The organism is Streptomyces sp. NPDC020845, assembly GCF_044334165.1.
In the GTDB taxonomy this organism is placed as follows: domain Bacteria; phylum Actinomycetota; class Actinomycetes; order Streptomycetales; family Streptomycetaceae; genus Streptomyces.
The window spans coordinates 285,285-400,627 of sequence record NZ_JBIRSJ010000012.1; the positions used below are offsets into that span (position 1 = coordinate 285,285).

Annotated in this window: 98 protein-coding genes and 2 pseudogenes (1 of these 100 only partly in view); 53 read left to right on the forward strand and 47 right to left on the reverse strand. The window is 70.6% G+C overall.

Annotated elements, in window-relative coordinates; all coding sequences use genetic code 11:
• Positions 1-275 precede the first annotated feature (275 nt).
• From ACH4U7_RS31835 to ACH4U7_RS31885, 11 genes and pseudogenes are all read left to right on the forward strand, one after another.
• Positions 276-441, forward strand: a pseudogene (locus ACH4U7_RS31835) (cellulose-binding protein); the annotation flags it as partial.
• A 274-nt stretch (positions 442-715) separates the two neighbouring features.
• The gene (locus ACH4U7_RS31840) at positions 716-2,359 is read left to right on the forward strand and encodes a sensor histidine kinase (RefSeq protein WP_398531231.1); all 1,644 of its coding nucleotides are present in this window, start codon (positions 716-718) and stop codon (positions 2,357-2,359) included.
• A 189-nt stretch (positions 2,360-2,548) separates the two neighbouring features.
• Complete coding sequence (locus ACH4U7_RS31845) at positions 2,549-4,456, forward strand: rhamnogalacturonan lyase (RefSeq protein ID WP_398531232.1); 1,908 nt, start codon at positions 2,549-2,551, stop codon at positions 4,454-4,456.
• A 163-nt stretch (positions 4,457-4,619) separates the two neighbouring features.
• The gene (locus tag ACH4U7_RS31850) at positions 4,620-5,432 is read left to right on the forward strand and encodes a pectate lyase (RefSeq protein ID WP_398531233.1); all 813 of its coding nucleotides are present in this window, start codon (positions 4,620-4,622) and stop codon (positions 5,430-5,432) included.
• 101 nt (positions 5,433-5,533) lie between these two features.
• Positions 5,534-6,454, forward strand: a complete 921-nt coding sequence (locus ACH4U7_RS31855; protein WP_398531234.1) for a helix-turn-helix domain-containing protein — start codon at positions 5,534-5,536, stop codon at positions 6,452-6,454.
• Between the two features lie 104 nt (positions 6,455-6,558).
• Positions 6,559-7,779, forward strand: coding sequence for a S8 family peptidase (locus ACH4U7_RS31860; RefSeq protein WP_398531235.1), 1,221 nt, complete (start codon positions 6,559-6,561; stop codon positions 7,777-7,779).
• A gap of 286 nt (positions 7,780-8,065) precedes the next feature.
• Positions 8,066-10,060 (forward strand): alpha-1,4-glucan--maltose-1-phosphate maltosyltransferase, encoded by a 1,995-nt coding sequence (locus ACH4U7_RS31865; protein WP_398531236.1) that lies wholly within the window; start codon positions 8,066-8,068, stop codon positions 10,058-10,060.
• Positions 10,057-11,793: a maltose alpha-D-glucosyltransferase gene (treS, locus tag ACH4U7_RS31870; RefSeq protein ID WP_398531237.1), complete on the forward strand. Its 1,737-nt coding sequence runs from the start codon at positions 10,057-10,059 to the stop codon at positions 11,791-11,793. The genes ACH4U7_RS31865 and treS overlap by 4 nt, the downstream gene beginning before the upstream one ends.
• A gap of 303 nt (positions 11,794-12,096) precedes the next feature.
• Positions 12,097-13,635, forward strand: a complete 1,539-nt coding sequence (locus ACH4U7_RS31875) for a phosphotransferase (protein ID WP_398531238.1) — start codon at positions 12,097-12,099, stop codon at positions 13,633-13,635.
• 34 nt (positions 13,636-13,669) lie between these two features.
• Complete coding sequence (gene glgB, locus ACH4U7_RS31880) at positions 13,670-16,306, forward strand: 1,4-alpha-glucan branching enzyme (RefSeq protein ID WP_398531239.1); 2,637 nt, start codon at positions 13,670-13,672, stop codon at positions 16,304-16,306.
• 130 nt (positions 16,307-16,436) lie between these two features.
• Positions 16,437-17,912 (forward strand): glycoside hydrolase family 16 protein, encoded by a 1,476-nt coding sequence (locus tag ACH4U7_RS31885; RefSeq protein ID WP_398531240.1) that lies wholly within the window; start codon positions 16,437-16,439, stop codon positions 17,910-17,912.
• Between the two features lie 576 nt (positions 17,913-18,488).
• Here ACH4U7_RS31885 and ACH4U7_RS31890 read toward each other — a convergent pair.
• Positions 18,489-21,521 (reverse strand): AfsR/SARP family transcriptional regulator, encoded by a 3,033-nt coding sequence (locus tag ACH4U7_RS31890; protein WP_398531241.1) that lies wholly within the window; start codon positions 21,519-21,521, stop codon positions 18,489-18,491.
• A 400-nt stretch (positions 21,522-21,921) separates the two neighbouring features.
• Here ACH4U7_RS31890 and ACH4U7_RS31895 point away from each other — a divergent pair, with 400 nt between their 5' ends.
• Positions 21,922-22,116, forward strand: a complete 195-nt coding sequence (locus ACH4U7_RS31895; RefSeq protein ID WP_385615864.1) for a hypothetical protein — start codon at positions 21,922-21,924, stop codon at positions 22,114-22,116.
• Between the two features lie 179 nt (positions 22,117-22,295).
• Here ACH4U7_RS31895 and ACH4U7_RS31900 read toward each other — a convergent pair whose 3' ends face one another.
• Both ACH4U7_RS31900 and ACH4U7_RS31905 read right to left on the reverse strand, forming a co-directional pair.
• Positions 22,296-26,141 carry a DNA-binding protein gene (locus ACH4U7_RS31900; protein ID WP_398531242.1) on the reverse strand — a complete coding sequence of 1,282 codons (3,846 nt, stop codon included), beginning with the start codon at positions 26,139-26,141 and terminating at the stop codon, positions 22,296-22,298.
• 391 nt (positions 26,142-26,532) lie between these two features.
• Positions 26,533-27,966, reverse strand: coding sequence for a cation:dicarboxylate symporter family transporter (locus tag ACH4U7_RS31905; RefSeq protein WP_398531243.1), 1,434 nt, complete (start codon positions 27,964-27,966; stop codon positions 26,533-26,535).
• 162 nt (positions 27,967-28,128) lie between these two features.
• Between ACH4U7_RS31905 and ACH4U7_RS31910 the strand changes: the two genes are divergently transcribed.
• The 5 genes from ACH4U7_RS31910 (at position 28,129) to ACH4U7_RS31930 (ending at position 34,137) form a co-directional block, all read left to right on the forward strand.
• On the forward strand, positions 28,129-29,865 hold the full coding sequence (locus tag ACH4U7_RS31910) for an ATP-binding protein (RefSeq protein WP_398531244.1): 1,737 nt from the start codon (positions 28,129-28,131) through the stop codon (positions 29,863-29,865).
• Positions 29,862-30,569, forward strand: a complete 708-nt coding sequence (locus ACH4U7_RS31915) for a response regulator (RefSeq protein ID WP_398531245.1) — start codon at positions 29,862-29,864, stop codon at positions 30,567-30,569. The genes ACH4U7_RS31910 and ACH4U7_RS31915 overlap by 4 nt, the downstream gene beginning before the upstream one ends.
• Positions 30,570-30,711: 142 nt before the next feature.
• Positions 30,712-31,737 carry a chitinase gene (locus ACH4U7_RS31920; protein WP_398531246.1) on the forward strand — a complete coding sequence of 342 codons (1,026 nt, stop codon included), beginning with the start codon at positions 30,712-30,714 and terminating at the stop codon, positions 31,735-31,737.
• Between the two features lie 130 nt (positions 31,738-31,867).
• Positions 31,868-33,229: an extracellular solute-binding protein gene (locus tag ACH4U7_RS31925; protein ID WP_398531339.1), complete on the forward strand. Its 1,362-nt coding sequence runs from the start codon at positions 31,868-31,870 to the stop codon at positions 33,227-33,229.
• Entirely contained in the window at positions 33,229-34,137 is a 909-nt protein-coding gene (locus tag ACH4U7_RS31930) for a carbohydrate ABC transporter permease (protein WP_398531247.1), read from the forward strand. The genes ACH4U7_RS31925 and ACH4U7_RS31930 overlap by 1 nt, the downstream gene beginning before the upstream one ends.
• Here the strand turns inward: ACH4U7_RS31930 and ACH4U7_RS31935 are convergent.
• A complete protein-coding gene (locus tag ACH4U7_RS31935) occupies positions 34,107-34,307 on the reverse strand; it encodes a DUF397 domain-containing protein (RefSeq protein ID WP_398531248.1) in 201 nt (66 codons plus the stop codon). The genes ACH4U7_RS31930 and ACH4U7_RS31935 overlap by 31 nt on opposite strands.
• A gap of 3 nt (positions 34,308-34,310) precedes the next feature.
• Positions 34,311-35,186, reverse strand: a complete 876-nt coding sequence (locus ACH4U7_RS31940) for a helix-turn-helix domain-containing protein (protein WP_398531249.1) — start codon at positions 35,184-35,186, stop codon at positions 34,311-34,313.
• 209 nt (positions 35,187-35,395) lie between these two features.
• Here ACH4U7_RS31940 and ACH4U7_RS31945 point away from each other — a divergent pair, with 209 nt between their 5' ends.
• The gene (locus ACH4U7_RS31945; protein ID WP_398531250.1) at positions 35,396-35,848 is read left to right on the forward strand and encodes an ATP-binding protein; all 453 of its coding nucleotides are present in this window, start codon (positions 35,396-35,398) and stop codon (positions 35,846-35,848) included.
• 27 nt (positions 35,849-35,875) lie between these two features.
• Complete coding sequence (locus ACH4U7_RS31950; RefSeq protein ID WP_398531251.1) at positions 35,876-36,400, forward strand: HIT family protein; 525 nt, start codon at positions 35,876-35,878, stop codon at positions 36,398-36,400.
• Here ACH4U7_RS31950 and ACH4U7_RS31955 read toward each other — a convergent pair.
• Entirely contained in the window at positions 36,378-37,058 is a 681-nt protein-coding gene (locus ACH4U7_RS31955) for a hypothetical protein (protein ID WP_398531252.1), read from the reverse strand. The genes ACH4U7_RS31950 and ACH4U7_RS31955 overlap by 23 nt on opposite strands.
• A 167-nt stretch (positions 37,059-37,225) precedes the next feature.
• Here ACH4U7_RS31955 and ACH4U7_RS31960 point away from each other — a divergent pair, with 167 nt between their 5' ends.
• Complete coding sequence (locus ACH4U7_RS31960) at positions 37,226-37,780, forward strand: GNAT family N-acetyltransferase (RefSeq protein ID WP_398531340.1); 555 nt, start codon at positions 37,226-37,228, stop codon at positions 37,778-37,780.
• Between the two features lie 95 nt (positions 37,781-37,875).
• Here ACH4U7_RS31960 and ACH4U7_RS31965 read toward each other — a convergent pair whose 3' ends face one another.
• Positions 37,876-38,841, reverse strand: coding sequence for a helix-turn-helix transcriptional regulator (locus ACH4U7_RS31965; RefSeq protein WP_398531253.1), 966 nt, complete (start codon positions 38,839-38,841; stop codon positions 37,876-37,878).
• A gap of 64 nt (positions 38,842-38,905) precedes the next feature.
• Here ACH4U7_RS31965 and ACH4U7_RS31970 point away from each other — a divergent pair, with 64 nt between their 5' ends.
• On the forward strand, positions 38,906-39,391 hold the full coding sequence (locus ACH4U7_RS31970) for a hypothetical protein (RefSeq protein ID WP_398531254.1): 486 nt from the start codon (positions 38,906-38,908) through the stop codon (positions 39,389-39,391).
• A 629-nt stretch (positions 39,392-40,020) separates the two neighbouring features.
• On the opposite strand, the pseudogene speB reads toward ACH4U7_RS31970, so the two are convergent.
• Positions 40,021-41,091 (reverse strand): annotated as a pseudogene (gene speB, locus ACH4U7_RS31975) (agmatinase).
• A 57-nt stretch (positions 41,092-41,148) separates the two neighbouring features.
• Here speB and ACH4U7_RS31980 point away from each other — a divergent pair.
• Together ACH4U7_RS31980 and ACH4U7_RS31985 are read left to right on the forward strand one after the other, a co-directional pair.
• Positions 41,149-42,096: a helix-turn-helix domain-containing protein gene (locus tag ACH4U7_RS31980; protein ID WP_398531255.1), complete on the forward strand. Its 948-nt coding sequence runs from the start codon at positions 41,149-41,151 to the stop codon at positions 42,094-42,096.
• Between the two features lie 32 nt (positions 42,097-42,128).
• Complete coding sequence (locus ACH4U7_RS31985; RefSeq protein ID WP_398531256.1) at positions 42,129-42,596, forward strand: PaaI family thioesterase; 468 nt, start codon at positions 42,129-42,131, stop codon at positions 42,594-42,596.
• 48 nt (positions 42,597-42,644) lie between these two features.
• Here ACH4U7_RS31985 and ACH4U7_RS31990 read toward each other — a convergent pair whose 3' ends face one another.
• From ACH4U7_RS31990 to ACH4U7_RS32000, 3 genes are all read right to left on the reverse strand, one after another.
• On the reverse strand, positions 42,645-43,232 hold the full coding sequence (locus tag ACH4U7_RS31990) for a TetR family transcriptional regulator (RefSeq protein ID WP_398531257.1): 588 nt from the start codon (positions 43,230-43,232) through the stop codon (positions 42,645-42,647).
• 20 nt (positions 43,233-43,252) lie between these two features.
• Complete coding sequence (locus ACH4U7_RS31995; RefSeq protein WP_398531258.1) at positions 43,253-44,269, reverse strand: aldo/keto reductase; 1,017 nt, start codon at positions 44,267-44,269, stop codon at positions 43,253-43,255.
• Positions 44,270-44,404: 135 nt separating this feature from the next.
• Positions 44,405-45,220 carry a LysR family transcriptional regulator gene (locus ACH4U7_RS32000; RefSeq protein ID WP_398531259.1) on the reverse strand — a complete coding sequence of 272 codons (816 nt, stop codon included), beginning with the start codon at positions 45,218-45,220 and terminating at the stop codon, positions 44,405-44,407.
• A 121-nt stretch (positions 45,221-45,341) separates the two neighbouring features.
• Here ACH4U7_RS32000 and ACH4U7_RS32005 point away from each other — a divergent pair, with 121 nt between their 5' ends.
• Together ACH4U7_RS32005 and ACH4U7_RS32010 are read left to right on the forward strand one after the other, a co-directional pair.
• Positions 45,342-46,223 carry an NAD(P)H-binding protein gene (locus tag ACH4U7_RS32005; RefSeq protein WP_398531260.1) on the forward strand — a complete coding sequence of 294 codons (882 nt, stop codon included), beginning with the start codon at positions 45,342-45,344 and terminating at the stop codon, positions 46,221-46,223.
• A gap of 193 nt (positions 46,224-46,416) precedes the next feature.
• On the forward strand, positions 46,417-46,899 hold the full coding sequence (locus ACH4U7_RS32010) for a cupin domain-containing protein (RefSeq protein ID WP_398531261.1): 483 nt from the start codon (positions 46,417-46,419) through the stop codon (positions 46,897-46,899).
• Positions 46,900-46,901: 2 nt separating this feature from the next.
• On the opposite strand, the gene ACH4U7_RS32015 is transcribed toward ACH4U7_RS32010, so the two are convergent.
• Positions 46,902-47,417 carry a MarR family winged helix-turn-helix transcriptional regulator gene (locus tag ACH4U7_RS32015; protein WP_398531262.1) on the reverse strand — a complete coding sequence of 172 codons (516 nt, stop codon included), beginning with the start codon at positions 47,415-47,417 and terminating at the stop codon, positions 46,902-46,904.
• Positions 47,418-47,539: 122 nt separating this feature from the next.
• Between ACH4U7_RS32015 and ACH4U7_RS32020 the strand changes: the two genes are divergently transcribed.
• The 4 genes from ACH4U7_RS32020 to ACH4U7_RS32035 all read left to right on the forward strand — a co-directional run bounded on the left by ACH4U7_RS32020 (position 47,540) and on the right by ACH4U7_RS32035 (position 54,873).
• The gene (locus ACH4U7_RS32020) at positions 47,540-49,075 is read left to right on the forward strand and encodes an FAD-dependent monooxygenase (protein ID WP_398531263.1); all 1,536 of its coding nucleotides are present in this window, start codon (positions 47,540-47,542) and stop codon (positions 49,073-49,075) included.
• Between the two features lie 96 nt (positions 49,076-49,171).
• Positions 49,172-50,110: a carbohydrate ABC transporter permease gene (locus tag ACH4U7_RS32025; protein WP_398531264.1), complete on the forward strand. Its 939-nt coding sequence runs from the start codon at positions 49,172-49,174 to the stop codon at positions 50,108-50,110.
• A gap of 43 nt (positions 50,111-50,153) precedes the next feature.
• Positions 50,154-50,573 (forward strand): hypothetical protein, encoded by a 420-nt coding sequence (locus ACH4U7_RS32030; protein ID WP_398531265.1) that lies wholly within the window; start codon positions 50,154-50,156, stop codon positions 50,571-50,573.
• Positions 50,574-50,610: 37 nt separating this feature from the next.
• Entirely contained in the window at positions 50,611-54,873 is a 4,263-nt protein-coding gene (locus tag ACH4U7_RS32035) for a caspase family protein (protein WP_398531341.1), read from the forward strand.
• Between the two features lie 166 nt (positions 54,874-55,039).
• On the opposite strand, the gene ACH4U7_RS32040 is transcribed toward ACH4U7_RS32035, so the two are convergent.
• Entirely contained in the window at positions 55,040-55,279 is a 240-nt protein-coding gene (locus ACH4U7_RS32040; RefSeq protein WP_398531266.1) for a type II toxin-antitoxin system VapB family antitoxin, read from the reverse strand.
• Between the two features lie 160 nt (positions 55,280-55,439).
• Here ACH4U7_RS32040 and ACH4U7_RS32045 point away from each other — a divergent pair, with 160 nt between their 5' ends.
• Positions 55,440-55,823, forward strand: coding sequence for a 4-oxalocrotonate tautomerase family protein (locus tag ACH4U7_RS32045; RefSeq protein ID WP_398531267.1), 384 nt, complete (start codon positions 55,440-55,442; stop codon positions 55,821-55,823).
• Between the two features lie 33 nt (positions 55,824-55,856).
• Here the strand turns inward: ACH4U7_RS32045 and ACH4U7_RS32050 are convergent, their stop codons facing one another.
• The 3 genes from ACH4U7_RS32050 to ACH4U7_RS32060 form a co-directional block, all read right to left on the reverse strand.
• On the reverse strand, positions 55,857-57,089 hold the full coding sequence (locus ACH4U7_RS32050; RefSeq protein WP_398531268.1) for a hypothetical protein: 1,233 nt from the start codon (positions 57,087-57,089) through the stop codon (positions 55,857-55,859).
• The gene (locus ACH4U7_RS32055; protein ID WP_398531269.1) at positions 57,080-58,438 is read right to left on the reverse strand and encodes a hypothetical protein; all 1,359 of its coding nucleotides are present in this window, start codon (positions 58,436-58,438) and stop codon (positions 57,080-57,082) included. Before ACH4U7_RS32055 ends, ACH4U7_RS32050 begins: the two co-directional genes overlap by 10 nt.
• Positions 58,439-58,591: 153 nt before the next feature.
• A complete protein-coding gene (locus tag ACH4U7_RS32060) occupies positions 58,592-59,617 on the reverse strand; it encodes a 6-phosphofructokinase (protein WP_398531270.1) in 1,026 nt (341 codons plus the stop codon).
• 231 nt (positions 59,618-59,848) lie between these two features.
• On the opposite strand from ACH4U7_RS32060, the gene pta reads away from it, so the two are divergent.
• The 3 genes from pta (at position 59,849) to pyk (ending at position 64,685) form a co-directional block, all read left to right on the forward strand.
• Entirely contained in the window at positions 59,849-61,957 is a 2,109-nt protein-coding gene (gene pta, locus ACH4U7_RS32065) for a phosphate acetyltransferase (RefSeq protein ID WP_398531271.1), read from the forward strand.
• Positions 61,954-63,099, forward strand: a complete 1,146-nt coding sequence (locus ACH4U7_RS32070) for an acetate kinase (protein WP_398531272.1) — start codon at positions 61,954-61,956, stop codon at positions 63,097-63,099. The genes pta and ACH4U7_RS32070 overlap by 4 nt, the downstream gene beginning before the upstream one ends.
• A gap of 158 nt (positions 63,100-63,257) precedes the next feature.
• The gene (gene pyk, locus ACH4U7_RS32075; RefSeq protein WP_398531273.1) at positions 63,258-64,685 is read left to right on the forward strand and encodes a pyruvate kinase; all 1,428 of its coding nucleotides are present in this window, start codon (positions 63,258-63,260) and stop codon (positions 64,683-64,685) included.
• Between the two features lie 144 nt (positions 64,686-64,829).
• Here pyk and ACH4U7_RS32080 read toward each other — a convergent pair whose 3' ends face one another.
• The 4 genes from ACH4U7_RS32080 to ACH4U7_RS32095 all read right to left on the reverse strand — a co-directional run bounded on the left by ACH4U7_RS32080 (position 64,830) and on the right by ACH4U7_RS32095 (position 69,058).
• The gene (locus tag ACH4U7_RS32080) at positions 64,830-66,131 is read right to left on the reverse strand and encodes a hydrogenase expression protein HypF (RefSeq protein ID WP_398531274.1); all 1,302 of its coding nucleotides are present in this window, start codon (positions 66,129-66,131) and stop codon (positions 64,830-64,832) included.
• 82 nt (positions 66,132-66,213) lie between these two features.
• Positions 66,214-66,777: a DUF6114 domain-containing protein gene (locus tag ACH4U7_RS32085; RefSeq protein ID WP_398531275.1), complete on the reverse strand. Its 564-nt coding sequence runs from the start codon at positions 66,775-66,777 to the stop codon at positions 66,214-66,216.
• Positions 66,778-66,920: 143 nt separating this feature from the next.
• Positions 66,921-67,535: a DUF6230 family protein gene (locus ACH4U7_RS32090; protein WP_398531276.1), complete on the reverse strand. Its 615-nt coding sequence runs from the start codon at positions 67,533-67,535 to the stop codon at positions 66,921-66,923.
• Positions 67,536-68,095: 560 nt separating this feature from the next.
• Positions 68,096-69,058, reverse strand: a complete 963-nt coding sequence (locus ACH4U7_RS32095; protein WP_398531277.1) for a tetratricopeptide repeat protein — start codon at positions 69,056-69,058, stop codon at positions 68,096-68,098.
• A gap of 127 nt (positions 69,059-69,185) precedes the next feature.
• On the opposite strand from ACH4U7_RS32095, the gene ACH4U7_RS32100 reads away from it, so the two are divergent.
• The gene (locus ACH4U7_RS32100) at positions 69,186-69,830 is read left to right on the forward strand and encodes a TetR/AcrR family transcriptional regulator (protein WP_398531278.1); all 645 of its coding nucleotides are present in this window, start codon (positions 69,186-69,188) and stop codon (positions 69,828-69,830) included.
• Between the two features lie 77 nt (positions 69,831-69,907).
• Here ACH4U7_RS32100 and ACH4U7_RS32105 read toward each other — a convergent pair whose 3' ends face one another.
• The 4 genes from ACH4U7_RS32105 to ACH4U7_RS32120 form a co-directional block, all read right to left on the reverse strand.
• Positions 69,908-71,644, reverse strand: coding sequence for a methylmalonyl-CoA mutase (locus ACH4U7_RS32105; RefSeq protein WP_398531279.1), 1,737 nt, complete (start codon positions 71,642-71,644; stop codon positions 69,908-69,910).
• Between the two features lie 98 nt (positions 71,645-71,742).
• Entirely contained in the window at positions 71,743-72,081 is a 339-nt protein-coding gene (locus ACH4U7_RS32110; protein ID WP_043490159.1) for a DUF3817 domain-containing protein, read from the reverse strand.
• Between the two features lie 72 nt (positions 72,082-72,153).
• A complete protein-coding gene (locus tag ACH4U7_RS32115) occupies positions 72,154-72,663 on the reverse strand; it encodes a MarR family winged helix-turn-helix transcriptional regulator (protein WP_398531280.1) in 510 nt (169 codons plus the stop codon).
• A gap of 76 nt (positions 72,664-72,739) precedes the next feature.
• Positions 72,740-74,080: an MFS transporter gene (locus ACH4U7_RS32120; RefSeq protein ID WP_398531281.1), complete on the reverse strand. Its 1,341-nt coding sequence runs from the start codon at positions 74,078-74,080 to the stop codon at positions 72,740-72,742.
• Positions 74,081-74,175: 95 nt separating this feature from the next.
• Between ACH4U7_RS32120 and ACH4U7_RS32125 the strand changes: the two genes are divergently transcribed.
• Positions 74,176-75,168, forward strand: a complete 993-nt coding sequence (locus ACH4U7_RS32125) for a DUF5937 family protein (RefSeq protein ID WP_398531282.1) — start codon at positions 74,176-74,178, stop codon at positions 75,166-75,168.
• A gap of 15 nt (positions 75,169-75,183) precedes the next feature.
• On the opposite strand, the gene ACH4U7_RS32130 is transcribed toward ACH4U7_RS32125, so the two are convergent.
• Positions 75,184-75,477 carry an MTH1187 family thiamine-binding protein gene (locus tag ACH4U7_RS32130; protein WP_014176340.1) on the reverse strand — a complete coding sequence of 98 codons (294 nt, stop codon included), beginning with the start codon at positions 75,475-75,477 and terminating at the stop codon, positions 75,184-75,186.
• Positions 75,474-75,818 carry a DUF3817 domain-containing protein gene (locus ACH4U7_RS32135; protein ID WP_014176341.1) on the reverse strand — a complete coding sequence of 115 codons (345 nt, stop codon included), beginning with the start codon at positions 75,816-75,818 and terminating at the stop codon, positions 75,474-75,476. Before ACH4U7_RS32135 ends, ACH4U7_RS32130 begins: the two co-directional genes overlap by 4 nt.
• A gap of 162 nt (positions 75,819-75,980) precedes the next feature.
• On the opposite strand from ACH4U7_RS32135, the gene ACH4U7_RS32140 reads away from it, so the two are divergent.
• From ACH4U7_RS32140 to ACH4U7_RS32160, 5 genes are all read left to right on the forward strand, one after another.
• Positions 75,981-76,619 carry an AIM24 family protein gene (locus ACH4U7_RS32140; RefSeq protein WP_398531283.1) on the forward strand — a complete coding sequence of 213 codons (639 nt, stop codon included), beginning with the start codon at positions 75,981-75,983 and terminating at the stop codon, positions 76,617-76,619.
• Positions 76,619-77,269 carry an AIM24 family protein gene (locus ACH4U7_RS32145; RefSeq protein WP_014176343.1) on the forward strand — a complete coding sequence of 217 codons (651 nt, stop codon included), beginning with the start codon at positions 76,619-76,621 and terminating at the stop codon, positions 77,267-77,269. The genes ACH4U7_RS32140 and ACH4U7_RS32145 overlap by 1 nt, the downstream gene beginning before the upstream one ends.
• Complete coding sequence (locus ACH4U7_RS32150; protein ID WP_398531284.1) at positions 77,266-77,946, forward strand: AIM24 family protein; 681 nt, start codon at positions 77,266-77,268, stop codon at positions 77,944-77,946. Before ACH4U7_RS32145 ends, ACH4U7_RS32150 begins: the two co-directional genes overlap by 4 nt.
• 85 nt (positions 77,947-78,031) lie before the next feature.
• A complete protein-coding gene (locus tag ACH4U7_RS32155; protein WP_398531285.1) occupies positions 78,032-78,508 on the forward strand; it encodes a MarR family winged helix-turn-helix transcriptional regulator in 477 nt (158 codons plus the stop codon).
• A gap of 52 nt (positions 78,509-78,560) precedes the next feature.
• Entirely contained in the window at positions 78,561-79,217 is a 657-nt protein-coding gene (locus tag ACH4U7_RS32160; RefSeq protein WP_398531286.1) for a PhzF family phenazine biosynthesis protein, read from the forward strand.
• 275 nt (positions 79,218-79,492) lie between these two features.
• Here ACH4U7_RS32160 and meaB read toward each other — a convergent pair whose 3' ends face one another.
• Positions 79,493-80,449, reverse strand: coding sequence for a methylmalonyl Co-A mutase-associated GTPase MeaB (gene meaB, locus ACH4U7_RS32165; RefSeq protein ID WP_398531287.1), 957 nt, complete (start codon positions 80,447-80,449; stop codon positions 79,493-79,495).
• 211 nt (positions 80,450-80,660) lie between these two features.
• Entirely contained in the window at positions 80,661-81,851 is a 1,191-nt protein-coding gene (locus ACH4U7_RS32170; protein WP_398531288.1) for an acetyl-CoA C-acetyltransferase, read from the reverse strand.
• 136 nt (positions 81,852-81,987) lie between these two features.
• Between ACH4U7_RS32170 and mce the strand changes: the two genes are divergently transcribed.
• The 6 genes from mce to ACH4U7_RS32200 all read left to right on the forward strand — a co-directional run bounded on the left by mce (position 81,988) and on the right by ACH4U7_RS32200 (position 91,329).
• A complete protein-coding gene (mce, locus tag ACH4U7_RS32175; protein ID WP_398531289.1) occupies positions 81,988-82,452 on the forward strand; it encodes a methylmalonyl-CoA epimerase in 465 nt (154 codons plus the stop codon).
• A 265-nt stretch (positions 82,453-82,717) separates the two neighbouring features.
• Positions 82,718-86,728 carry a polarized growth protein Scy gene (scy, locus tag ACH4U7_RS32180; RefSeq protein WP_398531290.1) on the forward strand — a complete coding sequence of 1,337 codons (4,011 nt, stop codon included), beginning with the start codon at positions 82,718-82,720 and terminating at the stop codon, positions 86,726-86,728.
• A gap of 227 nt (positions 86,729-86,955) precedes the next feature.
• Positions 86,956-87,894: a cellulose-binding protein gene (locus tag ACH4U7_RS32185; protein WP_385615996.1), complete on the forward strand. Its 939-nt coding sequence runs from the start codon at positions 86,956-86,958 to the stop codon at positions 87,892-87,894.
• A 189-nt stretch (positions 87,895-88,083) separates the two neighbouring features.
• Entirely contained in the window at positions 88,084-88,929 is an 846-nt protein-coding gene (locus ACH4U7_RS32190; RefSeq protein WP_398531291.1) for a hypothetical protein, read from the forward strand.
• A 79-nt stretch (positions 88,930-89,008) separates the two neighbouring features.
• Positions 89,009-90,292, forward strand: coding sequence for an ATP-binding cassette domain-containing protein (locus ACH4U7_RS32195; protein ID WP_398531292.1), 1,284 nt, complete (start codon positions 89,009-89,011; stop codon positions 90,290-90,292).
• Positions 90,289-91,329: an ABC transporter permease gene (locus tag ACH4U7_RS32200; protein ID WP_398531293.1), complete on the forward strand. Its 1,041-nt coding sequence runs from the start codon at positions 90,289-90,291 to the stop codon at positions 91,327-91,329. The genes ACH4U7_RS32195 and ACH4U7_RS32200 overlap by 4 nt, the downstream gene beginning before the upstream one ends.
• A 53-nt stretch (positions 91,330-91,382) precedes the next feature.
• Here ACH4U7_RS32200 and ACH4U7_RS32205 read toward each other — a convergent pair whose 3' ends face one another.
• Entirely contained in the window at positions 91,383-91,709 is a 327-nt protein-coding gene (locus ACH4U7_RS32205) for an ATP/GTP-binding protein (RefSeq protein ID WP_398531294.1), read from the reverse strand.
• Between the two features lie 209 nt (positions 91,710-91,918).
• On the opposite strand from ACH4U7_RS32205, the gene ACH4U7_RS32210 reads away from it, so the two are divergent.
• Positions 91,919-93,022, forward strand: a complete 1,104-nt coding sequence (locus tag ACH4U7_RS32210; protein WP_398531342.1) for an LLM class flavin-dependent oxidoreductase — start codon at positions 91,919-91,921, stop codon at positions 93,020-93,022.
• Positions 93,023-93,307: 285 nt separating this feature from the next.
• Here the strand turns inward: ACH4U7_RS32210 and ACH4U7_RS32215 are convergent, their stop codons facing one another.
• Positions 93,308-93,700, reverse strand: coding sequence for an SCO5389 family protein (locus ACH4U7_RS32215; protein WP_014176357.1), 393 nt, complete (start codon positions 93,698-93,700; stop codon positions 93,308-93,310).
• Positions 93,701-93,910: 210 nt separating this feature from the next.
• Here ACH4U7_RS32215 and nucS point away from each other — a divergent pair, with 210 nt between their 5' ends.
• On the forward strand, positions 93,911-94,573 hold the full coding sequence (gene nucS, locus ACH4U7_RS32220; RefSeq protein ID WP_014176358.1) for an endonuclease NucS: 663 nt from the start codon (positions 93,911-93,913) through the stop codon (positions 94,571-94,573).
• Between the two features lie 66 nt (positions 94,574-94,639).
• Here the strand turns inward: nucS and ACH4U7_RS32225 are convergent, their stop codons facing one another.
• The 4 genes from ACH4U7_RS32225 to ACH4U7_RS32240 form a co-directional block, all read right to left on the reverse strand.
• Entirely contained in the window at positions 94,640-97,282 is a 2,643-nt protein-coding gene (locus ACH4U7_RS32225) for an ATP-binding protein (protein WP_398531295.1), read from the reverse strand.
• A gap of 151 nt (positions 97,283-97,433) precedes the next feature.
• A complete protein-coding gene (locus ACH4U7_RS32230) occupies positions 97,434-97,757 on the reverse strand; it encodes an STAS domain-containing protein (protein ID WP_398531296.1) in 324 nt (107 codons plus the stop codon).
• A gap of 255 nt (positions 97,758-98,012) precedes the next feature.
• On the reverse strand, positions 98,013-98,861 hold the full coding sequence (locus tag ACH4U7_RS32235; protein WP_398531297.1) for a 3-hydroxyacyl-CoA dehydrogenase family protein: 849 nt from the start codon (positions 98,859-98,861) through the stop codon (positions 98,013-98,015).
• 90 nt (positions 98,862-98,951) lie between these two features.
• Positions 98,952-99,593, reverse strand: coding sequence for a TetR/AcrR family transcriptional regulator (locus ACH4U7_RS32240; RefSeq protein WP_398531298.1), 642 nt, complete (start codon positions 99,591-99,593; stop codon positions 98,952-98,954).
• A 79-nt stretch (positions 99,594-99,672) separates the two neighbouring features.
• Here ACH4U7_RS32240 and ACH4U7_RS32245 point away from each other — a divergent pair, with 79 nt between their 5' ends.
• Genes ACH4U7_RS32245 through ACH4U7_RS32255 form a run of 3 tightly spaced genes read left to right on the forward strand, consistent with a single transcriptional unit; the run spans position 99,673 to position 101,961 of the window.
• Positions 99,673-100,575 carry an ABC transporter ATP-binding protein gene (locus ACH4U7_RS32245; RefSeq protein WP_398531299.1) on the forward strand — a complete coding sequence of 301 codons (903 nt, stop codon included), beginning with the start codon at positions 99,673-99,675 and terminating at the stop codon, positions 100,573-100,575.
• A gap of 20 nt (positions 100,576-100,595) precedes the next feature.
• On the forward strand, positions 100,596-101,351 hold the full coding sequence (locus tag ACH4U7_RS32250; RefSeq protein ID WP_358628230.1) for an ABC transporter permease: 756 nt from the start codon (positions 100,596-100,598) through the stop codon (positions 101,349-101,351).
• Positions 101,352-101,388: 37 nt separating this feature from the next.
• Positions 101,389-101,961, forward strand: coding sequence for a cob(I)yrinic acid a,c-diamide adenosyltransferase (locus ACH4U7_RS32255; RefSeq protein ID WP_398531300.1), 573 nt, complete (start codon positions 101,389-101,391; stop codon positions 101,959-101,961).
• Here the strand turns inward: ACH4U7_RS32255 and ACH4U7_RS32260 are convergent, their stop codons facing one another.
• Complete coding sequence (locus ACH4U7_RS32260; RefSeq protein ID WP_398531301.1) at positions 101,962-102,546, reverse strand: hypothetical protein; 585 nt, start codon at positions 102,544-102,546, stop codon at positions 101,962-101,964. It lies immediately after the preceding gene.
• Between the two features lie 167 nt (positions 102,547-102,713).
• Here ACH4U7_RS32260 and ACH4U7_RS32265 point away from each other — a divergent pair, with 167 nt between their 5' ends.
• Together ACH4U7_RS32265 and ACH4U7_RS32270 are read left to right on the forward strand one after the other, a co-directional pair.
• Positions 102,714-103,967 carry a sensor histidine kinase gene (locus ACH4U7_RS32265; protein ID WP_398531302.1) on the forward strand — a complete coding sequence of 418 codons (1,254 nt, stop codon included), beginning with the start codon at positions 102,714-102,716 and terminating at the stop codon, positions 103,965-103,967.
• On the forward strand, positions 103,964-104,656 hold the full coding sequence (locus tag ACH4U7_RS32270) for a response regulator (RefSeq protein ID WP_398531303.1): 693 nt from the start codon (positions 103,964-103,966) through the stop codon (positions 104,654-104,656). Before ACH4U7_RS32265 ends, ACH4U7_RS32270 begins: the two co-directional genes overlap by 4 nt.
• Positions 104,657-104,718: 62 nt before the next feature.
• On the opposite strand, the gene ACH4U7_RS32275 is transcribed toward ACH4U7_RS32270, so the two are convergent.
• The 12 genes from ACH4U7_RS32275 to glyA form a co-directional block, all read right to left on the reverse strand.
• Positions 104,719-105,174 carry a DUF2550 domain-containing protein gene (locus tag ACH4U7_RS32275; protein WP_089513080.1) on the reverse strand — a complete coding sequence of 152 codons (456 nt, stop codon included), beginning with the start codon at positions 105,172-105,174 and terminating at the stop codon, positions 104,719-104,721.
• Positions 105,175-105,294: 120 nt separating this feature from the next.
• Complete coding sequence (locus tag ACH4U7_RS32280) at positions 105,295-105,672, reverse strand: F0F1 ATP synthase subunit epsilon (protein WP_398531304.1); 378 nt, start codon at positions 105,670-105,672, stop codon at positions 105,295-105,297.
• A 170-nt stretch (positions 105,673-105,842) separates the two neighbouring features.
• The gene (gene atpD, locus ACH4U7_RS32285; RefSeq protein ID WP_398531305.1) at positions 105,843-107,297 is read right to left on the reverse strand and encodes a F0F1 ATP synthase subunit beta; all 1,455 of its coding nucleotides are present in this window, start codon (positions 107,295-107,297) and stop codon (positions 105,843-105,845) included.
• A 5-nt stretch (positions 107,298-107,302) separates the two neighbouring features.
• A complete protein-coding gene (locus ACH4U7_RS32290; RefSeq protein ID WP_398531306.1) occupies positions 107,303-108,217 on the reverse strand; it encodes a F0F1 ATP synthase subunit gamma in 915 nt (304 codons plus the stop codon).
• 2 nt (positions 108,218-108,219) lie between these two features.
• Complete coding sequence (gene atpA / locus ACH4U7_RS32295) at positions 108,220-109,791, reverse strand: F0F1 ATP synthase subunit alpha (protein ID WP_398531307.1); 1,572 nt, start codon at positions 109,789-109,791, stop codon at positions 108,220-108,222.
• Positions 109,792-109,895: 104 nt separating this feature from the next.
• Positions 109,896-110,711 carry a F0F1 ATP synthase subunit delta gene (locus tag ACH4U7_RS32300; RefSeq protein ID WP_398531308.1) on the reverse strand — a complete coding sequence of 272 codons (816 nt, stop codon included), beginning with the start codon at positions 110,709-110,711 and terminating at the stop codon, positions 109,896-109,898.
• Positions 110,708-111,277, reverse strand: coding sequence for a F0F1 ATP synthase subunit B (locus ACH4U7_RS32305; protein ID WP_398531309.1), 570 nt, complete (start codon positions 111,275-111,277; stop codon positions 110,708-110,710). The genes ACH4U7_RS32300 and ACH4U7_RS32305 overlap by 4 nt, the downstream gene beginning before the upstream one ends.
• A 40-nt stretch (positions 111,278-111,317) precedes the next feature.
• Entirely contained in the window at positions 111,318-111,569 is a 252-nt protein-coding gene (locus tag ACH4U7_RS32310; protein WP_351509907.1) for a F0F1 ATP synthase subunit C, read from the reverse strand.
• Positions 111,570-111,647: 78 nt separating this feature from the next.
• The gene (atpB, locus tag ACH4U7_RS32315) at positions 111,648-112,517 is read right to left on the reverse strand and encodes a F0F1 ATP synthase subunit A (RefSeq protein ID WP_398531343.1); all 870 of its coding nucleotides are present in this window, start codon (positions 112,515-112,517) and stop codon (positions 111,648-111,650) included.
• Between the two features lie 204 nt (positions 112,518-112,721).
• Positions 112,722-113,177: a hypothetical protein gene (locus tag ACH4U7_RS32320; protein ID WP_398531310.1), complete on the reverse strand. Its 456-nt coding sequence runs from the start codon at positions 113,175-113,177 to the stop codon at positions 112,722-112,724.
• Positions 113,178-113,420: 243 nt separating this feature from the next.
• Positions 113,421-114,791 (reverse strand): MraY family glycosyltransferase, encoded by a 1,371-nt coding sequence (locus ACH4U7_RS32325; RefSeq protein ID WP_398531311.1) that lies wholly within the window; start codon positions 114,789-114,791, stop codon positions 113,421-113,423.
• Positions 114,792-114,932: 141 nt separating this feature from the next.
• On the reverse strand, positions 114,933-115,343 hold the 3' end of the coding sequence (glyA, locus tag ACH4U7_RS32330; protein WP_398531312.1) for a serine hydroxymethyltransferase. The gene runs 921 nt beyond the window's last position; the window shows 411 of its 1,332 coding nt (coding positions 922-1,332); its start codon lies off the right edge, out of view — the gene reads right to left on this strand; the stop codon is at positions 114,933-114,935.

Below are 115,343 nucleotides of genomic sequence, written 5' to 3' on the forward strand. Positions count from 1 at the left end.
GCTCGAACGGCTGTTCTCCGGCCATACCATGACGTTCCTCGCGGGCGGCGATGTCCGGGCGGAAGATGCTGATCATCGGGCGCAAGGGCAGTGGCAAGAGCGCCATCTGCACGCATCTGATGGTGGACGGGGTGCACGACGGCGGAAAGGTTCTGATCACGCCGGACGACGCGGCCGGGGACGAGATCCTGCGGTTCGAGCTGCAGGGGCTGCCCGCGGATTCGGCGAAGGCGCTGATCTGGCGGTACGTGTTCGCCGTCCATGCCGCGCGGCCCGCGATGCGGCAGGCCGAGGGCATCCTGGCCGACGTGAACACCAAGGCCGACCGCATCCGCAGCGACTCCGAGCGCGAGCTGGCGGCGCTCACCAGCCGCCGCGACAGCATCAGCGCCCAGCCGACCAACGTCCGCCAGCTGCTCGCCCAGCTCACGGGCCCCGCGGAAGTCCTGGAGAGCACGCTGCCGCAGCCGCAGTTCGAATTGGTGCGGAGAGGGTACGACCGTGAGCAGGTCGACGCGTACGTGCACAACCTGCGGCACGGACACGATGAGCCACAGCCCGATTTCATGCTCGTGCGCCGGGGCTACGACCGTCAGCAGGTCGATACGTACATCACCGCCCTCAAGCAGCTCACCGGCCACGCAGGCAGCACGCCCGCGTAGCTCATACTTTCGTCAGGGGCGCGGTAGCCCCGCCGCGGGGGATGCTGGGGCGCATGATCCGGTGGATACGGCATGGTGGCGCCGCGCGGACGGCCCTGCTCCTGTGGCTGACGGCCTGCGCGCCCGTGCTGCTGAAGGCCACGTCGGCGAGCGGGCGCGAGTTGTGGGTGCTGCTGGCCGGGTTTCCGCTGCTGGCGGGTGCGGCCGCGGTGGGGCGTACGCGACCGCTGGTGGGGCTGGCGGTCGCGGTGGGGCTGAGCCTGGCCCTCAACCTGGAGCTGTACACCTCCTCGTACTGGGCGGCGCTGGCGCTGTGGGGCTATCTGGCCGGGCGGTGGACGGCGGGCGCGCGGCCCGCGCTGTGGTTCTTCGCGGCCTTCGCAGTGGCGGGCGCGCTGCTCACCTGGGTGACGGACGCCGGGGTCTGGACCTGGTTCACCGCGCTGACCACGCTGCTGCTCAACGTCGTGGTGCCGTGGCTGCTCGGCCGCTACCGCCGCCAGTACGACCATCTGGTCCACGCCGGCTGGGAGCTGGCCGACCGGATGGAGCGGGAGCAGCGGGCCGTCGCCGATCAGGCGCGGCTGCGCGAGCGGTCCCGGATCGCCGGGGACATGCATGACTCGCTCGGCCACGACCTGGCCCTGATCGCGCTGCGCGCCGCCGCCCTCCAGGTCGATCCGGAGCTGAGCGACCGCCACCGGGCGGCGGCCGCCGAGCTGCGCGAAGCGGCCTCGACGGCCACCAGCCAGCTACGGGACATCATCGGTGTGCTGCGGACCGCCGACGACCCCGCCCCGACGGCCCCCGCCGACGAGGGCGTCGGTGCGCTGGTGGAGCGCGCGCGGTCCTCCGGGCTGGCCGTCGAGCTGGCGTACGGGGCGGAAGGCGGGCCACAGGACGGACGGCACAGCGACGGCGCAGACGGCGCGGCCGGCGCAGACGGCGCGGCCGGCGCAGACGGCGCGAAGGGGCCTGGCCTGCCGCCGATGGCCGACCGGGCCGTCTACCGCGTCGTCCAGGAGGCGCTGACCAACGCCGCCAAGCACGCCCCGGGCGCGGCGGTCCGCGTCCAGCTGGTCCGGGACCCGGCGGCGGGCGAGATCGCGGTGTCCGTCGTGAACGGGCCGCGCCCGGCGGACGGTTCCCCGCCGGATCTGGCCTCGGGCGGCAACGGTCTGGTGGGCCTGGACGAGCGCGTACGGCTGGCCGGCGGGGTGCTGACCCATGGGCCGTCGCCCGACGGCGGCTTCGCGGTGTCGGCGCGGCTGCCGCTCACGGCCGGGGTCGCGCTCGTCGCCGAGCGAGCGGCGGCCCCGGCGTCCACGTCGGCGCGGGAGCTGGCCCGCGCCCGGGAGCGGGTGCGGCGCAGGCTGGTGCAGTCGATCACGGTGCCGCTGGCCGTGACCGCCGGACTGGCGGTCCTGTGGGGCGGGTTCACCTTCTATACGCAGTACCACTCGGTGCTGGACCGGCGCACCTACGACCGGCTGGAGATCGGCGAGCCGCGTGCCGACGTCGAGTCGCGGATGCCGCCGTACACGATGGACGGGCCTCCGGACGGCATCGCCGCGCCGCCCCACGGCTGGGACTGCGCTTACTACGGGGTGCGCCGGTACGACGGGCGGTCCGCGTACCGGCTGTGCTTCTCGGACGGGCGGCTGGTCGCCAAAGACGTGGTCACCAGTCGGCAGTAGGGGCGGAGAGGGCAGCGGCCGGCAGAAGAGGGCGGCAGTGAGAGCGCTTGCTCCCGCCGCGCCCTCCGTCCGGGAATCCGGCGCGGGAATTCCACGGAAAGAGGCGGCAACCTTTCCGGCCAGAGCGGCGACCACACCCCGACACCCCCCACGCCCACCCCCCGCACTCCCCCACCCCCAGGAGGTCCCGTGGCACCCCCGCACGGTTCGCCCGCCCCCTCCGCCCGCCGCCGGGCCAGACGCGTCGCGCTCTCCCTGGCCGCCGTCGGGGCGCTGCTGACCACCGGACCGGCCGCCCTGTCGCACGCCGCCCCCGCCGACAGCACGCGGACCGGCGCCGGCACCCCCAAGGCGGCCATCCAGGCAACCCAGTTGGAGAAGCTGGACCGCGGGCTGGTCAGCGTGCACACCGGCAACGACAACCTGGTCAGCTGGCGCTGGCTGGCCACCGACCCGGACGATGTCACGTTCAACCTCTACCGGGGCAGCGTCAAGGTCAACTCCTCCCCCATCACCACCACCAACTACCTCCACAAGGACGCCCCCAACAGCGCCGACTACACCGTCCGCGCGATCGTGGGCGGTACGGAGCAGCCCGCCTCGCCGAGCGCCGTGCAGTTCCGCTCCGGCTACTACGACGTGCCGATCTCGCCCCCGTCCGGCGGCTCGGACTACACCTACGAGGCCAATGACGCCTCGGTGGGCGACCTGGACGGCGACGGCGACCTCGACATCGTCCTCAAGTGGCAGCCGACGAACGCCAAGGACAACTCGCAGTCCGGCGTCACCGGCAACACCATCGTCGACGGCTACACCCTGCAAGGGCAGCGGCTGTGGCGGATCGACCTGGGCCGCAACATCCGCTCCGGCGCCCACTACACCCAGTTCCAGGTGTACGACTACGACGGCGACGGCAAGGCCGAGGTCGCGATGAAGACCGCGGACGGCACGGTCGACGGCACCGGCAAGACCATCGGCAGCGCCTCCGCCGACCACCGCAACTCCAGCGGCTATGTGCTGGACGGCCCCGAGTTCCTGACGATGTTCAACGGGCAGACGGGCGCGGCGGTCTCCACCGTCGACTACGTCCCGCCGCGCGGCACGGTGTCCTCGTGGGGCGACTCGTACGGCAACCGTGTGGACCGCTTCCTGGCCGGCACCGCCTATCTGGACGGTTCGAAGCCCTCGCTGATCGAGGCGCGCGGCTACTACACCCGTACGGTCATCAGCGCCTGGAACTACAGCGGCGGGCAGCTCACCCGCAAGTGGACGTTCGACACCAACAGCTCCACCAACAGCGGCAAGGGCTACGACGGGCAGGGCAACCACGCCCTGGCGATCGGCGATGTGGACTCCGACGGCAGGGACGAGATCGTCTACGGCTCGATGACCGTGGACGACAACGGCTCCGGCCTGTGGACCACGAAGAACGGCCACGGCGACGCGGCCCACCTCGGCGACCTCGACCCGTCCCGGCCGGGCCTGGAGTACTTCAAGGTCGACGAGGACTCCTCCAAGCCGTCGTCGTACTTCGCGGACGCCAGGACCGGCCAGGTGCTGTGGTCCACCGCGGCCAGCGGCGACAACGGGCGCGGCGTGGCCGGCGACATCTGGGCGGGCAACGACGGCGCCGAGATGTGGTCGGCGAAGGACGACCAGATCCGCGACGAGGGCGGCGGCGCCAAGGGCCGCAAGCCGTCGTCGATCAACTTCCTGTCGTGGTGGGACGGCGACCCGGTGCGCGAGCTGCTGGACGGCACGCATATCGACAAGTACGGCACCTCCGCCGACACCCGGCTGCTGACCGGCTCCGGGGTGCACTCCAACAACGGCACCAAGGCCACCCCGTCGCTGTCCGGCGACATCCTCGGCGACTGGCGCGAGGAGGTGATCTGGCCGACGTCGGACAACAAGGCGCTGCGGATCTATTCCACGCCGTACGAGACCGACCGGAAGATCACCACGCTGCTGCACGACCGCCAGTACCGGGAGGCCCTGGCCTGGCAGAACACCGCGTACAACCAGCCGCCGCACCCCAGCTTCTTCATCGGCGACAAGATGGCGACCCCGCCGCGGCCGAAGATCGCCACCCCCTGAACGACCGTCCCCCGCACAGCTCCACCGCACGGTTCCACCGCACCACCGGCACCACCGGCACCACCGGCACCACCGGCACCACCAGTACCAGTACCAGTACCAGTACCAGTACCAGTCAGCTCCATCCGCACCCCCACGCATCATCGGAAACAAGGAGAGTGACATGGCAGTACCGGCACCGCGCACCAAGCATCTGAACAGGAAGCGGGCGATGGCCGGCCTCCTGGGCGCCGTCGCCCTCACCACGGGCGCAGTCACCACCGGTCTGACCCTCCCCGCCGCCTCCGCCGCCAGCTGGCCCACGCCCAGCGGCACCCCCCAGGCGGTGACCAAGACCATCCCGGTCAGCGGGTCCATGGACGGCGGGATGAAGCGCTACTACGGCTCCGGCGACCTGGGCTCCGGCGGCCAGAACGAGGACCAGGACCCGCTCTTCAAGCTCTCCGACGGGGCCACCCTCAAGAACGTCATCCTCGGCGCCCCGGCCGCCGACGGCGTCCACTGTGAGGGCAGCTGCACCCTGCAGAACGTCTGGTGGGAGGACGTCGGCGAGGACGCCGCCACCTTCCGGGGCAGCGGCAAGACGTTCAACGTCATCGGCGGCGGCGCCCGCAAGGCCGCGGACAAGATTTTCCAGTTCAACGGCGGCGGCACGCTGAACATCTCCAACTTCGCCGGCCAGGACTTCTCAACCTTCGTCCGGTCCTGCGGCAACTGCTCGACGCAGTACAAGCGCACCATCAACGTGAGCAACACGGAGCTCACCGCGCCCGGCAAGGTCGGCGGCGGGATCAACACCAACTACGGTGACTCCCTCACGCTGCGCTCGATCACCATCGTCGGCGACAGCAGCAAGAAGATCGTCCCGTGCCAGAAGTACATCGGGAACAACACGGGCGCCGAGCCGTCGAAGAACGGCAGCGGCCCCGACGGCACGTACTGCAAGTACTCCACCTCGGACATCACCTACAAGTGATCGACGGGGCGGGCTGACCGGCAGCTGACCGGGCCGGACCCGGCGTGCCTGACCCCGACAGGGGCAGGCACGCCGGGTCCGGTTGCCGGACACTGAGACCCGTGAACACAGACACACCACCTGCCGAGCTGGGGGACTTTCTGCGCACCCGCCGCGCCCGTCTGCGGCCCGAGGACGTCGGGCTGGTCTCGTACGGGACCCGCCGCCGGGTGCCCGGGCTGCGCCGCGAGGAGCTGGCGCAGCTGGCCGGGGTGAGCGTCGCGTACTACACGCGGCTGGAGCAGGGCCAGTCGTCGGGCGCGTCGGACGGCGTGCTCGACGCGATCGCCCGGGCGCTGCGGCTGAGCCCCGACGAACACGCGCATCTGCGCAATCTGGCCCGCCCGGCGCGGGCCGGGCGCCGTCCGGCGCCGCGCACCGAGACCGCCCGGCCGAGCACCCGGCTGCTGGTCGAGGCCATGGCCGGGGTGCCCGCGCTCGTGCTGACGGCCCGGTTCGACGTACTGGCCTGGAACCCGCTGGGGCACGCGCTGCTCGCCGGACATCTGGCCGCCGACAGCCCGCAGCGCCCCGCGGACCGCCCCAACACCCAGCGGCTGCTCTTCCTGGATCCGCACACCCGCGAGCTCTACCCCGACTGGGAGGGCGAGGCGCCGCGCGCGGTCTCCGCGCTGCGGGTGGCGGCGGGCGAGTACCCCGACGACCGGCGGCTCGCGGAGCTGATCGGCGAGCTGTCCATGAAGAGCGCCGAGTTCGCGGCACTGTGGTCGCGCCACCCGGTGCGCAAATGCGCCTTCGGCATCAAGTCCTTCCACCACCCGCTGGTCGGGCCGATGGAGCTGACCTTCGAGATGACGCGGTTGCCGGACTCCTCGGGCCAGTGCCTGATGATGTACGGCGCGGAGCCGGGCTCCTCGTCGGAGGCGGCCCTGCGCCTGCTGGCGGCGGGCGTGGCGTCGGCGACGGCCGGGGCGTCGTCGACGGCAGCAGCGGCTGGGGCGCCGCCGACCCCCACCCCGTGACCGATCTGGCCGATTTAACCACCCAAAGCGGTCTTGTCCCGATACTCCTCCCCACGAGAGGCTGACGCCGTCGCATTGGGGAGGGACGGGGAGGGGATCGATCCATGCCGCATACGAGCGCCGGCCGCCGGCGCCGGGCCTGGACCGTCGTCGCGGGAATCGCCGCGGCGGTCCTGACGGCCGCGATGCCGTCGGCCGCAGCCGACAGGGCGGACGCGGCGGCCAAGACCGCCACGGCCGACGGCAGCTACATCGTCACGCTGAAGGAGGGGGCGCAGGGCCTCCGCGCGGACTCCGAGGGGGGCCAAGAGCTCGCCGCGCGCTACGGGGCGAGAATCAGCCGTACGTACAGCACGGCGCTGAACGGCTACGCGGTGCGCGCGAACGAGACACAGGCCGAGCGGCTGGCGGCCGACCCGCATATCGCCTCGGTCGCACCGGACACCCGGGTCTCACTGCGCACCCGGCAACAGAACAGCCAGCAACACCCCCAGTCATGGGGCCTGGACCGGATCGATCAGCCGGACCGCACGCTCGACGCGTCGTACACCTCGCCGCGCAGCGCCGGCCGGGGCACGACGATCTACGTCCTGGACACCGGTGTGCGCACCACGCACCGGGACTTCGGCGGCCGGGCCCGCTCGGGCTGGGACTTCGTGAACAACGACGCGGTGGCCGAGGACGGCAACGGCCATGGCACGCATATCGCGGCCACCGCCGCCGGATCGGCGTACGGAGTGGCGAAGCGGGCGGACATCGTCGCGGTCAAGGTGCTGGACGATACGGGCCAGGGCACCAGCGCCCAGGTGCTGGCCGGGCTCGACTGGGTGATGAAACACGCCCACAGGCCCGCCGTGGTCAATCTGAGCCTGGGCGCCACACAGGACGCCCCCATCCCCGAGTGGGACGAGGCGGTGCGGTCCGGGATCGCGTCCGGCCTCACCTTCACGGTGGCGGCGGGCAATCAGAACCGCTCGGCGGGCTCGTACTCCCCCGGCCGGGTGGCGGGCGCCATCACGGTCGGTTCGACGGGCCAGGACGACCGCCGCTCCGCCTTCTCCAACTGGGGCCCGGCGGTTGACCTGTTCGCGCCCGGGGAGCGGATCGTCTCGGCGTCGAACACGAGCGACACGGGGTCGAAGGTCATGTCGGGCACCTCGATGGCCGCCCCGCACGCGGCCGGTGCCGCCGCGCTGTATCTCGCGGACCATCCACGGGCGACCCCGGCTCAGGTGAGTGCGGCGCTCACGGCCCACGCGGCCAAGGGCAAGGTGCGGAACGCGGGGACCGGTTCGCCGAACCGCCTCCTACAGGTAGGCAACTGACAGACGGGCAACTCACGGCAAAATATTGGCCCCGTACGGTTCGTGTTTCACGGACCGTACGGGGCCGGGCGCGTTACGCACGGGAAGTTAACGGGAACCCGGATTGTCCCCCCGCGCCGCAGGGGAAGGCTTTCCGAACACGCCCCCCATGGCCGACCCCATCCGCCCACCAGAGTGAACGCGGACAGGAGCTGTCATGCCCGCAACCCGCCGCAAGGCGGCACAACCGATACAAAGGACAAAAGCCGCCAAAGAATATACGCCCGCAACGCCGTCAGGTGATCCTATGATCGGTCGCATCCCCGTCCTGGACATCCGCCCGCTCATCGACTGCGGCCGTCGCCCCGCGAAGGCGGTGGTGGGCGAGAGTTTCGAAGTGAGCGCCACCGTGTTCCGGGAGGGCCACGACGCGGTCAGGGCCAATGTGGTCCTGCGCGACCCGGCAGGCCGCTCGGGACCTTGGACACCGATGCACGAACTCGCCCCCGGCACCGACCGCTGGGGCGCCGAGGTCACCCCGAGCGCGCAGGGCCGCTGGTCGTACACGGTCGAGGCGTGGAGCGACCCGATCACCACCTGGCGGCACCACGCCACCATCAAGATCCCCGCGGGGATCGACACCGATCTGGTCCTGGAGGAGGGCGCGCGGCTGCATGAGAGAGCGGCGGCGGGTGTGCCCAAGAACGACGGCCGGGAGGCGGTGTTGCGGGCCGTCGACGGGCTGCGCGACGAGCGGCGCCCGGTCGCCGACCGGCTCGCCGCCGCCCTCGCCCCCGATGTCACCGATGTCCTCGGCCGCCACCCGCTGCGTGAACTGGTCACCGCCTCCCGCCCGATGCCCCTGCTGGTCGAGCGGGAGCGCGCGCTGTTCGGGTCCTGGTACGAGCTGTTCCCGCGCTCGGAAGGAGCCAGGGTCGCCGAGGACCGGCGGCCGCTGAGCGGTACGCTGCGCACCGCCGCCGAGCGGCTGCCCGCCATCGCCGCCGCGGGTTTCGACGTGGTCTACCTCCCGCCGATCCACCCCATCGGCACCTCGTACCGCAAGGGCCCCAACAACGCGCTCTCGGCGGGCCCGTACGACGTCGGCTCCCCCTGGGCGATCGGCTCCGCCGCCGGCGGCCACGACGCGATCCACCCCGACCTCGGCACCCTCGACGACTTCGGCCACTTCGTGGAGCGCGCCCGCGAGCTGCGTATGGAGGTCGCGCTCGACTTCGCCCTGCAGTGCTCGCCCGACCACCCCTGGGTGGACAAGCACCCGGAGTGGTTCCACCGGCGCGCCGACGGCACCATCGCGTACGCCGAGAACCCGCCCAAGAAGTACCAGGACATCTACCCGATCGCGTTCGACACCGACTTCACGGGGCTGGTCCGCGAGACCGAGCGGGTGCTGCGCTTCTGGATGTCCCACGGGGTGCGGATCTTCCGGGTGGACAACCCGCACACCAAGCCGGTGGTCTTCTGGGAGAAGGTGATCGGCGACATCAACCGGACCGACCCCGATGTCATCTTCCTCGCCGAGGCCTTCACCCGGCCGGCCATGATGCACACCCTCGGCGCCATCGGCTTCCAGCAGTCGTACACGTACTTCACCTGGCGGAACACCAAACAGGAGCTCACCGACTACCTCACCGAGCTCTCCGGGGACGCGGCCGGATACATGCGGCCCAACCTGTTTGTGAACACCCCGGACATCCTGCACGCCTACCTCCAGGAAGGCGGTCGCCCCGCCTTCGAGGTGCGGGCCGTGCTGGCCGCCACGCTGGCGCCCACCTGGGGCGTCTACGCGGGCTACGAGCTGTGCGAGAACGCCCCGCTGCGGCCGGGCAGCGAGGAGTACCTGGACTCCGAGAAGTACCAGCTGCGGCCGCGCGACTGGGAGGCCGCCGAGCGCGCGGGACGTACCATCACACCCTTGCTCAGCTGCCTGAACCGGCTGCGCCGCCGCCACCCCGCGCTGCGGCAACTGCGCAATCTGCGATTCCACCACGCCGACAACGACTCTGTCATCGCCTACTCGAAGCGAACGGGCGATTCGTGCGTGCTCACGGTCGTCAACCTGGACCCCCACCACACCCAGGAGGCGACGGTCTCGTTGAACATGCCGGAACTCGGCCTCGACTGGCATGAGTCCGCCCCGGTGCGCGACGAGCTCACCGGCGAGACCTATCACTGGGGCAGGGACAACTATGTGCGCCTGGAGCCGGGCCGCCCGATGGCTCCCGCGCATGTGCTGTCCCTGCGACCGTCCTCACCGATCGGAGGGTCACCCACATCATGATCGTCAATGAGCCCGTCCCGGACAAGTTCGAGGACACTCCGGCCAAGGACCGCGATCCCGACTGGTTCAAGCGCGCCGTCTTCTACGAGGTGCTGGTGCGCTCCTTCCAGGACAGCAACGGCGACGGCGTCGGCGACCTCAAGGGACTCACCGCCAAACTCGACTATCTGCAGTGGCTGGGCGTGGACTGCCTCTGGCTGCCGCCCTTCTTCGCCTCCCCGCTGCGCGACGGCGGCTACGACGTGTCCGACTACACCGCCGTACTGCCGGAGTTCGGGGACCTCGCCGACTTCGTCGAGTTCGTGGACGCCGCCCATCAGCGCGGTATGCGGGTGATCATCGACTTCGTCATGAACCACACCAGCGATCAGCACCCGTGGTTCCAGGAGTCCCGCACCGACCCGGAGGGTCCGTACGGCGACTACTACATGTGGGCCGACGACGATAAGCAATTCCAGGACGCCCGGATCATCTTCATCGACACCGAGACGTCCAACTGGACCTTTGACCCGGTACGCAAGCAGTACTACTGGCACCGCTTCTTCTCGCACCAGCCGGACCTCAACTTCGAGAACCCCGCCGTCCAGGAGGAGGTACTGGCCGCCCTGCGCTTCTGGCTGGACCTGGGCATCGACGGTTTCCGGCTGGACGCCGTACCGTATCTGTACGCGGAGGAGGGCACGGACTGCGAGAACCTGCCCCGCACCCACGACATGCTCAAGCGGGTCCGCGCCGAGATCGATGCCCACTACCCGGACACCGTGCTGCTCGCCGAGGCCAACCAGTGGCCGGAGGACGTCGTCGACTACTTCGGCGACTTCACCAAGGGCGGCGACGAATGCCACATGGCCTTCCACTTCCCGGTCATGCCGCGCATCTTCATGGCCGTACGGCGCGAATCCCGCTACCCGGTCTCGGAAATCCTCGCCAAGACCCCTGCCATCCCGTCCGGCTGCCAGTGGGGCATCTTCCTGCGCAATCACGACGAGCTGACGCTGGAGATGGTCACCGACGAAGAGCGCGACTACATGTACGCGGAGTACGCCAAGGATCCCAGAATGCGCGCCAACATCGGCATCCGCAGACGACTGGCGCCCCTGCTGGACAACGACCGCAACCAGATCGAGCTGTTCACCGCGCTGCTGCTGTCCCTGCCCGGCTCGCCGATCCTCTACTACGGCGACGAGATCGGCATGGGCGACAACATCTGGCTCGGCGACCGCGATGCCGTACGCACCCCCATGCAGTGGACCCCCGACCGCAACGCGGGCTTCTCCTCCTGCGACCCCGGGCGGCTGTTCCTGCCCACGATCATGGACCCGGTCTACGGCTACCAGGTCACCAACGTCGAAGCGGCCATGAGCAGCCCGTCCTCACTGCTCCACTGGACCCGGCGGATGATCGAGATCCGTAAGCAGAACCCGGCCTTCGGGCTTGGTTCCTTCACCGAGCTGCCCTCCTCCAACCCGGCCGTCCTCGCCTTTCTGCGCGAGGCCCCGCCGACGGAGGACGGCGGGGACGACCTCGTGCTGTGCGTGCACAACTTCTCGCGCTTCGCCCAGCCCACCGAGCTCGATCTACAAGCCTTCAGCGGCCGCCACCCGGTCGAGCTGATCGGCGGCGTCCGGTTCCCCGCCATCGGCGAACTCCCGTATCTGCTGACGCTCGCGGGCCACGGCTTCTACTGGTTCCGGCTGCGGGCGGGCGACGCGGCGGGCCACTGGACGGGGTGACGGGCCGACCGGCGTTCTGGCTCTGTTCTCACCGCTCTCGCCGTTCTCGTCCGTACGCGTCCGCCTCGGGGGCGTACGGGCGTTTTCGGCCCCACATCATGGGCAGCCTCCCTACTACCGCACGGGCGGAGCAGATCGCGCACTCCGTACTGCGCCGTACCGCGTCGTACCGCTCTGTACCGCTCTGTACTCGCCGTACGGACGATCCTCGCCCGACACGTCCCGCACCGTCGCACAGTCAATGCCGCAATCCGGGACACTATGCCCTGATCTGTCGTGTGCCCGGGGAAAGGACGCGACGCCATGCCGGAAGCTTCATTCTCCCGGGGGGCCTCCCCGGGGGCACAGCAGCCGCCGACCGCCGTACCGCGGGCCGACCCCCCGCCGTCCGCCATCCGCCCCGCCGCGGCCGCGGGCCCCGCCGGGCTGCTCGCCTCCCTCGCCCCGCTGCTCTCGGAATGGCTGCCCCGGCAGCGCTGGTTCGCGGGCAAGGGCCGCCCGGTCACCGGCTTCGCCCTGGTCTGCGCGACCGAGCTGCTGCCGTGCGCGACCAGCGGCAGCACGCCGGGCCTGCTCCATCTGCTCGTCCGCGCCCAGCAGCCCGAGCCGCCCGGCCACCGGCACGGCTCCGGCTGCGGACACCGGCGCGGCGCGGCGGCCAGCGACTGCTACCAGATCCTCCTCGGCGTGCGCGCCACCCTCCCGCCCCATCTCGCCCCCGCCCTCATCGGCCACCCCAGCGGCGGGCCGCTGCACGGCCGGACCGTCTACGAGGCGCTGCTCGACCCCCGCCTCGCCACGCTCCTCCTCGAACGGCTGCGGATGCCCGGCACCCTCGGCCCGCTGCGCTTCCTGCGCGAACCGTCCGCGGACATCCCCCTGGGGCTCGTTCCCCGGCTGGTGAACGTCGAGCAGTCCAACTCCTCGCTGATCTATGGAGATACGTTTATCCTCAAGCTCTTCCGCCGAGTGAGCCCCGGCACCAACCCCGACCTCGAACTGCCCCTGGCCCTCGCCCGCACGGGCTGCACCCGGGTGCCCGCCCCGGCCGCCTGGTTCGAGGCCGCCCCGCTCGGCGAGGGGACGGGCCCGCGCGCCGACCCCTTCACCCTCGGAGTACTCCAGCCCTACCTCGCCGGCTCCACCGACGGCTGGCAGCTCGCGCTCGACGCGGTCGCCGCCCGGGGCGACTTCACCGCCGCCGCCCACGCCCTCGGCCAGGCCACCGCCGAGGTCCATCTGGCGATGGCCCGCGCGCTGCCCACCTCCCATCTGCGCCGCCCGCAGATCGAACACCTCGCCGCCACGATGTCCGAGCGCCTGGACTCGGCCGCCGCGGCCGTACCCGCCCTCCACCCGTACCGCGCCGCGCTGCACTCCGCATACGAGGACCTGGCCGCGCTCGGCCGCGCCGGACGCACCTGGACGGCCCAGCGCATCCACGGCGATCTGCACCTGGGCCAAGTGCTGCGGCGGACGGTCGAGGGCGAGGCGCACTGGTCCCTCATCGACTTCGAGGGCGAGCCCTCGCGCCCGCTCGACGAGCGCCGCCGCCCACAGCCGGCGGTGCGCGATATCGCGGGCATGCTCCGCTCGTTCGACTACGCGGCGGCCGTGGGCGGCCACGACAGCCCACAGGACTGGGCCGGCCGCTCCCGGTCCGCGTACTGCGCGGGCTACGCGGAGGCGTCCGGGAGCGACCCGCGCGACGATCCGGAGCTGCTGCGGGCCCACGAGACCGACAAGGCGGTGTACGAGGTGGTCTACGAGGCCCGCCACCGCCCCGAGTGGCTGCCCGTCCCGATGTCCGCCATCCGCCGCCTGGCCGTGACCCGCACCTGATACGACGCACCCAGCCCCCTGGGAGGACACCCCCGTGACCGCACGTTCGCCGTCCGACCGGCCCCCACACGACCCGCCACCGTCCGATCCGCCGCCGCATGATCCGCCTTCGTCCGGCCCACCCCCGCACGACCTGCCGCCGCATGACCCGCCGCTGTCCGGCCCGCCTCCGTCCGGCCCGCCCTCGTCCGACGCGCCTTCGTATGAGCCGCCCTCGCCCGTGCCGGCCACCTTCCGCCCGGACCCCGACCGGCCCGCCGCCCACCGGGCCGCCGCGCACGGCCCCGGAGACGGCCCCATGTCCCGCTCCTCGTACACCGCGCCGCCCACCCCGCGGGCCCCCAGGCCAGGCCACAGCCCGAGCGCCGGCCCGAGCCCCGCCCCCACCGACCCACCGCGCGCCGAGACCGCACCACGCCCCGAGGCCGCGCCTCCCGGCGGCGGGGGGGTGCTCGCCGCGGCGCCGCTCGGGGACACCGACCGGGAGCGGCTGCTCTCCGGCTCCCACCACGATCCGCACGCCCTCCTCGGCGCCCACCCCGTGCGCGGCGGAATCCTCTTCCGCGCGCTGCGCCCGTACGCCCGGTCCGTGGCCGTGACCGCCACCGGGCTGCGCGCGCAATTGCGCCCCGAGGGGGACGGGCTGTTCTCCGGGGTGCTCCCGCTCCGGGAGATCCCCGACTACCGGCTGCTGGTCGACTACGAGAACGGGGAGTACCAGAACGGGGCGTACGGCAGCGGCGCGGCCCCGCACCACGACCCGTACCGCTTCCTCCCCGCCCTCGGCGAACTGGATCTGCACCTGATCGGCGAGGGCCGCCACGAGGAGCTGTGGCGCGCGCTGGGCGCGCATCCGATGACGCACCAGGGCGTGGCCGGGACGCGGTTCACGGTGTGGGCGCCGGACGCGCGTGGTGTGCGCGTGGCCGGGGACTTCAACTACTGGGACGGTACGGCCTGCCCGATGCGCTCGCTGGGCGGCAGCGGCGTATGGGAGCTGTTCCTGCCCGGCGTGGGCGAGGGTGCGGTGTACAAGTTCGACATCACCCGCCCGGACGGAAGCCACACCCTGCGCGCCGACCCGATGGCGCGCCGCACCGAGTGTCCGCCCGCCACCGCCTCGATCGTGCACACCTCCCACCACGAGTGGCGCGACGAGGCGTGGCTGGCCCGCCGGGCGGGGCAGCGCGTGCACGAGTCGCCGTTCTCGGTGTACGAGGTGCATCTTCCCTCGTGGCGCCCCGGCCTGACCTACCGCCAGCTGGCCGACCAGCTTCCCGCGTACGTCAAGGACCTCGGCTTCACCCATGTCGAGCTGATGCCGGTGGCCGAGCACCCCTTCGGCGGCTCATGGGGCTACCAGGTCACCGGCTTCTACGCGCCCACCGCCCGCCTCGGCACCCCCGACGACTTCAAGTATCTAATCGACGCCCTGCACCAGGCGGGCATCGGGGTGCTGGTCGACTGGGTGCCCGCGCACTTCCCGCGGGACGAGTGGGCGCTGGCCGAGTTCGACGGCAGACCGCTGTACGAACCCCCCGACCCGGCCCGGGCCGCGCATCCGGACTGGGGCACGCTGGAGTTCGACTACGGCCGCACGGAGGTGCGCAACTTCCTGGTGGCGAACGCCGTGTACTGGTGCGAGGAGTTCCATGTGGACGGCCTGCGGGTGGACGCCGTGGCCTCCATGCTCTACCTCGACTACTCCCGCGAGCCGGGCCAGTGGACGCCCAATGCCCACGGCGGCCGGGAGAACCTGGACGCCGTCGCGTTTCTGCAGGAGATGAACGCGACCGTCTACCGCCGCTGCCCCGGCGCGCTGACCATCGCCGAGGAGTCCACCGCCTGGGACGGCGTCACCCGCGCCACCCACCATGTGGGCCCCAGCGGCTTCGGCGGCCTCGGCTTCGGGCTGAAGTGGAACATGGGGTGGATGCACGATTCGCTGGGCTACATCGGCCATGAGCCGGTGCACCGCAAGTACCACCACCATGAGATGACCTTCTCGATGGTGTACGCGTACAGCGAGAACTATGTGCTGCCCATCTCCCATGACGAGGTGGTGCACGGCAAGCGGTCGCTGGTGTCGAAGATGCCCGGCGACTGGTGGCAGCGGCGCGCCGACCACCGCGCGTACCTGGGCTTCATGTGGGCACACCCGGGCAAGCAACTCCTCTTCATGGGGCAGGAGTTCGCCCAGGGCGCCGAATGGTCGGAGAGCCACGGCCCGGACTGGTGGCTGCTCGACCCCTCGTACTCCGCCGAGCCCGACCACCGCGGCGTACGCGACCTGGTCCGCGAGCTGAACCAGGTGTACCTGGCCACGCCCGCGCTGTGGCAGCGGGACACCGTCCCGGAGGGGTTCGCCTGGGTCGAGGGCGACGCGCGCGAGGACAACGTCTTCGCCTTCCTGCGCTTCGCCGCGGACGGCTCTCCGCTGCTGGCCATCAGCAACTTCTCGCCCGTCGTACGCCATGACTACCGCATCGGCGTCCCGGACCACATCCCGCTGTGGCGCGAGGTGCTGAACACCGACGACGGCCGCTACGGCGGCAGCGGCGTCGGCAACCCGGAACCGCTCAAGGCCGAACCCACCGCCTGGCACGGGCGGCCCGCGAGCATCCTGCCGGTGCTGCCACCGCTGGCCACGATCTGGCTGGGGCCGGCCTGACGGTACCTACGCGCGTCAGGAACCCCGCCGGCAAACCAACACGCACGAGCCATTGACGCCCTTCCCGTGTGCACCTACATAAACGTGAGAGCGCTCTCACACCCCCACACACCTCCTGGAGGTCGTCCCCGTGAGCACACGCACGAGTACCAGACCCAGACCCAGGGCACCCCTCACCTCACCCCTCACCGCAGCACTGGCCGTCGCCGCGCTCGCGCTGGCGGCCCTCGCCACGCTCTTCGGCACCTCGCCCGCGCGGGGTGACGTGCCGCCCGCCGCCGGCTGGAACCTGCAGTGGAGCGATGACTTCAAGGGCTCCGCGAACACGCTGCCGTCCTCCGCCAACTGGCAGATAGACACCGGCCATTCCTACCCCGGCGGCCCCGGCAACTGGGGCACCGGAGAGGTCCAGAACTACACCAACTCCACCAGCAACCTCAGCCTCGACGGCAGCGGCAACCTCCGCATCACCCCGCTCCGCGACGGCGCGGGCAACTGGACCTCGGCCCGTATCGAGACCCAGCGCGCCGACTTCAAGGCCCCGGCGGGCGGTGTGCTGCGCGTCGAGAGCCGTATCCAGATGCCCAACGTCACCGGCAACGCCGCGCTCGGCTACTGGCCCGCGTTCTGGGCGCTCGGCAGTCCGTACCGGGGCAACTACTGGAACTGGCCCGGCATCGGCGAGTTCGACATCATGGAGAACGTCAACGGCATCAACTCCGTCTGGGGGGTGCTCCACTGCGGCGTCAACCCGGGCGGACCCTGCAACGAGACCACCGGCGTCGGCGCCAGCCGCGCCTGCCCCGGCGCGAGCTGCCAGTCCGCCTTCCACACGTACCGCTTCGAGTGGGACCGTTCCACCACGCCCAACCAGCTGCGCTGGTACGTGGACGACCAGCAGTTCCACAGCGTCAGCCAGAACAGCGTCGACGCCGCCACCTGGTCGAACATGACCGACCACGCCGGCTACTTCATCCTGCTGAACGTCGCGATCGGCGGTGCCTTCCCCGACGGCGTCCACGGCTCGGCCACCCCCACCGCGGCCACCGACCCCGGCCACCCCATGCTCGTCGACTACGTCGCCGTCTGGACCCGCGGCGGCGGCACCACCGACCCGCCCACCGATCCCCCGTCCGGCTCCGCCACCCGCTACCTGGGCAGCGGCGGGGCCCTCGGCGCCGCGTCCTCCTCCGCGTCCACCGCGACGCTGCCCTCGGCGGGCGGCACCAACCACGACGGCACGCCCTACCAGCCGCAGACCTTCCTCGCCTCCGGGCTGAACGCCACCTACAGCGGCGGCGCCACGCAGTTCGACCTGTTCGTGGACGCGGGCACCACCGTGGCCAACGGCCAGCAGGTCCGCATCTCCTACGACCTGACCGGCGACGGCAGCTGGGACCGCACCGAGACCTACCAGTACTTCGCCACCGACCCCGTCGCGGGCTATGAGCACTACACCCAGGCCCGCGGGCTGAAGTCCGCCACCGGCTCGCTCGGGAACCTGAGCAACGGGAAGGTACGGGTGGAGGTCTGGAACGCCATCGGCAACGGCACCAGCACGCTGGGGACGGGCAACCAGTCGTACGTGCGGATTCCGTTCGGCTGAGCGGAAGGCAGCTTCGACAGAGGTACGACATGCAGGCCGCCGGGACGACACCGGGCCGTCCCGGCGGTCGCTGAACACGCATGAACTATTTCCGGCATGGCTACTCTCCATGTCCGGGATCTGTCCGACGAGGCACTTGCCGAGCTCAAGATGAGAGCCGCCCCAGATCGCCTCCGCGCTGCGTGGGCGCCATCGCGGCGGGAAGCTGACCGATGCCGAACTCGACGCGGCATGGGACTCCTTCGCCCTGCTGCCCCCGCTGATCACGAGCGACGCCAGAATCGGACGCGCCGGCCGAGCCCGGTGCCCCATCGAGATCTTCACCGAGCCGCACTCCTGAGGTTACGCACACGGCGTCCCATCTTTGTTCCGCGCGGTGGAACAGGTCGCCGAACAATCGCACCGCCGCTGTACTCGCTTCCGTACGACCGAGCAACAGCGGAAGTCAGGAGGACCACATGAAACAGCGGATCTTGAAGGCGCTCTCCATCGCGCTCATCGCGGGCGGTCTCGTCGCGGCGTCCGGCATCACGGCGACGACGGCGACCGCCGCCCCCGTCATCAGGTGCTGCTAGATCACCCGAGCCGGCCGAGTTCCTCGCGGACCCGGCCGGCGTCCGGGTGGCCGAGGGCGTCGAACATGGTCAGGGTCTGCCGCCAGGTCTCCCGGGCGCCGGGGACATCGTCGGCGGCCAGCTGGGCGCTGCCCAGGCGGTACATGGTCTCGGCCGCCCTGACCCGCTCGCCGCGCTCGCGGCGCAGGTCCACGGCGTTGCGGTAGCAGACGATGGCCTGCTCGTGGTCGCCGAGGCGGTGGTGGGCGTAGCCGAGGCTGTCCCAGGCGGCGGAGGCGCCCCGCCCGTCGTGCGCCTGCTGCAGCATCCGCAGCGCCTTCTCGCAGTGGACCAGGGTCTGCTGGTACTGGCCGACCATGGCGTACGCCCAGCCGACGTTGTTCAGCGCGTACGCCTCCCCGCTGCGCTGGCCGACCTCGCGGTACAGCTCAAGGGTGCGCTGCGCGTGGTACAGCCCCTCCTCGTGGCGGCCCTGCCGCTCGCCCGCCAGGTTGAGCGCGACGTGGATGAGTGCCTGGCCGGCCGGGTTGCCGGTCTTGCCGTGCAGGTCCAGGGCGCACATCAGGTGGTCGCGGGCCCGGTCGTACTGGGCCATCCGCAGATCGGCGAGGCCGAGGCCGTGGTGCGCGTGCGCCTGCCCGGCCAGGTTGTCCGCACGCCGCGCCGCGTCGAGGGCCACAGCGTGTACTACGCCCTGGTCGTGCCAGTGTCCGAGCTGGTCCAGGAACTCGGCGAGCGACCAGGCCAGCCGCCAGGCGTGGGGCTCGAAACCGCTCTCCGCCGCCTGCTGTTGCGCGGCGACCAGCACATGGTGTTCGGCGGTGAACCAGGTCAGCGCCTCGCCGTAATCGGCGAACGACTCGGTGCAGACGCCGGGCTGCGCGGCGGGGAGGGTGAGGGGCGTGCGCTGCGGGGTGAACACCCGGCCGGCGGCGACGGCGGTGTGCAGATAGTGGTCGAGGGTGCGGTGCAGCGCGGCGCGCCGGTCGTCCTCGGAGTCGTACGCGTCGGCCAGCTCGGTGGCGTAGGCGCGCAGCAGGTCGTGCAGCGCGTACTGGCCCGGGCTGCGCTCGGTGAGCAGATGGGCCCGGGTCAGCTGGAGCAGCAGCCGCCGGGCCTGCGGCACGGGCAACCCCATCAGGCTGGCCACGGCGGCGGCCGAGATGTCCGGGCCGGGGTGCACGCCCAGCAGCCGGAACAGCCGGGCGGCGTCGGTGCCCAGGGTGTGGTACGACCACGAGAACACCGCCCGGACGTCGGTCGTGGCGTCACCGCCGTCGAACGCGTCCAGGCTGCCGCGGGCGTCGTGCAGCTCGCGGGCAAGAGCTTCGAGGGAGAAGCCGGGGTGAGTGGCCGCGCGGGCGGCGACGATGGCCAGCGCCAAGGGCAGCCCCGCGCACACCGTGATGACGTCCTCCACCGCCTCCGGCTCGGCCGCCACCCGCTCGGAACCCAGCCTGCGGGCGAGCAGTTCGCGCGCCTCGGCCCGGTCGAGCAGATCCAGCGGCAGCGGCTGGGCCTGCTCCGCGACGACCAGCCCGGTGAGCTCGTTACGGCTGGTCAGCAGCACCAGACAGCCGGGCGCCCCGGGCAGCAGGGGGCGGACCTGGTCGGCGTCGCGCGCGTTGTCCAGCAGGATCAGCACCCGGCGGCCTGCCAACAGGCTGCGGTAGAGGGCGGTTTGGGCCTCCACGGTGGCCGGTATCCGGTGCGCGGGCACCTGGAAGGCGTCCAGAAAGCCCCGTACCGCCTCGGAGGGGGTCATCGCCGAGCCGGTCGGGCCGAAGCCGCGGAGGTTCACATACAGCTGACCGTCGGGGAAGCGGTCGCAGACCCGATGGGCCCAGTGCACGGCCAGGGTGGTCTTGCCGAGGCCGCCACTGCCCGCGATCACGGAGATGACCGCCGCGGTGGGCACCCGCCCGGTTGGGGATCCAGCCCCGGCCCCGGGCGCGGGCCGCAGCAGCGCGTCGAGCCCGGCCAGCTCCCGCTCCCGCCCGGTGAAGTGGACGACATCGGCGGGGAGTTGCTGCGGTACGGCGACCTCGGCGGCCGGTGGGGACTCGGAGGGGGGCTCGGAGGAGGTGTCCTGCGGGGCGGATGGGGGCGGGGCGGATGGGGGCGGGGCGGCGGTAGCTGGGGCTGTGGCAGCTGGGGCCGGTGTGGCTGGAGCCACGACCGCCGTGGGGGCAACGGCAGCTGGGGCCGGGGCTGCGGCAGCTGGGGCGGGCGTTGGGTCCGCGGCTGTCGGGGCCGAATCCGCGCCCGCCAGAGCCAGACCCGCCCGGTCCGCCCCCGCCGGCTGCGCGTCCAGCACCTTCCGGTGCAGCCGCTGCAGGTCGTCCCCCGGCTCGATGCCCAGTTCGTCGACGTACCGCTGCCGCGTACTGCGGAAGAGCGCGAGCGCGTCGGCCCGCCGGCCGCTCCGGCTCAGCGCCTCCATCAGCAGGCCCACCGACCGCTCCCGCAGCGGGTGCTCCGCCACCAGAGGGGACAACACGGCGGCCGCCTCCTGGTGCCGCCCGGAGCGCAGATCGATCGCGGCGCACTCCTCCACCACCGCGCGCCGCTCCTCCTCGAGGCCCGTCCCGACGGTCTCGGGCAGCCAGCCGCCCGCGACATCCGCGAGCGCGGGGCCGCGCCACAGCTGGAGCGCCGCGTGCAGCAGCTCACCGGCCGGGCCGTCGCCGACCGTCCGCGCCTCGCGCACCAACTCCCGGAAACGGTGCAGGTCCACCCGCTCCTGGTCGACGGTGAGGCAGTACCCTTGTGCGGAGGTGGACAGCTCGGTGTCGGCCAGCGCGGCCAGGATCCTGCGCAGTTTGGATATCTGGACCTGTACGGCGTTGCGCGCGGACCCCGGCGGGTCCTCTCCCCATACGGCCATCACCAGCCGGTCCACGGAGACCACTCGCCCCGGCTCCAGCAACAGCATCGCCAGGACGGATCGCTGCTGGGCGGCGGTCGGGCCGAGTCCCTGCTCGCCCTGCCATATACCGACCGGGCCCAGCAGACGAAACTCGGTCCCGTGCACGCGCTTCCCCCGTCGGTACCTGAGATTCCCTGCGGCCATCTCGCAGCCTACCCACAGGGACAGGTCAGCGCCGCATCAGCGAGACATCAGCTCCGCATTGCACCCTACGGGCAATGAGGGCGCCGCGGCGCACCCACGCTCACGTCCGGCGCATACCCCGCTGGATGGGGAGCCCGCGGTAACGGGGAGCCCTCTGTACCCAGACAGCGGGGGCGACATGGGGGGCTTGATCCGCGTATCGAATACCGCCGGACCGGCCGGACCGCGCAGACCAAGCGGCCGGTACAACCGGGCCCTGGCAGCCGGACTCCTCGCGGTTGGTTTCCTCGGGGCGGCCGGCTACAAGGCCGAGGCGGCCAGATCCGCGCCGACAGGCAGCGCTATGGCGAAAGGGCAGCTCATGACGGCTACGGGACAGACTCGCACCCTTCCTCGGATAGGCGACCTCGTGTACGACATCGAGCGCGAGGCCATCGGCCGCGTCGCCTATATCGACACTGGCGGAAACGTCGCCTGGATCAAGCCCCAGGACGACGGCCCCGAATGGACCGCGCTCCCGGAGCAGCTGCGGCCCGCGGTGGACGGCGAACGCTGACGCGCTTGCACAGCGGCATTCCGTACGGGTTTCGGTACGGGTTTCAGTACGAATTTCAGTAAGCGCTTAACTCCCGCTGATGTCCCGCTGATACGTGCGCTGATGTCAGCGCCCTTATGCGCCCGCGCCTTCCACGGGGGGAGGCGCGGGATCTCGTTCGCCCGCCATGACGGTCCCGTTCAGCACACCTTGCGGTACGGGACTTCGGGGATGTACGTCTTCCAGTCGGCGCGGTGCAGACCGCCGCCCGCGCGCTCGCAGACAGCGGTGGTGACGCGCCCGGGGTCGACGGCGATCCTCTGGAGCGGTACGTGTTCGCCCGCGACCAGCAGGTTTCTGCCGTCCTCGCTGAAGGACAGGGCCCGGATGTTGTCGCCCGCGGTGAGCAGAACGGATCCCAGCGGAAGGCCGGACGCGGTGTCCCACAGCCGCACCGTGCCCTTGTCGCCCGCCACGGCCAGGATCTTGCCGTCGGGCGAGTAGGCCAGGGCTTTCACGGGCTCGGCGCTCTCCCGCCCCTCACCGGTGAGCGTCCCGGCGACAACACCCAGCCGCCGCTCGGCACCGCCGTCCCACAGCGTCACCTGCCCCGAGTCCGTGCCGAGGGCCAGCTGTTCACCGTCCGGGCGGTAGGCCAGCGCGTAGACCGGGTCCTGGGAACGGGTGAGCTGGTCCGGACGGCCAGAGGGGAGGGTGAAGCGCTGCCCGGACGCCGTGATGACCATCCGGCCGTCGGGCCGCACGGCCAGGGCGGAGGAGTCGGTGAAGGCCAACCAGAAATCGCCCGAGCCCCCCACCTCCACGGACTCCGCCAGCCCCGGCATCCGCCGCGTCACCTTGGTGCGGCTGCGGACTCCCCAGAGCTCCAGGGCCTCCGAAAGGTGCCGGTAGGCGAGCACGGTCCCGCCATCCGGCGTCAGCGCGATCGAGTCGACGCCCGCTCCGTCTTCCGTCAGCGCGTTCGAGTCGACGCCCGACTCGTCGGCGCCCTTCGGGGTGAGAACGAGGTCGGCCGTCTTACGGCCCTTGCGCACATCCCACACCGCAACCCGCTCCGCCCGGGCCCGGCCGTTGACCGCGTCCCGCTCGCCGAACCCGTAGGCGAAGGTCCGCCCGTCCGCGCTGAACGCCATGAGCGGCAGGCAGTACTGGCCCTTGTGCCCCGGTTGGCCGGTGGTCCGGCAGTCGGCCGAGGGCAGGGCGGCCGCGACCGGCGCTCCGCCGCCGGTGCGCCGCAGCTCGATCCGTCTCCGCCCGCCCGACGTCCGCACCTCCGCGATCAGGCTCGCGTCGGGGCTGAACAGGGCCTCGCCATCCTGCTTCGGCCCCCACTCGGACGTTGTGGCGCTGCCCAGGTAGAGGGTGCGCACCGCGTCGCTCGCCGTGCCATCCCCCTCCTGGTACCGGATGACCCCATGGTCCGCGTCCAGTTGGAGACCGGAGATCCGCCGACCGGCCAGGGGATGCCGGTAGACCGGCCGCCCGGGGCTGTCGAGCCGCCACACCAGGATCTCCTGGTCATCCGTGGCTGCCAGCAACCGCCCGTCGCGGCTGAGGGCGAGGTACCCGAGCCCGGAGTGGGAAATGCCCGGCAGTTCCTTTCCGGAGGCCAACTCCCAGCCGCGGACCCCCTTCGCGGTGGAGATCAGCAGCCTTTGGCCGTCCGGTGTGAGAGTGAACTCGCTGTCGACGTCGGCGTCCGGATCGCAGACCGGACGCGAGACGGCAGCCGGGAGCGTACGTATGCGGCGGTGCGCGCGGACATCCCACACCTCCAGCTCATCCCGGTCCGCACACAGCGCCACCCTCCGGTCGTCCGCGCTGAGCGCCGACCGCTCCGTCTCGCTGGGGCGCCGGAACAGGACGCGGCGGTGCCGGATGTCCCACAGCTGGAGCCAGTGCCCATCCCCCACCAGAAGGGTGTGTCCACTCGGCCCGAAGGAGACCTCCCCGTCCCCGAATTCGAGGCGAGGGCCGATGGGCCGACCGGAGGCGCGATCCCGCAGTCGGCGCCCGTTCACCCCCTCCGTCACCACCTGCCGCCCGTCCGGGGAGACGGCCGTCGCGGTCTCCGTCTCGTCGCTCGTCTTGATGGAGCTGATCCGGCGGTGGGTGGCCAGGTCCCAGCCGACCACCCGGCCGTTCAGCTCCCCGGAGGTCACGAGCGTACGGCCGTCAGCGCTCAGCAACGCTTGTTCGAACGCGCCGCCTCCCGGGACGGTGAACGTGTCCCGCTCGCGCTGCCCCATCGCCCCCAGTAGCGCCGCTCTCGCCTCCACCGTGTGGCTGATGTTCCACGCCGCCACGCTCAGCCGCATCGCCGTCACCGGATCCGCGTACCGCATGTTCTGCGCGACGGACGCGATCCGCCGGGACACCGCCTCCGCCCGCCGCTGCTCCCCCGCCCGGTTCTGCTGCCACGCCACCACCCCGGCCACGAGCGCCAGCGCCACCAGCACCGCCACCGCACCCACGAACGTACGCACCCGTCGGCGCTCCCGCGTGCCCGCGGCCCGGCTGGCGGCCAGGAAGTCGCGCTCCACGGCGCTGAGTTCGGCCGAGTCGTCGGGCTCTTCGAACGCCTCCCGCGCTTCCACCAGCCGCGCGCCCCGGTAGAGCGCGCCGGGATCCCGTCCCAGCTCCTCCCAGGTGCGGGCGGCCTCGGTCAGCTTGCGGTGGGTGCGCAGCCGCTGGCGATCCTCGTCGATCCAGCCGCGCAGCCGGGGCCAGGCGGTGATCAGGGCCTCGTGGGCGAGGTCGACCGTGCCCTCGTCGAGGGTGACCAGGCGCGACCGCACCAGGCGTTCCAGTACGAGCGCCGTATCAGCCGCATCATCTGAGCCGGAGTCCAGCCCCAGCTCCTCCCGGTCCACCGGGCGCCGGGTGTCCTGGGCCCCCTCCCCCGGTGTGATCAGCCGGAGCATGATCCGCCGCGCGGCCTCCGCCTGCCGCTCGCTGAGCTCCTCGTACACCCGCTCCGCGGTCAGGGCGATCGCGCCATGCACACCGCCCGCCGCCTCGTACGCCTCCACGGTCAGCGCCCGGCTGCGGCGGCGGCGCCAGGTCTCCAGCAGGGCGTGGGACATCAGGGGCAGGCCGCCGGGTTCGTCGACGACCTCCTCCACGATCCTGGCGGTCAGCGCCCGTTCGACGATCAGCCCTTCGGCCGCGGCCGGCTTGACGATCGCCTCCCGCAGCTCCGCCCGCCCCATGGTGCCGACCAGCAAGGTGGCGCCGCGCAGTGCGGCTGTCAGCTCCCGGTGCTCGGCGCAGCGGCCGAAGAAGTCGGCCCGTACGCCGATGACCACGCGCAGTCGGCTGTCGCCGTCCTGGGCGGACAGCAGGCGTTCGATGAATCCGGCGCGTTCGGCCGGGTCCTGGCAGAGGGTGAAGACCTCCTCGAACTGGTCGATCACCAGCCAGGTGTCCCCATCGTCCCCGTTCGGGCTGAGCGCGTCGGCGTGGGTGCGGAGCGGGCGGTCGCCGGGGGTGAGGACGCGGATCACGGACGGGCGGGGTAACGGCGCGGCCGTGCCGTCGCGCAGGGCCGGGATCAGGCCGGCCCGCAGCAGTGAGGACTTACCGCTGCCCGAGGGGCCGAAGACGGCGGCGAACCTGCTCTCCCGGACCAGCTCAAGCAGATCGGCTACGAGCTGTTCCCGCCCGAAGAACCGTTCGTGGTCGCCCGGTTCGAAGCGGGCCAGTCCGCGGTAGGGCGGGGTGGCGTCGTCGTCCTCGGCGGGGATGCCGGTGGTCTCCTCCGCCACCTCGCGCCACCGCGCCTCCCAGGCGATCCGGTCGGCCGGGTCGCCGCCGCACGCCTCCACATACGCGAGCGTGACCGGCAGCGAGGGGAGTTGGTCCCCCGCGGCGGCCCGGGACAGCGTGGTGAGCGAGTACGGCACCCGCTGCGCCATCGCCCGGTAGGTCGGTCCGCCCGCCTCGCTCCGCAGCTTGCGCAGCTCGTACGCGAAACGCTGGACCGGGCCCGCGCTCGGATCCAGCGGGCTCTCCTTGCGGCCCATGCCCCATCTCCCCACCTGACGGCCTGGTACGGCCCCAGACGCTACTCCTTTTGTTTCGTGGGGCGACTGGGCTGCCGAACAACCGCCGGGCCGGTGAAGTGGACCGTACGAAAGAACCGGAAGAGAGGTGGGGGCTCATGCCTCTTTGGGGGCGGATCGCCACGGCGGTCATGGGGGTCGCCCTGTTGGTCGCGCCGTTCCTCCCCTTCGTCCCAGGAGTTCACGCGGAGTCGGCCACGGGGGTCGCGCACTTGCCCGCGGGGTTCTCGAGCAGGGGATGAACAGGCGGGGGGATGAATGGCCGGGGGATGAACGGGCGCGGCCCTGCCCCGATTCAGGAGGGCAGGGCCGCGATGTCCGCGCGCGATGGGTGCCGCGCGGGCGGGGCAGGTCAGATGGAGGCGTGCTCCTTCGCCGTGCCCGAGCCGCCGCGCTGCTCCGGCACCGCCGGGCTCGCGTCGCCGTCCGCGTCGTCCCCGCCGTACGGCGAGTGGTCGTCGACGAGCGTCGTCTCGTCGAACGGCAGCCGACCGGCGAGCACTTCCTGCATGCGCTCCTTGTCGATCTCCTTGGTCCAGGTGCCGACCAGGACGGTGGCGACCGCGTTGCCCGCGAAGTTGGTGACCGCGCGCGCCTCGCTCATGAAGCGGTCGATGCCGACGATCAGGCCGACGCCGTCCACCAGGTCGGGCCGGTGCGACTGCAGACCGCCGGCCAGCGTGGCCATGCCCGCGCCGGTCACGCCCGCCGCGCCCTTCGACGCGATGATCATGAACGCCAGCAGGGATATCTGCTCGCCGAGCGAGAGCGGGTTGTCCATGGCCTCCGCGATGAACAGCGAGGACATGGTCAGGTAGATCGCGGTGCCGTCCAGGTTGAAGGAGTAGCCGGTCGGCACGGTGATGCCCACGACGGGCTGGCTGACGCCCGCGTGCTCCATCTTGGCGATCAGGCGCGGCAGCGCGGACTCCGAGGACGAGGTCGACACGATCAGCAGGAACTCGCGCGCCAGGTACTTCAGCAGCGAGAAGATGCTCACGCCGGCGACCAGCCGCAGGATCGTGCCGAGCACGAGGAACACGAACAGCGCACAGGTGATGTAGAAGCCGATCATGATGACGGCGAGCGACTTCAGCGCGTCCACGCCCGTCTCGCCGACCACCGCCGCGATCGCGCCGAAGGCACCCACCGGCGCCGCCCACATGATCATGGACAGCACGCGGAACACCAGCCGCTGGATGTGGCCGATCCCGCGCAGGATCGGCTCGCCGCTCTTGCCCATGGCCTGCAGCGCGAAGCCGACCAGCAGCGCGATCAGCAGGGTCTGCAGCACCTCGGGAACGGTGAAGGCGGAGACGAGCGTGGTCGGGATGATGCCGAGCAGGAAGTCCGGAAGGGACTCGCTGACGGCGTTCTTGGCCTGGCCCTGTCCGGCCTGGGCCACCTCGTTGGTCAGGTGCAGCCCGCTGCCCGGCTCGATGATGTTGCCGACGACCAGGCCGATGGCGAGCGCGACGGTCGACATCAGCAGGAAGTAGCCGAGCGCCAGGCCACCGACCTTGCCGACCTTCGCGGCCTTCCGCACCGAGCCGACGCCGAGCACGATCGTGCAGAAGATGATCGGCGAGATCATCATCTTGATGAGATTCACAAAGCCGGTGCCGATCGGCTTGAGCTCGACGGCGGTGTCGGGGGCGACGAAGCCCACCAGGATGCCGAGCGCCACCGCGGCGATCACCGCGAGGTAGAGGAAGTGAATCCGGTCCTTCTTCGGCCGCCCGGCATCCGTACCCACGGAATCCGGCGGCGAGGTCTGCGCAGCCACGGTGCTGCCTCCTTCTGCTCTGCCGCCCAGCTGTCCCGGCTGATGCGTCGTGCGGCTCGCACTTCGCCCTGGACGGTCCCGAGGACTATGCACCCCGCCTGTGATGGCGGTCACCCTTCCGTTCATTTCGTTCACGAAACGGCCATGTGCACACTGTGTGGCATGCGCGTCCCCCGTCCCCGGAGTCTGGCAGGCCAGCTGTTCGCCATGCAGGTGGTCCTGGTCGCCGTCGTGGTCGCCGGGTGCGCGGTCTTCTCGTATGTCACCGGCCGGAGCCAGGCGGAGGAGTCCGCGCGCCGCCAGGCCACCGCCGCCGCGACCGCCGTCGCCGACTCGCCGACGGTCGCCGAGGCCGTACGGTCCGACGACCCCACCGCCCGGCTCCAGCCGTACGCGGAGCGGGTGCGCCATGACACCGGTGTCGCCTTCGTCACCATCATGAATACGCGGGGCATCCGCTGGACCCACCCCGACCCGGCCCGTATAGGGGAGAAGTTCCTCGGCAACACCGGGCCCGCGCTGCACGGCCGGATCTTCGACGAGACGTACACCGGCACCCTGGGCGCGTCCGTGCGCGTGGTGGCCCCGGTGCGCGACGCACGGGCCGGGGGCGAGATCACCGCGCTGGTCAGCGCGGGCATCACCGTCGACACCATCAGCGCGCAGGTGCGCCGCCAGATGCTGGCGCTGTTCGTCGTCGCATTCGCCGCGCTGGCGATCGGCGGCATCGGCACCTATGTCATCAACGCCCGGCTGCGCCGCCATACCCACGGTATGAACGCCGGCGAGCTGAGCCGGATGCACGACTACCACCAGGCCGCGCTGCACGCCGTACGCGAAGGGCTGCTGATGCTCGACGGGCGGCGGCGGATCGCGCTGATCAACGACGCCGGCCGGGAACTGCTCGGCCTGTCCGAGAACTCTGTGAACTCGGTCGGCCGCTACGTCTCCGACCTCGGCCTGCCCCCGTCGCTGACCGGCGCCCTGCTGGCCGCCGAGCCACGGGTGGACGAGCTGCATCTGACCGCCCAGCGGGTCCTGGTCGTCAACACCTCCCCGGTCAGCAGCGGAGAGCAGCGCGGCACGGTCGTCACCCTGCGCGACCACACCGAACTCCAGGCGCTGTCGGGCGAGTTGGACTCCGTACGCGGCTTCGCCGAGGCCCTGCGCTCCCAGGCGCACGAGGCCGCCAACCGGCTGCACACCGTCGTCTCGCTGATCGAGCTGGGGCGGGCCGAGGAGGCGGTCGACTTCGCGACCGCCGAACTGGAGCTGGCACAGGCGCTGACCGACCAGGTGGTGGGGGCCGTCGCCGAACCGGTGCTGGCCGCCCTGCTGCTGGGCAAGGCCGCCCAGGCCAATGAGCGCGGCGTGGAGCTCGTCCTCGCCCCCGACACCCGTATCGACGACGGGCTGCTGCCGCCCGGCCTCCCGACCCGCGACCTGGTCACCATCCTCGGCAACCTCATCGACAACGCGACGGACGCCGCCGCCGAGGGCGCCGGCCGCGGCGCGGCCCGCAGCGCCCGCGTCACGGTCACCGCGCGCGCCGTCACCGACGAGCTGACGCTGCGGGTGAGCGATACGGGCGCCGGGCTTGACCCGGCGACGGCCGAGGCGGCCTTCGGGCGCGGCTGGAGCACCAAGTCCGCGGGGCGGGGGCTGGGGCTCGCCCTCGTACAGCAGGCGGTGCGGCGCAATTCCGGCACGGTCGAGGTGTCCCGGACGCCGGACGGCGGCGCGGAGTTCACGGTCCGAATGCCGCTGACAGAAGCCGCGCTCGCGGAACCGGGGACCCCCCTCACAAAAGCCATCCCGAAGCAGCCCGCCCCACAGGAACCCACCCCACAGGAACCCGCCCAAGAGCCACCCGCCCAAGAAGAGGAACCCGCCCGATGAGCCCGTCGCAGGCGAACCCGGCGCGGCCCGCCCCGATACGGGTCCTCGTCGTCGAGGACGACCCGGTCGCCGCGGACGCGCACCGGATGTATGTGGAGCGGGTCCCCGGCTTCTCGGTCGTCGGCGTGGCGCGGACGCGCGGCGACGCGCAGCGCCTGCTGGAGCGCACGCCCGCCGATCTGTTGCTCCTGGATCTGTATTTGCCCGATGGACATGGTCTGCAGCTGCTCCGCGCGCTGCGTGCGACAGGTCACACCGCGGACGTGATCGCGGTCACCTCGGCCCGTGACCTGGCGGTGGTCCGCGAGGGCGTCTCGCTCGGGGTGGTGCAGTACGTCCTCAAGCCGTTCACATTCGCAACGCTTCGGGACCGGCTGCTGCGCTACGCGGAATTCCGCGCGAGCGTGGGTGAGGCCAGCGGCCAGGACGAGGTGGACCGCGCACTGGCCGCGCTGCGCGCACCGCAGCCGGCCGAGCTGCCGAAGGGGCTGACCCCGGCCACCCTCCAGGCCGTGACCGATACCCTGCGCGCCGCCGGGGACGGGATCTCCGCCGCCGCGACGGCGGAGGCGGTGGGGATCTCGCGGATCACCGCGCGCCGCTATCTGGAGCACCTGGTCGACGCGGGGCGCGCGGCGCGGGCGCCGCAGTACGGGCAGGTCGGCCGCCCGGAGCTGGTCTACCGCTGGCTGACCGCCGGCTGACCACTGACCGACCACGGGCCGACCAGGCAATAGGAAACTTTCCTATCCACCATCTTGTCGGCGCGGCAACGGCTCGCTAGGTTCACAGCCGCAACCCCCACGTCGCCTCCTTCCCAACCCCCCTCAGGAGGACCACACCGCCATGAAGATGTCCAAGCCCTCCAAGCGCATCCGCAGACTCGCCCTCACCGCGACCTGCGCGCTGATAGCCACGGGCGGAGCGGCGACCCTCGTCGCCACCACCGCCCAGGCCACCCCGGCCACCCCGAAAGCGACCGCCGCCGCCAGCGGCCAGACCGGCCCGTACCTCTACCTGGGCTGGGGCAGCCCGCCCAAGGCCACCGATGTGATGTCGGCCACCGGCACCACCCAGTTCACGATGGCCTTCATCCTCTCGGACGGCGGCTGCAACCCGAAGTGGGACGGCTCCCGCGCGCTCACCGGCGGCAACGACGAGTCGACGATCAACTCCATACGCTCGGCCGGCGGCGATGTCACGGTGTCCTTCGGCGGCTGGAGCGGTAACAAGCTCGGCGAGAAGTGCTCCTCCGCCTCCGCGCTGGCGGGCGCGTACCAGAAGGTGATCGACGCCTACAAGCTCAAGTCGATCGACATCGACATCGAGGCGAGCGAGTTCGAGAACGCGACGGTCCGGCAGCGGGTGATCGACGCGCTGAAGATCGTCAAGCAGAAGAACAGCGGCATCAAGGTGTACGTCACCTTCGGCACGACCACCAGCGGCCCCGACTCCAACGGCAAGGACCTCGTCAAGCGCGGCGCCGCATCCGGCGTCGACGTGGACGGCTGGGCGGTCATGCCGTTCGACTTCGGCCAGGGCTCCGTGGACATGGCGGCGGCCACCAAGTCGGCGGTCGACGGGCTGAAGAACACGGTCGCGAGCGCGTACGGGCTGTCCTCCGACGACGCGTACCGCAAGGTCGGCTTCTCCTCCATGAACGGCAAGACCGATGTCGCGGGTGAGACCGTCACCCTCGACAACTTCAAGTCCGTGGTCTCGTACGCCAAGAGCCACCACCTGGCCCGGGTCAGCTTCTGGTCGCTCAACCGCGACCGCAAGTGCGGCTCCGGCGGGGACGCGGACGCGTGCAGCGGCATCGACCAGGGGACGTACGACTTCACCAAGGTGCTGGCCGGCTACACCGGCTGACGGCCACCCACCGCTGAGCCTCCGAGCTGACGTTCGATCAAGGGCGTTCCTGGTCAAGGGGATTGACCTTGACTCGGGCCCGACCGTACGGTCGGGCCGCAGACCAGAGGCCAGCAAGGAGGTCGTGCCAGTGCGCCCCACCGCCCCACTGATCCTCACAGCCGCCACCCTCGTCGCCGCCGCAGGACTCACCGCCTGCGGCGGCGGCTCGGGAAGCGACCCGGACACGGTCAAGATCGCCTACAACCGCAGCACCGACAACAAGATCAGATTCAAGGACAACTTCCTGGCCGGCGTGAAAAAGGAGTTCGAGAAGGCGAACCCCGGCAAGAAGGTCAAGCTGATCCCGATCCAGGCCCAGGACAACGACTACGCCACCAAGGTCCAGCAGATGATGCGGTCCCCCAAGACCGCGCCCGACCTGGTCTACGAGGACACCTTCCGGATCAACTCCGACATCACGGCGGGCTATCTGCGCCCCCTCGACGACTATCTGGCCAAGTGGCAGACCTGGGACCAGTTCGTCGACACCGCGAAGGCGGCGGCCAAGGCCGAGGACGGCAAGACGTACGGCATCCCGGACGGCACCGACACCCGCGGCCTGTGGTTCAACAAGAAGATCTTCGCCAAGGCCGGGCTGCCGGCCGACTGGCAGCCGGGTAGCTGGGACGACATCCTCGCCGCCGCCCGCACGATCAAGAAGAAGGTCCCCGACGTCACCCCGCTCAACGTCTACACCGGCAAGGGCCCCGGCGAAACCGCCGTCATGCAGGGCTTCGAGATGCTGCTGTACGGCACGGGCGAGAACCCGCTGTACGACCCGAAGGCGAAGAAGTGGGTCACCGGCGGCAAGGGGTTCGAGGACGCCCTCGGCTTCATCAAGACCGTCTACGACGAGAAGTTGGGCCCCGACGTCTCCGACGCCCTCGACCCCAACGTCGGCACCACCGTCTCCAGCGAATGGCTGCCGGAGGAAAAGCTCGCCATCGACCTCGACGGCTCCTGGCTCGGCCAGAACTGGCAGAAGACCGGCGGCAAGCCATGGCCCGAGTGGTCCAAGACCCTCGGCCAGGCGGCCATGCCCACCCAGAACGGCCAGGCCCCCGGCAAGGTCAGCATGTCCGGCGGCTGGACCTGGGCGATCACCGCCAAGTCCAAGAACCCCGACCTGGCCTGGAAGTTCATCGAGCAGATGCAGACCAAGAAGAACGCGGTCGAATGGTGCGTGGTCGACGCGCAGATCGCGGTCCGCAAAGACGTGGCGAAGGACCCGCGCTATCTGTCGTCCATGCCGGGGATCACCTTCTTCACTGACCTGGTGAAGTACACCCACTACCGGCCGGCGCTCCCCGTCTACCCCCAGGTCTCCACCGCGATCGGCGAGGCCATGGAGTCGGTGACCACGAGTGACACCTCCCCCGCCAAGGCGGCCGCGTCCTACGGCGACCAACTCAAGACGATCGCCGACGGCGCCACGGTGGCCAAGGACTGATGGCGACCGCGACCAAGGTGGCGGCGGCCCCGGCCGTCCCAGCGCGCCCGAGACGCCGCCGCCCCCTGCGCTGGCTCCCCCTCGCCCCGGCGACGGTGCTCCTGCTGCTCTTCCTCGGCGGGCCGATCGGCTACTGCGTCTACATCGCCTTCACCAATATGCAGCTGACCGGCGCCGCCACCACGGACTTCGTCGGCCTCGACAACTTCCAACGGGCCTTCGAGGACGACAACTTCCGCAACGCGGTCATCCTCACCCTCGTCTTCACCCTGCTGTCCTCGCTGATCGGCCAGAACACCCTGGGGCTGGCCCTGGCGATGGCCATGCAGCGCGCCTCCAAGCCGGTACGGACCGTCACCGGCTCGATCGTCATCGCGGCGTGGGTCGTACCCGAGATCGTCGCGGGCTTTCTGCTGTACGCCTTCTTCCGCCGTGAGGGCACGCTCAACGCCATCCTGGACTGGCTCCACCTGCCGTCCCAGAACTGGCTCTACACCCTCCCCATCCTCGCCGTCTCCTTCGCCAACGTCTGGCGCGGCACGGCCTTCTCGATGCTCGTCTACTCCGCCGCGCTCTCCGAGATCCCCAAGGAGATCACCGAGGCCGCGGAGGTCGACGGCGCGAGTGGGCCGCGCCGCTTCTGGCACATCACCCTGCCGATGATCCGCCGCTCCATCGGCACGAACCTGATGCTCAACACGCTCCAGACGCTGTCCGTCTTCGGCCTCATCTGGGCCATGACCCGAGGCGGCCCCGGCAACCGCAGCCAGACGCTGCCGGTTTTCATGTACGACCAGGCGTTCAACAAGTCGCTGATCGGCTACGGCACGGCGGTCGCGCTGCTGTTGCTGCTGGTGGGTGCGCTGTTCTCGCTCGTCTACCTGCGGCTGATGCGCGACGAAGTCTGAACGACGGCCTCCCGGAAGGCGGTCCAGGCGGCGGGCGCGACGTGGAGTATCGGGCCTTCGGGGTGCTTGGAGTCGCGTATCGCGACGGTGTCGGGGTGGTTGGTGGCCACCTCGACGCACTCTTCTGTTCCGTTGCTGTAGCTCGACTTGCGGAAGGCGAAGGTTGTCACGGCTCATAGTTCCTTAACGAGAGTCGAGATGAAGGCTCGGGACTCAGCCTCGGGGAGAGCGCGCCGGGCAGTCTCCTCGAACAGTGTTACGTGTTGCGCGGCGCTGTCGCCACCCTCGACCCATGCCGTGGACAACGCCACCTCCGCATAGACCACATCCATCGAGCCCGGCTCGGCGAACGAGATGACGTTGAAGGAGCCCGCGAGCCCTGGGGCGAGCCCGGCGCTGAACGGGAGAACCTGGATGGTGACGTTGGGCCGCTCGCCCCAGTCGAGAAGGCTCGTCAGCTGCTCCCGGGACACATCGGGTTCTGCACCGGCGATGCGCAGCGCGGCCTCCGGGATGACTGCCCAGAGGGAGAGCGGATCTTCCCCGGACAACCTCTGCTGACGCGCGGCTCTGGAGGCCACGAACTCCTCGGCCTGATCGGGGTGCTCGCCCGGGACCGTCACGCGCCGCAACGACCGGGCGTAGGCCACGGTCTGGAGCAGGCCCGGGATGAAGGACACCTGCCATGTCTTGATCGAGGTGGCGGCGTTCTCCAGAGGCACGTACTCCCTCATGTTCTTGGAGAGCGGAACGTTGTTCCACCACCCCTTGGCCTTGCGGCGCTCTCGGTCGATACGGGCCAACTCCAGGAGCGCGCCGACCGCCTCCGGCTCGGACACGCCGTACAGCTCGCACAGCGCCCGGATATCCGGCTCGCGCATGGGAACCCAGCCGCTCTCCATCTTCGCGATCTTCCCGGTCGACGCGGTGATGGCCTTCGCGGCTTGCCCTTGCGTCAGACCCGCGCTGGTCCGCAGCCGCAGGAGTTCCCCACCGAGCTTGCGTCCCAGGACTGTTGAGACGCGATTCTCCTGCACGGCCTCTGTCATGTAGCGACCTCCCTGATTCACGCACAGTGTGGACTCCAGCACAGTCCGCACGCAAGATCGGTTACGAATTTCCCGGGCTCGATTAAAACGATCTCTCGGGAGGCGCTACGGTCCGTGATGAACCGCTCGCGCAGCGAGGCGAGTCGGCGGGCCGCACCCCGCCACGCCCTCGCGTGCTCAGGCCCAAACTCGCCTGCTGGAGGTGCGCGATGGCATTCGCGCCGCAAGACCCACGGAGCCCCGGCCCCAACGACCCCGTCGTCCATCACGATCGCGTGGACTACTCCCCGTTCCCCAAAAGCGTGACCTTCGCTCGTCGCTACACCGCCAAGATGGTTGCCCACTGGGGCCACCCCGCCCTCGCGGACGACGCCGCGCTCATCGTCTCCGAGCTGGCGTCCAACGCCGTGCTGCACGGCGGCGTCCCCGGACGTCACTTCCGCGTTCAGCTCACCCTCACCAAAACACTCCTGCGCATCGCCGTCTCCGACGCCAAGGGCGAACGTCTCCCCCAGCCGCGCCGCCCGACCCCCGACGACAAGTTCGGGCGCGGGCTCCTGATCGTGCGCGCGTTGGCGACCCGCTGGGGCGTACGGGAGCGAACCGTGGGCAAGGAGGTCTGGGTCGAACTCGACCTGGCCACCTCCCCGGTCGAGCTCTGACCGGACCACGGAAGAAAGGGGCCGGCCATGCCACCGAAACGGCAGCCGATGGACCTGGAGGCGTACACGGCCAGAGCGCAGCGCGGGCCGTGCTTCGTCTGCGCCTTCGTATCCGGACACCCCGACTTCGCACATCACACCGTCTACGAGGACGACGACCACATCGCCTTCCTCGACCGGTGGCCCACCCTCCCCGGCAAGGTTCTGGTCGCCCCGAAGCGACACGTCGAGCACGTCGTCCGTGACCTGGATCCGGAGTCCTACACGCGGCTCATGCTGGTGGTGCGGGAGGTCGCCCTCGCGGTGGAGGACTGCGTGGGCGCCGAGCGGACGTACCTCTACTCCCTGGGCAGCCAGCAAGGAAACGCACATCTGCACTGGCACATTGCCGGATTGCCGCCAGATACCCCCTACGAACAACAGCAGTTCGCGGCGCTGATGACCGAGAACGGTGTGCTGGCCATGGAGCCCGAGGAAGCCTCCGCCATGGCCGCGCGCATCCGTGACCGCATCGCGGCCCGGGGCGGGCTCAACGCACCAGGTAGGGGCTGAAGTGGTCTGCGACGTCATCGGCGATGGCCATGGCGTCGCGGGAACCATCGACTTCGAGCACGCGGATACCCAGCCCACGGGCGGCACGCACAGCCTCCTCGGCGATGAGACCGTCACGGACGAGGCGATTGGCCTGCGCTCTGGCCGGGTCGCTGACGGGGGGACCGAGCGCGGCGGCCCGGGGTAGCACGCGAACTTGATGTTGGCGGAACTCGGGTGTGGGCACCATGACAATCATCCGACGCGGTGAGTCGATGATGGGGGCTACGAGCTCGGGGCGGAGCCCCCAGCCCTCGGCGATGATCGGCCTCCCGGAAACCAACGCACGCAGGTCGTCAAGCGTCCATTCGAAGCGGACCGGGAAATCGGCCAGGGTCTGGGCGGCCATCGCTTCGGGGGTGGTGTTGACCCACACCTCGTCCAGGTCAGGATCGGCGACGGGCTCGCCAAGGCTGATGCGACGTGCGATGCGGCGATCGTTGTGAGCGCGGGCGTCGTGGTAGTCGTAGTGATAGACGGTGACGCCGTACCGTGCCGCCAGGATTCTGGCGACGGTCGATTTGCCGGCCCACTGGCCCCCGCAGATCCATAACGCCTGACGCAAGGTACCCAAGGGGTCCCAGACTTCGCTTTCAGTGTCGAGGTCGCGGCTGGTCATGCGATGCCCTTCTGTGCCTGTCGTCATCTGCTGTCGTTGGACGATAGTTCCAGCAGTTCCCCGGGAAGGGCAGGAAGGCAACGCGCTGGTGCTTGCTGACGGCGGAAAATGCAGGGTCTCGGCCGGGCCATGGGCGGCTGGATAGTCTCTCGGCCATGAATACGGCCATGACCAGCGGCGGGACCGGGGAGCCGGTCATCCTGAGCGCGATGGAGCTGATGTCCGATCCGGAGCTGGCAGCCCGCTTCGCGGAGTCGGCCCACCGGATCCTGGCGGACCTGGTCCGCGAAGGTGCCGCACTCGGCTGGGTCGAACCGCCCTCACGCCCAGAAGTGGCGGAACTCCTCGGCCAGGTCGTCGCCGCGGTGCGGGCCGGGGATGGTGCCCTGCGCGCCGCTTATCTCGGCCGTCGGCTGGTCGGGCTGGGGTACTGGCTGCGCTACGCCCGGCCGACGCACCGGCCGCATGCCGATCTGGAGAAGATCGCGGTGGCTGGAGCCGCCCATGGGCGTGGCATCGGCCGGGCGCTGACCGCCGCCTTGATCGCCGACGCCCGCCAGGCCGGTATCGAGGTCCTCACCCTGGATGCCCGTGGCGACAACGCCAAGGCCCTGGACCTCTACCGGTCGCTGGGCTTCACCGAATACGGCCGTCTGCCCGACTTCGTCGCCGTCGGCGAACGCCGCTACGACAAGGTGTTCTACATGGTGGACCTCCGCTGACAAGTTCGCACCGACCCGGCGGATGACCGCTTGAGTTGGCGAGACCGAGGGTGAACGGTCGCGGCCGGCGTGGCTGGAAGCCCGAGATCGTGACTTCAGCCGTAGAGCGCCGCCATGGCTCGTGTCGATGCCGTGATGTGCTCCCGAAGCTCGGTCGGTGCGAGCACCTCCACCTCCGGGCCCAGCCGCAACAGCTCCGACTCCGCGTGTGCGAGGCTCTCGACGGGGATGACGCTTCGGCGCCAGCCGTCGGCCTCCGGCTCTCCTCGGTTCACACCGTCGATCACCGCCTGCGCCGCGAAGTCCTGCAGCCGGGCGATGCCGACCGGTGAGATGCGTATCTCCGCTTCGCCCTGCCACAGCCGCTCCTGCAGCCCCGCCGAATGGGCCTGCCAGTGACGAGCCAGGTCGAAACCGGCCGGCGGATCGAACACCTCGTCCAGTTGCTCCAGGGCGAGGATCTGCCCGATCCGGTAGGTGCGCAGTTCCTCATCGGCACGAGCGACGGTGTACCAGCGTCCGGCCTTGAGGACGATCCCGTACGGCTCCAGACGCCGCTCCACCACCTGCGGGGCATACCACCGGCGATAGCGCACCCAGATGGCACGGCGCTGCCACACCGCGGCCGCCACCGCCGGCAGATGCGGCACCTCGTCCGCCTCCCGGTACCAGCCCGGGGCGTCGAGGTGGAAGCACTCACGGATCCGCCGGCCCTGATCCCGCAACTGGGCCGGCAGGGCCGCCTCCAACTTCAGCTCGGCGGCCGCCAGCACCGAGCCCAGCCCCAGCTCGGCCGCCGGCCCCGGGAGACCAGCCAGGAACAGCGTCTGCGCCTCGTCTGCGGTCAGCCCGGTCAACCGCGTGCGGTAGCCATCCAGCAGGGCATAGCCGCCCGCGTGGCCCGCCTCGCCGTAGAGCGGCACGCCCGCCGCAATCAGCGCCTGCACGTCCCGGTACACCGTGCGCACGGACACCTCAAGCTCCGCCGCCAGCTCGACAGCGGTCATCCGGCCACGGTTTTGCAGCAGAAGCAGAAGCGAGAGGAGTCGGCTGGCACGCATGGCCGCAAACCTACGCCGGTCCCCTGACAAAGGATGTCAGGGGACCGGTCTTAGCGTCTGCGGCATGACGAACAACGACTTCGCGTTCTTCACCGGCACCTACGACGTCGCCAACCGCTGGCGCAAGGACTTCCTGGACCCCACCGAGGGCGACGACCGCTGGGAGGAGTTCCCCGGCATCACCCGCGCCTCCGTCCATTTCAACGGCGCCGCCAGCTTCGACGAGATCGAGTTCCCGACGAAGGGCTTCTCCGGGCTGACGCTGCGGCTGTTCAACCCGGCGACCGCACAGTGGTCGCTGTACTGGGCCAGCCAGCGCACCGGCACCCTCTTCCCACCCGTCACCGGCAGCTTCGGCGCGGACGGCACCGGCGTCTTCCACGGCGACGACGAGCACGACGGCCGCAAGGTCCGGGCGCGCTTCATCTGGTCCGGCATCACCGCCGACCGCGCCCACTGGGAGCAGGCGTTTTCCCTCGACGACGGGCAGACCTGGATCACCAACTGGCACATGGACTTCACCCGGCGCACAGCCACAGACCGCGCGTAACGGCGACGGCGTCGCGTTTCGGGTCGGCTCGCCTCGCCGTTGAGCGGCATGGCCCGGTTGCCGTGAGCAGGTATCGTCTCGCGCCTTCGGCGCAAAGCGGCCAGCAGCGGGAAGGGGAGGGGGCGCCGGAGGCATCGTCGCCGTCCATCCCAACGGGTCGTCACCGGCCGACGGACGGCGGAGCGGCAGATGGTCGCCCGGAGCGGTAGACGCCGGTCCAGTTGGGCTCTCCCCCACCCCCTCTCAAAAAAATGCTTGCTCTACATCAAGTACTGCATCAAGCGATTATTTAAGAGGGGGTGGGTGGAGAGCCGACTGACCGGCTTGGCCACCGCGCGGCAGCAGCTGCGGCGGAGCGCAGCGGAGCCTCTTTGAGCCCAGCCACCCACCGGGCCGAGGAACCGGGACACCGGGCCGGCCGCCCCCGTTCCCCCTTCTCGCCGGCGCTTTGGACCCGGAGGGTCCGAGACGAAACCCGCACCCGCCCGAGCCGAATGCCGCGAGACGGCGCACAGGCACAGGCGAAGCGAAGCGCAGCCCACCGCGCAGCGCAGCGGAGCGCAACGCCCTCAGAGCGCTCGCCGTAGCATCGGCCGCGCGGTGTCACTCGGTTCTTCGGGCACGCGATGTCACTCGGTTCGTCGGGCACGCTTGCAGGCCAGCCCGGCAAGTGTCTCCCAGATCAGCCGATGGGCGTTGTTGACCGTCAGGTCGGCGTGGTCGTACGGAGGGCAGACCTCGGTGACATCGAGCGCGACCACGTTGGTCTCCAGAGCGGTCCGGCGAACGGCTCTGAGCAGGTCGACCGGTGCGAGACCACCAGGCTCGGGTGTTCCCGTCCCCGGGGCGATCCCCGGGTCCAGCACGTCGATGTCGATCGAGATGTAGACACCGTCCGTGCCGTCGATCGCTTCGGCGATGACATCGTCCATCACATCCTTGATGCCGCGCTCCCAGATCTCCTGCATCGTGTGATGGCGCATTCCCTGCTCGCGCATCCACTCCTGTACGTCGGCCGGTGGCTAGTAACCCCGAAGCCCGACCTGGATGAAGTCTCGTCCGGCAATCGCTCCCGACTCGATCAGTCGCCTCATCGGTGTTCCGTGACTGGCGAGGTTGCCGCGCAGAATGTCAGCCGTGTCGGCATGCGCGTCAAAATGGATCATCCCGATCCGACCGTGGCCGTAATGCGCGCCGACCGCCATCCCGCTCGGCCACGTCACCGAGTGGTCACCCCCGATCACCACGGGGATGATGCCGCGGCTCACCACATCGGAGACCCGACGGTAGATGGCATCACGCGACAGATCCCACATACCGGGTGAGACGATCGCGTCACCGTAGTCGACGACCGCGAGGTGGTCGAAGATCTCGATCTGAAGATCGAGGTGGTAAGTGCCCGCGTCGTAGGCGTTGGCGCGCAGCGCCCGGGGGCCGAAACGAGCGCCAGGGCGGTTGGTCGTGTTGTCGTCCCATGGCGCGCCGATCACGGCGACGTCAGGCTTCCACTCGTCGAGTTGCTCCGGTTCGGTCAGGTGGGGCCGCAGGCCGAAGGTCGGCACGCCCATATACGAGGACGAATCGAGCTGGGCCCGCATGCCGGGCGGAAGGACCGGTCGATCATCCGTTGTCACGGCATCGATGCCGCGAGCCGCGCCCGTGACGGTCGCCGTGTGCTGCCCCTGGGCTTCGTGTGTCATGCGGTGAAGTCCACGGCAGCGCCGTGGACTTGAGCAAACGATGTAGCGTAAAGCTTAATGATCAGCTTCGTGCTCGGTGTCGAGGACCTTGCCGACACCCGGTTTGCCGTCTCGCCCTTGCAGGAGACCGTGCTCAGCCTGCGGGTGCTACGTGATCCGGGCCAGTCCGCCCTGCATCTGCCGTGGCGCAGGTCCGTACTCCCCGGACTCGGCACGCTCGACACCGAACTGCTGATGTCCCTGATCGGAAAGCGCCACATACTTCCCGACTTCCTGACCCCGCGCCCCACACGCTTCGCCCCGGCCTTCGAAGACGAACTGGCCATTGCCCGCCAGTCCTCCCCCGATCTGATTCGCCGCGACCTGCTGGCCACACACACGCCTGGCCCGCTCCCCGAACCTCTGCACGCCGCCGCCACCGACGCCGACGCCGACGCGAGGGTCGTCGGTCTCTGCGACACCATCTGCGAACTCTTGGGTCAGTACTGGGAACTCGCCATCGAGCCGATGTGGCCGCAGATACGACTCACACTGGAAGCCGATATGACCTACCGCGCGCGGCAACTGGCCAAAGGAGGCGCACGCCTGCTCTTCACCGACATGCACCCGAACCTACGATGGCAGGACGGAGTGCTGCACATCGACAAGGTGGTCGGCGAGCACCGCACCGCGGCCTCCGGCCGAGGGCTGCTGCTGATACCGTCCGTGTTCGCGCAGAAACCGGCACCCCCCATCAACCCGGACGATCCACCTGTGCTGGCGTACCCCAGCCGTGCGGTGGCGACGCTCTGGGCCCCGCCATCGACCCCTGACGCGACGGCTCTCGCCTCTCTGCTCGGCGCGCCCAGAGCCACCCTGCTTCGCATCCTCGAAGAGCCGCTGGCAACGACGGAGGTCGCTCGCCGCCTCAGCGTCACCCCCAGCGCCGTGTCCCAGCACCTTCGCGTGCTGTACCGCCGTAGCTCTCTCGGCGACCAACTGGCCCACCGGATTCCGGCCGCCTAACCCTGACCCTCGACCCCGAAAGGCAGCACGCCATGCCCCCTTCCGAGACTTCCGAGCCTTCCGTGACGTCCGAGACGGCAGCCCTCAGCCCCGCCGCCCTCCTGGCAGCCATGCCCTTCGCGGCACAGCTGGGCATCGAACTCCGCGAGGCCGCCCCCGACCGGGCCGTGGGCAGTCTGGCCTGGTCACCGGAGGTCTGCACCGCGGGTGGAGTCATACACGGCGGGGCCCTGATGGCGCTGGCCGACTCCGTCGGCGCCGTCTGCGCCTATCTCAACCTCCCGCAGGGCGCCGGGACGTCCACGGTGGAGTCCAAGACCAACTTCCTGCGGGGAGTGGCCTCCGGGCGAGTCCACGCCACGGCCCGCCCCCTGCACGTCGGCGGCACCCTCATCGTCGTACAGACCGATCTGCGGGACGACAAGGACCGGCTGGTGGGACAGACCACCCAGACCCAGATCGTGCTCACGGCGAAGTCCGGACCCTCGCACTCGCGCTGAACGCGAAAACTCGGCGAATGCCGAGGGTCTTCCGCTGTCCGTGGATCGCTACGCGCGCAGGCCGCGCAGCAGCAGCTCGCACACTCCCGCGAAGTCCGCGTCGATCTCGGGGTCCGCCCACTCCGACGCGTACATGGGGTCGTGGAAACGCGCCGTCGCGTCCCACAGTGCCCGTGCCATCGCCGCCGCGTCGCGCGCGGCGAACTCGCCGCTCGCGACCCCGCTCTCCACGATCGTGGCGAGCTGCTTCAGCAGCGTCGTGAGATACCGGGCGACGGTGCCGCTGTTCTCGCGGGCCAGCTCCATGAACGTGGCGAACAGCTCGGGGTCGTCGCCGGCCTTGCGCCGCTTGGCCGCGAAGAGGGCCGCCAGCCAGCGCCGCAGGCGGTCCGCCGCGGGGCCCAGGCCGTCGGCGATGGCCGACAGCTCGTCGTGCTCCCGGTCGAGCCACCTTTCGGTGACCGCCTCGCGCAGCGCGGCCTTCGTGGCGAAGTGGCGGTAGACGCTGCCGTGGCTGACCCCCAGCGCGCGGGCGACGTCCACGACCGTGGCCTTGGCCGGGCCGTAGCGGCGCAGTACGTCCTCGGTGGCTTCGAGGATGCGGGCGGGTGTCAGGGGGTTCTCGGGCGGCGGCATCGGGTCCCTTACGTCATCGGCTACTTCTCGCTGTCAAGGTGGGGCATACGCGCTTCCGGGTAGCGCGTGCCTGCTGCCGCACCGACCGGAACGGCCTCCTCGATGGCGGCCAGGTCGTCGGCATCGAGCGTAACCTCCAGCGCACCGAGCGATTCCGCCAGGCGGTCGCGGCGGCGGGCGCCGACAAGCGGAACGATGGCGGCGGACTGCCTGGCGTTCTGGGCGAGCACCCAGGCGATGGCCGTCTGCGCGACGCTGGCGCCCTTGCCGTCGGCGATCTCGCGGAGCGCGTCCACAAGGGCGAGGTTGTGGTCGAGGTTGTCCGCGCTGAAGCGCGGGCTGTGGGCGCGGAAGTCGTCGGCGGCGACCTTGCGGTCCCGGCTCCAGTGGCCGCTGATCAGGCCGCGCGAGAGCACTCCGTACGCGGTGATGCCGATGCCCAATTCGCGGCAGACCGGCAGGATCTCGTCCTCGATGGCCCGGTCGATCACGGAGTACTCGATCTGGAGATCCACGATCGGGGCGGTGGCGGCGGCCCGGCGGATGGTCTCGGGGCCCACCTCCGAGAGTCCGATGTGGCGTACGTATCCGGCCTGGACGGCCTCGGCGATGGCGCCGACCGTCTCCTCGATGGGTACGGCGGGGTCGACGCGGGCGATGCGGTAGATGTCGATGTGGTCGGTGCCCAGGCGCTGCAGGGAGTAGGCGAGGAAGTTCCCGACGGCTTCCGGGCGGCCGTCGTAGCCGCGCCAGCCGCCCGCCGCGTCGCGCAGGGCGCCGAACTTCACGCTGGTCAGGGCCTGTGCGCGCAGGGCGGCGGGGGCGGTGCGAAGCGCCTCGTTGATGAGCAGTTCGTTATGGCCCATGCCGTAGAAGTCGCCGGTGTCGAGGAGGGTGATCCCTGCGTCGAGCGCGGCGTGGATGGTGGCGATGGACTCGGCACGGTCGGCCTCGCCGTACATGCCGGACATGCCCATGCAGCCGAGGCCGAGCGCGGAGACCTGGGGGCCGGTGGTGCCAAGGGTGCGGGTCTGCACAGGACGCTCCTCGGGACGGGGGTGGAGTGCGTCCAGGAAGCATGACATGCATGACTGACAGATTTCAATATTTGTCAGTCATGGGGGTCGCGCGTGTCGCACGTCTCACGGGCACCTCACGGACTCACGGGCACCTCACGGACGCCGCCCGGCCAGCGCCTGCGCCGCGACGGCCAGAAAGTCCCACAGATGCCGCTGGCGGCGGTCCTCGACCACGGCGAGGCAGGTTTCGTACGACACGGCGTCGGTCACCGGCCGATGCACCAGGTCGGGCCGGGAGTAGTAGCGCGCGACGCTACGGGGCACCAGGGCGATGCCGACCCCGGACGCGACGAGCTCAAGCTTCTCTTCGATCGTCGCGATGCGCCGCCGCTCACCGTCCAGGATCTCCTCGCCGTCGAGATCGGCGTGGGCGAGCCGGCGCCGGGACGCCAGGGGGTGGGCGGCGGGCAGGCATACGACCTGCGGCTCGCTGCCGATCGGGACGGTGCGAAGCCCGTCCACGTCGAAGGGGTTGCGGAGATAACCGACGTCGGCCCGGCCGTCCCGTAGCGCCTCGGCCTGCTCGTACCAGTTCAGTCGGAGCAGTTCGATCTCGACGCCGGGGTGCTCGTGGGCGAACGCGCGGACAGCGGTCGAGACGCTCAGCCCGGGCACGAAGCCGACGATCAGGCGGTGGGCGCCGCGCGCCGCGCTGTGCACGCGACGGGTGGCGGCGCGCGCGGCGGCGAGCACGTCGAGTGCGTCCTTCTGCAACTGCTCGCCGGCCGGGGTCAGCCGTACGGAACGGGTGGTGCGCTCCAGCAGCGCGCAGCCGAGCTCCTGCTCCAGCGCGCGGATCTGCCGGCTGAGGACGGGCTGCGCGATATGCAGCCGGTCGGCGGCCCGGCCGAAGTGCCCGTGCTCCGCGACGGCCACGAAGTAGCGCAGCTTGCGCAGGTCCAGATCCATACCCGGAGGGTATCAATGCGTGCGAAGAGGTATTGGACGAACACCCCTTTATCGGCAGAGAGTTACCTCCGCACGGCGTCCGGGAAGCCGGTTCGCCACTCATCAGGAGGTTCCCTTTCCCATGATCGTCATCACCACTCCCACCGGGCAGATCGGGAGCCAGGTCCTTGAGAACCTGTTCGACAGCGGCGAGCCGATCCGGGTGATCGCACGCGATCCCTCCCGGCTCTCCCCGCGGATACAGGAGCGCGTCGAGGTCATAGCCGGGTCGCACGGCGACTTCGACGTCATCGACAAGGCATGCGCGGGCGCGGATGCCGTCTTCTGGCTGGCGCCGCCGAATCCCCGCGCCAAGAGCCTCGAGGCCATATATCTGGACTTCACCCGGCCCGCGTGTGACGCGTTCAAGGCCCAGGGGGTCAAGCGGGTGGTCGGCGTCTCGGCCCTGGGCCGCGGGGTGATCGTGAACGCCGGGCTGGTGTCGGGCTCGCTGGCCATGGACGACCTGATCGCGGCCACGGGCGTCAACTACCGGGCACTGACGGCAGCCTCGTTCATGGACAACATGCTCCGCGAAGTTGACTCGATCAAGAACCAGGGCGTGTTCTTCTCCCCGCTCTCCGGCGACCTCAAGGCCCCCACCTGCGCCACCCGCGACATCGCGGCCGTCGCCGCCGAACTGCTGCTGGACGACTCCTGGAGCGGAGCCCATGGTGAGGTCCCGATCCTGGGGCCCGAGGACCTTTCCAACGAGGACATGGCGCGGATCATGTCCGAGGTGCTGGGGAAGCCGGTGCGCTTCCAGCACGTACCCGCCGACGACTTCACGGCGGCGCTGACCGAACACGGGATGTCCGAGGCGATGGTGCGGGGCATGTACGACATGATGGTGGCCAAGAACCAGGGCCTGGACAACGCCGAACCGCGCACCTCTCGGTCCACCACCCCCACCAGCTTCCGCCAGTGGTGCGAAGAAGTCCTCAAGCTGGCCGTCCTGGCCTGACCCCGGCCGGGGGGGGTGGGGCCGGCCGGGTACGGCTGGGGCGGCAACAGCCGTACGCGCTCGGACTTTTGACCGAGCCGATGCGCCGCCCGCCCTGGTCCCCGGCGCCCTGGCCCTCCCGTTCATCCGGCCGATGACCATCGGCTCCGTCCGTGTCCACAATGCGGTGACGGATGAGACAAAGGAGCCGATCATGTCGTACCCCGAGCCCCGCTATCTCGGCGAGAACGGCGAGGTCAACGCGGTCTACAGACCGGTTGACAGCACGCCCGAGCTGGACTCCCCCACGGGCAACCGGACCCACTATCTGGCCACCCATGCCACCACCGGGGGTGAATTCGGGCTCTACCGGGTTGACATGGGACCCAGGTCGCCGGGGCCCAGCACCCACTTCCACCGCTCGATCTCGGAGTCCTTCTTCATCCTGTCGGGGGCCGTGCGGCTCTACGACGGAGATCGCTGGATCACGGCGCGGTCGGGTGACTTCCTGTACGTACCGGTGGGCGGGTTGCACGCGTTCAAGAACGACTCCGACGACCCGGCGTCCCTGCTGCTGCTCTTCGCCCCGGGCGCACCGCGCGAGGAGTATTTCGAGCAGGTCGCGGAGATGACCCGGCGTGGCGGCAAGGAGCTCGAGGAGTTCCGCATCCGCCACGACAGCTTCTTCGTGGACTGAAGTCACTCGGCGGGGTGGTCGCCCCCGGCGCCCCCGGCATCCCTGGCATCTCTGGTGACCGTCTCCAGATGGGCCGACAGGTCGTCGACCATGCGGCCGAGGAGAAGGACGAGGTGCCGCCGATCCACGTCGGACCATCCGGACAGCGCATCGGCGAACCAGCCGTTGATGACCCGCAGATAGCGGCCGGCGAGCCGTTCGCCGGCCGCGGTGAGGGTGATCAGACGGGCCCGCTGGTCATCGGGGTCGGCCACCCGTTCCACCAGGCCGCGCTGTTCCAGCCCGTGGATCTGGCGGGTGGCGTGCGGACCGGCGACCTGCATGCGCTGGGCGATCTCCCCGACCCGCAAGGGCCGGTCCGCCGCGTCGAGGATGACCAGAATCGTCACGGCGGGCCGTTCCAGGGTCACCCCGGCGGCCGCGGTGGCCCGTTCGAAGAGCTGTCCGCGGCTCAGCGTGCCGCTGAGCCGGTTCATGGCGGGCAGCAGTCCCCTCAGCCCCTCGTTGTCGTGCGGCACGCGGACACTCCCCTTCAATAGTTACCTACGTTAGGTATATATTCTGCCCAGGCAGGCAGCATCCCCTGGGGGACGTTCGCCTTCAATAAAGATACCTAAGTTAGGTAAGGGACTTCATGGCCATGAGCGACGTACTGATCGTCGGCGCCGGACCCACCGGGCTGACCCTGGCCTCCGATCTCGCCCGGCGCGGTGTCACCTGCCGCATCGTCGAGGCCGCCGAGCGGCCCAGCACCGCCTCCCGCGCCAAGACCGTCCAGCCGCGCGCACTGGAGATCGCCGACGACCTCGGCGTCATCGACCGCGTCCTGGAACTGGGGGCCATCAACGTCCCGACCCGGCGCTACGACCGGGAGCGCGTGGTCTCCGAAGCCGTGGAACTCGCCGTGGGCACGGCGGCCCCCGGCGTTCCGTACCCGCCGGTCTGGCTGTCACAACCCCAGCTGGAGTCCGTCCTGCGCGACCGCCTGGCGGAACTCGGCGGCCAGGTGGAATGGGGCTCGGCCGTGAGCGACCTCAGCCAGGACGCCGACTCCGTGACCGCGACCGTACGGACGGCGGCCGGGCAGCGTGAGATTCGGGCGCGCTATGCCGTCGGCTGCGACGGGGGCCGCAGCATCGTCCGGCAGCGGATGGGGGCCGTCCTGCGGGGCACCTCCTACGGGGACCACCGCTGGTACCTCGGCGACGTACGCATCAAGGGCCTCGACCGGCACTGCCAGCACCTCTGGGCCGGCCCCGAGCACGGGATCCTGTCCCTGTTCCCGCTGCCCAGCACCGACATCTGGCAGTTCCAGGCGTCCGTCCCCGCCGGCGAGCGGGAGCCCGGCACGCCCACACTGGAGCTGTTCCGCCGCATCTTCGCCGAACGCGCGGGCCTGCCGGGCGTGGACCTCCAGGACGCGGGCTGGCGTTCGCTGTACCAGGTCAACGTATGCCTGGTCGACCGGTATCGCGTCGGCCGGGCCTTCGTCGCCGGAGACGCGGCGCATATCCACTCACCCGCCGGCGGGCAGGGCATGAACACCGGTATCCAGGACGCCTACAACCTGGGCTGGAAACTCGCCGCCGTCCTCGGCGGCGCCGACGCCGCCCTGCTCGACACCTACGAACGAGAACGCCGCCCCGTCGCCCAGGCCGTCCTCGACGACAGCACCTCCCGGATGCACGCGATGATGCGCGCCTTCGGCGACAGCGACGGGGCGACCGCGCTGCGCGGTCTCACCGACGACTTCACCACCGGGCTCACCATCGCCTACCCCACCAGCCCACTGACGACCCGACCGGGCGGCCCCCAGGCCGGCGACCGGGCACCCGACGCACCCTGCCGCGACGCCTCGACCGGCCGCGAGCACCGCCTCTTCGACCTGCTGCGCGGCCCGCACTGGACGCTGCTGTCCTTCGGCCGTGGCCACGGCACGGCCACCGCGTGGGACGCGCCCGTCCCGCTGCGCGCCTATCGGGTGACCGACGACCCGACGGCGACCGGTCCCGACACGGTCATCGACACCGACGGCCAGGCCCACCGCATCTACGACATGCGCGAAGACGGACTCGTCCTCATCCGCCCGGACGGCTATATCGCCATGCGCACCGCCGCCCACCAAGGCGACGCGGCCCTACGCCACGCCACCGCGCTCGCGGCCCACCCCGACTGAAGCCGCTGACCGCAGTCTTCCCCTCCCGGCCGGACGGGCGGTTTCATGTACGGAACGCTGATCGACTGCGCTCAGCAGGCGCGAGGAGGTCCGAGGTTGTCCGCACTGTCCGGCCGCACCTTGTCCCATCCGGCCAAGTCCGCCCCGCTCAGATCCCGTATCACCAGACCCCGCACCACCAAGCGCCGCAGCGCCGGTCCCCGCGCCGCCTGGTCCCCCCGCACCCGCCGCCGACTGGCCGCCGACGCCGCCCTGCTCGTCGTCGCCGCGGCCTTCGTACTCCCGCTGGCCTGGCTGATCCTGGCCTCCGTCGACGGCGAGGCGACCTTACGCGTCTCCGCCCCCGGCTCCCCCACGCTGGACAACTTCCAGGCGGTGTGGACGGACGAGATCACCTTCACACCGATGCTCAACAGCCTGCTGCTGTGCGGCGGGGCCACCATCCTGACCGTGGCGTGCGCGGCCCTCGCCGCCTATCCGCTGTCCCGGTTCCGCTCCCGTCTCGTACGCCCGTATCTGCTGACGATCCTGTTCAGCACCTGTCTGCCGATCACCGCGATCATGGTCCCGGTCTACGGCCTCTTCGTACAGGTCGACCTGATCGACACGATGTACGGAACGGCGCTGTTCCTGGCCGCCTCGCAACTCCCGTTCGCCATCTGGCTGATGAAGAACTTCATGGACGGCGTCCCGGTCATCCTCGAAGAGGCCGCATGGACGGACGGCGCGTCCTGGCTGCAGAGCCTGGTGCGCGTCATCCTGCCCCTGATGGGACCGGGCATCACGGTCGTGATGATCTACAGCTTCATCATGATGTGGGGCAACTTCTTCGTCCCCTTCATGCTGCTGCTCACCCCGGACCAACTCCCCGCGTCGGTGTCCATCTTCACCTTCTTCGGCAACTACGGCCAGGTCGCCTACGGCCAGCTCGCCGCCTTCTCCATCCTCTACTCGACCCCCGTGATCCTGCTGTACGTGCTGATCGCCCGCCGGATGGGCGGCGGCTTCGCGCTGGGAGGCGCCGTCAAGGGGTGACGCGGGCGGGTGACGGATCGTGAGAAAATCCGCTGTTACGGCGGTGAGCGAGCGAGGGGGCGCGCAGATGGAGCAGGTGGAGATCCGTTTCCGTATCGACGAGGGGGACGGCGAGGGCGAGGCCCTGCGGTCGCTGTACCGGCATCTCTTCCGGGACGAGTCCCTGGAGCAGACGTCCACGGTCGAGCTGCGGGAGGCCCCGCCGCTGGAAGGAGCCATGGGCGGCGTCTGGGACACGGTGAACATCGTGCTCACGCACGCCACCGCGCTGTCCAGCCTGGCGGTGTCCGTGGCCGCGTGGCTCCAGAACCGGCCGTCCACGCCGCCCCTGAACGCCCAGTCGAACGGGACCACGGTCACCGTGCAGACCGACGACCCGGAGGCCGTGCGTCGGCTGCTGGAGGCTCTGATCAGCGCAGGCGACACCAACTCTGACGACTCCGGCGACTCGTCGGAGGGGTGAGGGCGTGCGACTGCCAGACCCGGCCACCTCACGGGCGGTGCTGATCGGGGTCCATGACTTCGCTGCTCTACCGCCCTTGAAGTCCGTGAAAAACAACCTCACTCGACTGCACGACGCGCTGACCGACCCCGAGCTGTGGGGGCTCCCCAAGGAGCACTGTCAGGTGATCCCCCAGCCGCGCGACTACATCGAGGCGATCCGCGCGATCTCCAAGGCAGCGGGCGAGGCGGAGGACACGCTCTTCGTCTACTACGCCGGACACGGGCTGACGGACGCGGACGCCGTGGACCCCTCGGACAAGCTGTACCTGGCACTGCCCGAATCCAATCACGGCGACCTGTACTTGTCCTTGCGCTACCGGGATGTGCGCAAGGAGCTGCTGAGACCGCGTCAGGCCCGCCGCAAGATAGTGGTGCTCGACTGCTGCTTCAGCGGACATGCCGCGGTCGCCATGGGGCCCTCCGAGCTCCAGGAAGAGGCCGAGATCGAGGGCGCGTACGTCCTCACCTCCTCCGGTTCCAACGCCGTGTCGTTCGCGCCGCCTGACGCGGAACTGACCGTGTTCACCGGGGAGTTGCTGTCACTGATCGAGGGAGGCGTGCCGGGCGGCCAGGAACTGCTCACCATCGAGGACCTGTACCAGAATGTCCGGCGGGCTACAGTGCGCAAGGGGCTTCCGGTGCCGCGCACACTGGCGACCGACTCGGCCGGACGGATCGCCCTGGTACGCAACCGCGCCTATGTACCCGAGCTGCCCCCGGCCGGTCCCTCCTCCGGCTCCGACCACAAACACAACCACGGGCGGACCGTCCAGCTGAGCCGGTCCGACCTGGACCTTCTGGTCGAGAAGCAGAAACGGCGGGCGGACAGCTTCCCGTACGAGGACCTCCTGGACGGACCACGCCGCCCCCGCTTCACCGAGGTCTATGTACGCCAGCAGATGTCGGCCCAGGGCGCGGACGGGGACCATCGAGTGGACCGCGCGTCGGATGCGTCCCGGCACGGCGACTGGTCCCGGGCGCGGGAGCGGGAGGAGCGTCGGGCCGAGGCGGGCTCTCCGGTATCGGACGGCAAGCAGGACCAGCGGGTCTCGCAGTCCCTGAAGTCCGTGCTGGCGTCACCGGAGCACCTGCTGGTCACCGGCGGCCCCGGGATGGGAAAGTCCTCCCTCATCAGCCAGCTCCCCGGGGAGCTACCGGAGAACGCGGTCCCCGTCCGGGTCACCGCCAGGCACCTCGCTCCGCACGCGGCCAAGCACAAACCCTGGCAGGAGGCGATAGCTGCGGCGGTGGAGGACGATCTACTCCCAGCGGGGCTACGGCTGCTGCCGGACCGACCCACGCCGGACGGGCAGTGGGTGATCCTCGTGGACGCGCTGGACGAGGTTTCCGACGTCCAGGCCCGGGGCAACCTCGTCGACTGGATCGACAGCGTGCTGCGCCCTCAGGACCTGCCGTTCCGGATGATCCTCACCAGCCGCCCGCCCACCCCGGCCGACCGGCACAAGCTGATCCACGCAGGCATGGTCCACTACACCCTGGAGCCGTTCACCGCGGACGGACTGGAGCGCTTCGCCCAGGGGTGGTTCCACGACTGCCCCGAGCCCGATCAGGCGGAGCGGTTCCTGACCCAACTACGCGACGGCCATCTCCTCGACGTGGCCAAGGTGCCGCTGCTCGCCACCATCGCCGCGATCGTCTTCGAGAACCGTCCGGACACCCCGCTGCCCAAGCAGCGGTTCGGCCTGTACGAACAGTTTCTGACGCATCTGGCCGAGGGCCGTGGCAAAAGGGTGGGCGACGACCTGCGGGTGCTGCTGAAAGGTCTGCCGCACGGCGAGCGGCTGGCCGACCAAGTCCGGGCGCGGCGCCTGGAGCTCGGACAGCGGCTGGCCGTGGCGGCATCCCGGGGGGAGACGGACCTGCTGAGCCATGCGGATACCTGGGTGCGGCAGCTCGCCCAAGAGCTGGGAGCGCCTGTTCCGGACACCCCTACATGGACCAAGATTCTCTTCTCCCTCGCCGAATACACCGGGCTGGTCACCCGTGACGGCATCAACGTCCGCTTCTGGCACTTGTCGTTCGCCGAGCATCTGGCTGCACAGGAGCACGAGCGGTGCCTCCCGGACGCGTTCGATCCGGAGGCGGAGATCTGGGGCTCCTGGCTCGCCCGTATCTTCAACGGCGCTGGAGAGGAGGAGGTCGCGCGGCTCGTACTGGTCCGGCACACGCACAGCCATCCGGACAGCGCCCTGCTGCCCTGGCTCCAGCAGCAGACGAACCACCATCAGGCGCTCGTCGGCGAGCTGCTGTTGCGCGGGGCGAAGGCCGCAGAACCGGTGCTCGATGCCTTCTGCGAGGGGCTGCGGCGGGTTCTGTTCGTACCCAACGACGAGCATTACGACGACATGCTGACCACGGCGGCGCTACTGGGCGACCCCAAAGTGTCGGCCACCCTCGCCTCGGTCATGAACGATTCGGCCGCGACTACGGCCCGCGTCGCGGCGGCTCAGCTGCTCAGCGAGCGCAGCGGGCCCACGGCAGAGGCAGCAGTCGACTATCTGTGGACCGTCATCGACGACCCGCATCTCACGGACGCCGATCGGGTAAGCGGCGCCGCCGCGGTCGCTCGCACCCAGCACTCCTCACGGGAGCGCGCGGCCGAAGCCCTGCTGGGGACGGCACGGGACGAACGGGTTCCCATCACACAGCGCCGGTCGGCAGCCGAGGCTCTGGCAAGCGTAGGGAGTCAGGGCCTTGCTCAGGCCCAAGCCTGTCTGATCAACCTCATGCAGAGCCCCGGCGCACACGTCCCGGACCTCGTGATGGTCGCGGAGGCTTTGGCCAAACTCTCCCCAGCGTCATTCGGCGAGGCGCTGTCCACCCTCGAGGCGAGGGCCGAGGACCCGGCTATACACCTCTTCAACCGGATCGACCTCATGCGCGTCATCGCCGCACTGAATCACAGCCGCAGGTCCCGCTCCGTCGAGATGCTCGACGGGCTGATGACCTCGCCTCGGATCGACGCCCGTAACCGGGCAAGGGCCGCCGAGGCGCTGGCGGACGTCGCGCCGGACCGTACCCCGTCATCCGTGCATGTCCTGCGGAATCTGGTCCTGAACTCCCGCCTGGACATCGACGACAGAATCGACGCGGCGGAACGGCTCGCCCAAGTCGACGCCGAACAACAAGCGGACATGGCCGATGAACTGTTCCGCCTGGCACAGTCCTCGCACTGTCGGATGGCAGACCGGATTCTGGCGGCCGAGAAATCCGCTTCTCTCGCACCTGTCAAGAGAAGGCGCTGCGTGGATCTGCTTGTCGCAATCGCATTCAATCCGGCACACCACCTGGAGAATCGGCTTCAGGCGGCCTCGAACTTGAGCGACATGGATCCGCAGAACACCGAACAGGTCGTACCGGTCCTGGAAGAGGCCCTGCGCGCCCCGGGGCTGGCCCCCCTCGCCCGCGCGGAGGCCGCCCGCCGCCTCGGTAAGCTCAGTGACCCCCACCGTGCACGCGCCATCGAGCTGCTGCGCCAACGGATCACGGCTCCGGGGACGCGCCTAGGAGAAGCCTCTATACTTGTCACGGCCTTGGCGCAGCTGGCTCCGGAGCAAACTGACGAGGTCGAAGCAGTCCTCATGCGGGTACTGGAAGCTCCATTCGCCTATTTCTATGAGCGCCGCAACGCGGCTGTATCGCTGGTCGGCCTGGTGCCGCGCACCCGAGCCAATGTCGTTGCCACACTGCTGCGCCAGGCAGCGGAAGAGCCGGACGGTTTCGAGGTCCGGTGGGCCGTGGACGCCGCGGTCTCGGTCGACCCAGGGCTGCGTGGCGACGCCGCCCGCATCCTGCGCACACGGCTGAGCGCACCCGGCGAGTCGGTGGGCAACCGTTTGAAGTTCGCGGAGGGGCTGGCCGCGTTGGGCGGTGCGCAGGATCGCGCGGATGCCATACAGGTTCTGTCAGCCTGCGTCACCGACGCCGCCATCGACACGGACGCACGGCTCGACGCCGCGAACTCACTGGCCGAGATCGATCCCCAGGCGGTGGAACCCGTGGCCGACGTCCTGTTGGCCATCGCCGGCGATGAAACGTGCCCCGCGAAACATCGCGTCCACGCGGCTGCTCGGATCGGCGGGCTCGGCCGGGCCCACCACGAGAAGGCCAAGGAACTCCTCGAGGCGATCGTCACCGACGAACGCTGCGATGTGACCCACCGGGATGAGGCACAAGAAGAGCTGCGGAAACTGCGAGACGTCCCGCCACCCGTGGATCCGGCGTCGGGCGCCGCGTAAGCTGAAGGAAGCATCAGTCTGCTGTTCCAGCTGGCACAACCCATCGCGTGGCTGCCCCGTCACGGCTGCGATCACGTCGTAGTCGCCGTCGTAGTGCAGGGCGATCGCGCTGTGACGTTCGACGGTCGCCGCGATCACGAGGTCCGATACCGAGAGAGCCTTCCAGTTACCAGCCGCGATGAGCTGGGTCTGCAATCAAGGGCACGGTCTCAGCCGGAGTTTCAACGGGACCCGTCAGATCCGGCAGACCACCTTCGGCAAGCCAGTTCAGGAACGATGCACGTTTGCGGCGCTTGATCGCGTCTTCCAGCGCGGCGTTCACCGTGGCGACCTTGGTCGTGGTGCCAAAGATCTCTGCGGCCTCGGCAAGCATCTCGTCGTCGACATCGATGACGGTTCGTGCCATGTGTCCTCCTCCGGAACGATGCCCCACACCCCTTCTAACGTCGGACGGGCCACTGCGGTTGACACTGATCGACCACGGCAATAGCTTTGCATTCAAAGATACTTTACTTCCAAAGCAAACACGTCTGTGTGCAAGCTACCCGACCGAACGGAGATTCGTCATGCCTCATTTCACCGTGCAGATCCGCGAGGAAGAACTCGACGGAAAGACCGAGCCGAAGCTCATCCGCGCGCTGGCCGACGCGGTGGGCGCGGTGTACGGCGAGCGGCTGCGCTCCGTCGCGGCCGTCGATCTGTTCGGCGTGCCGCGCGGGCGCCGCGGCATCGGCGGCGTGCCGACCGAGGAGAACGCCCCTGTCGTCACGCTCAACATCCGCGAAGGGGCTCTGAACCACCCGGAGTTCGAGAACGCCCCCGCGCGGCTGATCGCGTCGATCACCGATGCCGTCGTGACGGTGTTCGGCGAGTCCGTCCGCGAGCAGGTGACCGTGGGCATCGTCGGCGTGCCCGCGGGACGTTCCGGGGTGGGCGGCGAGGTGGTCTGAACTCACCCGGCGGGCGTCAGGCGCCGGGCGTGGTCACCTGGCGGGCGTGGCCGGCGCCGCGCATCCGTGGTGTTGGGCCGAGCGCTGCGCGAACGCCTTGAGCGCGGTGCGCTCGTACGCCAGGTCCGGCTTGCGGCGGGTGTCGTCCTCGGTGCCGTCCGCGCGGACCAGGAACAGCGCGTCCTCGGCGCCGTCCGGGCAGGCGGCGCTGGCCCAGTAGGCGCTCTGGCCCAGCCGGCCCGAGGGCGCGTCGCCGGGGGACGGGCCATCCTGGCCCGGGCTGCCGGTGTACTCGGCGCGGACCTCTTCCGCGTACGGGCCGTAGTACGCGTCGAGGCGGTAGCGCGGCGAGCCGTCCCGCGCGCCGAGGGCGCAGGCCTCGCGCGGCGCCCGGTCGCGGGCGGTCTCCCGGGCCGTGGACACCGCGGAGCGGGCGGCCGTCGGGACGCCGGCGCAGGTGCCGTCGGCGCCGAGCAGCGGCTCGTACTCGTCCTCGTTGACCGGCAGGCCCACCGTACGGACCGGTTTGCCCAGGCTGGCGCCGCAGCCCCAGTGGTCGTTGGCCGCCTTGGCGGTGGCGGTCGCGGTGCGGACGAAGTCGGGGCGGACGGCGGGGTCGTCCAGCGTGACTCCGCCGAGCTTGGTCTCCACGGTGATCAGCAGGCTGGTGCCGCCCTTGGCACACTCCAGAAGTACGGCGGCGGTCCCCTCGCCGTCCTCGTTGTCGTCCTGCCGCACATTGTCCGTGCCGAAGACCCCGGACCAGCCGTGGCCGAGGGGGACCGCGAGGGTGTCCCGCTCGGGTACGGGGGTGTACGTCCCGGCGATGCCGTACGTGGTGCGGGGCCGCGGGCCGGCCTCGATGTTCACCTTGACGCTGCCCTTGCCGTCGGCCGTCACCTCGCACCGTACGGCGAGGGTGTTGGCCTGGTCCTCGTTGCCCTTGGCCTTGACCTTGACGTCGAACGTGCCCTTGGTGCGGTTGCTCACGCTGATCTCGCCGTCGCCGAGCACCGCGCGGACCTCGTCCTTGGCCAGCACTCCGTCGCAGGCCGCGTCGAGCGCGCGGTCGTCGCTGCCGGCCATCCAGACGATCGTGCCCGTCAGGGCAGCCAGCACCAGCACCGCGGCCCCGAGGCCACACGCGCGACGGCGGGTGAGCCTGCCACCGAGCCACCCCGAAGCGCTCTCGCCGTCCCGCTCGCCCTCCTGGCCGCCCTCCGGTTCGTCGGGCCGCTCGCCGCGTCGCAGTCTGCTCAGTGCCATTCCTCGGCCTCCCCCAGCACCTTCGTATCGCGGCACCCCGCCGACTTCGGCCAGCCGTCCGGCGCGCTCAGATAGCGGTCCAGCGCCGTGCGCGCCGTACGGGAGAGCTTGGCGCGGTCCTTGGCGCCCAGGGTGGCGGTCGCGCCGTCCTCGATCAGGATCGAGGGGATCACCGAGACGCGGTGGTAGGTGTCCCGGCCGCCGCACACCGAGCGTGCCCACAGGGCGAGTTGGGGGTCCTCGACGTAGGAGGAGATCCGGTCCTCGCCCTGGGCACCGTCAGTCCCACCGGCCTTGCCGTCGTCGCCCTTGCCGTCACCGGCCGGCTTTCCCTGGTTCTGGGACACTCCCCACCCCGGCACATGGCCCTCGCGCTCGTACGAGTCGTACGCGGTCCGGCCGAGGATGCCCGCCCAACTGGCCGCCTCGACGCCGGTGACCTGCCAGTCCGCCGGGTGGCTGCCGTCGTTCTTCTCGGCCTCCGAGTCCCAGGTGCCCTGGCAGGCGTTCACCACCCGGGACTCCTGGAGGTCGCCGAGGGTGGTCCAGGCTCCGGGCATCACGCCGGGCAGCGAACGGGAGTTGATCCAGCCGCATTTGCGCAGATCACGGCCGGGCTCCTCGATGCGCTCGGACCGCCAGTCGCCGCTGTCGTCATGCGACTCGTAGGTGTCCAGCACTTCGGTCGGCGCCTTGAGCGGGGCGCTCCCGCAGCCCTGCGCCTCGGTGATGGCGTTCGCGACGTGGACGGCGGTGCGGAAGCCGGTGAGGGCGGCGGCCCGTTCGGCCCTGGTCCGCTCCTCGCGCTCGGCGGCGCTGTCGGCCTCGTGGTCGCCGTCGGTGACAAGTGCCGACACATACAGATCGGTCGTGGGCCGGACCCGGCCGCGCAGGCCGTCCACGCACTCGGTCACCAGCCAGGCGCCGCGCCTGCCGTACTGGCCGGTGGTGCCGGGGGCCACATACGTGCCGTCGGTGTGGGCCGTACCCAGGAGATCTTCGGTCTCCATACCCTCGGGGACGTCGGAGACCAGCGCTTCGGCGTGGACGGTGACGCCGTATCCGTCGCCCCACGACAGCGCGCAGTCGAGCAGCGAGCGGCTTGTCCGGCCGGGTTCGAGCATCGTGCCGTGCTGGCTGAGCTCGCCCGCCCGGCCGTCGCGGACGAGCCGCTTCAGATCCGCGTACGGGAGGGTGCCGTCGCACGCCTTTCTCAGCTGGGCGCGGTTGGCCGCGAGATGGCCGCCGTCGCTGTCGCGGTTCACGACGACGAAGACCGCGACCAGCGCTGTGACGAGTACCACCAGGGCCGTGTGGCGCAGCCACACGCGGGCCCACAACCGACGCATCCCGCCCCCGCTCCTTCGTCCCCCTTGATCAGGTGATCAGGTGATCAGATAACCCCGTTGATCAAGCCGGGACAGTACCAGAGGCCGCGTCACGCAATGCAGGGGTCGTACGGGGGAGGTGTCATGCGGAACAGGTGTCGTGCGGAGCGGACGTCAGAAGACCGACTCGGCCTCGTCCATGCGGGCCACCGGAACCGTCTTGAGCTCGGTGACCGCCTCGGCGATCGGCACCATCTCGATGTCCGTGCCGCGCAGCGCGGTCATCATGCCGAAGTCGCCGCGGTGGGCGGCCTCGACGGCGTGCCAGCCGAAGCGGGTGGCCAGCACCCGGTCGTACGCGGTCGGGGTGCCGCCGCGCTGGACGTGGCCGAGGATGACCGGGCGGGCCTCCTTGCCGAGGCGGCGCTCCAGTTCGGCGGCGAGGCGGTTGCCGATACCGGTGAACCGCTCGTGGCCGTACTGGTCGATCTCGCCCTTCTGGTAGTCCATCGTGCCCTCGGCGGGGTGCGCGCCCTCGGCGACGCAGATCACCGCGAACTTCTTGCCGCGGGAGAAGCGCTCCTCGACCATCTTCACCAGCGCGTCGATCTCGAACGGCCGCTCCGGAAGGCAGATGCCGTGGGCGCCGCCCGCCATGCCGGACTCCAGCGCGATCCAGCCCGCGTGGCGCCCCATGACCTCGACGACCATGACCCGCTGATGGGACTCGGCGGTGGTCTTGAGCCGGTCCATGGCCTCGGTGGCCACGCCGACGGCGGTGTCGAAGCCGAAGGTGCGGTCGGTGGCGGAGATGTCGTTGTCGATGGTCTTGGGCACGCCGACGATGGGCAGCCCGGCGTCGGAGAGCATCCGGGCGGCGGTGAGGGTGCCCTCGCCCCCGATCGGGATCAGCACGTCGATGCCGTAGTCGCGGGCGTGGTCCTTGGAGGTCTCACAGGCCTCGCGCAGCCGGGCCCGCTCCAGGCGGGAGGAGCCGAGGATGGTGCCGCCGCGGGCGAGGATGCCCGCCACGGCGTCCAGGTCGAGCTTGCGGTGGCGGCCGTCGAGCAGCCCCTTGAAGCCGTCTTCGAAGCCGATGACCTCGTCGCCATGGCCGGCCACGGCACGGTGGACGACCGAACGGATCACAGCGTTCAGGCCGGGGCAGTCGCCGCCTGCGGTGAGAACTCCGATGCGCATCGTGCTGTGTCTCCTGCTGCCTTCGGGTAGGTGTGAGCCAGTCCGATTGTTTCATGGGCCCGGTGGTGCTGTGTCCGTCTCTGTACCCGTACCTGAGGAGCGCTTTATCGATGCCCGCAGGTATTGTCAAGGGGACGGGGCCGCCGATACGGCCGTTTTTAGGGAAGTTTCGACGGAAGTTTCGACCGCACTTCAGGCCGGAGTGTCGACCATCAGATCGGAGTGCCAGGCGTGACGCGCAGCGTGTACGTGACCGGGATCGAGCGCGGGGACGGCCGCCAGGTCGTCGAGCTCGGGGTCATGGAGCTCCTGACCCGCCAAGTCGACCGGGTCGGCGTCTTCCGCCCCCTGGTGCACGACAACCCCGACCGCCTCTTCGACCTGCTGCGGGCCCGCTACCGGCTGAGCCAGTCGCCGGAGTCCGTCTTCGGGATCACCTACGACGAGGCGTCCGCGCTCCAGGCCGAGCGGGGCACCGATGAGCTGGTGGCGCACCTGGTCGGCCGGTTCCACGAGGTGGCCCGCGAGTACGAGTACGTGCTGGTGCTGGGCAGCGACTACGCCGCGGCCAGCGGTCTCCCCGACGAGCTGGGTCTCAACGCGCGGCTGGCCAATGAGTTCGGCGCCTCGGTGATCACCGTGGTCAGCGGCAAGGATCAGAGCGTCGTGGCGCAGGGCGCCGAGGCGCACAACGCGTACCGCGCCTACGAGGCGCAGGGCTGCGATGTCGTCGCCGTCGTGGTGAACCGGGTGGCCCCCGGCGACCGGGACGCCGTGGCCGAGCGGCTGCGGGACAAGCTCCCCGTCCCCTGCTACGCGCTGCCCGAGGACGCCGCGCTGTCCGCGCCGACCGTCTCCCAGGTGGTGCGCACCCTGGGCGCCGAGGTGCTGCTGGGCGACCACGCGGGGCTGTCGCGGGACGTGCGGGACTTTGTCTTCGGCGGCGCCATGCTGCCCAGCTTCCTGCCCGCGCTGACCGAGGGCTGTCTGGTGGTGACCCCTGGCGACCGCGCCGATCTGATCATCGGGGCCCTGGCCGCGCACAGCGCGGGCGCCCCGCCGATCGCCGGGGTGCTGCTCACCCTGGACGAGCGGCCGGGGGAGGACATCCTGGCGCTGGCCTCCCGGCTGGCCCCGGGCACCCCGGTGGCGGCCGTGGCGGGCGGCAGCTTCCCGACCGCGGCCGAGCTGTTCGCGCTGGAGGGCAAGCTGACCGCGGGCGCACCGCGTAAGGCCGAGACCGCGCTCGGTCTCTTCGAGCGGCATGTGGACACCGCCGAGCTGACCAACCGGATCTCGGTCGCCCGCTCCGGCCGGGTCACCCCGATGATGTTCGAGCACGAGCTGATCGAGCGCTCCCGCGCAAACCGCCGCCGGGTCGTGCTCCCCGAGGGCACCGAGGAGCGGGTGCTGCGCGCCGCCGATGTGCTGCTGCGCCGCGATGTGTGCGACCTCACACTGCTGGGCGAGGAGGACGCGGTCCGCAAGCGCGCCGCCGAGCTGGGCATCCAGCTCGCGGACGCGCAGATCATCGATCCGCAGACCTCGCCGCTGCGCGATCGCTTCGCCGAGCTGTACGCGCGGCTGCGCGCCCATAAGGGCGTCTCGTACGAGCTGGCCTACGACGTGGTCGCCGACGTCTCGTACTTCGGCACGCTGATGGTGCAGGAGGGCCTGGCCGACGGCATGGTCTCCGGCGCCGTGCACTCCACCGCCGCCACCATCCGGCCCGCCTTCGAGATCATCAAGACCGCGCCGGACGCCCAGATCGTCTCCTCGGTCTTCTTCATGTGCCTGGCGGACCGGGTGCTGGTGTACGGCGACTGCGCGGTCAACCCGGATCCGGACGCCGAGCAGCTGGCGGACATCGCCATCCAGTCGGCGACGACGGCCGCCCAGTTCGGCGTGGAGCCGCGGATCGCGATGCTCTCGTACTCCACCGGCACCTCCGGCTCCGGCGCGGATGTCGACAAGGTGCGCAAGGCGACCGAGCTGGTCCGTGAGCGCCGCCCGGACCTGCTGGTCGAGGGCCCGATCCAGTACGACGCCGCGGTGGACGCGGCGGTCGCGGCGACCAAGCTGCCGGACTCCGAGGTGGCGGGCAAGGCCACGGTCCTGATCTTCCCGGACCTGAACACCGGCAACAACACCTACAAGGCGGTGCAGCGCTCGGCGGGCGCGGTCGCGGTCGGCCCGGTGCTGCAGGGGCTGCGCAAGCCGGTGAACGACCTGTCCCGCGGGGCGCTGGTCCAGGACATCGTCAACACCGTCTCGATCACCGCCGTCCAGGCCCAGACGCCTACCCCCGTCTCCCCCGTACAGAAAGCACCCACCGCGTGAACGGCTCCCGAGTCCTCGTCCTCAACTCCGGCTCCTCGTCGGTCAAATACCAGCTGCTCGACATGGCCGACGGCTCCCGGCTCGCCTCCGGCATCGTGGAGCGGATCGGGGAGGGCCCCGTCGCCGACCACTCGGCCGCCCTCAAGCAGGTCGCCGAGGAGCTGGCCGCGCAGGGCCTGGGCCTGGACTCGCCAGAGCTGGCGGCGCTCGGCCACCGGGTGGTGCACGGCGGCACCCGGTTCACCGAGCCGACCCTGATCACCGACGAGGTGGTCGAGGAGATCGAGAAGCTGGTGCCGCTGGCCCCGCTGCACAACCCGGCGAACGTCACCGGGATCAAGGTGGCCCGCGCGCTGCGCCCGGATCTGCCGCAGGTCGCGGTCTTCGACACCGCGTTCCACGCCACGATGCCGGAGGAGGCCGCGCGCTACGCCATTGAGCAGGAGACCGCCGACCGGTACGGGGTGCGGCGCTACGGCTTCCACGGCACCTCCCACGCGTATGTCTCCCGGGCCACCGCCGCGCTGCTGGGCCGGGACCTCTCCGAGGTCAACACGATCGTGCTGCACCTGGGCAACGGCGCCAGCGCCTCGGCGGTGCGCGGCGGGGTGTGCGTGGACACCTCGATGGGGCTCACCCCGTTGGAGGGCCTGGTCATGGGTACCCGCTCGGGCGATCTGGACCCGGCGGCGATCTTCCATCTGACCCGGGTCGGCGGGATGTCGATCGACGAGATCGACACCCTGCTGAACAAGCGCAGCGGGCTGCTCGGCCTGTGCGGGGACAACGACATGCGTGAGATCGGCCGCCGGATGGGCGAGGGCGACCCGGCGGCGCAGCTCGCCTTCGACGTCTACGTCCATCGGCTGCGGAAGTATGTGGGCGCGTACACCGCGGTGCTGGGGCGGGTGGACGCCATCGCCTTCACCGCGGGCGTCGGGGAGAACTCCGCGGCGGTGCGGGAGGCGGCGATGCGCGGTCTTCCCGCGTTCGGCATCGAGGTGGACGCGGTGCGCAACGCGGTGCGCGGCGCCTCGGCGCGGCTGATCTCCACGGAGGCCAGCCGGGTCGCGGTGGCCGTCGTGCCCACCGACGAGGAGCTGGAGATCGCCAGCCAGACCTTCGAACTGGTCGCTGCTTAGTCGCTGCTTAGTCGCTGCTCGGTCGCTGCTCGGTCGCTGCTCGGTCGCTGCTTGGTTTCCGACTGATCTCCGGCCGTTCGGCGGCTCTTGCCCCGGCATTGCGCCGTTGTCCATAGCGTAAATATTCCGCTCCGAAACAAACGGATAGGATCTGCCTCATGCGCCGTTCCAAAATCGTCTGCACTCTGGGCCCCGCCGTCGACTCCTACGACCAGCTGAAGTCGCTGATCGAGGCCGGGATGAACGTGGCCCGATTCAATATGAGCCACGGGAGCCACACGGAGCACGAGGAGCGGTACCACCGCGTCCGCAAGGCCTCCGAGGAGACCGGGCGCGCGGTCGGCGTGCTCGCCGACCTCCAGGGCCCCAAGATCCGGCTGGAGACCTTCGCCGACGGCCCGGTGGAGCTGGTGCGCGGTGACGAGTTCACCATCACCACCGAGGACGTACCGGGCGACCGGACGATCTGCGGCACCACGTACAAGGGGCTGCCGGGCGACGTCTCCAAGGGCGACCAGGTCCTGATCAACGACGGCAATGTCGAGCTGCGGGTCACCGCGGTCGACGGCCCGCGGGTCAAGACGATCGTCATCGAGGGCGGTGTGATCTCCGACCACAAGGGGATCAACCTGCCGGGCGCCGCGGTCAATGTGCCCGCGCTGTCCGAGAAGGACATCGTGGACCTGAAGTTCGCCCTGGCGATGGGGTGCGACATGGTCGCGCTGTCCTTCGTCCGGGACGCCGGCGACGTCCGCGATGTGCACCGCGTCATGGACGAGGTGGGGCACCGGGTGCCGGTGATCGCCAAGGTCGAGAAGCCGCAGGCGGTCGCCAACATGGAGGAGGTCGTCGCGGCCTTCGACGGCGTCATGGTGGCCCGCGGCGACCTGGCCGTCGAATATCCGCTCGAGAAGGTCCCGATGGTGCAGAAGCGCCTGATCGAGCTGTGCCGGCGGAACGCCAAGCCGGTGATCGTCGCGACCCAGATGATGGAGTCGATGATCACCAACTCGCGGCCGACCCGCGCCGAGGCGTCCGACGTCGCCAACGCGATCCTGGACGGCGCCGACGCGGTCATGCTCTCCGCGGAGTCCTCCGTCGGCGCGTATCCGCTGGAGACGGTCAAGACGATGTCCCGCATCGTCCAGGCCGCCGAGCAGGAACTGCTCTCGCGCGGTCTGCAGCCGCTGGTCCCCGGCAAGAAGCCGCGTACACAGGGCGGCTCGGTCGCCCGCGCGGCCTGCGAGATCGCCGACTTCCTGGGCGCCCAGTCGCTGGTGGCCTTCACCCAGTCCGGCGACACCGCCCGCCGGCTGTCCCGCTACCGCGCCCAGCAGCCGATCCTGGCCTTCACCACCGATGTGGCCACCCGCAACCAGCTGACGCTCAGCTGGGGCGTGGAGTCGTTCGTGGTGCCGTATGTGGAGCACACCGACGCGATGGTGGACCTCGTCGACGCCGAGCTGTCGAAGCTGGGCCGCTACAACGAGGGCGACACCATGATCATGACCGCCGGTTCGCCCCCCGGCGTCCCCGGCACCACCAACATGGTCCGGGTGCACCACCTGGGCGGCGAGGGCAAGTAGCCCGGCCGCTGAGCGGGCGAGCGGCGCCCCTGAGCAGGCGGCTGACGCGCCGGTGGGCACCACCCCGGGCTGGGGTGGTGCCCACCGACGTTCGCCCTCCCAAGGGAGGGCCTTGCGGCTCCCGAACGGGTCTGTGTTCCGGGGTTAATCCCCCGTCTTGTAGAGATGCATGCCGGGGATGGTCAGGTCGCCGCCGAACTGTCCGGCCTGTGTGACCGTCACATCGGTGAAGAACACCTCGGGGAGGTTGATCGGCGGCGGGCTCTTGGGGCTGAAGGTGATCGGAACGATCCCCAGCAGGTTGCCCGACAGCTCCTCGGTGTACATGGTGATCGGGCCGTTGCTGAAGGTCGAGGTGGAGCCCTCGCGCGCCTGCACATGGGTGGTCGTACCGCCGGCCCCGACCGTCAGCTGGTGCAGATCCTTGATGTCCACGCCGGAAGCCGTGAACTTGAGGACCTTCTTGACCTTCCCGCTGTACGTCTTGACCTCGACGATGCCCTTGTAGTCAAGACCGTGCAGGGTCAGCAGGGTGCTCTTGAGCGTCCAGGGCTCGTCGGGCAGCAGGCTGGCGGTCGGCTCGCCCTCGGCGTTCTCGTACGCCTCGGCGTCGTACGTGGGGCAGGGGAACGGCTCCTTGCCGTCCTTGTCACGGTCCCCGGCCTTGGGGGAGGACGAGGAGGAGGGGCCGGGCGACGGAGTCTTGTCGGCCTTGTCCTCGGCGTCCTTGTCCTTGGCCGCGTCCGTGGCCTTGTCGACCGTGTCCTTCGCCGTGTCCCCGGCCTTGTCGGCCGCGTCCTTCGCCGTGTCCCCGGCCTTGTCGGCCGCGTCCTTGGCAGGGTCGGTCGTCTTGTCCGGCGAGCCGGTCGCGGAGGACGACGGGGTCGGCGTGGCGCTCGGCTCGGCCGTCTCGTCCTTGTCGCCCCCGGTGAAGATGTCCTTGAGCGCGTCCCCGAGGCCCAGCGGGTCCAGTGGGTTCTTGCTCTTGGACTCGGACGGGCTCGGCGTGGGGGACTCCTCCGGCGTCGAGTCGTCCGTCTTGCTGCCGGAGGAGCCGGAGTCGGCGGAGGACGTGGCGGAGGGCGTCGGCGTGGCGGAGGGCTTGGAGCTCTCGTCCGCGCTCTTGTCCTCGGAGCTCTTGTCGCCGGAGCTCTTGTCGCCGGAGCTCTTGTCGCCGGAGCTCTTGTCCTGGCTCTTCGAGCCGTTGGCCCCGCTCTTGTCGTCGGAGTCCTTGGAGTCCTTCGACTCGCCCGCCTCGTCGGTGCTCTTGTGGTCCTTGTCGGCCTCGTCGGGCTGGGTGACGCACGGTCCGGGCTTGTAGCGGTCCTCGGCCCTGGAGGTCGCCTGGGCGAGCTGCGGGGTCAGCCCCATGCCCATCAGTACGGCCGTCGGCATGGCGGCGAGCGCTATCGCCTTGCCGGCGGGCACCTGAAGGCGGGTGAGCATCGACTTCTTGGGAGCCGCATGCCGCGGCCCCGTTCTCGCCCGGCGTGGATTCGTGACGCTCGCACCCTCCGACTGCTCTTGTTCACCCCGCACGGTGCCTCCCATCCCTGGATTCCTGGTCCGGCGCGGCCCCCGCGACGGCCGGCTCCGGCTCGCCGCCGCCTGCGCCGTCCCCAGCGTCCGCGTCGTCCACACCGTCCGCGTCGTCCGTGGGCGCGGGCCCCTCGTCCTTCGCCGGCTGCTCGGTGGGGGTCTCGCCCGGTGCCCAGGCGACGCTCATCCCGCCGCCGAACAGCGCGAACAGGAAGCCCACCAAGAAGCCCCCGAAGTTGGCCACGGGAATCGAGACCAGGCCCAGCAGGATGGTGGCGACTCCCGCGAAGACCCGCACGATGGGCTGGAACCACATGGTCAGGCCCAGCACTATCAGCAGGACGCCGATGATCAGCGATCCGGACCCGGTGGTGGTGGACATCCGGACGGTCAGCTGGCCCAAGGTGACGTTGGCATACGGCAGGTACCCGATCGGCACCCCGGCCAAGATGGTGAAGAGCCCTGCCCAGAACGGGCGCTGCCAGCGCCAGTACTTGAAAGCCCTGCGCAGGTGGCTGACGGCGTCACTCGCCTCCGGCGACTCGGCACTCAATGAAAACAGCTCCCTGGGGCCGGCGATCTGGACGATCGCAGTGTTCTGATGCGGTACTGATAAACGCGGTGCTGATGCCCCTGACGCCGCTGAGCGATGCCGGGTGAGGGGCGGTGGTGCGGCCCCCCACCCCGCTCAACGCGTCAGTAGCACTCGTTCTTGCCCTTGCTGACCTTCATCGAAAGGCCGGAGAGCTTGAACGTGCCCGCGTTGGTCGCCCATGCGGTCTGCTTGACACCCTTCAAGGTCACCGAGTCGGCTTCCTGGCCGAAGGAACTCGGGTCCTTCTTGTTCGTGTCGCCGTCGGGACCCTTGCTGGTGTCGCCGGCCGCCACGCCGATGTTGATACCGCGGAACGTGGCGTCCGCCTCGAGCTGGTCGAGGTCGATGAAGAGGTTCTTCGCCTCGACTTCCTTGCCGCCGTTGCCGGCCGTCAGCTTCAGCGAGACATCACCGAAGAGCGGGACCGGGATCACCACCGACTGGCACAGACCCTTGATCTTGGCGCTCTTGAACGCCGACACGGCGACGGGGATCTTCTTGCCCCCGTGCTGTGTGTCAAGGGTGCCGTACTGGACGAACCCCTTGCCCTTGAGCAGGTCCGCGCTGACCTTGAACTGCTGGCCGGACACGCTGAACGAGGCCGCGAGCGCACCCTGCGCGAGGGCTACACCGATCGCGGCCGTGGCAGCGACGCTCGGCACCATGACAACGGCAAACCGCTTCCATCTGGTCCCGCCACGAGCCTGGGACTCCATGACTTTCCTCCTTCTCGGACGTACATCTCCGGCTGGGGCCGAGGCCCGAGCCTGGGATGGGAGAAGTGCTACGTCCTCGGGAAGGAGAGCGCCCACGTCTCACAGGCGCGAACTGCACCCGAAACACCGGCGATCACCCCCGAGCGACAACCACTGGCCACGCCTTCGCGCAACCTCCTGGACAGGCCCTGCCAGTCAGCAGAGACCCCCCTGTCCACGGCCGACGCCACTGCCGCCGGCCTACCCGGTGGGGACCCATCGCACCGACCGCACCGACCGGATGCCGGGCTGCGGGAAACGGGACCGAGCTTGGCCGATCGTGGTGCATTTACGGGCAGCTGCACAAGGGGTTCGTTACTAGCGAGTAACGGGCGGATAACCGTGCCGCGGCAGACTGATAGAGGCCGAGCACTCTCGGTCGCCGTAACATGCCCGAAAAGAGGGGGAGATTCACACCATGCCCGGACAAAAACCTGACGTACTCTTACCGTCAGTTACAGCGACCGCGTTTACCAAGTTTTGGTAAAGCGCGGCCGCTTATTTGTTTGAGGTGACAACGGTCAGAACAGCACGCGCGCCAACGCGCCCCGCGCCGAGACCACCCGGGGATCGTCCGCGCCGATCACCTCGAAGAGCCCCAGCAGATGGAGCCGTGCCGACTCCCGGTCCTCCCCCACCGTGCGCCGCACGGTCTCCACCAACCGCCCGAAGGCGTCCTCCACATGACCCCCCACCAGGTCCAGGTCCGCCGCCGCGATCTGCGCCGCCGGGTCCGCGGGATTGTCGGCCGCCGCCTTGCGCACCTGCTGCGCGTCCGTCCCCTCCACCCGGCTCAGCAACTCGGCCTGCGCCAGGCCCAGCTTCGCCTCGGTATTGCCCGGGTCGTCCGCCAGCACGTTCTTGTACGCCTGCACCGCGCCGCCCAGATCGCCGGCGTCCAGCGCCTCGTGAGCCGCCGCGAGCGCACCGTCGTACGGGGTCGCGGGCTGCTGCGCGACCGCCTCGGCGCCCTCGTCACCCTCGTCCTGCACCGGGACGCCCACAATGCCGAACTGCTGCTCCGCCGCCTGGATCAGCTGGTCGAGCACCTGCCGGATCTGCGCCTCGGGCGCGGCGCCCTGGAAGAGCGGCACCGGCTGACCGGCGACCACCGCGAACACGGCGGGGATGCCCTGCACCCCGAACTGCTGGAAGAGCATCTGGTTGGCGTCGACATCGATCTTCGCCAGGACGAAGCGGCCCGCGTACTCCCTCGTCAGCCGCTCGAGGATCGGACCGAGCTGCTTGCACGGCTCGCACCACTCGGCCCAGAAGTCGATGACGACCGGTACTTCGGTGGAGCGCTGCAGGACATCCTGCTGGAAACCCGCCTCGTCGACGTCGAAGACCAGACGGGTGGGGGCGACGCCGCCCGTGCGGGCCGCCTCGGCCCGCGCCTTCTCCGCCTTCTGCTTCGCTTCTCCGGCCGCCTTCACCGCGGCGAGGTCGACCACTCCACTCATGGACATGTTCCGTGGCTGCATGGTCCTATCCTCCCCTCTTCCCGCGGTGAATGGAAAAGCGCACCCTTACGCTACGACTCGTAGCGTAACTGGAAGCGCCCTCGGAGATCCAGGGGGTCAAAGTGGACGTACGGGTAAGCTCACGGACATGAGCCCGCCAGCGCGGCGCACCGGCCGCCCCCGCAGTGCCGAGGCCGACCGCGCCATCCTCGGCGCGACGCGGGCCGCCTTGGTCGAGCTCGGCTGGTCCAAGCTGACGATGGGCGATGTGGCGGCCCGGGCGGGCGTGGCCAAGACCACGCTCTACCGCCGCTGGACGAACAAGAGCGAGCTGGTCGTGGACGCGGTCGCGGCCCTCCTCGACGAACAGCTGGAACTGCCCGATCTGGGGTCGCTGCGCGCCGATGTGGAGGAGACGGTGCTCCGGTTCGCCGCACTGCTGACCCGCCCGGAGGCCGGGACCTCGCTGATGGCCGTGGTCGCCGAGGCCACCCGCGACGAGGCGCTACGGGAGCGGATCCGCACCACGATCGTCAACCGGCAGAAGCGGCTGGTGCTGCTCGGCCGTGAGCGCGCCCAGGCCCGCGGCGAACTGCCGCGGGAGACCGACCCCGCCGCGGCGGCCCGCACCGCGGACATGATCTTCGATGTGATCGCGGGAGCGGTGATGCACCGGACGCTGGTGAGCGCCGACCCCGTCGACGCGCCCTGGGCACGCGACTTCGCGGAGGTGCTGCTCTGCGGCTTCCCGGCGGTGACGGGAGGGGAGGAGGCGGGGACGGCCACCGTTTGAAAGCCGGTCGGCTCCCTATAGCCGCTAAAAAGCCCGCCGGCTCCGTATGGCCAAAGCCTGCCGGGTCCGTGCAGCCGCTAAAAGCCCGCCGGCTCCGTATAGCCGCCCCACTCCTCGCGCAGCGCGCCGCAGATCTCGCCGAGGGTCGCCTCCGCCCGGACCGCCTCCAGCATCGGCTCGATCATGTTCGAGCCGTCGCGGGCGGCGGCCAGCAGCTCCTTCAGGGCGGCGGCCACCCGTGCGCCGTCGCGGGCCTCCTTACGGGCCGCGAGCACCCGCACCTGCTCGCGCTCGACCTCATGGCCGACCCGCAGGATCTCCAGATCGCCCGTGACCGAACCCTTGTGGCAGTTGACGCCGACGACCTTCTTGTCGCCCTTCTCCAGCGCCCGCTGGTACTGGAAGGCCGATTCGGCGATCTCGCCGGTGAACCAGCCGTCCTCGATCCCCCGCAGAATGCCCGAGGTCATCAGCCCGATGGGGTGCTGTCCATCCGGCACCGCCCGGCGGCCGCGCTCCTTGATCTGCTCGAAGATCTTCTCGGCGTCGGCCTCGATACGGTCGGTCAGCGCCTCGACGTACCAGGAACCGCCCAGCGGGTCGGCGACATTCAGGAGGCCGGTCTCCTCCATCAGCACCTGCTGGGTGCGCAGCGCGATCTCGGCGGCCTGCTCGCTGGGCAGCGCAAGCGTCTCGTCCAGGGCGTTGGTGTGCAGCGAGTTGGTGCCACCGAGCACCGCGGACAGCGCCTCCACCGCCGTGCGCACGACGTTGTTGTACGGCTGCTGCGCGGTCAGCGAGACCCCGGCCGTCTGGGTGTGGAAGCGCAGCCACTGCGCCTTCTCGGTCTTCGCCCCGTACACATCGCGCATCCAGCGGGCCCAGATCCGGCGGGCCGCGCGGAACTTGGCGATCTCCTCGAAGAACTCGATATGCGCGTCGAAGAAGAAGGACAGGCCGCCTCCGAAGGTGTCGATGTCGAGCCCACGGGAGAGCCCCAGCTCGACGTACCCGAAACCGTCGGCGAGGGTGTACGCGAGCTCCTGCGAGGCCGTGGCCCCGGCCTCGCGGATGTGGTAGCCGGAGACCGACAGCGGCTTGTACGCGGGGATGAAGCGCACACAGTGCTCCATCATGTCGCCGATCAGCCGCAGCTGCGGCTCGGGCTGGAACAGCCACTCCTTCTGCGCGATGTACTCCTTGAAGATGTCCGTCTGGAGCGTGCCGTTCAGTACGGAGGGGTCGACGCCCTGGCGCTCGGCGGCGACCAGGTACATACAGAAGACGGGGACGGCGGGGCCGCTGATCGTCATCGAGGTGGTGACATCGCCGAGCGGGATGTCCTTGAACAGGACCTCCATATCGGCGGCGGAGTCGATGGCGACCCCGCAGTGGCCGACCTCGCCCAGTGAGCGCGGGTCGTCGGAGTCGCGGCCCATCAGCGTCGGCATGTCGAAGGCGACCGACAGTCCGCCGCCGCCCGCCTCGAGGATCATCTTGTAGCGCTCATTGGTCTGCTCGGCGTTTCCGAAGCCGGCGAACTGGCGGATGGTCCAGGCGCGGCCCCGGTAGCCGGTGGAGTACAGACCGCGGGTGAACGGGAACTCACCGGGCCAGCCGATGCGCTCGAATCCCGCGACGCTGTCGCCGGGGGCGGGTCCGTAGACCGGGTCCACGGGGTCCCCGGACAACGTACTGCGCGTCCAATCCCTCGGGGGCCGCGCCCCCGAACCCCCGGCGCCCTCACGCTTACGGGCCGCGTCGTACCGGGCCTGCCAGCGCCGGCGGCCCGCCTCAATGGCTTCCGCGTCCATAACGCCAAATTTACTTGGACATCCTAGTAAATGTCGACGCGAAACGGGCCCCGTCGGTCCGTTCGGGGGACAACAGGCGGGGCCCCGGTTCGATGCGATCAGGCCTTGGCGGGCTCCGGCTCGGCGCCGCTGACCAGCGGCTCGATCTCGGCCACGACCTTGCGCTCGACGAAGAACACCGCGGTGGGGACGGTGCCCGCGAGCAGCACCCAGGCCAGCTTGCCGAACGGCCACTTCGCCTTGGAGCCGAGGTCGAAGGCGAAGACCAGGTAGAGGACGTAGAGCCAGCCGTGTGCGATACCGACGACGCTGACGAAGCCGGACGCGCCGTCCACGTCCAGCAGATACTTGGCGATCACACCGATCGTGAGCAGGATCAGCAGGACGCCCGTGACATAGGCCATGGTCCGGTAGCGCGTCAATACGCTTCGCTTCATGACGTCGAGCGTAACCGTCCGTTCCGGGGCGATCTTCGCCACCCCCCGCCGGTATCGCCGCCCCAGCCGGTCCTACTCGTCGTCGAAGTCACCCGCCGAGACCCGCAGGGGCCGCAGCATCTCGAAGATGTTCGAGCAGTCCGCGGCGTCGTACGTCCCGAGGCCGAAGTCCATCGCCATCAGATCGCGGGTGGCCGCCTCGACCACCTCGCGGCCCCGGTCGGTGATCGAGGCGAGCGTCCCGCGGCCGTCGTTCGGATTCGGCCGCTTGTCCACCAGACCGGACTTGACCAGCCGGTCCACCGTGTTGGTCACCGAGGTCGGGTGGACCATCAGCCGCTCGCCGATCTTGGACATGGGCAGCTCACCGGCCTGGGAGAAAGTGAGCAGAACCAGCGCCTCATAGCGGGCGAAGGTCAGTCCGTACGGCTTGACCACCGCGTCGACCTGGCCCAGCAGAATCTGCTGAGCCCGCATGATCGAGGTGATCGCGGCCATCGACGGCACGGACCCCCACCGTCGCTTCCACAGTTCGTCTGCGCGGGCGATGGGGTCGAAGGAAAGGCTGAGCGGCTTGGACACGTTACCGACCCTACCGGCCAGTCATATCGTGGTCAGCCCAGTCTCACCTTTCGGGCGGACAAGCCCGGAGCCGCCCTCACCCCGTACTGCCGGCGGCCCCCGGCCGTGCCGTACCGCGCCGCACCAGCGCCACCGCAAGCAGTGAGCACACCGTGCCGCACACCCCCGCCCCGGTCACCACCAGATACACCGGCGCGGCCTCGGCGACCGCGCCCGCCACCGCCATGCCCAGGCCCTGCGCGGTCATCAGCACCGCCGTCAGCAGCGTCATCGCCCGCCCCCGCAGCTCCTCCGGTACGGCCGCCATGAACCACTGGTCGAGGCCGAGGCTGTACGCCATACCGCAGCCCGTCGCCACCTGGAGCGCCAGCGCCCAGCCGAACGAGGGCTCGAGGACGTACCCCAGCGAGGGCAGCATGCACACCACCGCCACCACGAGCGTCAGCCGCGCCCGCCCCGCCGGGCCGAGCAGCGTGCCCGCCAGGGTCTCGCTGACGATCGCGCCGATCGGCATCCCGCACATCAGCAGCCCGAGCCCGGTCGAGCCGAGGCCGAGGCCGTCCGAGTACGGGGTCATCAGCGCCTCCGACATCACCACGAACGTCGGCGGCACGCAGTACAGCAGGAACAGGGCCCGGATCCGCGCGACGGCGAACAGCTGCTTCATGCCACGCAGCGAATCGCCGAGCAGCGCACCCCGCCGGCCGTCCGTACGGGCCGGGCGGTGCCGGGTGCCCAGGCGCAGCACCAGCGCCGACGCCACGAACGACGCCGCCGTGATCGCGAGCACGGCCCGCGGAGAGACCGCCGCCAGCAGCAACCCGCCCGCGGCGAACCCGACGAGCTGCGCGCCCTGCGCGGTCAGCCGGATCACGGAGCGGCCCAGTACGAACAGATCGCCCTCCCCCAGGATGTCGCCGAGCGTCGCCGCGCGCGTCCCGCTGAACACCGGGGAGACCGCGGCGGGGATGCAGCGCAGCACCAGCAGCAACCCGACCGGCATGCCCGGCACCACCATCACGGCGACGCAGCCGGCGCTGATCAGATCGCATACGACCAGCACCCGGCGGGCGGGGTAGCGGTCGGCCACGGCGGACAGCAGGGTGCCGCCGATGACGTACGGGAGCAGGGCGAAGGCGAAGGCCAGGGCACTCAGCAGCGGCGAGCCGGTGACCTGGTAGACCAGGACGGACAGCGCGATACCGCAGATGACCTCGCCGAGCATGGAGAGCAGATGCGCGAGGAACACGGCCCGGAACTCGCGCACCGCGAAGACGGCCGGGTAGCCAGCGCCTCCCGGGCGGGGTTCCGGGAGAACGGGCCCCTCGGCGTCGGCCGCGGGCTCGGGTCCGGAGGCGTCTGCGGCAGGGCGCGTCGGGGTGGGGTCCGTCGTCCCGGACCCGGAAGGCGTTGGCATGGCGGCAGCGTGCCCGGGGAGGGGCCGCGGGCTCTAGTGTTTCGCCCCGAGGCGAATCTTCATCGGGGTCGCCTCACGGAAACCGGGGGAGCCGTATGCCACTGCACATGAGATTCGGACCGGACGACCTGCTGCGCTGCCGGTTCGCCATCTCGCCGCTGTGCCAGACACACGAGGCGGTGCGGACCCTGCTGCGCTCCGAGCGGCACGGTTATCACCTGCCGTGGCTGCGCCGGGTCCGCTCGGCCGTGGCCGGGCTCGACCTCTCCCTGCTCGCGCTGTTCATCCCCATCCGCGGCTACACCCCGGACTTTCTGGGCCCGCCGCCGGCGGTGCCGTATCCCTCCTTCGAGGAGGAGCTGGCGCGGCTGCGGGCGACCGAGCCGGAGGCGGCCCGCCGGGAGATGGCCCTTTCCCTGGCCGGCACGCCGGGGGCCGCCGAGTCCGCGGCCGGGCGCTCGGTGCTGGAGGACCCCGCGCGGGCGGTGCGGCGGCTCGCGGATCTGACCGAGCAGGTCTGGCACGCGCTGCTCGAGCCGGACTGGCCCCGGGTGCGCGACCTGTTGGAGGCCGATGTGGCCTATCGGGCCCGGCAGCTGGCAGACGGCGGCCTCGAGCGGCTCTTCGCCGATCTGCGCCCCGCACTGTCCTGGGCCGATGGGCGGCTCACGGTCCGCACCCGGGCCGGGGGCCCGGAGGTGCAGGAGCTCGACGGCCGGGGCCTGCTGCTGATGCCGAGCATCTTTGTCTGGCCGGACGTGGTGAGCGGCTTCGTGCCGCCCTGGCAGCCGACGGTGATCTATCCGGCGCGCGGGGTGGGCGGGCTCTGGCAGGAGCCCGCCGAGGGCGCGGCGGACGCGCTCGTACGGCTACTCGGCGCCAACCGCGCGGCCATCCTCAGCGCCCTGGAGGACCCCACCGCCACGACGGCACTGGCCCAGCGGCTGGGCCTGGCGCCGTCGTCGGTCTCGGCGCATCTCGGGGTGTTGCGCGCGGCCGGTCTGCTGACCTCGCGCCGCGACGGCCACCGGGTGCTGTACGAGCGCACGCCGCTGGGCATCGCCCTGCTGGGCGGGGGCGCCGGCTAGCGGCGCTTCGTACGGCTACGCGGACAGATGCCGCTCGACCGTCTCGACCTTCGAGGTCAGCCCGTCCGTCACACCCGGACGGATGTCGGCCTTGAGGACCACGGACACCCGCGGCGCCCGCGCCTCGACGGCCGCGACCGCCCGCTTGACGACGTCCATGACCTCGTCCCACTCGCCCTCGATGGACGTGAACATCGCGTCCGTACGGTTCGGCAGGCCCGATTCGCGCACCACCCGCACCGCGTCCGCGACGTACTCCCCCACGTCCTCGCCGACGCCCAGCGGCGTCACGGAGAAGGCGACGATCATGCGTTGACCACGCCCTCACGGCGCGCACGGTCGGCGATCACGCTGGCCTCCGCCTCCCGCTTGAGCTTGCGCTCGGCGAAGAAACCGCCGGTCGGGAGGATGGAGAGGACGAAGTAGAGCGCGGCGGTCTTGCGGTCCCACTGGGCGCGCTTCCAGGCGTCCAGCCAGAAGACCAGGTACAGGATGAACAGGATGCCGTGCACCATGCCCATCACCGGGACCGCGTTGAAGTCGGTCGTGCGCTTGAGCACCGAGCAGACGAGCAGCAGGAGGAAGGAGACGGCCTCTGGCGCGGAGACCAGGCGGAGCCGCCGCAGTGCGGTGGCGGTCTTGAAGTCCACGGGAGCAGCACCTTTAGGGAGAGGACGACGAGAGAACACGGAGCAGAGCTTGTGAAGTCATGCACAAGCTCCCCTCGCATTGTCGCAGCCTCGTAACCGATCACCGCGCCGGGGTCCGGCTGTCCCTGTTCCGCGCCGTTCGGTCCCGATAACGTCGGATCCGTGGCTCAGTTTCGGCTCCAGGGGAGCAAGGTGCTCGCCGTCGACATGACCGGCGATTCGGTGAAGGCCAAGAACGGCTCGATGGTCGCGTACGAGGGGGAGATGACCTTCAAGAAGAAAACCGGCGGCGGGGAGGGGCTGCGCGGGATGGTGACCCGGCGGCTCACCGGCGAGCAGATGGCGGTCATGGAGGTCAAAGGACACGGCACGTGCTACTTCGCCGACCGGGCGAGCGAGATCAACCTGGTCTCGCTGCACGGCGAGACGCTTCATGTGGAGGCCAGCAATCTGCTGTGCACGGACGCCGCGCTGCGCACCGGCACCTCCTTCACCGGGCTGCGCGGCTCCGCACAGGGCAACGGCCTGTTCACCACGACCGTCGAGGGCACCGGGCAGGCGGCCATCCTCTCCGACGGCACGGCGGTGGTGCTGCGCGTCACCCCGCAGCTGCCGCTGCAGGTCGACCCGGGCGCGTATATCGCCCATACGGGCAAGCTCAAGCAGCACTTCCAGTCCGGGGTGAACTTCCGCACGCTCATAGGGGAGAGCTCGGGCGAGGCGTTCCAGATCCGCTTCGAGGGCGAGGGACTGGTGTACGTACAGCCCAGCGAGCGCAACACGATCGGCGGGGATGTGTGATGCCGTTCAACATCCTCAACTCACGCATGGTCGAGGCGCAGGTGCAGCCCGGCCAGACGGTCTTCAGCCAGCGCGGGGCGATGCTGGCCTACCGGGGCGAGGTGCGGTTCACGCCGAGCATCACCGGCGGGCAGCGCGGGGTGATGGGCATGATCGGCCGCCGGGTCGCGGGCGAGGCGACCCCGCTGATGACCGTCGAGGGCAGCGGCACGGTGATGTTCGGCCACGGCGGCCACCATGTCGAGGTCATCCACCTGGCCGGCGACAAGCTCTACGTCGAGTCGGACCGGCTGCTCGCCTTCGACGGGTCACTGCGCCAGGGCACGATGTTCATGGGCTCGCAGGGCGGGGTGATGGGCATCGTGCGCGGCCAGGTCACCGGCCAGGGGTTGTTCACCACCACCTTGGAGGGGCACGGCTCGGCGGCGGTCATGGCGCACGGCGGCGTGATCCAGCTGCCGATCGCCCCCGGCCGCCCGGTCCATGTCGACCCGCAGGCGTATGTCGCCCACCGCGGGGACGTCCGCAACAAGCTCTCGACCGCCCTCGGCTGGCGCGAAATGGTCGGCCGCGGCTCGGGAGAGGGCTTCCAGCTGGAGCTCTCGGGCACCGGCACGGTGTATGTCCAGGCATCGGAGGAGAAGCTTTGAACGGCCCCGTCATCCACGACGCGTACACCCTCCCGGTCGACGACAACATCAATCCGTACGCCTTCAGCGTGGAACTCAACGGCCAGTGGTTCCTGCAGAAGGGGAAGATGATCGCCTATTACGGGCGGATCGACTTCCAGGGTGTGGGCCTGGGCCGTCTTGACCACCTCATCGCGCACAGCTTCCACTCCCCGCTGCACGCCGCGGACTGGGTGGTGGCCGAGGGGCAGGGCAAGATGGTGCTCGCGGACCGGGCCTTCGACGTCAACTCCTACGACCTCGACGACGGCAATCTCACCATCCGGTCGGGCAATCTGCTGGCCTTCCAGCCCTCGCTGTCCCTCAAGCAGTCGATCGTCCCGGGCTTCCTCACCCTGATCGGCACCGGCAAATTCGTCGCGGCCTCCAACGGCCCGGTGGTCTTCATGGAGCCGCCGATCCGGGTCGACCCGCAGGCGCTCGTCGGCTGGGCGGACTGCCCAACGCCCAACCACCACTACGATCATGAGTACTTGCGCGGCGTCCTCGGCGGAATCCGGGCGCACACCGGCCTCGGGGGGACCTCGGGCGAGGAGCACCAGTTCGAGTTCGTCGGCGCGGGGACCGTACTGCTCCAGTCGACGGAAGAGGTCATGGACGAGGTGCCCATAGGGACCACAGGGGGCACCGGTTCGTGAGCGCGAGCATGCGGAGTGTAACCTCGAACAGGTGACCTCATATCCATTGGTTCAGAATTCAACTTCTACAGGTAGAATGCTTCCCATGGAGACCGAGAACGGCACGCGCTGGCTGAGCGCCGAGGAACAGGGCGCCTGGCGCATCCACTTGGACGTCAGCAGGCTGCTGACGTATCAGCTCGAACGAGACCTGCAGCCGTTCGGCCTGACCATGAACGACTACGAGATCCTGGTCAACCTCTCGGAGTCGGAGGGCCACCGGATGCGCATGAGTGACCTGGCCGCCGCCACCCTGCAGTCCAAGAGCCGTCTCTCCCACCAGATCACCCGGATGGAGAACGCGGGCCTCGTCCGCCGCGAGCACTGCGAATCCGACCGGCGCGGGCTCTTCGCGGTCCTCACCGAAGACGGCTGGGAGACCATGCGCAAGGTCGCACCGCACCACGTCGAATCGGTGCGCAAGCACTTCATCGACCTGCTCAGCCCCGAAGCCCTCGACGCCCTCCACACCTCCCTGACCCCGATCGCCGAGCATCTGCGCGCCCAGCGGGGCCGCGTCTAGCGGGGCCGCCGTGGCCGCATGAGCGGCCACGGCGGCGTGATGTACTGCACAGGTGACCGATTACGACGTGCTGCGCGTCTTCTGCGGGCCCGACGGCCGCCACGGCAACACGCTCGGCGTGATACGCCGAGGTTCGGCCATCCCCGGGACGGCCGAACGCCAGGCCCTCGCGCGGAAGCTGGGCTTCAGCGAGACCGTGTTCGTCGACGACCCCGAGCGCGGCGTCGTCGACATCTACACGCCGACGCTGCGGCTGCCGTTCGCCGGGCACCCGTGCGTGGGCACGGCCTGGCTGCTCGACGTGCCCGAACTGGTCACGCCCGCGGGTCTGGTGGGCGCCCGGCTCGAAGGGGAGTTCAACTGGATCGAGGCGCGCCCCGAATGGGCGCCGCCGCGCACGCTACGGCGCTACCACTCAGCGGCCGAGGTAGACGCCCTGACGATCCCGGAGCCGGGTGAGTGGATCTACGCCTGGGCGTGGGAGGAAGAGGCGGCAGGCCGGATCAGGGCCCGCGCCTTCCCCGGCCGCGGCGACGGCATCGACGAGGACGAGGCGACGGGCGCGGCGGCGCTACTGCTGACCGCCCAGCTCGGGCGCGCCCTGAACATCGCGCAGGGCCGAGGCTCCCAGATCCTCACGGCACCGCGGCCGGACGGCCTGATCGACGTGGGCGGACGGGTACGGCTGGAAGCCACGGAGCGGCTGTAGCCGCCGACGAGACGGGAGGGGGCGGGGGTGCAGGGGTGGTGCCCTGGACGCTTACGCATATTTGTGGCGCCAAGTTCCGGTCAGCGCCACGCTTCCGGGCACCGGCGCCGTAAATATGCGGTCCAGGGTGACAGCCCCGGAGGCCCCGCCCCCGCCGGACCACGCACAGCAGGCGCACCACGACGCACCCGCACCCGAAAACGCACCGCACCACCCACGCACCCCAAGCGCAACACCCACGCAGCCGCACCGACACGGACCCGCTCAGCCCAAGGTCACCCCGAGGTCACGCCCGCCACCAGCTCGTCCGCCGCCGCGTACGGGTCCAGCCGCCCCGCGGCCACCCGCTCGGCCAGCGTCCCCAGCCGGCGGTCGCCGTGCAGATCGCCGATCCGGGCGCGGAGCGCTGTTACGGCGATGGTCTCGACCTCGCCCGCCGCCCGCCGCAGCCGCCGCTCCGCCAGCACCCCGCGCTCCTCCATCCACGCCCGGTGCTTCTCCAGGGCCTCGACCACCTCGTCAACGCCCTCGCCCCGCGCCGCCACCGTCTTCACGATCGGCGGCCGCCAGTCCCCTGGCGCACGGGCCTCGCCGAGGCCCAGCATGTGCCCCAGCTCGCGGACCGTCGCGTCGGCGCCCTCCCGGTCGGCCTTGTTGACCACGTACACATCGCCGATCTCCAGGATCCCGGCCTTGGCCGCCTGAATCCCGTCGCCCATCCCGGGCGCGAGCATCACCACGCTCGTATCGGCCTGCGCGGCGATCTCGACCTCCGACTGCCCGACGCCGACGGTCTCCACCAGCACCACGTCGCATCCGGCGGCGTCGAGCACCCGGATGGCCTGCGGGGCGGCCCAGGCCAGCCCGCCCAGATGCCCGCGGGTCGCCATGGAGCGGATGTAGACGCCGGGGTCGGAGGCGTGCTCCGACATCCGCACCCGGTCGCCGAGGAGCGCCCCGCCCGAGAAGGGCGAGGAGGGGTCCACCGCGAGCACCCCCACCCGCTTCCCGGCCTTGCGGTACGCGGTGACCAGCGCCGAGGTCGACGTCGACTTGCCGACCCCCGGCGAACCGGTCACCCCGACCACATACGCGCCGCCCGCCAGCGGAGCGAGCGCGGCCATGACCTCGCGCAGCTGCGGTGAGTCGCCCTCGATCAACGAGATCAGCCGGGCCACCGCGCGCGGCCGCCCCTGCCGCGCCTGCTCCACCAGCGTGGACACATCGGCCATCACTGCCGCTCCCTTCCGCTCACGACGACTCACACGACTCACCACGACTCACGACGGCTCACACGACTCACGACGCCTCACACGACTCACCACGGCAAGAACCACGGCGCGCGGCCCCACCGGCGCCCCCACCGGCCGCACGCCAAACCGCGCGGAACCACGCCAAACCGCGCAGAATCACGCAGAACCACGCGGAACCGCGCCGAACCCGCTACGCCCGCGGCACCCGGACGATCAGCGCATCCCCCTGCCCACCCCCACCGCACAGCGCCGCCGCGCCCACGCCGCCGCCCCGCCGCCGCAGCTCCAGGGCCAGGGACAGCACGATGCGCGCGCCCGACATCCCGATCGGGTGACCGAGCGCGATCGCGCCGCCATTCACATTCACCTTTTCGGAGGAAACGCCAAGATCCTTCATTGACTGGACCGCGACCGCCGCGAACGCCTCGTTGATCTCGATCAGATCAAGATCCCGGACCCCGATCCCTTCCTTCCGCAGCGCGTGCGCGATCGCGTTGGACGGCTGCGACTGGAGGGAGTTGTCGGGTCCCGCCACATTCCCGTGGGCCCCGATCTCCGCGATCCACTCCAGGCCCAGCGCCTCCGCCTTGGCCTTGCTCATCACGACCACGGCCGCCGCCCCGTCCGAGATCTGCGACGACGTCCCGGCGGTGATCGTCCCGTCCTTGGTGAAGGCGGGCCGCAGCCTGGCCAGCGACTCCACGGTGGTCTCCGGGCGGATGCCCTCGTCCTTGTCGAAGATCACCGGCTCACCCTTGCGCTGCGGGATCTCCACCGGGGTGATCTCGGTGTCGAAGGCGCCGTTCTTCTGGGCCGCGGCGGCCCGCTGGTGGGAGAGCGCGGCGATCTCGTCCTGCTCGGGCCGCAGGATGCCCAGCCGCGTGTTGTGCTTCTCGGTCGACTCGCCCATGGCGATGCCCTCGAACGAGTCGGTCAGCCCGTCGTACGCCATCGCGTCGAGCATTTCGACGGCGCCGTACTTGAAGCCCTGGCGGGACTTGGGCAGCAGATGGGGGGCGTTGGTCATGGACTCCTGGCCGCCCGCGACCACGATGTCGAACTCACCGGCCCGGATCAGCTGATCGGCCAGCGCGATGGCGTCGAGCCCGGACAGGCAGACCTTGTTGACGGTGAGCGCGGGCACCGACATGGGGATGCCGGCCTTCACCGCGGCCTGCCGGGCGGGGATCTGCCCGGTGCCCGCCTGGAGCACCTGCCCCATGATCACGTACTCCACCTGGTCGCCGCCGATCCCGGCCCGCTCCAGCGCCGCCTTGATCGCGACCCCGCCGAGGTCCGCTCCGGAGAAGGAGCGCAGGCTGCCCATCAGCCGTCCCATCGGCGTGCGCGCGCCCGCCACGATCACAGATGTCCGAGTCATGGTGCGTCCTCCAGAGGAGAAGGAAGTTAACGAGGGTTATCGTCAATGTACTGACGAGTACCCGCCGGGTCACCGGGCCATCAGTGTGATCGCGCGCACGTTGCGTAACCACCCGTGTGAGCGGTGCACTGGAACCATGCTGACCAGAATCGACCACATCGGGATCGCCTGCTTCGACCTCGACAAGACCGTCGAGTTCTACCGTGCCACGTATGGCTTCGAGGTGTTCCACACCGAGACCAACGATGAGCAGGGGGTCCGCGAGGCCATGCTCAAGATCAACGAGACCTCGGACGGCGGAGCTTCGTATCTACAGCTCCTGGAGCCCATCCGGGAGGACTCGGCCGTCGGAAAGTGGATGGCCAAGAACGGCGAGGGGGTGCACCACATCGCCTTCGGCACGGCGGACGTGGACACCGACTCCGAGGCCATCCGCGGCAAGGGCATCCGGGTGCTGTACGAGGAGCCCCGCCGCGGCTCCATGGACTCCCGGATCACCTTTCTGCACCCCAAGGACTGCCACGGCGTGCTCACCGAGCTCGTCACCGCGGCGGCGGACCACACCACCAAGGAACACAACCCCGACAACGAGCGGGACTGATGAAGTCCATCACTCAAGCGGACCACTGACCTTCCGCTTCCCCGGCCGGTAGAGTGCAACCTCGGCCGGGGTACGGGAACGGGATCAGAAAGGGATCAGGGTCCGGCCCAGGCTTTGCCGATGATCTGACACCATTTCTTCGGAAGGGCTAGCTCCGGTCCGGCCGCCACGGCCGGGCGCCAGGTCGGGACCGCGAGGTGCCACGTGGCACCCCCAGGTACGGAGCCGGCCGCCAACGCGACCAGGGGACGGATGGGACCGCGCAGTGCGGGGCTACGACCGCTACGAGCCTGACGACCACCTCTCGAAGTTCGAGGCCGAGATGGAGCGGCTGAAGACCGAGCGGGAAAAGGCCGTCCAGCACGCCGACGACCTCGGCTACCAAGTCGAGGTGCTGCGCGCCAAGCTGCACGAGGCGCGCCGCAATCTCGCGAGCCGCCCTGCCTACGACAGCGCCAACCTCGGCTACCAGGCCGAGCAGTTGCTGCGGAACGCGCAGGTGCAGGCGGAACAGCTGCGCGCCGACGCCGAGCGCGAGGTGCGCGAGACCCGGGCCCAGACCCAGCGGCTGCTGCAGGAGCAGGCCGAGCGGCAGGCGCGGCTCGAAGCCGAGCTGCACGCCGAGGCCGTGGCGCGCCGTCAGCGGCTCGACCAGGAGCTCGCCGAGCGCCGCGCCACCGTCGAGTCGCACGTCAACGAGAACGTCGCCTGGGCCGAGCAACTGCGCGCCCGTACCGAGGCGCAGGCCCGCCGGCTCATGGACGAGTCGCGCGCCGAGGCCGAGCAGGCGCTGGCCGCCGCCCGTGCCGAGGCCCAGCGGCTGGCCGACCAGACCCGCGACCGGCTCGGCTCGGAGGCGGAGTCGGCCCGCTCCGAAGCCGAGGCGATCCTGCGCCGCGCCCGTACCGAGGCCGAGCGGCTGGTGAACACGGCCGGCGCCCAGGCGCAGGAGGCCACCCACCACGCGGAGCAGCTGCGCACCTCCACCGCCTCCGAGTCCGACCAGGCGCGCCGGCAGGCCACCGAGCTGACCCGGGCCGCCGAGCTGCGCATGCAGGAGGCCGAGACATCGCTGCGCGAGGCGCGTCTCGAGGCCGAGAAGGTGCTCGCGGAGGCCAAGGAGGCGGCCGAGAAACGGCTGTCGGCCGCCGAGACGGACAACGAGCAGCGCACCCGGACCGCCAAGGCGGAGATCGCCCGGCTGGTCGGCGAGGCCACCAAGGAGGCCGAGGCGCTGCGCGCCGAGGCCGAGCAGGTACGGGACGACGCCCGCGCCGAGGCCGAGCGGCTGATCGCCGAGGCCGAGGAGACCGCGCGCGCCAAGACCGCCGAGGACTCGGCCGCCCAGCTGGCCAAGGCGGCCCGCAGCGCCGAGGAGGTGCTGACCAAGGCATCGGAGAACGCCCAGGCCACCACCAAGGCGGCGGCCGACGAGGCGGAGCGGATCCGCGCCAAGGCGGAGGCCGAGGCGGACCGGCTGCGGGCCGAGGCGCACGACACCGCCGAGCAGTTGAAGGGCGCGGCGAAGGACGACACCAAGGAGTACCGCGCCAAGACCGTCGAGCTGCAGGAGGAGGCCCGCCGGCTGCGCGGCGAGGCCGAGCAGCTGCGCGCGGAGGCGGTGGCCGAGGGCGAGCGGATCCGCGCCGAGGCCCGCCGGGAGGCGGTCCAGCAGATCGAGGAGGCGGCCGGCACCGCCGAGGACGTGCTGGCCAAGGCGAAGACCGGCGCCGAGGAGACGCGCGCTGCCGCCACCGCCGAGAGCGAGCGGGTACGGACCGAGGCGATCGAGCGGGCCGCGTCGCTGCGCCGCCAGGCCGACGAGGCGCTCGACCGGGCCCGCGGCGAGGCCGAGGAGCTGGTGACCTCGGCCGACACCCAGGCCGAGCAGGTCAGGTCGGAGGCGGCGGAGGCCGCCCGGCGGATCCGCGAGGAGGCCGAGGCCGCCGCCGCCGCCCGCCGCGAGGAGGCCGAGGCCGAACTGGCCCGGCTGCACGGGGAGGCCGAACAGCGGCTCTCCTCGGCCGATCAGGCGCTGCGGGACGCCCGCGAGGAGGCCGAGCGGCTGCGCCGGGAGGCGGCCGAGGACACCGAGCGGCTGCGCGGCGAGACCGCCGAGCGGCTGGCCGCGCTGCGCCAGCAGGCCGAGACGGAGGCGGACCGGCTGCGCGACGAGGCCGTCGCGGACGCGTCGAATATGCGCGCCGAGGGCGAGTCGGTCGCGGTACGGCTGCGCGGCGAGGCCGCCACGGAGGCCGAGCGGCTGCGCGCCGAGGCGCAGGACACCGCCGACCGGGTGCGCGCGGAGGCGAACGCCGCGGCCGAGCGCATCGGGGCCGAGGCCGCCGAGGCGCTGGCGGCCGCGCAGGAGGAGGCGGTCCGCCGCCGCCGCGAGGCCGAGGAGACGCTGAGCGACGCCCGCGAGGAGGCCCAGCGGGAGCGGAGCCTGGCCCACGAGCAGAGCGAGGAGCTGCTGGCCGCCGCCCGCAACCGGGTCGCCGAGGCGCAGGCCGAGGCGCAGCGGCTGGTCGAGGAGGCCGAGCGGCACGCGGCGGAGCTGGTGGGCGCGGCGGAGCAGCACGCGCAAGCGGTGCGGGACTCGGTCGCGGGGCTGCACGAGCAGGCCGAGGCGGAGATCGCGGGGCTGCGTACGGCCGCCGAGCACGTCGCGGACCGCACCCGCCACGAGGCGCAGGCGGAGGCGGACCGGGTCCGCGCGGACGCGCACGCCGAGCGGGAGCGGGCGGCTGAGGACGCGGCGCGGCTGCGGCGCGAGGCCCATGAGGAGACGGAAGCTGCCAAGGCGCTCGCGGAGCGCACGGTCGCGGAGGCGATCGCGGAGGCGGACCGGCTGTCCGCCCAGGCCCGCGAGGAGGCCAACCGGCGCCGCTCGGACGCCGCCGAGCAGGCGGACCGGCTGATCACGGAGGCCACGAACGAGGCCGAGCGGCTGCGCACCGAGGCCCAGGAGATCCTGGACGACGCGCGCCGCAGCGCCAACAAGACCCGCAACGAGGCGGCCGAGCAGGCCGACACGCTGGTCGGCGGCGCCACCGAGGAGGCCCAGCGGCTGGTCTCGGAGGCCAACGCACGGGCCCAGCAGCTGCGTACGGAGGCATCCGACGCACGGGCGGCGGCCGAGCAGGACGCGGCGCGCACCCGGGCCCAGGCACGCGGGGACGCCAACAACATCCGCTCGGAGGCGGCCGGGCAGGCCGACCGGCTGGTCGGCGAGGCCACGAAGGAAGCCGAGCGGCTGCTGGCGGACGCCGGTGCGGAGGCCGAGCGGCTGCGCACCGAGGCGGCGGAGACCGTGGGTTCGGCGCAGCAGCACGCGGCGCGCACCCGCGCGGAAGCGGAGCGGGTGGCCACCGAGGCCGCCGCGGAGGCGGAGCGGATCCGTTCCAAGGCGCAGGCCGAGGCCGAGCGTACGGTCGACAGCGCGCGCGAGGACGCCAACAAGCGGCGTTCGGACGCGGCGATCCAGGTCGACCGGCTGATCACCGAGTCCACGGCGGAGGCGGACCGGCTGACGAAGGAGGCGCGGGAGGCCGCGCTGCGGACCGCGACCGCCGCCGAGGAGCAGGCCGACACGATGATCGGCGTCGCCCGCAAGGAGGCCGACCGGCTCGTCAGCGAGGCGACCGCGCAGGCGAACGGCCTGGTGGAGAAGGCCCGTACGGACTCCGACACGATGCTCGGCGAGGCCCGGGGCGATGCGACCGCCATCCGGGAGCGGGCCGAGGAGCTGCGGACCCGGGCCGAGGCGGACGTCGAGGAGCTGCACGAGCGGGCCCGCCGGGAGTCGGCGGAGCAGATGAAGTCGACCGGCGAGCGCGTCGACAAGCTGGTCGCGGCCGCGACCGCGCAGCTGATGAAGGCCGAGGAGAAGGCCAAGACGCTGGTCTCCGACGCCAACAGCGAGGCCAGCCGGGTCCGTATCGCCGCCGTGAAGAAGGCCGAGTCGCTGCTCAAGGAGGCCGAGCAGAAGAAGGCCGACGCCGAGCGGGACGCGACGCGCAGGCGCGCCGACGCGGAGGCCGAGGCCAAGCGGATCGTCGACGACGGCAAGCGCGAGCTGGAGCTGCTCAAACGGCGCCAGGAGGACATCAACGCGGAGATCTCCCGTGTCCAGGACGTGCTGGCGGCGTTGGAGTCTTTTGAGGCCCCCGCATCCGGCGGCTCGGGCGGGAACTCGGGAAGGAACGAGAACGGTGGGGTCAAGACGGCGGCCGGCGCGGGCACCCGGGCGAGCGGCAAGCGTTCGGACGGCTGAGACTCCTGGGGCGGGCGCTGCCGAATCGTAGTGTTCGTGGGCGGGGGCGCTAGAGACACACCGTGTGTCGTGTCCGTATCATCCCGACGAGTGACAAGCCGTCTGGCTGTCTGCCACTCAAAAGGCTGGACATTCTCCAGATCAAACGGACGTTGACTCGATGACACGCCGTTTGGCCCCCTAGGATTCCCTCTATCACCTCACCGGTCTCTTTCGACAGGAACCCCATGAGCGACACTTCCTCCCCCTTCGGCTTCGAGCTCGTGCGGCGTGGATACGACCGCGGTCAGGTGGACGACCGCATTACCAAGCTCGTCGCCGACCGTGACAGTGCACTGGCCCGTATCACCTCTCTGGAAAAGCGCATCGAGGAGCTGCACCTCGAGACGCAGAACGCTCAGGCCCAGATCAACGACGCGGAGCCGTCCTACGCGGGGCTCGGCGCGCGCGTCGAGAAGATCCTCCGTCTCGCCGAGGAGGAGGCCAAGGACCTGCGCGAGGAGGCCCGCCGGGCCGCCGAACAGCACCGGGAGCTCGCCGAGTCGGCGGCCCAGCAGGTGCGCAACGACGCCGAGTCGTTCGCCGCCGAGCGCAAGGCCAAGGCGGAGGACGAGGGCGCTCGTATCGTCGAGAAGGCCAAGGGCGACGCGGCGACGCTGCGCCAGGAGGCCCAGAAGGACGCGCAGCAGAAGCGCGAGGAGGCCGACTCCCTCTTCGAGGAGACCCGCGCCAAGGCCGCCCAGGCCGCCGCGGACTTCGAGACGAACCTCGCCAAGCGCCGTGAGCAGTCCGAGCGCGACCTGGCCTCCCGTCAGGCCAAGGCCGAGAAGCGGCTGGCGGAGATCGAGCACCGGGCGGAGCAGCTGCGCCTGGAGGCCGAGAAGCTGCGTACGGACGCCGAGCGCCGCGCCCGCCAGACGGTGGAGACCGCGCAGCGCCAGGCCGAGGACATCGTGGCCGACGCCAACGCCAAGGCCGACCGGATCCGCAGCGAATCCGAGCGCGAGCTGGCGGCGCTCACCAACCGCCGCGACAGCATCAACGCCCAGCTGACCAACGTCCGCGAGATGCTGGCCACGCTGACCGGTGCCGCGGTGGCCGCGGCCGGCTCCCCCACCGAGGACGAGCCGATCTCGCGTGGTGTCCCGGCCCAGCAGAGCCGCTGACGTCCGGCACCGCTGACATCCAGCATCGCTGACGTCGGATCACGCCCGCGCTTCTCGTGCCCCGCGCCCGCTTCATGCGGCGCGGGGCACGCGCATGACGGCGCATCGGGCGCGGGCGTTACGGGTCCTGGGTGTCCTCCTCGTGTACGGCCTCTTACGGGCGGGCCGCCCGGTGCGTAACCTCCCCCTGTGACCGACCGCAGCCTCGCCGCCCTGGGGTTCGACGATGTGCCCGCGTTGCGGCCGTTGACCTATCCGGGCCGGCCCGTCACCGCGCCCGCGCTTCTCGCGGGGTCCGAGCTGTGGGAGTTGGCGCCCTCGCCGGGCGGGCCGGGCGGCTGGCCCGTACTCGGGGGAACCATCGGCCCGCCCCGCGAACCGCTCGACGCCGTACTGGCCCGGCTCGGCCAAGTGCCCCTGGAGCAGCGCCATCCGGTCATCGCGGTCGGCTCCAACGCCTCCCCCGCGCAGCTGCACCACAAGCTGACGGCGCTCGGACACCCGGCCGCCGTGCCGATGGTGCCGGTGCGGGTGCGCGGCATAGGCGTCGGCTGCTCGGCGCATATCGGGCGGTACGGGTACGTCGCCACCGCGCCGTACGCGGATCCGGCGGCCGAGACCCCGCTGGTGGTCAGCTGGCTCGACGCCGCCCAGCTGGCGTCGGTGGACGCCACCGAATTCCCCAACTACCGGCGGATCCTGCTGCCCGGCGCGAGCTTCCCGATGGTGCTGCCGTCCGGGGAGCGGCTGGGCGGCGCGTATCTCTACGTCGGCGCGCGGGGGGTGCTCGCGGGCCCCGACGGCGCCCCGGACCGCCCCTCCGGCAGGCCGCGTCCGGGCGGCGGCGACCAGAGCGCCCTGCTGACCGGGTTGCTGGCGTCCTCGGCGCGGCTGCGGGGCCTGTTGGGGCCCGACCCGGGGGCCTGGATCCGGCGCGCGGCGGCGGACCGCGCGCTGCGCGAGACGGCCGCCTCGGTGTTCGCGGACGAGGGCTGGGTGCTGCACGGTTACGATCCGCTCTCGACTCTCGCTTAACGGGAACCACCCTCGCGCGGTTATCCTCCTTACCCGCACGGGGGCACGCGCCCCGGACGCATCGCACGAGGGGCGGAGCATGATCGAGGCAGTCGGCCTGACGAAGCGCTACGGCGCCAAGACGGCCGTGTACAACCTTTCGTTCCAGGTGCGGCCTGGCACTGTCACCGGCTTCCTGGGGCCCAACGGATCCGGCAAATCGACGACGATGCGCATGATCCTGGGGCTCGACGAGCCCACCTCAGGCCATGTCACGGTCGGCGGCTACCCCTTCCGCAAGCTGCCCAACGCCCCGCGTCAGGTGGGTGCTCTCCTCGACGCGAAGGCCGTGCACGGCGGCCGCAGCGCCCGCCAGCACCTGCTGTGCCTGGCCCAGCTGTCCGGCATTCCCGCCCGCCGGGTCGACGAGGTGCTGGGCGTGGTCGGGCTGCAGAGCGTCGCGAGGAAGCGCTCCAAGGGGTTCTCGCTGGGCATGGGGCAGCGCCTGGGCATCGCGGCCGCGCTGCTGGGCGACCCGCAGGTGCTGCTCTTCGACGAGCCGGTCAACGGCCTGGACCCGGAGGGCATCCTCTGGGTCCGTAACCTGATGAAGCAGCTGGCGTCCGAGGGCCGTACCGTCTTCGTCTCCAGCCACCTGATGAGCGAGATGGCGCTGACCGCCGACCGCCTGATCGTGATCGGGCGCGGGCAGCTGCTCGCGGACATGAGCGTCAAGGACTTCATCTCCTACAACTCCGCGGACTTCGCGCGGGTGCGTACGCCCGACGGGGAGACGGAGCAGCGCGAGAAGCTGACCGCCGCGCTGAGCGAGGCGGGCGGCCAGGTGCTGCCGGAGCAGGACGGCGCGCTGCGGGTGACCGGTCTGCCGCTGCCGCGGATCAGCGATCTGGCACATGACGCGGACGTCCGGCTGTGGGAACTCTCCCCGCACCAGGCGTCGCTGGAAGAGGCGTACATGCGGATGACGCAGGGCGCCGTGGACTACCGCTCGACCGCCGACCAGCGGGCGGGGCTCCAGGAGCCCGTACCGGGCATGGCCCCGCAGGCCGGGCCGTACGGCTACGCCCCGCCGACCGCGGGCGGCGCGCCCGCCGGCTACCCGCCCGTGGGCTCCATGCCGGGCTACAACCCGCCGCCCGCTCCCCAGGGCCAGTTCGCCCCGGGCCAGCCCGCTCCAGGCCAGCTCGCGCCCGGCCAGCCCGCTCCAGGCCAGGCCCCCTGGCAGCCGCAGCAGCCGCTCGTCGGGCAGGGCGCACCGCAGCAGCCCGCCGCCCCCGCGCAGCCGCCGGCCGCTCCTCCCGCTCCGGCCGCCGCGCCGGCCCCCGCCGACATGAACAAGCGCGACAGCGAGGACGCCCGATGACGACCCCTCCGTACCAGCAGCAGGCCCAGGCTGCCCAGCCGTCCGCCCCGCCGCAGCCGCCCCAGCAGGCCCCGCAGCCGCAGGGCGTACCGGGTGCGCCGGGCATGCCTGCCGCCCCGCAGCAGGCACCCCACCAGCCGGCCATGCAGCCCCAGCAGCCGGGCGTGCAAGCCCCGCAGCCGGGCATGCCGGGTGGCGCGCCGGGTGTGCAGGGCGCACCGCAGCAGTCCTACGCCGCCGCCCCCGCCGGGTACACCTCGCCGATCCCGATCCGGCGTACGCACCTGGGGCATGCGATCGCCTCCGAGTGGACCAAGATCAAGTCGGTGCGTTCGACGATCTGGACGCTGAGCATCATGGCCGCGCTGGTCATCGGCATCGGGCTGCTCGTGGCGTCGGGCACCAAGGACAGCGACTACTCCACCACCCCCACCACCATCCCCGGCCTGTTCGGCACGCTGCTCGGCCAGCTGTGCATTGTGACGCTCGGTGTGCTGGTCGTCTCCTCCGAGTACGGCACCGGGATGATCCGCACCACCTTCACCGCCTCGCCGCAGCGCTCACGCGTGCTGACCGCGAAGGCGCTCGTCTTCTTCCTGGTCTCCTTCCTGACCACCACCGCCGCGCTCGGGCTTGTGGCCTTGGCGAGCACGGGGATGCACAGCGGGGCGGAGGTCATGGAGCCGACCGGTAAGCAGATGTTCGGGGCGACCGTGGGCGCCGGGCTGTATGTCTCGCTGCTCGGGCTGCTCTCGCTCGCGGTCGGCAGCATGCTGCGCCACTCGGCCGGCGCGATCACCGCGATGCTCGGTGTGGTGCTGCTCCCCGCGATCCTCCCCGCCTTCCTGATGATGTCGAGCAGCCTGCAGACCCTGGGCGAGAAGATGCAGAAGTACTCCTCTCCCAACTCGCTGGCCGCGCTCTTCCAGATCGACGACGAACTCGGCACCGGCTGGTCCCAGCTGGGGCTGCTGGCCGGGGTCACGGCCGCGGCGTTCATCGCGGCGTACGCGCTGCTGGAGCAGCGCGACGTCTGACCGGCGCGTGCAGCAGGCCGATACCTGCTGAACCGCACCTGCTGAACCGCCGGCTAATGCCTCGGCGCGTTACGGGACCGCTGGAGCTTCGCGCTCCGGCGGTCTCTCGCGTTCCAGCAGGATTTGTGCCAGTGGCGGCGGTCGTCCACGCCGCTGTGCTGCTGCCAGGCCACGATATGCGGCACACCGGGCGGGATCTCCTGGTCACAGCCGGGGCAGCGGTAGTGCTTGGCGGCGGCGCCACCGCCGATCTGGCGCACCACCCACTCCTCGCCCCGCCAGCTCTGCGTCGACTCCAGCCCAAAGCGGTCGGCGCGATCTTCGTCTTGGCGGCCGTTCGGCTTCTCGCCGCCTCGCGAGCGGTTTCGGCGTGGGGACACGGGGCACCTCGAAGGACGCTGGGAGCTACTGGCTGTGACCAGCGTACGCGTTACCGTCACGGTCCCGAAAAGCCGTGTCCACAACCGTCCTCCGATCATCATGAAAACTTCGTGCCGGGCCGTGCCCTTGGCACGTGTCAGGCGTTAATGCCTATACGGGGGAGGGTGCCCGTGGCGGCGGCGGCGACCGCAAGAGGAGGCAGATGGCAATGCGTGTGGGGGCTTTCATCCTCGCCGCTCAATTCCCGGGCCAGGGTCAGGGGGAAGCGCTGCACCGGGCGGTACGGTCCGCACAACTCTCCGAAGAGGCGGGGCTGGACGCGGTGTGGCTCGCCGAGCACCACTTCGTCCCGTACGGCGTCTGTCCGTCCGCCGTCACGCTCGCCGCGCTGCTGCTCGGCCGTACGCGCAGGATAGGCGTCGGCACGGCCGTGAGCGTGCTGCCGACCGCGCACCCCGTAGCGCTGGGTGAGCAGGCCGCGCTGCTCCACCTCGTCTCCGGGGGGCGCTTCACGCTGGGCGTCGGCCGGGGCGGGCCCTGGGTGGACCTGGAGGTGTTCGGCACCGGTCTGCGGGCGTACGAGCGGGACTTCCCCGAATCGCTCGACCTGCTGCTGCGCTGGCTGCGCGAGCCACGGGTCGGCGCGGACGGGGAGCGGTTCACCTTCCGCGAGGTGCCGGTCGTACCACGGCCCGACGAGGCGCTGCCCGATGCGGCGCTGACGGACGAGGCGCTGACGGACGAGGCGCTGGCGGACGAGGCGCTGGCGGACGAGGCAAGGGGCGGCGGGCCCCCGGTGATCGTGGCCTGTACGTCACCGGGCACCGTGCGGCTGGCCGCCGAGCGCGGGTTGCCCATGATGCTGGGGATGCACTGCGGGGACGATGAGAAGGCCGAGGCGGTCGGGCTGTGGCGAGAATCCGCGCTGGCCGCGGGCCGCTCCCCGGAGGAGGTCGCGGCGGTGGCCGAAGAGCATGTCTCGGCGGGGGTGGTGCAGATCGCGGACGCCCGCCCCGTCGCGGCGGAGACCCTCGTCAAGGCCATGCCCGGCTGGCTGCGCCAGGGCCTTGACGCGCATGTGACGGTGGACGGACGACCGCGCCGGATGCGCGATCCGCTCGCCTATGCCGAGCTGCTGTGCGGGCTGCACCCGGTCGGGCCGCCGCGGCTGTGCGCGGACCGGCTGGCGGCGACGGCGGAGCGCACCGGTATCCGCCGCTTCGCGCTGCTGGTCGAGGGCTCGGGAGAGCTGGCGGCCACGGAGGAGAATGTGCGCCGGCTGGGCGCCGAGGTGCTGCCGCTCCTGCACTGAAGACCTCGTGTAAAAAAGTCCTGCGCGCGCCAGTGCCGCGTCAGTCAAGGTTTGCCCGGTAGCGAGGCGTCCTGGTGCGGTCAGCTGCAAGGCGCCGGATCGGCCTCCGGGGGCACCGCCCGGCCGAAGGCTGGGGGCGGGCCTACTCGGACGATTCGGCGACGCAGCCGGGGGCACCTCCCGGGCGAAGCCTGGGGGCGGCGTGCCAGGGCGGCGAGCGGGGCAAACCTTGGCTGATGCGGCGCTGAACACCTCCCCCTCGTGGAGCGGCAGCGGACAATCCGGTCAGCAGTCGCGCAGCTCGGGTGACTGGTTCAGCAGCTGACCGCGCGGCGAGGTGAAGCGCGCCAGTCTCTCGTCGGACGACCCGTCCAACGGGAACACCGCCACCCGGTGGCAGTTCTGGAAGGCCAGTCGCACCCCGAAGTGGCGCTGCAGCGCGCCTCGTATCGCGTCGCTCGCGAGTGCCCGCAGCAGCTGACCGCGGGCCTGCTCGTCCGGCGGCGGTGTCTGATTGTCGGCGAATTCCCCGCCGTCGATCTTCAACTGGGCCACCAGAGAGCTGATCATCTCCCATGCGTAGGGCAGGGAGTTCCGGACGCAGTCGACGAAGTCGACTTCGTCGACCTCGCCTCGCTCGGCCTGGGCAAGGAGGGCCGGTGAGACGTCGAGCGACATGGATTCTCCTCTCGCGACCCCCGTGACGAGGGTCTCAGGGACGGATGAGCGGACGGCGACGGAGCGTACCCGCATGACGACCGCCCGCTTCAACGGTAATCGGCCACTGTGGGCGCACCAGGAGAATGCGTGCACAACCAGCCACCCCCACAGGGGCCCGGCGTCGGACGAATCGCGTAGGCCACCCGCCGTCGAGTAGCGTTGCCGACCATGCGTCTCGTCATCGCCCGTTGCTCCGTGGACTACGCCGGCCGGCTCACCGCCCACCTCCCCTCGGCACCCCGTCTGATCCTCATCAAGGCCGACGGCAGTGTCTCCATCCACGCGGACGACAGGGCCTACAAACCCCTCAACTGGATGTCTCCGCCGTGCACCCTCAAGGAGGGCGACGGCGACGTGTGGACGGTGGTGAACAAAGCGGGCGAGAAACTCATCATCACCATGGAGGAAGTGCTGCACGACTCCTCGCATGAACTCGGGGTGGACCCCGGTCTGATCAAGGATGGCGTGGAAGCCCATCTGCAGGAGTTGCTGGCCGACCGTATCGAGACACTTGGCGATGGCTGGACGCTTATTCGGCGTGAATACCCCACTGCCATTGGCCCCGTGGACATTCTCTGCCGGGACGCCGACGGCGGCACCGTCGCGGTGGAACTCAAACGGCGCGGGGAGATCGACGGGGTGGAGCAGCTGACCCGCTATCTCGAACTGCTCAACCGCGATCCGCATCTGGCCCCGGTGAAGGGGATCTTCGCGGCGCAGGAGATCAAGCCCCAGGCGCGAGTGCTCGCCACGGACCGCGGCATCGGCTGTGTCGTCCTGGACTACGACGCACTGCGCGGCATCGAGGACGACAAGCTGCGGCTGTTCTGAGGCCCGATACGCCACGCGGCGCGGTCCGGCATCGCCGGGCCGCGCCGCGTGGCGTATCGGGTGCTGTCACATCGACGAAGCCGACGACGTCGGGGCGGCGGACGTGGAGCTGCTCGCCGTGGTCGCCGGGCCGCTGGCCGTGTTCGTGGTGTCGCCTCCGGGGCTCGTGGTGGAGCTGGTGGGCGGAGTGGTCGGCGGCGTGGTGGGTGGCTTGGTGGTGGGGGTGGTCGGCGGGGTGGTCGGCGTCGTCGGGCGGTGGGTCGGGGTGTGCGTGGTGGACCCGGACGTGGGCGGGGTCGTCGTCGGCTCGCCCGTCGGCGACGCCGCGCCGCTGGACGACGAGGCGGTCGGGCTCTGCGAGGCGCTGGGCGAGCCACTGCCGAGCGTGGACGGGGACGTGGGCGCCCCGGGGACGCCGCTGGGGCCCGGCTGCCCGCTCTCGCCCACGCCGCTCGTGGGCTCTTCGGCGGTCACCCCCTTGTCGTCGTCGGCCTTACGGGAGGTCGACTCGCTCGGCTTGACGGTGTCGGCGGAGCCCTTGTCCCCGTCGCCCGAGGTGACGCCGATCGTCACCACCGTGCCGAGGACGGCCACGAGCAGGGCGCCCGCGCCCGCCGCGACCAGGTTGCGCCGGGCGCCGGTGAGCGCCGCGAAGCGGCGGCCGTGCGGGGCCCTGCCGCCGCCGGGGCCGCCGGCCTGGCTGCCGGGACCGCCGATACCGCCCGCGCCGCCCGTACCGCCGCCCCCCGTGCCGCCGGTGCCGCCGGTGCCGACCGCGGCGAGCACGTCGGTGCGGCTGAGGCGTTCGGTCGTCTCGACCCGCGGCGTGACGACCGTGATCTCGGTGTCGGCCGGGTCCTGCCGCGCCGCGGGCACCCCACCGGGCGGGGAGGCCGACTCGTCGTGGCGCGCCTCCGTGACCTCCTCGCCCGCCGTCGTACGCCCGCCCGGCGCGGCGAAGACGCCGACCGCCGCCGGGCCGCCGGAGCGGTCGGTGACCAGGGCCAGGGCGCGCCGGCCCGCGACCGTGCCGCGCTTGTCGGCCAGTACGCCGCGCAGCCCGATGGACGCCTCCAACTCGGCCCGCGCCCGGTCCAGATTGCCCGTGCACAGCGCGAGGACGCCCAGCTCGTGGTGGAAGTACGCCTCCTCCGCGACCTGTCCGGCCAGCCGCGCGGCCTCCTGGCCGTGGCGCAGGGCGCGCTCCCAGGCGCCCCAGTGGAGCGCGGCGGCGAAGGCGGGGGTGGCGCTGCGGGCCAGCAGTACGGCGGTCTCGGCGCGGCCCGCCTCGCGGGCGGCGACCAGGGCGGCCATGGCGCTGAGGACCGCGTCGGCCTCGACGGCGACCCGCTCCGGGGCGACCGAGGGGTGGCCGGCCCACCAGGCGTAGTGCCGGGCGACGGCGCCCGCCCGCTCGGCCGTCCCGTCCGCGTAGCCGACGGCGGCGAGTTGGTCGGCCACGCCGACCGCCAGCCGGTAGTGCGGTCCCGCGGGCGTGACCAGGCCGCCGGCGATCAGCTCGACGAGCGCCGCGTCGGCGTGGGTGTCCCCGGCCAGCGCGGGCAGATGCGTCTGGTGCGGGCACTCGCCGCCGAGCGCGACCGCGAACCGCAGGGTGTCCTGGGCCGCCTCGCTCAGCCGGGAGGCGATCAGCGCGACGGGGGCCGCGCCCTCGGCGAGCGTCGGCAGAGTGGTGGCGTCCCGTACGCCGGCCTCGGCGGAGGCGTCATCCGCCGCGCCCGGGTCCCCGGCCGAGCCCGAAGCCCCGGCAGAACCGGACCCCTCAGCGGAGCCTGAAGCCCCAGCAGAACCTGAGACCTCAGCAGAGCCGGAAGCCTCGCCCCGCAGTGCGTCGCGCTGCCGCAGCAGCGCGCCCGCCTGGATGAACCGCAGCGGCAGCCCCTCGGATTCGAACCACAGGTCCGCGGCCCAGTCCCGCTCGTCCTCCGCCAACGGGCGCCGTACGGCCCGCTCGAGCAGATCCAGGGACCCGGTGCGGCTCAGCCCGGAGAGGAAGACCTCTTCCAGGTGCGACTCGGTGGAGGGGGCCGCGACGGCCGGGGTGGCGGAGATCAGGAAGGCGCACTCGGGCGTCGCGTCCAGGAACTCGTCCAGCACGGCGCCGCCGAACTCGATGTCGTCCAGCACGACGACCGCGCCGATCTCCGCGACCGCCGCCAGCAGCTCCGGGCGGCCGGGGCGGTACAGGGGGGCGCGGTAGACGGCGGCGTACAGCTCGTACAGCAGGTCGGTGGCGGTGCGGCGGTAGCCGGAGAGGCGTACGACCCCGTCGGGTGCCAGGTCCTCGCAGTCCGCGGCGACGGCGTCCAGCAGCGTGCTGCGGCCCGCGCCGGAGGGCCCGGTGACCCGCACCGACCGGCCGCGGGCGAGCAGCCGCGCCAGGCGCTCGCGCTCGTCCTCGCGCTCCAGCATCGGCACCTCGAAGGCCACCGCCCCCGCGGGCAGCGGCGGGGCGGCGGCCCGGCGCAGCTCGGCGCGGTCGTCGGGGCCGCGGCGCTCGGGGCGGGCGGGCCGCCGGCCGGGCGGGCAGGGCTCTATCTCGCTGCCGTCGACCGGGTTGATCGTCAGCAGGTGGTCGCCGGAGACCAGCTGGACCGTGCGCACGGGCGCGGGGCTGCCGCTCTCCGCCGGGTGCGGGGTCGGGGTGTCACGGCCGTGCTCTTCGGGTCCGCGGTTCGTCGGATCCATGGTGAAAGCCCCCCAGATGCGTGGCGTACCGTCCAAGCTTCCGGCCTGTCCGCACGCTTACCGAACCCTAGATCTCCACACAGTATCCACCGACGTGGAGCCCGCTCGCGCCGCCCCGAACACCCGCCGCCCCGGACACCCGCGCCGGCGCTCACACCCGCGGCAGCGACTCCGCTTCGAGTCCGCCCTCGATGGCCAGGATCCGGTGCAGCCGGGTGGCCACCAGCAGCCGCTGCATCTGGGGCGGCACCCCGCGCAGTACCAGCCGCCGACCCGCTCGGCCGGCCTTCCGGTGCGCCCCCATGATCACGCCGAGCCCGGTGGCGTCCCAGGAGTCGAGCTCGGTCAGGTCGAGTACGAGGTCCCCGCCGCCGGATTCCAGGGCGGTGTGCAAGGCCGTACGGGCGTCCGCCGCGCTCCGGACGTCGAGTCGGCCCCCGACGACGAGCTCGGCGTGGTCGCCCCTGATGTGCATATGCGCTCCCCTATGCGGTGCTCCCCCGGCTGTCGCCGGGATGGCCCCCTGTCTCCCATGAGTCAATCTGGTCTATCGAATTGACTGTGTCTCATGCGGTGAAGTTGCCGCTTGTAAGCGAACCGATACCGAATTCACCCGCAAGGGTGCACCTGCCCCTGATTGCGTTTGAGATGCGCAACAGGGGCAGGATGGCCGTACGGGCGGGACCGGGCCGGCGGACGGTCGGTCCGGGTCAGTCCGAATCAGTCCGGGTCAGTAGCGGTAGAACCCGCCGCCGCTCTTCCGTCCGATGTCACCGGCGTCGACCATGCGGCGCATGACCTCCGGCGGCGCGAACTTCTCGTCCTGGGACTCGGTGTAGATGTTCTCCGTGGCGTGCAGCAGGATGTCCACGCCGGTCAGGTCGGCCGTCGCGAGGGGTCCCATCGCATGGCCGAAGCCCAGCTTGCACGCGGTGTCGATGTCCTCGGCCGTGGCCACCCCGGACTCGTACAGCTTGGCCGCCTCGACGACGAGCGCGGAGATCAGACGGGTGGTGACGAACCCCGCGACGTCGCGGTTGACGACGATACAGGTCTTGCCGACGCTCTCGGCGAACTCCCGTGCGGCGGCGAGGGTTTCGTCGCTGGTCTTGTATCCGCGCACCAGCTCGCACAGCTGCATCATCGGCACGGGCGAGAAGAAGTGGGTGCCCACGACCCGCTCGGGGCGCTCGGTGGCCGCCGCGATCTTGGTGATGGGGATGGCCGAGGTGTTGGAGGCGAGAATCGTCTCGTCCTTGACCAGGCCGTCGAGGGTGCGGAAGATCTCCCGCTTGACCTCGATCTTCTCGAAGACGGCCTCCACGACGACATCCGCGTCGGCGGCGGCGTCCAGCTCGGTCGTGGTGGTGATGCGCGCCAGGGCCTGCTCGGCGGCCTCGGCGTCCAGCTTGCCCTTGGCGACGAACTTGTCGTACGAGGCGCGGATCGCGTCCGTGCCGCGGCGCAGCGCCTCATCGGTCACATCACGGAGCACGACGTCCCAGCCCGCCTGGGCGGAGACCTGCGCGATGCCGGATCCCATGAGTCCGGCCCCGATGACCACGAGCTTCCTGGCCACGTTCACGTCCTTTCGTACGTTGCGTAACTGACGCCAATGGCCGGACCTTAACGCCCGTTCACGTCTCCTGGCAGCCCCTAGTAAGGCGCGTCACGGTGTGTTCTTCGCCGCATAGTTGAGCACGCGATCACTGAGCAGCGACTCCATGACGTCGATCTGGCGCAGCACCTCCACGGAGGTCTGCTCCGGGGCGCCGCCCGCGGCGTGGCAGCGCGCGATGCTGCGGTGCACGGCGTTCTGCATGCCAATGACCTGGTGGGCGATGAACTCGGGTGTCGGGTCGTCCGGGGCGGCCCCCGTCTCCTCGCGCAGGGTGGCGGCGAGCCGGTCGACGGTCCGGCCCTGCATCCGCAGCAGCCGGGCCATCAGCGTCGGCGACTCCTGGACGACCCGCATGAAGCGCGCGTAGCCCGGGTCCATCCCGGCGTACGGGTTCCGCTCCGCGACGTCCTGGCGCAGCCGGGCCAGCACCGCCCGCACCGCCGAGGTGCCCTCCCCGCGCTCCCGTACGAGCAGCGAAGGGCGCTCGACGACCTCTTCCTCGCGGTCGAAGAGGAGGTCTTCCTTGGCGGGGAAGTAGTTGTAGACGGTGTTGACCGAGACGTCCGCGACCTCGGCGACCGCGGCGATGGTGACCGCGTCGAAGCCGTGCTCCAGGAAGAGCGCGGTGGCCATGTCCGAGATGTGCTGCCTGGTCTGCCGCTTCTTCCGCTCCCTGAGCCCTTCCGCCATGCCCCCATCCTAGCTTCGTTGGGGTCTATGGATTTTTGGGGTCGTTGCAAAATTTAAGTGTCCCTGCTTTTCTAGGCGCATGCCTGTCATCAGCACGGCCGGGCTCGCCCGGACCTTCCAGACCAAGCACGGCCCCGTCGAGGCCGTCCGCGGCATCGACCTCACCGTCAGGCCGGGCGAGATCCTGGGCTTCCTCGGTCCCAACGGCGCGGGTAAGACCACGACCCTGCGCATGCTCACCACGCTGCTCCCGCCCACCGGCGGGGCCGCGACCGTCGCCGGCTGCGACCTCGCCCGCGACCCGGCGGGGGTGCGCCGGAAGATCGGGTACGTCGCCCAGTCCGGCGGCGTCGACCCGTCCGTCTCCGTCCGCGAAGAACTCGTCACCCAGGGCCGGCTGTACCGGCTCGGCAAGGCGGAAGCCGCGGCCCGCGCCGAGGAACTGGCCGCCGAACTCGGCCTCACCGAGCTGCTGGACCGCAAATGCGGCGCCCTGTCCGGCGGCCAGCGGCGCCGCCTCGACATCGCCATGGGCCTCACCCACCGCCCGGCGGTCCTCTTCCTCGACGAGCCGTCCACCGGACTCGACCCGGGCAGCCGCGCCGACCTGTGGGACCTGATCCGCCGACTGCGCGCTCCTCTCCCCGCTCAGTCTCAGGGCGCTCCTACGCGCGAGCTTCCCTCGTCACTGCTCGCTCCTCCGTCGCTGCGCGGCTCCTCAGTCCAGCCCGCGCAGCGCCCTGAGACACGCTCATCTGGCCACGCCATGACGGTCTTCCTGACCACCCACTACCTCGACGAGGCCGAAGCGCTCGCCGACCGGCTCGTCATCGTCGACAAGGGCACGGTGGTCGCCGAGGGCACCGCCGCCGCCCTCAAGGCCGAGTACGGCGGGTCGCCCGGCGCCACCCTCCAGGACGCCTTCATCGCCATCACCGGGCGCGGCTCCGCACAGCCCGACGTCACCCCGCTCGCCGTCTAGCGACCCAGGAGCCTTACGCCGTGTCCAACCTGCTCTCCGACACCGGCCTGATCTTCGGCCGCTATCTGCGCCAGGCCCTGAACTCCAAGGTCGGCGTGGTCTTCGGGCTGCTGCAGCCCATGTTCTACCTCGTCTTCTTCGGCCCGCTGCTGCACGACGTCCCGCTCGGCGGCGAGGGCGACTCGTGGCAGACGCTGGTCCCCGGACTGCTCATCCAACTCGGCCTGTTCAGCGCCGCGTTCGCGGGCTTCGGCATCCTCCTCGAGAAGCAGTTCGGGGTGATCGAGCGGATGCGGGTCACCCCGGTCAGCCGGCTCGCGCTGCTGCTGGGCCGGGCGCTCAAGGACGTGCTCCAGCTGCTGGTCCAGTCGCTCGTCCTGGTGATCGCCGGGGTCGCCCTGGGGCTGCGCGCTCCGGTGCTCGGGGTGGTCGTGGGCTTCGTCTTCGTCGGCCTGCTCACCATCTCGCTGGCCTCGCTGTCGTACGCCCTGGCCATGCGGGTCGACAGCCCGCAGGGGTTCGCCCCGGTCATCAGCACCGTCAACATGCCCGCGATGCTGCTCTCCGGCGTTCTGCTGCCGATGGCCCTGGCGCCGGGCTGGCTGGACGCCGTCTCGCGCTGCGTCCCGTTCCGCTACCTGGTGGACGCGGTGCGCGCCGCGTATGTCGGGGACTACGCCTGGGACACCGTCGGCCTCGGCGCGCTGGTCGGACTCGCCCTGTGCGCGGTCTCGATGACGGTCGGCACCCGGGTGTTCCGCAAGGCGGGGGCGTAGCGCCTGTTCTCCGTCCCCCGCGCGTAGGCTCGGGCCCATGGTCAGACTCACCCGCATCTATACGCGCACCGGGGACAAGGGCACCACGGCCCTCGGCGATATGAGCCGCACCGCCAAGACCGACCCGCGGATCGCGGCGTACGCCGACGCGAACGAGGCGAACGCCGCGATCGGGGTGGCCATCGCGTTGGGGGCGCTGCCCCCGGAGATCGTCAACGTACTGGTCCGCGTCCAGAACGACCTGTTCGACGTGGGCGCGGACCTGTCCACCCCGGTCGTCGAGAACCCCGCACACCCGCCGCTGCGCGTCGAGCAGAGCTATATCGACAAGCTGGAGGCGGACTGCGACCTCTTCCTCGAAGGTCTTGAGAAGCTGCGCAGCTTCATCCTCCCCGGCGGCACGCCCGGTGCGGCCCTGCTGCACCAGGCGTGCACCGTCGTACGCCGCGCTGAGCGCTCCACGTGGGCGGCGCTCGACGAGTACACGGAGTCCATGAATCCGCTCACCGCCACCTATCTCAACCGCCTCTCCGACCTGCTGTTCATCCTGGCCCGGACGGCCAACAAGGAGGTCGGGGACGTGCTGTGGGTGCCCGGCGAGAACCGCTGATCACCGCTCGGTGAGGGACCGGGGCCGGCCCCGGTCCCCCTCGTCTGCTCGCTTCTTCTCCTTCGGTGGCAAGACCGTGTAGCCGACGGCGACCAGCAGATGGATGCCCGCGACCGTCAGCATCTGCCCCTGCCACGCCACCATCGGTTCGCTGCGGTCCCCGTCGCCGATCAGCCAGATGCACAGCTGCAGCACGGCCACCGCGATCACCGCGGCGATCAGCGTCATCCGCCACAGCCGCCACTCGTGCCGCACCCGCGCCGCGCCGTACTTGGGCGGCTTGACCGGGGGCGGCCCACCGGCGAACCGGTGGGCGAAGCGCCCGTCCGCCCAATTGATCATGTAGTGCCCGTACGCGATGGAGAAGCCGAGGTAGACCGCGGCCAGCCCATGCGCGGTCGACGGCTCGGCGCCCCGCCGCAGGTCGATCACGGTCGCGGCCAGCAGCACCACGTCCAGCAGCGGCACACAGGCCAGCAGCGCCGCCCCGGCCCGTGGCTTCCGCAGGACGTACCGCACACACAGGCCGCTGAGCAGCACCACCCAGAAGCCGACCTCGCTGGCGACGATCAGTCCCACGATCACGGCCCGTTCTCCCTTCTCCTGCCTGTCCCCCTACCGTCCCGCGCGATCCGGGCCGCCGCGTCGTCGGCGACGACGAGACCGGACTGCATCCTTCGATGTACGCCGCGCGCCCCCGGACTCGTCCCGAAGCGGAGGCAGGCACGGTGGCCGCGTGTTGTGATGGACCCATGCCGCCCAGACTGCCGCCGCCGCACCGCGTCGACGTCGCCATCGCGGCGGGCGGGCTGATCGGTGGACTGCTGCTGATGGGGCTCGGGCTGCGCGGCGGGGTGTATCTCGGCGAGCTGTCGCCCATCACGCTGCCCCAGTGGTCGACGGTCACCGCGCTGGCCGCCATGGCGCTCGCCGAACTGCTGCGCCGCGTGGCCCCGGGCACCGCCCTGGCGCTCGGCACCGCCGCCCTCGCCGTGGACCTGTGCGGCGGTTCGCTCATCGCGACCGTCCTGATGTACACGGACCTGGTGTACGCGGCGGTCCTCTACGGACCGGCCTCCCTGGCCCGGCGACTGCCGCCCGCGTGTGCGGCGACCACCGTGGTCGCCACGGTCGTGCCGCTGGCGCTGCTGCGCACCCCCGAGTCGCTGTTCATCGGCCTGGTCACCGCCCTGCTCACCTTCGCCCCAGCCGGCACCGGGGCGATCGTGCGCAATCACCAGGAGGCCGCCGAGGCCGCCCGTCTTGAGGCCGAGCGGACGGCCCTGCTCGCCGAACTGGACCGGCGGGAGGCCGTGGTGGCCGAACGCGGCCGGATGGCCCGTGAGCTGCACGACCGGGTCGCCGGGCATCTGTCGGCCATCGCCATCCACTCCACCGCCGCGCTGTCCCTGGGCGACGCCGCCGCGACCGATCAGGCGCTCACCGTCATCCGGGAGAACAGCGTGCTGGGCCTGGCCGAAATGCGCCGCCTCATCGAGCTGTTGCGCGACGCCGACGGGGAGCCGGAGCCCACCGCGGCACCCACCCTCGACGCGCTCGACGCGCTGGTCGAGCGCGCCCGCTCGGACGCCACCTCCGTCAGCGGGCTCAAGTTCACGCTGTGCGACGAGCGCCCGCCGGGCGGCGCCGCGCTTCCCACGCCGGTCGAGCTGGCCGCGTACCGCATCGTCCAGGAGTCCCTGACCAACACCCTCAAGCACGCGGCGCCCGGCGAGGTGACCGTACGCCTCGCCCAGCACGCCGACGGGCCCGTGGCGGGCGGCGTCCTGGAGGTCGGTGTCACCAGCCCGTACGACACCCGCCCCGGCGACGCCCACCCCGGCCCCCGCGCGCCCGGCTCCGGTATGGGCCTCATCGGGATGCGCGAACGCGTCTCGCTGCTCGGCGGCACCCTCGAAGCGGGCCCGCACACCGGGCCGTCCGGCGCGGTGTGGCGGGTACGGGCGGTGCTGCCCCTCGACGGCAAAGGAGCCATGACACGGTGAAGGAGCAGTACGACGGGGCGAGCGGGGCGGGGCCGACGAGGATCCGGGTGGTCGTCGCCGAGGATCAGCTGGCCGTACGGGCCGGGCTGGTGCTCATCCTGCGGTCCGCGCCGGACATGGAGGTGGTCGCGGAGGCGGCCGACGGCGAGCAGGCCGTACACCTGGCCCGCGAGCTGCGCCCCGACCTGGTGCTGATGGACATTCAGATGCCGCGTCTGGACGGGGTTTCGGCCACCCGCGAGATCGTCGCAGAACAGCTGGCCGATGTGCTGATCCTGACCACCTTCGACCTCGACGAATATGTCTTCGGCGCCCTGCGCGCCGGGGCCGCGGGCTTTCTCCTCAAGGACAGCGACGCGGCCGGTCTGCTGGAGGCCGTACGGACGGTGGCCCGCGGCGAGGGCATGATCGCCCCGGCCGTGACCCGCCGTCTGATCGCCGAGTTCGCCCGCCCGCAGTCCGCACCGGTGGCCCCGACCGCCGACCCGGCGGCGCTCGCCTCGCTCACCCCGCGCGAACGCGAGGTGCTGGGCGCGCTGGGCCAGGGCCTGTCCAACGCCGAGATCGCCGACCACCTCGCCATGGCGGAGGCCACCGTGAAGACCCACGTCAGCAGGGTGCTGGGCAAGCTGGGGCTGCGCAGCCGGGTGCAGGCGGCGGTGCTGGCCCAGGAGCAAATCCGGGCATGACAAAACGCGCCCAGCCTCCCTGGCGCGCTCTTCAGCAACCTTTTACGTCGCGTTACGCAATCTCACGCCACGTTGACCCGCTGCCCCGGCGGGGCGGCCTCCAGCCAGGCGAGGAAGCCGGTCAGCGCGTCCTCACTCATCGCCAGCTCCAGCCGGGTGCCGCTGTGCAGACACGCCAGCACCACGGCGTCGGAGAGCAGCGCCAGCTCCTCCTCGCCCTTGGGCGTACGCCGCTCCAGCACCTCGATCGAGGCGCGCTCCAGCACCCGGCGCGGTCTGGGCGCATAGGAGAAGACCCGGAACCACTCGATCCGGTCACCGTTGTAGCGGGCGACCCCGTACACCCAGCCCTTGCCGCTGGGCTCCGGTTCGGTCTCGCCCTCGGGCGCGTTCCACCGCAGTGAGCAGTCAAAGGTTCCGCCGGACCGCTGGATCAGCCGCCGCCGAAGACCGAAGACGAAGAGTCCCACGACCACCAGCGCTACGACCACGCCGCACACAAGCAGAGCGAGGGCCATCTTCACCGACCTCCTCGCGTCATCCGGAAAAACCGCACCTGCATCGCCTCAGCCGCGGACCGGCGTGGACAACTTCCCACGCGGCCCGCGGCTGAGGGTTTCGACCGTTCGTGACAGGCTTCAGTGCACTCCCGCCACAGCGCGCAGCCGGACGTCGGCGCGCCGCTCGGCGGCGGCGTCCGCCTCCGACTTGGCACGCTCCAGCGCCCGCTCCGCCCGCTTGACATCGATCTCGTCGGACAGCTCCGCGATCTCGGCGAGCAGCGAGAGCTTGTCGTCCGAGAACGAGATGAAGCCGCCGTGGACCGCGGCGATGACCGTTCCGCCCTCGCTTGTGCGAATGGTCACCGGGCCGGACTCCAGCACACCGAGCAGCGGCTGGTGGCCGGGCATGACGCCGATGTCACCGGATGTGGTGCGCGCGATGACCAAGGTGGCCTTGCCGGACCAGACACTACGGTCCGCCGCGACCAGCTCGACATGCAGCTCAGCAGCCAACGTGGCTCCTCGGGTCTCCACCTGCCGGGGGCGACAGGGCTTTCGTCAAAGGATAACGGGCGTACGGAGAGGGGTGGGACGCGGCCCACCCCTCTCCGGTGACCTCGGGGTCAGGAAGACCGGGCTTCAGAAGACCAGGCTTCCGAAGACCGCACTTCAGAAGACCGGGCTCAGGAGACGCCCAGCTCCTTGGCGTTCTTCTTCAGGTCCTCCAGACCACCGCACATGAAGAACGCCTGCTCCGGGAAGTGGTCGAACTCACCGTCGGCGATCGCGTTGAACGCGGCGATCGACTCGTCCAGCGGCACGTCCGAGCCGTCGACACCGGTGAACTGCTTCGCCGCGTGGGTGTTCTGCGACAGGAAGCGCTCGATACGGCGGGCGCGGAAGACGGTGAGCTTGTCTTCCTCGCCGAGCTCGTCGATGCCGAGGATGTTGATGATGTCCTGCAGGTCCTTGTACTTCTGCAGGATCGAGATGACCCGCGAAGCACAGTCGTAGTGGTCCTGCGAGATGTAACGCGGGTCCAGGATCCGGGAGGTGGAGTCCAGCGGGTCCACCGCCGGGTAGATACCCTTCTCCGAGATCGGACGGGAGAGCACCGTCGTCGCGTCGAGGTGCGCGAAGGTGGTCGCCGGGGCCGGGTCGGTCAGGTCGTCCGCGGGGACGTAGATCGCCTGCATGGAGGTGATCGAGTGACCGCGGGTCGAGGTGATGCGCTCCTGGAGGATGCCCATCTCGTCGGCCAGGTTCGGCTGGTAGCCCACCGCGGAGGGCATCCGGCCGAGCAGGGTCGAGACCTCGGAACCGGCCTGGGTGAAGCGGAAGATGTTGTCGATGAAGAACAGCACGTCCTGCTTCTGCACATCGCGGAAGTACTCCGCCATGGTCAGACCGGCCAGGGCGACCCGCAGACGGGTGCCCGGGGGCTCGTCCATCTGGCCGAAGACCAGCGCGGTCTTGTCGAGAACGCCGGCCTCCTCCATCTCGACCATGAGGTCGTTGCCCTCACGGGTGCGCTCGCCGACGCCGGCGAACACGGAAACGCCCTCGTGCAGCTTGGCCACACGGACGATCATTTCCTGGATGAGGACGGTCTTGCCGACGCCCGCGCCGCCGAACAGACCGATCTTGCCGCCCTTGACGTACGGGGTCAGCAGGTCGACGACCTTCAGACCGGTCTCGAACATCTCGGTCTTGGACTCGAGCTGGTCGAAGGCCGGGGCCTTGCGGTGGATCGACCAGCGCTCGGTGACCTCGGACTCGGCCTCGGGCTCATTGAGGATCTTGCCCAGGGTGTTGAACACCCGGCCCTTGGTCATGTCACCGACCGGGACGGTGATGCCGTCACCGGTGTCGGTCACCGGGGCCTGGCGGACCAGGCCGTCGGTGGGTTCCATGGAGATGGCGCGTACCAGGCCCTCGCCGAGGTGCTGGGCGACCTCGAGGGTGAGCGTCTTGGTCTTGCCCTCCTCGGAGGGGTCGATGACCTCGACCTTCAGGGCGTTGTAGATCTCCGGCATCGCGTCGACGGGGAACTCCACGTCGACGACCGGGCCGATGACCCGCGCGACGCGGCCAGTGGCCACGCCGGCAGGAGCGGTCGGCTCAACAGTGGTGGTCATAGTTGTCAGTCACTCCCCGCAGAGGCGTCGGCCAGGGCGCTCGCGCCACCGACGATCTCGCTGATTTCCTGGGTGATTTCGGCCTGGCGGGCCGCGTTGGCAAGCCGCGTGAGCGACTTGATGAGCTCTTCGGCGTTGTCGGTCGCCGACTTCATCGCCCGGCGGGTGGCCGCGTGCTTGGACGCCGCGGCCTGCAGCAGGGCGTTGTAGATACGGGACTCGACGTACCGCGGCAGCAGCGCGTCGAGCACCTCCTCCGACGACGGCTCGAACTCGTACAGCGGCGCGATGACACCCTTCGCCGCCGTCTCCTCCGCCGTCTTCTCCATGCTCAGCGGCAGCAGCCGGTGGTCGACCGGCGTCTGCGTCAGCATCGAGACGAACTCGGTGTAGACGATGTGCAGCTCGTCCACGCCACCTTCGGCGGTGTTCTGCTGCACGGCCTCGATCAGCGGGCCCGCGATGTTCTTGGCGTCCGCGTAGGTCGGGTTGTCGGTGAACCCGGTCCACGACTGAGTGACCTTGAGCTCGCGGAAGCCGTAGTAGGCGACACCCTTGCGGCCGACGATGTAGGTGTCGACCTCCTTGCCCTGCTCGGTGAGGGTACGGGTGGCCTGCTCGGCCGCCTTGATCACATTCGAGGAGTAGCCGCCGGCCAGACCGCGGTCGCTGGTGATGAGCAGCAGCGCGGCCCGGGTCGGACGCTCGGCCTCGGTGGTGAGCGGGTGCTGGGTGGTGGAGCCGGTGGCCACCGCGCCCACCGCCCGGGTGAGCTCACTGGCGTACGGAGTCGACGCGGCCACCTGGCGCTGCGCCTTGACGACGCGCGAGGCGGCGATCATCTCCATCGCCTTGGTGATCTTCTTGGTCGCAGAGATGGACTTGATCCGCCTCTTGTAGACCCGGAGTTGGGCACCCATGCTCAGCCCTCGCCCAGCAGCTTGCCGTCCGAGGTCTCGAACTGGCGCTTGAAGCTGTCGACGGCCTCGCCCAGCGCGCCGATGGTGTCGTCGGACATCTTGCCGCCCTCGACGATGCTGGTCATCAGGCCCTTGTGCTCACGGTGCAGATAGTCCAGCAGCTCGCGCTCGAAGCGGCGGATGTCCTCGACCGGCACGTCGTCCATCTTGCCGGTGGTGCCGGACCAGATGGAGACGACCTGGTCCTCGGTGGCGTACGGGGCGTACTGCGGCTGCTTGAGCAGCTCGACCATGCGCGAACCGCGCTCCAGCGAAGCCTTGGAGGCCGCGTCCAGGTCGGAGCCGAAGGCGGCGAACGCCTCGAGCTCACGGAACTGGGCGAGGTCCACCCGGAGCCGGCCGGAGACCTGCCGGATGGCCTTGTGCTGAGCGGAGCCACCGACGCGGGAGACCGAGATACCGACGTTCAGAGCCGGGCGCTGGCCGGCGTTGAACAGGTCGGACTCCAGGAAGCACTGGCCGTCGGTGATGGAGATGACGTTGGTCGGGATGAACGCCGAGACGTCGTTGGCCTTGGTCTCGACGATCGGCAGACCGGTCATCGAACCGGAACCCATGTCGTCGGAGAGCTTGGCGCAGCGCTCCAGCAGCCGGGAGTGCAGGTAGAAGACGTCACCGGGGTACGCCTCGCGGCCCGGCGGGCGGCGCAGCAGCAGCGAGACGGCGCGGTAGGCGTCGGCCTGCTTGGACAGGTCGTCGAAGACGATCAGGACGTGCTTGCCCTGGTACATCCAGTGCTGGCCGATGGCCGAGCCGGTGTAGGGGGCCAGGTACTTGAAGCCCGCCGGGTCGGACGCCGGGGCGGCGACGATCGTCGTGTACTCCAGGGCGCCGGCCTCCTCCAGCGCGCCGCGCACGCCGGCGATGGTGGAGCCCTTCTGGCCGATGGCGACGTAGATGCAGCGGACCTGCTTCTTCGGGTCGCCCGAGCGCCAGTTGTCGCGCTGGTTGATGATCGTGTCGACGGCCAGCGCGGTCTTGCCGGTCTGCCGGTCGCCGATGATCAGCTGACGCTGGCCACGGCCGATCGGGGTCATCGCGTCGACGGCCTTGTAGCCGGTCTCCATCGGCTCGTGCACCGACTTGCGCTGCATGACCGTGGGGGCCTGCAACTCGAGGGCGCGGCGGCCCTCGGTCTCGATCTCGCCGAGGCCGTCGATCGGGTTGCCCAGCGGGTCGACGACGCGGCCGAGGTAGCCCTCGCCGACGGCTACCGAGAGCACCTCGCCGGTGCGCTGCACCTGCTGGCCCTCCTCGATGCCGCTGAACTCACCGAGGACGACCGCGCCGATCTCGCGCTCTTCCAGGTTGAGCGCGAGGCCGAGGGTGCCGTCCTCGAACTTCAGCAGCTCGTTCGCCATGGCCGAGGGAAGACCTTCGACCTTCGCGATGCCGTCGCCGGCAACGGTGACCGTACCGACCTCCTCGCGCGAGGCCGCGTCCGGCTTGTACGCCTGGACAAAGTTCTCCAGCGCGTCCCGGATCTCCTCCGGCCGGATCGTGAGCTCCGCCATCTGGGTTCCCTGCTCTCCTTGTTGGGCCCGAAGTATCTGACTACGGCCCAACTCGGGCCGCTTACATGCTTGTTGAGTTGGCTTTTGAGTTGGTTCGGCCTGGGTCAGCCGGCCATCCGCCGGGCCGCCTCGCCCAGGCGGTCGGCGATGGTGCCGTCGATGATCTCGTCGCCGACGCGTACCTCGATCCCGCCGAGGACCTCGGGGTCCACGTCCAGGTTGAGGTGCACCTTGTGGCCGTACAGCTTCGCCAGAGCCGCACCGAGACGCTGCTTGTGCTGGTCACTGAGCGGCACAGCCGAAGTCACCACCGCGACCAGGCGGTCGCGGCGGGCCGCGGCGAGCCGCGAGAGGCCGTCCAGCCCCGCTTCCAGGCTACGTCCCCGTGGCTGGGTCACAAGACGCGCGACCAGCCGCTCGGTGGCCGGATTGACCCGGCCGCCCAGCAGCTCGCGCACCAGCGTGACCTTCGCCGCGGTGGTGGCGACCCGGTCGGTCAGCGCCGACCGCAGCTCGGTGGACGAGGAGATGATCCGGCCGAACCGGAACAGCTCGTCCTCCACGCCGTCGAGGGCGCCGGCCCGCTGGGCCGCCACGAGGTCGGCGGCGGACGCCAGCTCCTCGATGGAGTCCACCAGGTCGCGCGAGCGCGACCAGCGGGACCGGACCATGCCGGAGACCAGGTCGATGGCCTCGCCGCCGACCTGGCCGGACAGCAGGCGCGCGGCCAGCTCGGCCTTGGCCTCGCCGGGCTGCGCCGGGTCGGTGAGGACCCGGCGCAGCGAGACCTCGCGGTCGAGCAGCGCGGTGACGGCGGCCAGCTCGTCCGCGAGCTTCGCGGCGTCGACGGAGGTGCTGTCCGTCAGCGCGTCGAAGCGCTCGCGCGCTGCGGCCAGTGCCTCGCGGCTCGCTCCGTTCATCGGCCGGCCTCGGCCTTCGTCTCGGCCGCGGCGTCGGCCTTCGTCTCGAGCTCATCGAGGAACCGGTCGATCACGCGGCTCTGCCGGGCGACGTCCTCCAGGGACTCGCCGACGAGCTTGCCGGCCAGGTCGGTGGCGAGCTTGCCCACGTCCTGGCGCAGCGTCTGCGCCGCCTGCTTGCGGTCGGCCTCGATCTGGGCGTGGCCCGCGGCGATGATCTCCTCACGCTGCCGCTGACCCTCCGCGCGCATCTCGGCGATGAGCGCGGCGCCCTGCTCCTGCGCCTCCTGGCGCAGCCGCGCGGCCTCGTGACGAGCGTCGGCGAGCTGAGCGCGGTAGTCCTCGAGGACCTGCTGGGCCTCGGCCTTACGGGCCTCGGCCTCCTCCATGCCGCCCTCGATCGCCGCACGGCGCTCGTCCAGAACCCGGTTGATGTTCGGGAGGAGCTTCTTGGCGAAGAAGAAGAAGACGATGGCGAAGGCGATGAGGCCGATGACGAGCTCTGGGATCGGCGGGAGAAGCGGGTTCTCCGGGTCATCAGCCGCCAGGAATGTCAAGGCGTTCACATCATTGCCTTTCGTCCGTTGGACCGGTCGTTCGCAGCGGTCACTTGTACGGGTAGACGAACGGCATGACCAGACCGATCAGGGCGAGCGCCTCACAGAGCACGAAGCCGAGGATCTGGTTGGCGCGGATCAGACCGGCCGCCTCGGGCTGACGGGCCAGCGCCTGGGTGCCGTTACCGAAGATGATGCCGACGCCCACGCCGGGGCCGATGGCCGCGAGGCCGTAGCCGATCGAGCCGAGGTTGCCCTTGATCTGGACAGCGTCGGCAGCGAGGGTCTGGAGAGCGGACATGCCGTTTCTTCCTTCTCTTTCACGGACCGGTGGGGGTTGGCCACCGGACGCCTTTTAGGACGGGAACTGGCCGGTGGCTCAGTGGTGCTCGGCGAGAGCGCCCTGGATGTACGTGCAGGCCAGCAGGACGAAGACGTAGGCCTGAAGGGCCTGGATGAACAGCTCGAACATGGTCAGCAGGATGACCATCACGAACGAGACGCTCGCGTACGCGATGCCGATCCCGTTCAGCAGGTACCAGCTGGCGATCGTGAAGATCAGCAGCAGGACGTGGCCCGCGAACATGTTCGCGAAGAGCCGGACGGCGTGGGTGAACGGCCGGATGAGCAGGTTGGAGAAGGTCTCCAGGACCATCACCAGCGGCAGCACCGCGCCCAGCGACTTGTCGTAGCCGGTGATGTTCTTCCAGCCGCCGACGAAGCCGTGCTTCCTGAAGGTCAGGCTGACCCACAGGATGTAGACGATCGCGGCGAGGCCGGCCGGGAAGGCGATGATCGACGTCACCGGGAACTGGGCGAGCGGGATGACCGACCAGAGGTTCATCATCCAGATGAAGAAGAACAGCGAGACCATGAGGGGGACGTACTTGTCGCCCTCCTTCTTGCCCAGGGCCTCGTAGACGACACCGCGGCGCACGAAGTCGTAGCCCGCCTCGCCGATCATCTGCAGCTTGCCGGGGACGATCTTGGCCTTACCGAAGGCGGCCCAGAAGAAGACCACCACGACCACGGTGCCCAGCAGAGCCAGCAGGATCGGTTTGTTGAGCTCGAAGCCGCCGATGGTGGCGATCGGCTCGAACGTGAATGAGTGGAGCCCTGGGGCCGGGAAGCCGCACCCGTCGAAGATGTGGCAATCGGTCTCGAAGGCGAGTGTCTGGTCAGGACTCACCGCGAGCTCCTTCAGCGTGGCGCATGGGTACGGCAACCTCGTTGTGTCGGCGCGGCGCATGGCCACGGAACGGCACTGGACTGGTCTTGCGAATGTGGGGGCGGCTTGTCGGCACAAGTCCGGTGTGGTCGGCGGGCAGCAGCTGCATGGGCCGCCGATTCCGTCCCGTGGAATCCGGGGGTTCAGCCACCTGCGCCCGCTGTGCCTCAGATGGCACCGGACGATAGCAGGTGAGCGGACGTGCCCTTATACCGGCCCTACAGATCACGATGAGGACCCGGCGGGAGAAACCTTCTTCTCCCCCGCCGGGGTCCGTTCGTCTTCGGACTCCGGCTGCACGTAGAAGATCTTGGCCTTCATGTGCGCGCGGGTCTGCGCGGTGATCCACATCAGCGTCGCGGCGAGCAGCGAGAAGGCGAAGGCCCTGGTGTTGAACAGGGTGGTGTCCTTGAAGATGCCGAGGAACACCGCCATCAGCAGGAACTGCACGGCGTAGAGCGCGAGACCCATCATCTGGAAGATCTGCGGAAGCTTGTTGGCGGTCCGCATCAACACGATCAGGTCGATCGTCATCAGCGCGATCACCAGAATCGCCCCGACCGCGGCCCCCAACGCGCCCTTGCCACCGGCGAGTACGGCGCCGACAGCAATGGCGGCGGCGCCGACGACTGCGGTGGGCACGGCACACTGCAGGAGCGTTCGGGCGTCGTTGGACTGCATGAAGGGTTCTCCGGCAAGAGTCGGAAGCAACGGTTCGTCGTTGACGAGCGTATCCCCGGGGATCAAAGGAACCTCACGACGAAGGACAGTCGCACTACGGCCCTTCGGCTCTGGCACCGGGTTTTCGTGAACGGTATCACAAACTATTTGATGAGGTCTTTACCTGCCGGATGTGCTGCACATCACACGGGGGGGTTATGGAGCATATCTCACGTTGACGGCGATGACCGCCGAATATCCCCGCTACCGAGAGCTACGGATCTTCCTCTCCCAGCTACCGCTGGGAGTTGCCCCATGCTGGGTGAACCGGGAGCGGTCGCCGATCGCGGTGGCCCCATTGACCCCGGCCGGGATCCGGCCCACCGGCTCGGCCGCCGCATCACACCCCGGCGCTCCGGTCGACGCCTCCGGTGCGACCTCCCGCGCGGCCGCGGCGATCCGGTTCCGACGGCGGCGGTACCGAGGCGGAACGAAGCGCTCCGCCCAGTGCGGCACCCGCGGGGTGAACCGCGGCAGGAGCAGCAGGACCAGGCCCACCGCGCTCAGCCCCACGATCGAGAGCACGAACCACATGCTGACCGAGTTCACCGAGTACGCCACGGCGCCGAACGCGATCAGCGCCGACCAGAAGTACATGATCAGCACCGCGCGGCTGTGCGAGTGGCCGATCTCCAGCAGCCGGTGGTGCAGATGGCCGCGGTCCGCGGCGAACGGCGACTGGCCGCGCCAGGTGCGGCGGACGATGGCCAGCACCAGATCGGCGAACGGCACCGCGATCACGGTCAGCGGCAGCAGCAGCGGAATGTAGACCGGGACGGTGGCGTGCACCGCGGCGGTCTCGGAGCCGGCGAACAGCTTCATCGCGTCCGGGTCCACCTGACCGGTGATCGAGATCGCGCCGGCCGCCAGCACCAGACCGATGAGCATCGAGCCGGAGTCGCCCATGAAGATCCGGGCGGGGTGGATGTTGTGCGGCAGAAAGCCCAGGCACATCCCCATCAGAATGGCGGCGAACAGGGTCGCGGGGGCGGCCGCCTCCAGGCCGTAGCCGTACCAGATGCGGTACGCGTACATGAAGAACGCCGCGGCCGCGATGCACACCATGCCCGAGGCCAGACCGTCCAGGCCGTCCACGAAGTTCACCGCGTTGATGGTGATCACCACGAGCGCGACCGTGAGCAGGGTGCCCTGCCAGGGGGTCAGCGAGACCGGGCCCACCCCGGGCACCGGCAGCCACAGGATGGTGAGGCCCTGAAGCACCATCACGCCCGCGGCGATCATCTGGCCGCCCAGCTTGATCAGCGCGTCCACGCCCCACTTGTCGTCCAGCACACCCAGCAGCCAGATCAGCCCGGCCCCGGACAGCAGCGCACGCGGCTCGTTGGACAGCTCGAAAACGCCCTTGAGGTTTGTGAGATGAGCGGCGACCAGCAACCCCGCGCACAGCCCGCCGAACATCGCGATACCGCCGAGCCGCGGGGTGGGCTCGCGGTGCACATCGCGCGCGCGGATCTCCGGCATCGCGCCCGCCACGATGGCGAACTTCCGAACCGGCCCGGTCAGCAGATAGGTGACCGCGGCCGTGATGCACAGAGTCAGCAGATATTCACGCACAGACTGCCCCACAGATGTCGCTGGCCATCTCAGCAACACACACTAGCCCCCTCCGACCAGTGAGACGGGCCATGGACGAGGACGTTGTCCGTCCTTGAGTCGGTTCCGCCCATTCCGGCTCCGCAATCTCAGTCGGAGTAATCAGTCGGAGTAAGGGGCGAACGCCGTCGCCAACTCCCTGACCTCGGCCCGCAGTTCCCGCAGCCGCTGCGAGGTCTCCTTCTCCCGCAGCGCCACCATGAGCAGCTGGCCGATGCGCGCCATCTCGTCCGTCCCCATCCCCTGGGTGGTCACCGCCGCGGTGCCCAGCCGGATGCCCTTGACGCAGCCGCCCGGCGCGGTCGCGGACGCCACCGCGCAGCTGTCCAGCACGATGCCCGCCGCCGCGCAGCGGGCCCGGGCGGCGGGGCCGTCCAGGCCCAGGGGGGCGGGGTCGGCGGTGATCAGATGGGTGTCGGTACCGCCGGTGATCACCGGGAGGCCCTCGGCGGCCAGGGCGTCGACCAGCGCATGGGCGTTGGCGACGACCCGGTGGGCGTACGCGGTGAACGC

Excerpts from the sequence above, each read along its gene's own strand:
- ACH4U7_RS31840 (WP_398531231.1), top strand. The coding sequence starts at position 716 with ATGATCCGGTGGATACGGCATGGTGGCGCCGCGCGGACGGCCCTGCTC.
- ACH4U7_RS31850 (WP_398531233.1), top strand. The coding sequence starts at position 4,620 with ATGGCAGTACCGGCACCGCGCACCAAGCATCTGAACAGGAAGCGGGCG.
- ACH4U7_RS31860 (WP_398531235.1), top strand. The coding sequence starts at position 6,559 with ATGCCGCATACGAGCGCCGGCCGCCGGCGCCGGGCCTGGACCGTCGTC.
- ACH4U7_RS31865 (WP_398531236.1), top strand. The coding sequence starts at position 8,066 with ATGATCGGTCGCATCCCCGTCCTGGACATCCGCCCGCTCATCGACTGC.
- treS (WP_398531237.1), top strand. The coding sequence starts at position 10,057 with ATGATCGTCAATGAGCCCGTCCCGGACAAGTTCGAGGACACTCCGGCC.
- ACH4U7_RS31875 (WP_398531238.1), top strand. The coding sequence starts at position 12,097 with ATGCCGGAAGCTTCATTCTCCCGGGGGGCCTCCCCGGGGGCACAGCAG.
- ACH4U7_RS31895 (WP_385615864.1), top strand. The coding sequence starts at position 21,922 with ATGACGGCTACGGGACAGACTCGCACCCTTCCTCGGATAGGCGACCTC.
- ACH4U7_RS31900 (WP_398531242.1), bottom strand. The coding sequence starts at position 26,141 with ATGGGCCGCAAGGAGAGCCCGCTGGATCCGAGCGCGGGCCCGGTCCAG.
- ACH4U7_RS31910 (WP_398531244.1), top strand. The coding sequence starts at position 28,129 with ATGCGCGTCCCCCGTCCCCGGAGTCTGGCAGGCCAGCTGTTCGCCATG.
- ACH4U7_RS31915 (WP_398531245.1), top strand. The coding sequence starts at position 29,862 with ATGAGCCCGTCGCAGGCGAACCCGGCGCGGCCCGCCCCGATACGGGTC.
- ACH4U7_RS31920 (WP_398531246.1), top strand. The coding sequence starts at position 30,712 with ATGAAGATGTCCAAGCCCTCCAAGCGCATCCGCAGACTCGCCCTCACC.
- ACH4U7_RS31930 (WP_398531247.1), top strand. The coding sequence starts at position 33,229 with ATGGCGACCGCGACCAAGGTGGCGGCGGCCCCGGCCGTCCCAGCGCGC.
- ACH4U7_RS31940 (WP_398531249.1), bottom strand. The coding sequence starts at position 35,186 with ATGACAGAGGCCGTGCAGGAGAATCGCGTCTCAACAGTCCTGGGACGC.
- ACH4U7_RS31945 (WP_398531250.1), top strand. The coding sequence starts at position 35,396 with ATGGCATTCGCGCCGCAAGACCCACGGAGCCCCGGCCCCAACGACCCC.
- ACH4U7_RS31950 (WP_398531251.1), top strand. The coding sequence starts at position 35,876 with ATGCCACCGAAACGGCAGCCGATGGACCTGGAGGCGTACACGGCCAGA.
- ACH4U7_RS31955 (WP_398531252.1), bottom strand. The coding sequence starts at position 37,058 with ATGACCAGCCGCGACCTCGACACTGAAAGCGAAGTCTGGGACCCCTTG.
- ACH4U7_RS31960 (WP_398531340.1), top strand. The coding sequence starts at position 37,226 with ATGACCAGCGGCGGGACCGGGGAGCCGGTCATCCTGAGCGCGATGGAG.
- ACH4U7_RS31965 (WP_398531253.1), bottom strand. The coding sequence starts at position 38,841 with ATGCGTGCCAGCCGACTCCTCTCGCTTCTGCTTCTGCTGCAAAACCGT.
- ACH4U7_RS31970 (WP_398531254.1), top strand. The coding sequence starts at position 38,906 with ATGACGAACAACGACTTCGCGTTCTTCACCGGCACCTACGACGTCGCC.
- ACH4U7_RS31980 (WP_398531255.1), top strand. The coding sequence starts at position 41,149 with ATGATCAGCTTCGTGCTCGGTGTCGAGGACCTTGCCGACACCCGGTTT.
- ACH4U7_RS31985 (WP_398531256.1), top strand. The coding sequence starts at position 42,129 with ATGCCCCCTTCCGAGACTTCCGAGCCTTCCGTGACGTCCGAGACGGCA.
- ACH4U7_RS31990 (WP_398531257.1), bottom strand. The coding sequence starts at position 43,232 with ATGCCGCCGCCCGAGAACCCCCTGACACCCGCCCGCATCCTCGAAGCC.
- ACH4U7_RS32000 (WP_398531259.1), bottom strand. The coding sequence starts at position 45,220 with ATGGATCTGGACCTGCGCAAGCTGCGCTACTTCGTGGCCGTCGCGGAG.
- ACH4U7_RS32005 (WP_398531260.1), top strand. The coding sequence starts at position 45,342 with ATGATCGTCATCACCACTCCCACCGGGCAGATCGGGAGCCAGGTCCTT.
- ACH4U7_RS32010 (WP_398531261.1), top strand. The coding sequence starts at position 46,417 with ATGTCGTACCCCGAGCCCCGCTATCTCGGCGAGAACGGCGAGGTCAAC.
- ACH4U7_RS32020 (WP_398531263.1), top strand. The coding sequence starts at position 47,540 with ATGAGCGACGTACTGATCGTCGGCGCCGGACCCACCGGGCTGACCCTG.
- ACH4U7_RS32040 (WP_398531266.1), bottom strand. The coding sequence starts at position 55,279 with ATGGCACGAACCGTCATCGATGTCGACGACGAGATGCTTGCCGAGGCC.
- ACH4U7_RS32045 (WP_398531267.1), top strand. The coding sequence starts at position 55,440 with ATGCCTCATTTCACCGTGCAGATCCGCGAGGAAGAACTCGACGGAAAG.
- ACH4U7_RS32050 (WP_398531268.1), bottom strand. The coding sequence starts at position 57,089 with ATGGCACTGAGCAGACTGCGACGCGGCGAGCGGCCCGACGAACCGGAG.
- ACH4U7_RS32055 (WP_398531269.1), bottom strand. The coding sequence starts at position 58,438 with ATGCGTCGGTTGTGGGCCCGCGTGTGGCTGCGCCACACGGCCCTGGTG.
- ACH4U7_RS32060 (WP_398531270.1), bottom strand. The coding sequence starts at position 59,617 with ATGCGCATCGGAGTTCTCACCGCAGGCGGCGACTGCCCCGGCCTGAAC.
- pyk (WP_398531273.1), top strand. The coding sequence starts at position 63,258 with ATGCGCCGTTCCAAAATCGTCTGCACTCTGGGCCCCGCCGTCGACTCC.
- ACH4U7_RS32080 (WP_398531274.1), bottom strand. The coding sequence starts at position 66,131 with ATGCTCACCCGCCTTCAGGTGCCCGCCGGCAAGGCGATAGCGCTCGCC.
- ACH4U7_RS32090 (WP_398531276.1), bottom strand. The coding sequence starts at position 67,535 with ATGGAGTCCCAGGCTCGTGGCGGGACCAGATGGAAGCGGTTTGCCGTT.
- ACH4U7_RS32095 (WP_398531277.1), bottom strand. The coding sequence starts at position 69,058 with ATGCAGCCACGGAACATGTCCATGAGTGGAGTGGTCGACCTCGCCGCG.
- ACH4U7_RS32100 (WP_398531278.1), top strand. The coding sequence starts at position 69,186 with ATGAGCCCGCCAGCGCGGCGCACCGGCCGCCCCCGCAGTGCCGAGGCC.
- ACH4U7_RS32105 (WP_398531279.1), bottom strand. The coding sequence starts at position 71,644 with ATGGACGCGGAAGCCATTGAGGCGGGCCGCCGGCGCTGGCAGGCCCGG.
- ACH4U7_RS32110 (WP_043490159.1), bottom strand. The coding sequence starts at position 72,081 with ATGAAGCGAAGCGTATTGACGCGCTACCGGACCATGGCCTATGTCACG.
- ACH4U7_RS32120 (WP_398531281.1), bottom strand. The coding sequence starts at position 74,080 with ATGCCAACGCCTTCCGGGTCCGGGACGACGGACCCCACCCCGACGCGC.
- ACH4U7_RS32125 (WP_398531282.1), top strand. The coding sequence starts at position 74,176 with ATGCCACTGCACATGAGATTCGGACCGGACGACCTGCTGCGCTGCCGG.
- ACH4U7_RS32130 (WP_014176340.1), bottom strand. The coding sequence starts at position 75,477 with ATGATCGTCGCCTTCTCCGTGACGCCGCTGGGCGTCGGCGAGGACGTG.
- ACH4U7_RS32145 (WP_014176343.1), top strand. The coding sequence starts at position 76,619 with ATGCCGTTCAACATCCTCAACTCACGCATGGTCGAGGCGCAGGTGCAG.
- ACH4U7_RS32155 (WP_398531285.1), top strand. The coding sequence starts at position 78,032 with ATGGAGACCGAGAACGGCACGCGCTGGCTGAGCGCCGAGGAACAGGGC.
- meaB (WP_398531287.1), bottom strand. The coding sequence starts at position 80,449 with ATGGCCGATGTGTCCACGCTGGTGGAGCAGGCGCGGCAGGGGCGGCCG.
- ACH4U7_RS32170 (WP_398531288.1), bottom strand. The coding sequence starts at position 81,851 with ATGACTCGGACATCTGTGATCGTGGCGGGCGCGCGCACGCCGATGGGA.
- mce (WP_398531289.1), top strand. The coding sequence starts at position 81,988 with ATGCTGACCAGAATCGACCACATCGGGATCGCCTGCTTCGACCTCGAC.
- ACH4U7_RS32185 (WP_385615996.1), top strand. The coding sequence starts at position 86,956 with ATGAGCGACACTTCCTCCCCCTTCGGCTTCGAGCTCGTGCGGCGTGGA.
- ACH4U7_RS32195 (WP_398531292.1), top strand. The coding sequence starts at position 89,009 with ATGATCGAGGCAGTCGGCCTGACGAAGCGCTACGGCGCCAAGACGGCC.
- ACH4U7_RS32200 (WP_398531293.1), top strand. The coding sequence starts at position 90,289 with ATGACGACCCCTCCGTACCAGCAGCAGGCCCAGGCTGCCCAGCCGTCC.
- ACH4U7_RS32210 (WP_398531342.1), top strand. The coding sequence starts at position 91,919 with ATGCGTGTGGGGGCTTTCATCCTCGCCGCTCAATTCCCGGGCCAGGGT.
- ACH4U7_RS32215 (WP_014176357.1), bottom strand. The coding sequence starts at position 93,700 with ATGTCGCTCGACGTCTCACCGGCCCTCCTTGCCCAGGCCGAGCGAGGC.
- nucS (WP_014176358.1), top strand. The coding sequence starts at position 93,911 with ATGCGTCTCGTCATCGCCCGTTGCTCCGTGGACTACGCCGGCCGGCTC.
- ACH4U7_RS32225 (WP_398531295.1), bottom strand. The coding sequence starts at position 97,282 with ATGGATCCGACGAACCGCGGACCCGAAGAGCACGGCCGTGACACCCCG.
- ACH4U7_RS32230 (WP_398531296.1), bottom strand. The coding sequence starts at position 97,757 with ATGCACATCAGGGGCGACCACGCCGAGCTCGTCGTCGGGGGCCGACTC.
- ACH4U7_RS32240 (WP_398531298.1), bottom strand. The coding sequence starts at position 99,593 with ATGGCGGAAGGGCTCAGGGAGCGGAAGAAGCGGCAGACCAGGCAGCAC.
- ACH4U7_RS32245 (WP_398531299.1), top strand. The coding sequence starts at position 99,673 with ATGCCTGTCATCAGCACGGCCGGGCTCGCCCGGACCTTCCAGACCAAG.
- ACH4U7_RS32255 (WP_398531300.1), top strand. The coding sequence starts at position 101,389 with ATGGTCAGACTCACCCGCATCTATACGCGCACCGGGGACAAGGGCACC.
- ACH4U7_RS32265 (WP_398531302.1), top strand. The coding sequence starts at position 102,714 with ATGCCGCCCAGACTGCCGCCGCCGCACCGCGTCGACGTCGCCATCGCG.
- ACH4U7_RS32275 (WP_089513080.1), bottom strand. The coding sequence starts at position 105,174 with ATGGCCCTCGCTCTGCTTGTGTGCGGCGTGGTCGTAGCGCTGGTGGTC.
- atpD (WP_398531305.1), bottom strand. The coding sequence starts at position 107,297 with ATGACCACCACTGTTGAGCCGACCGCTCCTGCCGGCGTGGCCACTGGC.
- ACH4U7_RS32290 (WP_398531306.1), bottom strand. The coding sequence starts at position 108,217 with ATGGGTGCCCAACTCCGGGTCTACAAGAGGCGGATCAAGTCCATCTCT.
- atpA (WP_398531307.1), bottom strand. The coding sequence starts at position 109,791 with ATGGCGGAGCTCACGATCCGGCCGGAGGAGATCCGGGACGCGCTGGAG.
- ACH4U7_RS32300 (WP_398531308.1), bottom strand. The coding sequence starts at position 110,711 with ATGAACGGAGCGAGCCGCGAGGCACTGGCCGCAGCGCGCGAGCGCTTC.
- ACH4U7_RS32310 (WP_351509907.1), bottom strand. The coding sequence starts at position 111,569 with ATGTCCGCTCTCCAGACCCTCGCTGCCGACGCTGTCCAGATCAAGGGC.
- atpB (WP_398531343.1), bottom strand. The coding sequence starts at position 112,517 with ATGCGCCGCGCCGACACAACGAGGTTGCCGTACCCATGCGCCACGCTG.
- ACH4U7_RS32320 (WP_398531310.1), bottom strand. The coding sequence starts at position 113,177 with ATGCAGTCCAACGACGCCCGAACGCTCCTGCAGTGTGCCGTGCCCACC.